Source organism: Streptomyces sp. NPDC107581, assembly GCF_055657175.1.
Genome location: NZ_JBVKBH010000012.1, coordinates 169882 through 281764, shown reverse-complemented (window position 1 = coordinate 281764; position 111883 = coordinate 169882). Strand labels below are relative to the sequence as shown.

The 111883-nt window shown below is 70.8% G+C and carries 97 protein-coding genes, 4 tRNA genes and 2 pseudogenes (1 of these 103 cut by a window edge); 53 read left to right on the top strand and 50 right to left on the bottom strand.

Annotation, left to right across the window (positions count from 1 at the left end; genetic code table 11):
* On the bottom strand, positions 1–1151 hold the 5' portion of the coding sequence (locus ACZ7P3_RS29145; RefSeq protein ID WP_472086182.1) for a beta-N-acetylhexosaminidase. The gene continues 391 nt to the left of window position 1, outside the view; the window shows 1151 of its 1542 coding nt (coding positions 1–1151); the start codon lies at positions 1149–1151; its stop codon lies off the left edge, out of view.
* Between the two features lie 122 nt (positions 1152–1273).
* On the opposite strand from ACZ7P3_RS29145, the gene ACZ7P3_RS29140 reads away from it, so the two are divergent.
* The gene (locus ACZ7P3_RS29140) at positions 1274–2158 is read left to right on the top strand and encodes a DUF4429 domain-containing protein (protein WP_472086131.1); all 885 of its coding nucleotides are present in this window, start codon (positions 1274–1276) and stop codon (positions 2156–2158) included.
* Positions 2159–2297: 139 nt separating this feature from the next.
* Here the strand turns inward: ACZ7P3_RS29140 and ACZ7P3_RS29135 are convergent, their stop codons facing one another.
* A complete protein-coding gene (locus ACZ7P3_RS29135; RefSeq protein ID WP_472086130.1) occupies positions 2298–3863 on the bottom strand; it encodes a purple acid phosphatase family protein in 1566 nt (521 codons plus the stop codon).
* Positions 3864–4029: 166 nt separating this feature from the next.
* On the opposite strand from ACZ7P3_RS29135, the gene ACZ7P3_RS29130 reads away from it, so the two are divergent.
* Together ACZ7P3_RS29130 and glmS are read left to right on the top strand one after the other, a co-directional pair.
* On the top strand, positions 4030–4287 hold the full coding sequence (locus ACZ7P3_RS29130) for a hypothetical protein (protein WP_472086129.1): 258 nt from the start codon (positions 4030–4032) through the stop codon (positions 4285–4287).
* 25 nt (positions 4288–4312) lie between these two features.
* The gene (gene glmS / locus ACZ7P3_RS29125; RefSeq protein ID WP_472086127.1) at positions 4313–6130 is read left to right on the top strand and encodes a glutamine--fructose-6-phosphate transaminase (isomerizing); all 1818 of its coding nucleotides are present in this window, start codon (positions 4313–4315) and stop codon (positions 6128–6130) included.
* Positions 6131–6245: 115 nt separating this feature from the next.
* Here glmS and ACZ7P3_RS29120 read toward each other — a convergent pair whose 3' ends face one another.
* Both ACZ7P3_RS29120 and ACZ7P3_RS29115 read right to left on the bottom strand, forming a co-directional pair.
* Complete coding sequence (locus tag ACZ7P3_RS29120; protein ID WP_472086126.1) at positions 6246–6806, bottom strand: GPR1/FUN34/YaaH family transporter; 561 nt, start codon at positions 6804–6806, stop codon at positions 6246–6248.
* A gap of 216 nt (positions 6807–7022) precedes the next feature.
* Positions 7023–7550, bottom strand: coding sequence for a universal stress protein (locus ACZ7P3_RS29115; protein ID WP_472086124.1), 528 nt, complete (start codon positions 7548–7550; stop codon positions 7023–7025).
* 336 nt (positions 7551–7886) lie between these two features.
* On the opposite strand from ACZ7P3_RS29115, the gene ACZ7P3_RS29110 reads away from it, so the two are divergent.
* The 4 genes from ACZ7P3_RS29110 (at position 7887) to ACZ7P3_RS29095 (ending at position 10739) form a co-directional block, all read left to right on the top strand.
* Positions 7887–8144, top strand: a complete 258-nt coding sequence (locus tag ACZ7P3_RS29110; RefSeq protein WP_472086122.1) for a hypothetical protein — start codon at positions 7887–7889, stop codon at positions 8142–8144.
* Positions 8145–8523: 379 nt separating this feature from the next.
* Positions 8524–9744, top strand: a complete 1221-nt coding sequence (locus ACZ7P3_RS29105; RefSeq protein ID WP_472086120.1) for a helix-turn-helix domain-containing protein — start codon at positions 8524–8526, stop codon at positions 9742–9744.
* Positions 9745–9948: 204 nt separating this feature from the next.
* The gene (gene orn / locus ACZ7P3_RS29100; RefSeq protein ID WP_472086118.1) at positions 9949–10551 is read left to right on the top strand and encodes an oligoribonuclease; all 603 of its coding nucleotides are present in this window, start codon (positions 9949–9951) and stop codon (positions 10549–10551) included.
* 115 nt (positions 10552–10666) lie between these two features.
* A tRNA-His gene (locus tag ACZ7P3_RS29095) sits at positions 10667–10739 on the top strand.
* Here ACZ7P3_RS29095 and ACZ7P3_RS29090 read toward each other — a convergent pair.
* Positions 10735–12237 (bottom strand): MDR family MFS transporter, encoded by a 1503-nt coding sequence (locus ACZ7P3_RS29090; protein WP_472086116.1) that lies wholly within the window; start codon positions 12235–12237, stop codon positions 10735–10737. The two genes, ACZ7P3_RS29095 and ACZ7P3_RS29090, sit on opposite strands and share 5 nt — an antisense overlap.
* A gap of 82 nt (positions 12238–12319) precedes the next feature.
* Between ACZ7P3_RS29090 and ACZ7P3_RS29085 the strand changes: the two genes are divergently transcribed.
* Positions 12320–12919: a TetR/AcrR family transcriptional regulator gene (locus ACZ7P3_RS29085; protein ID WP_472086114.1), complete on the top strand. Its 600-nt coding sequence runs from the start codon at positions 12320–12322 to the stop codon at positions 12917–12919.
* 30 nt (positions 12920–12949) lie between these two features.
* Here the strand turns inward: ACZ7P3_RS29085 and ACZ7P3_RS29080 are convergent, their stop codons facing one another.
* Positions 12950–14353 (bottom strand): HAMP domain-containing sensor histidine kinase, encoded by a 1404-nt coding sequence (locus ACZ7P3_RS29080; RefSeq protein ID WP_472086112.1) that lies wholly within the window; start codon positions 14351–14353, stop codon positions 12950–12952.
* A complete protein-coding gene (locus ACZ7P3_RS29075) occupies positions 14350–15069 on the bottom strand; it encodes a response regulator transcription factor (RefSeq protein WP_472086110.1) in 720 nt (239 codons plus the stop codon). The genes ACZ7P3_RS29080 and ACZ7P3_RS29075 overlap by 4 nt, the downstream gene beginning before the upstream one ends.
* Positions 15070–15132: 63 nt before the next feature.
* Between ACZ7P3_RS29075 and ACZ7P3_RS29070 the strand changes: the two genes are divergently transcribed.
* The 3 genes and pseudogenes from ACZ7P3_RS29070 to ACZ7P3_RS29060 all read left to right on the top strand — a co-directional run.
* Positions 15133–16299: a UDP-N-acetylglucosamine--N-acetylmuramyl-(pentapeptide) pyrophosphoryl-undecaprenol N-acetylglucosamine transferase gene (locus tag ACZ7P3_RS29070; protein WP_472086108.1), complete on the top strand. Its 1167-nt coding sequence runs from the start codon at positions 15133–15135 to the stop codon at positions 16297–16299.
* Between the two features lie 114 nt (positions 16300–16413).
* Positions 16414–17412, top strand: a complete 999-nt coding sequence (locus ACZ7P3_RS29065; RefSeq protein WP_472086106.1) for an SDR family NAD(P)-dependent oxidoreductase — start codon at positions 16414–16416, stop codon at positions 17410–17412.
* 62 nt (positions 17413–17474) lie between these two features.
* A pseudogene (locus tag ACZ7P3_RS29060) lies at positions 17475–18506 on the top strand (LCP family protein); the annotation flags it as partial.
* Positions 18507–18694: 188 nt separating this feature from the next.
* On the opposite strand, the gene ACZ7P3_RS29055 reads toward ACZ7P3_RS29060, so the two are convergent.
* The gene (locus ACZ7P3_RS29055) at positions 18695–19750 is read right to left on the bottom strand and encodes a LacI family DNA-binding transcriptional regulator (protein WP_472086104.1); all 1056 of its coding nucleotides are present in this window, start codon (positions 19748–19750) and stop codon (positions 18695–18697) included.
* A gap of 305 nt (positions 19751–20055) precedes the next feature.
* On the opposite strand from ACZ7P3_RS29055, the gene ACZ7P3_RS29050 reads away from it, so the two are divergent.
* The 4 genes from ACZ7P3_RS29050 (at position 20056) to ACZ7P3_RS29035 (ending at position 24837) form a co-directional block, all read left to right on the top strand.
* Positions 20056–21384, top strand: a complete 1329-nt coding sequence (locus tag ACZ7P3_RS29050; RefSeq protein ID WP_472086102.1) for an ABC transporter substrate-binding protein — start codon at positions 20056–20058, stop codon at positions 21382–21384.
* A complete protein-coding gene (locus ACZ7P3_RS29045) occupies positions 21381–22406 on the top strand; it encodes a carbohydrate ABC transporter permease (protein ID WP_472086100.1) in 1026 nt (341 codons plus the stop codon). The genes ACZ7P3_RS29050 and ACZ7P3_RS29045 overlap by 4 nt, the downstream gene beginning before the upstream one ends.
* Positions 22403–23296 (top strand): carbohydrate ABC transporter permease, encoded by an 894-nt coding sequence (locus ACZ7P3_RS29040; protein ID WP_472086099.1) that lies wholly within the window; start codon positions 22403–22405, stop codon positions 23294–23296. Before ACZ7P3_RS29045 ends, ACZ7P3_RS29040 begins: the two co-directional genes overlap by 4 nt.
* Positions 23297–23400: 104 nt before the next feature.
* A complete protein-coding gene (locus ACZ7P3_RS29035; RefSeq protein ID WP_472086097.1) occupies positions 23401–24837 on the top strand; it encodes a GH1 family beta-glucosidase in 1437 nt (478 codons plus the stop codon).
* A 59-nt stretch (positions 24838–24896) separates the two neighbouring features.
* Here the strand turns inward: ACZ7P3_RS29035 and ACZ7P3_RS29030 are convergent, their stop codons facing one another.
* From ACZ7P3_RS29030 to ACZ7P3_RS29020, 3 genes are all read right to left on the bottom strand, one after another.
* Complete coding sequence (locus ACZ7P3_RS29030) at positions 24897–26381, bottom strand: glycoside hydrolase family 18 protein (RefSeq protein WP_472086095.1); 1485 nt, start codon at positions 26379–26381, stop codon at positions 24897–24899.
* Positions 26382–26491: 110 nt separating this feature from the next.
* Positions 26492–27895, bottom strand: coding sequence for a sensor histidine kinase (locus tag ACZ7P3_RS29025; protein WP_472086093.1), 1404 nt, complete (start codon positions 27893–27895; stop codon positions 26492–26494).
* Positions 27892–28611, bottom strand: a complete 720-nt coding sequence (locus ACZ7P3_RS29020) for a response regulator transcription factor (protein ID WP_472086091.1) — start codon at positions 28609–28611, stop codon at positions 27892–27894. Before ACZ7P3_RS29020 ends, ACZ7P3_RS29025 begins: the two co-directional genes overlap by 4 nt.
* A 99-nt stretch (positions 28612–28710) precedes the next feature.
* Between ACZ7P3_RS29020 and ACZ7P3_RS29015 the strand changes: the two genes are divergently transcribed.
* Complete coding sequence (locus ACZ7P3_RS29015; RefSeq protein ID WP_472086089.1) at positions 28711–29217, top strand: hypothetical protein; 507 nt, start codon at positions 28711–28713, stop codon at positions 29215–29217.
* A 228-nt stretch (positions 29218–29445) separates the two neighbouring features.
* On the opposite strand, the gene ACZ7P3_RS29010 is transcribed toward ACZ7P3_RS29015, so the two are convergent.
* Both ACZ7P3_RS29010 and ACZ7P3_RS29005 read right to left on the bottom strand, forming a co-directional pair.
* A complete protein-coding gene (locus ACZ7P3_RS29010) occupies positions 29446–30315 on the bottom strand; it encodes a spermidine synthase (RefSeq protein WP_472086087.1) in 870 nt (289 codons plus the stop codon).
* Positions 30316–30349: 34 nt separating this feature from the next.
* Positions 30350–30778 carry a hypothetical protein gene (locus tag ACZ7P3_RS29005; protein WP_472086085.1) on the bottom strand — a complete coding sequence of 143 codons (429 nt, stop codon included), beginning with the start codon at positions 30776–30778 and terminating at the stop codon, positions 30350–30352.
* A 262-nt stretch (positions 30779–31040) separates the two neighbouring features.
* On the opposite strand from ACZ7P3_RS29005, the gene ACZ7P3_RS29000 reads away from it, so the two are divergent.
* On the top strand, positions 31041–32510 hold the full coding sequence (locus ACZ7P3_RS29000) for a hypothetical protein (RefSeq protein WP_472086083.1): 1470 nt from the start codon (positions 31041–31043) through the stop codon (positions 32508–32510).
* Between the two features lie 302 nt (positions 32511–32812).
* On the opposite strand, the gene ACZ7P3_RS28995 is transcribed toward ACZ7P3_RS29000, so the two are convergent.
* Positions 32813–33418: a histidine phosphatase family protein gene (locus ACZ7P3_RS28995; protein ID WP_472086081.1), complete on the bottom strand. Its 606-nt coding sequence runs from the start codon at positions 33416–33418 to the stop codon at positions 32813–32815.
* Positions 33419–33673: 255 nt separating this feature from the next.
* Here ACZ7P3_RS28995 and ACZ7P3_RS28990 point away from each other — a divergent pair, with 255 nt between their 5' ends.
* The 7 genes from ACZ7P3_RS28990 to ACZ7P3_RS28960 all read left to right on the top strand — a co-directional run bounded on the left by ACZ7P3_RS28990 (position 33674) and on the right by ACZ7P3_RS28960 (position 40363).
* Complete coding sequence (locus tag ACZ7P3_RS28990) at positions 33674–34618, top strand: phosphatase PAP2 family protein (RefSeq protein ID WP_472086079.1); 945 nt, start codon at positions 33674–33676, stop codon at positions 34616–34618.
* Positions 34515–35717: a hypothetical protein gene (locus ACZ7P3_RS28985; protein WP_472086077.1), complete on the top strand. Its 1203-nt coding sequence runs from the start codon at positions 34515–34517 to the stop codon at positions 35715–35717. Before ACZ7P3_RS28990 ends, ACZ7P3_RS28985 begins: the two co-directional genes overlap by 104 nt.
* Positions 35708–37360, top strand: coding sequence for a hypothetical protein (locus ACZ7P3_RS28980; RefSeq protein ID WP_472086075.1), 1653 nt, complete (start codon positions 35708–35710; stop codon positions 37358–37360). Before ACZ7P3_RS28985 ends, ACZ7P3_RS28980 begins: the two co-directional genes overlap by 10 nt.
* A complete protein-coding gene (locus ACZ7P3_RS28975) occupies positions 37357–38730 on the top strand; it encodes an AAA domain-containing protein (protein ID WP_472086074.1) in 1374 nt (457 codons plus the stop codon). The genes ACZ7P3_RS28980 and ACZ7P3_RS28975 overlap by 4 nt, the downstream gene beginning before the upstream one ends.
* 125 nt (positions 38731–38855) lie before the next feature.
* The gene (locus tag ACZ7P3_RS28970) at positions 38856–39227 is read left to right on the top strand and encodes a hypothetical protein (protein WP_472086073.1); all 372 of its coding nucleotides are present in this window, start codon (positions 38856–38858) and stop codon (positions 39225–39227) included.
* A 487-nt stretch (positions 39228–39714) separates the two neighbouring features.
* Positions 39715–40299 carry a bifunctional DNA primase/polymerase gene (locus tag ACZ7P3_RS28965; protein WP_472086072.1) on the top strand — a complete coding sequence of 195 codons (585 nt, stop codon included), beginning with the start codon at positions 39715–39717 and terminating at the stop codon, positions 40297–40299.
* Positions 40290–40363: transfer RNA gene (locus tag ACZ7P3_RS28960), tRNA-Lys, on the top strand. Before ACZ7P3_RS28965 ends, ACZ7P3_RS28960 begins: the two co-directional genes overlap by 10 nt.
* 64 nt (positions 40364–40427) lie before the next feature.
* Here the strand turns inward: ACZ7P3_RS28960 and ACZ7P3_RS28955 are convergent.
* Positions 40428–41642, bottom strand: a complete 1215-nt coding sequence (locus ACZ7P3_RS28955) for a M6 family metalloprotease domain-containing protein (protein ID WP_472086180.1) — start codon at positions 41640–41642, stop codon at positions 40428–40430.
* A gap of 366 nt (positions 41643–42008) precedes the next feature.
* Here ACZ7P3_RS28955 and ACZ7P3_RS28950 point away from each other — a divergent pair, with 366 nt between their 5' ends.
* The gene (locus ACZ7P3_RS28950; RefSeq protein ID WP_472086070.1) at positions 42009–43820 is read left to right on the top strand and encodes a putative bifunctional diguanylate cyclase/phosphodiesterase; all 1812 of its coding nucleotides are present in this window, start codon (positions 42009–42011) and stop codon (positions 43818–43820) included.
* Here the strand turns inward: ACZ7P3_RS28950 and ACZ7P3_RS28945 are convergent.
* The 3 genes from ACZ7P3_RS28945 to ACZ7P3_RS28935 all read right to left on the bottom strand — a co-directional run bounded on the left by ACZ7P3_RS28945 (position 43799) and on the right by ACZ7P3_RS28935 (position 46805).
* Positions 43799–44887 carry an LLM class flavin-dependent oxidoreductase gene (locus ACZ7P3_RS28945; RefSeq protein ID WP_472086068.1) on the bottom strand — a complete coding sequence of 363 codons (1089 nt, stop codon included), beginning with the start codon at positions 44885–44887 and terminating at the stop codon, positions 43799–43801. The two genes, ACZ7P3_RS28950 and ACZ7P3_RS28945, sit on opposite strands and share 22 nt — an antisense overlap.
* Before the next feature lie 365 nt (positions 44888–45252).
* Positions 45253–45984, bottom strand: coding sequence for a maleate cis-trans isomerase family protein (locus ACZ7P3_RS28940; RefSeq protein WP_472086066.1), 732 nt, complete (start codon positions 45982–45984; stop codon positions 45253–45255).
* Positions 45981–46805 (bottom strand): maleate cis-trans isomerase family protein, encoded by an 825-nt coding sequence (locus ACZ7P3_RS28935; protein ID WP_472086064.1) that lies wholly within the window; start codon positions 46803–46805, stop codon positions 45981–45983. Before ACZ7P3_RS28935 ends, ACZ7P3_RS28940 begins: the two co-directional genes overlap by 4 nt.
* Positions 46806–46931: 126 nt before the next feature.
* On the opposite strand from ACZ7P3_RS28935, the gene ACZ7P3_RS28930 reads away from it, so the two are divergent.
* Positions 46932–47903: a D-2-hydroxyacid dehydrogenase gene (locus tag ACZ7P3_RS28930; RefSeq protein ID WP_472086062.1), complete on the top strand. Its 972-nt coding sequence runs from the start codon at positions 46932–46934 to the stop codon at positions 47901–47903.
* A gap of 16 nt (positions 47904–47919) precedes the next feature.
* Positions 47920–49335, top strand: a complete 1416-nt coding sequence (locus ACZ7P3_RS28925; protein WP_472086060.1) for an amidase — start codon at positions 47920–47922, stop codon at positions 49333–49335.
* Here the strand turns inward: ACZ7P3_RS28925 and ACZ7P3_RS28920 are convergent.
* Entirely contained in the window at positions 49316–49810 is a 495-nt protein-coding gene (locus tag ACZ7P3_RS28920; protein ID WP_472086058.1) for a DUF3830 family protein, read from the bottom strand. The two genes, ACZ7P3_RS28925 and ACZ7P3_RS28920, sit on opposite strands and share 20 nt — an antisense overlap.
* A 47-nt stretch (positions 49811–49857) precedes the next feature.
* Here ACZ7P3_RS28920 and ehuB point away from each other — a divergent pair, with 47 nt between their 5' ends.
* From ehuB to ACZ7P3_RS28890, 6 genes are all read left to right on the top strand, one after another.
* Positions 49858–50784, top strand: coding sequence for an ectoine/hydroxyectoine ABC transporter substrate-binding protein EhuB (gene ehuB / locus ACZ7P3_RS28915; protein ID WP_472086056.1), 927 nt, complete (start codon positions 49858–49860; stop codon positions 50782–50784).
* The gene (gene ehuC / locus ACZ7P3_RS28910) at positions 50781–51500 is read left to right on the top strand and encodes an ectoine/hydroxyectoine ABC transporter permease subunit EhuC (protein WP_472086054.1); all 720 of its coding nucleotides are present in this window, start codon (positions 50781–50783) and stop codon (positions 51498–51500) included. Before ehuB ends, ehuC begins: the two co-directional genes overlap by 4 nt.
* Entirely contained in the window at positions 51497–52147 is a 651-nt protein-coding gene (gene ehuD, locus ACZ7P3_RS28905) for an ectoine/hydroxyectoine ABC transporter permease subunit EhuD (protein ID WP_472086052.1), read from the top strand. The genes ehuC and ehuD overlap by 4 nt, the downstream gene beginning before the upstream one ends.
* 10 nt (positions 52148–52157) lie before the next feature.
* Positions 52158–52934: an ectoine/hydroxyectoine ABC transporter ATP-binding protein EhuA gene (ehuA, locus tag ACZ7P3_RS28900; RefSeq protein ID WP_472086050.1), complete on the top strand. Its 777-nt coding sequence runs from the start codon at positions 52158–52160 to the stop codon at positions 52932–52934.
* Positions 52935–53144: 210 nt separating this feature from the next.
* Positions 53145–53903, top strand: coding sequence for an IclR family transcriptional regulator (locus ACZ7P3_RS28895; RefSeq protein ID WP_472086048.1), 759 nt, complete (start codon positions 53145–53147; stop codon positions 53901–53903).
* A gap of 87 nt (positions 53904–53990) precedes the next feature.
* Positions 53991–54064, top strand: a tRNA-Lys gene (locus ACZ7P3_RS28890).
* Positions 54065–54119: 55 nt separating this feature from the next.
* Here ACZ7P3_RS28890 and ACZ7P3_RS28885 read toward each other — a convergent pair.
* The 5 genes from ACZ7P3_RS28885 to ACZ7P3_RS28865 form a co-directional block, all read right to left on the bottom strand.
* A complete protein-coding gene (locus ACZ7P3_RS28885) occupies positions 54120–55826 on the bottom strand; it encodes an AMP-binding protein (RefSeq protein WP_472086046.1) in 1707 nt (568 codons plus the stop codon).
* 39 nt (positions 55827–55865) lie between these two features.
* Complete coding sequence (locus tag ACZ7P3_RS28880; RefSeq protein WP_472086044.1) at positions 55866–56330, bottom strand: DUF3592 domain-containing protein; 465 nt, start codon at positions 56328–56330, stop codon at positions 55866–55868.
* A 177-nt stretch (positions 56331–56507) separates the two neighbouring features.
* A complete protein-coding gene (locus ACZ7P3_RS28875; RefSeq protein WP_472086042.1) occupies positions 56508–57122 on the bottom strand; it encodes a lytic polysaccharide monooxygenase auxiliary activity family 9 protein in 615 nt (204 codons plus the stop codon).
* A 130-nt stretch (positions 57123–57252) separates the two neighbouring features.
* Complete coding sequence (locus ACZ7P3_RS28870; RefSeq protein ID WP_472086041.1) at positions 57253–58446, bottom strand: SPFH domain-containing protein; 1194 nt, start codon at positions 58444–58446, stop codon at positions 57253–57255.
* Between the two features lie 139 nt (positions 58447–58585).
* Positions 58586–59746: a peptidoglycan-binding protein gene (locus ACZ7P3_RS28865; RefSeq protein WP_472086039.1), complete on the bottom strand. Its 1161-nt coding sequence runs from the start codon at positions 59744–59746 to the stop codon at positions 58586–58588.
* Positions 59747–59928: 182 nt separating this feature from the next.
* Between ACZ7P3_RS28865 and ACZ7P3_RS28860 the strand changes: the two genes are divergently transcribed.
* From ACZ7P3_RS28860 to glxA, 4 genes are all read left to right on the top strand, one after another.
* Positions 59929–60002 (top strand) — tRNA-Lys (locus ACZ7P3_RS28860).
* A 174-nt stretch (positions 60003–60176) separates the two neighbouring features.
* Positions 60177–60899: a FadR/GntR family transcriptional regulator gene (locus ACZ7P3_RS28855; protein WP_472086037.1), complete on the top strand. Its 723-nt coding sequence runs from the start codon at positions 60177–60179 to the stop codon at positions 60897–60899.
* Positions 60900–61210: 311 nt separating this feature from the next.
* Positions 61211–63247 carry a glycosyltransferase family 2 protein gene (locus tag ACZ7P3_RS28850; RefSeq protein ID WP_472086036.1) on the top strand — a complete coding sequence of 679 codons (2037 nt, stop codon included), beginning with the start codon at positions 61211–61213 and terminating at the stop codon, positions 63245–63247.
* Positions 63244–65181: a radical copper oxidase GlxA gene (gene glxA / locus ACZ7P3_RS28845; RefSeq protein WP_472086035.1), complete on the top strand. Its 1938-nt coding sequence runs from the start codon at positions 63244–63246 to the stop codon at positions 65179–65181. The genes ACZ7P3_RS28850 and glxA overlap by 4 nt, the downstream gene beginning before the upstream one ends.
* 90 nt (positions 65182–65271) lie before the next feature.
* Here the strand turns inward: glxA and ACZ7P3_RS28840 are convergent, their stop codons facing one another.
* The 14 genes from ACZ7P3_RS28840 to ACZ7P3_RS28775 all read right to left on the bottom strand — a co-directional run bounded on the left by ACZ7P3_RS28840 (position 65272) and on the right by ACZ7P3_RS28775 (position 79859).
* Positions 65272–66300 carry a glycoside hydrolase family 6 protein gene (locus ACZ7P3_RS28840; protein WP_472086034.1) on the bottom strand — a complete coding sequence of 343 codons (1029 nt, stop codon included), beginning with the start codon at positions 66298–66300 and terminating at the stop codon, positions 65272–65274.
* 79 nt (positions 66301–66379) lie between these two features.
* Complete coding sequence (locus ACZ7P3_RS28835) at positions 66380–67042, bottom strand: class F sortase (protein WP_472086033.1); 663 nt, start codon at positions 67040–67042, stop codon at positions 66380–66382.
* Between the two features lie 14 nt (positions 67043–67056).
* On the bottom strand, positions 67057–67644 hold the full coding sequence (locus ACZ7P3_RS28830; protein WP_472086032.1) for a hypothetical protein: 588 nt from the start codon (positions 67642–67644) through the stop codon (positions 67057–67059).
* Positions 67645–67750: 106 nt separating this feature from the next.
* On the bottom strand, positions 67751–68530 hold the full coding sequence (locus ACZ7P3_RS28825) for an HAD-IIA family hydrolase (protein ID WP_472086031.1): 780 nt from the start codon (positions 68528–68530) through the stop codon (positions 67751–67753).
* A gap of 103 nt (positions 68531–68633) precedes the next feature.
* On the bottom strand, positions 68634–70115 hold the full coding sequence (locus ACZ7P3_RS28820) for an alkaline phosphatase family protein (RefSeq protein ID WP_472086178.1): 1482 nt from the start codon (positions 70113–70115) through the stop codon (positions 68634–68636).
* A 267-nt stretch (positions 70116–70382) separates the two neighbouring features.
* Positions 70383–71438, bottom strand: a complete 1056-nt coding sequence (locus tag ACZ7P3_RS28815; protein ID WP_472086029.1) for a 2-aminoethylphosphonate ABC transporter substrate-binding protein — start codon at positions 71436–71438, stop codon at positions 70383–70385.
* 79 nt (positions 71439–71517) lie between these two features.
* Entirely contained in the window at positions 71518–72315 is a 798-nt protein-coding gene (locus tag ACZ7P3_RS28810) for an ABC transporter permease (protein WP_472086028.1), read from the bottom strand.
* On the bottom strand, positions 72302–73171 hold the full coding sequence (locus ACZ7P3_RS28805) for a 2-aminoethylphosphonate ABC transporter permease subunit (protein ID WP_472086027.1): 870 nt from the start codon (positions 73169–73171) through the stop codon (positions 72302–72304). The genes ACZ7P3_RS28810 and ACZ7P3_RS28805 overlap by 14 nt, the downstream gene beginning before the upstream one ends.
* Positions 73164–74210: an ABC transporter ATP-binding protein gene (locus ACZ7P3_RS28800; RefSeq protein WP_472086025.1), complete on the bottom strand. Its 1047-nt coding sequence runs from the start codon at positions 74208–74210 to the stop codon at positions 73164–73166. The genes ACZ7P3_RS28805 and ACZ7P3_RS28800 overlap by 8 nt, the downstream gene beginning before the upstream one ends.
* A 1-nt stretch (position 74211) precedes the next feature.
* Positions 74212–74928 (bottom strand): phosphonatase-like hydrolase, encoded by a 717-nt coding sequence (locus ACZ7P3_RS28795; RefSeq protein WP_472086024.1) that lies wholly within the window; start codon positions 74926–74928, stop codon positions 74212–74214.
* Entirely contained in the window at positions 74925–76049 is a 1125-nt protein-coding gene (locus tag ACZ7P3_RS28790; RefSeq protein ID WP_472086023.1) for a TIGR03364 family FAD-dependent oxidoreductase, read from the bottom strand. Before ACZ7P3_RS28790 ends, ACZ7P3_RS28795 begins: the two co-directional genes overlap by 4 nt.
* Positions 76050–76189: 140 nt before the next feature.
* Positions 76190–76945, bottom strand: coding sequence for a GntR family transcriptional regulator (locus tag ACZ7P3_RS28785; protein ID WP_472086022.1), 756 nt, complete (start codon positions 76943–76945; stop codon positions 76190–76192).
* Between the two features lie 49 nt (positions 76946–76994).
* On the bottom strand, positions 76995–77915 hold the full coding sequence (locus ACZ7P3_RS28780; protein ID WP_472086021.1) for a hypothetical protein: 921 nt from the start codon (positions 77913–77915) through the stop codon (positions 76995–76997).
* A gap of 801 nt (positions 77916–78716) precedes the next feature.
* Positions 78717–79859, bottom strand: coding sequence for an ROK family transcriptional regulator (locus tag ACZ7P3_RS28775; RefSeq protein WP_472086019.1), 1143 nt, complete (start codon positions 79857–79859; stop codon positions 78717–78719).
* Between the two features lie 48 nt (positions 79860–79907).
* Here ACZ7P3_RS28775 and ACZ7P3_RS28770 point away from each other — a divergent pair, with 48 nt between their 5' ends.
* On the top strand, positions 79908–80975 hold the full coding sequence (locus ACZ7P3_RS28770) for a Gfo/Idh/MocA family protein (protein ID WP_472086017.1): 1068 nt from the start codon (positions 79908–79910) through the stop codon (positions 80973–80975).
* Positions 80975–81475: a heme-degrading domain-containing protein gene (locus ACZ7P3_RS28765; RefSeq protein ID WP_472086016.1), complete on the top strand. Its 501-nt coding sequence runs from the start codon at positions 80975–80977 to the stop codon at positions 81473–81475. The genes ACZ7P3_RS28770 and ACZ7P3_RS28765 overlap by 1 nt, the downstream gene beginning before the upstream one ends.
* 362 nt (positions 81476–81837) lie before the next feature.
* Here the strand turns inward: ACZ7P3_RS28765 and ACZ7P3_RS28760 are convergent, their stop codons facing one another.
* The 4 genes from ACZ7P3_RS28760 to ACZ7P3_RS28745 form a co-directional block, all read right to left on the bottom strand.
* A complete protein-coding gene (locus ACZ7P3_RS28760) occupies positions 81838–82695 on the bottom strand; it encodes a fumarylacetoacetate hydrolase family protein (RefSeq protein ID WP_472086015.1) in 858 nt (285 codons plus the stop codon).
* 151 nt (positions 82696–82846) lie between these two features.
* Complete coding sequence (locus ACZ7P3_RS28755; protein ID WP_472086013.1) at positions 82847–83569, bottom strand: YidC/Oxa1 family membrane protein insertase; 723 nt, start codon at positions 83567–83569, stop codon at positions 82847–82849.
* Between the two features lie 156 nt (positions 83570–83725).
* Entirely contained in the window at positions 83726–84052 is a 327-nt protein-coding gene (locus ACZ7P3_RS28750) for a DUF6412 domain-containing protein (protein WP_472086011.1), read from the bottom strand.
* A gap of 80 nt (positions 84053–84132) precedes the next feature.
* On the bottom strand, positions 84133–84660 hold the full coding sequence (locus ACZ7P3_RS28745) for a winged helix-turn-helix transcriptional regulator (protein WP_472086009.1): 528 nt from the start codon (positions 84658–84660) through the stop codon (positions 84133–84135).
* A gap of 68 nt (positions 84661–84728) precedes the next feature.
* Here ACZ7P3_RS28745 and ACZ7P3_RS28740 point away from each other — a divergent pair, with 68 nt between their 5' ends.
* Positions 84729–86135, top strand: a complete 1407-nt coding sequence (locus ACZ7P3_RS28740) for an MFS transporter (protein ID WP_472086007.1) — start codon at positions 84729–84731, stop codon at positions 86133–86135.
* Positions 86136–86330: 195 nt separating this feature from the next.
* On the opposite strand, the gene ACZ7P3_RS28735 is transcribed toward ACZ7P3_RS28740, so the two are convergent.
* The 3 genes from ACZ7P3_RS28735 to ACZ7P3_RS28725 all read right to left on the bottom strand — a co-directional run bounded on the left by ACZ7P3_RS28735 (position 86331) and on the right by ACZ7P3_RS28725 (position 89159).
* The gene (locus ACZ7P3_RS28735; protein WP_472086006.1) at positions 86331–87110 is read right to left on the bottom strand and encodes a class E sortase; all 780 of its coding nucleotides are present in this window, start codon (positions 87108–87110) and stop codon (positions 86331–86333) included.
* A 178-nt stretch (positions 87111–87288) separates the two neighbouring features.
* On the bottom strand, positions 87289–88104 hold the full coding sequence (locus ACZ7P3_RS28730; protein ID WP_472086004.1) for a TIGR03943 family putative permease subunit: 816 nt from the start codon (positions 88102–88104) through the stop codon (positions 87289–87291).
* Positions 88101–89159, bottom strand: a complete 1059-nt coding sequence (locus tag ACZ7P3_RS28725; protein ID WP_472086002.1) for a permease — start codon at positions 89157–89159, stop codon at positions 88101–88103. Before ACZ7P3_RS28725 ends, ACZ7P3_RS28730 begins: the two co-directional genes overlap by 4 nt.
* A 207-nt stretch (positions 89160–89366) precedes the next feature.
* Here ACZ7P3_RS28725 and ACZ7P3_RS28720 point away from each other — a divergent pair, with 207 nt between their 5' ends.
* From ACZ7P3_RS28720 to ACZ7P3_RS28685, 8 genes are all read left to right on the top strand, one after another.
* Positions 89367–90377, top strand: a complete 1011-nt coding sequence (locus ACZ7P3_RS28720; protein WP_472086000.1) for a hypothetical protein — start codon at positions 89367–89369, stop codon at positions 90375–90377.
* 475 nt (positions 90378–90852) lie between these two features.
* Entirely contained in the window at positions 90853–91272 is a 420-nt protein-coding gene (locus ACZ7P3_RS28715) for a very short patch repair endonuclease (protein ID WP_472086177.1), read from the top strand.
* Positions 91273–91434: 162 nt separating this feature from the next.
* Complete coding sequence (locus ACZ7P3_RS28710; RefSeq protein WP_472085998.1) at positions 91435–93990, top strand: Z1 domain-containing protein; 2556 nt, start codon at positions 91435–91437, stop codon at positions 93988–93990.
* Positions 93987–95012 (top strand): PD-(D/E)XK motif protein, encoded by a 1026-nt coding sequence (locus tag ACZ7P3_RS28705; protein ID WP_472085997.1) that lies wholly within the window; start codon positions 93987–93989, stop codon positions 95010–95012. Before ACZ7P3_RS28710 ends, ACZ7P3_RS28705 begins: the two co-directional genes overlap by 4 nt.
* Entirely contained in the window at positions 95009–96985 is a 1977-nt protein-coding gene (locus ACZ7P3_RS28700; protein ID WP_472085995.1) for a hypothetical protein, read from the top strand. Before ACZ7P3_RS28705 ends, ACZ7P3_RS28700 begins: the two co-directional genes overlap by 4 nt.
* Positions 96982–97878, top strand: a complete 897-nt coding sequence (locus ACZ7P3_RS28695) for a hypothetical protein (protein ID WP_472085994.1) — start codon at positions 96982–96984, stop codon at positions 97876–97878. The genes ACZ7P3_RS28700 and ACZ7P3_RS28695 overlap by 4 nt, the downstream gene beginning before the upstream one ends.
* Positions 97878–99722 carry a DUF6339 family protein gene (locus tag ACZ7P3_RS28690; protein ID WP_472085993.1) on the top strand — a complete coding sequence of 615 codons (1845 nt, stop codon included), beginning with the start codon at positions 97878–97880 and terminating at the stop codon, positions 99720–99722. Before ACZ7P3_RS28695 ends, ACZ7P3_RS28690 begins: the two co-directional genes overlap by 1 nt.
* 9 nt (positions 99723–99731) lie before the next feature.
* Positions 99732–101084, top strand: coding sequence for a DNA cytosine methyltransferase (locus tag ACZ7P3_RS28685; protein WP_472085991.1), 1353 nt, complete (start codon positions 99732–99734; stop codon positions 101082–101084).
* Positions 101085–101199: 115 nt separating this feature from the next.
* Here the strand turns inward: ACZ7P3_RS28685 and ACZ7P3_RS28680 are convergent, their stop codons facing one another.
* A complete protein-coding gene (locus ACZ7P3_RS28680; protein WP_472085989.1) occupies positions 101200–103095 on the bottom strand; it encodes an ATP-binding protein in 1896 nt (631 codons plus the stop codon).
* Positions 103096–103446: 351 nt separating this feature from the next.
* Between ACZ7P3_RS28680 and ACZ7P3_RS28675 the strand changes: the two genes are divergently transcribed.
* Both ACZ7P3_RS28675 and ACZ7P3_RS28670 read left to right on the top strand, forming a co-directional pair.
* A complete protein-coding gene (locus ACZ7P3_RS28675) occupies positions 103447–103683 on the top strand; it encodes a hypothetical protein (protein WP_472085987.1) in 237 nt (78 codons plus the stop codon).
* Positions 103684–104153: 470 nt separating this feature from the next.
* Positions 104154–106202, top strand: a complete 2049-nt coding sequence (locus ACZ7P3_RS28670) for a serine/threonine-protein kinase (protein ID WP_472085986.1) — start codon at positions 104154–104156, stop codon at positions 106200–106202.
* A gap of 67 nt (positions 106203–106269) precedes the next feature.
* On the opposite strand, the pseudogene ACZ7P3_RS28665 reads toward ACZ7P3_RS28670, so the two are convergent.
* Positions 106270–106605, bottom strand: a pseudogene (locus ACZ7P3_RS28665) (MarR family transcriptional regulator); the annotation flags it as partial.
* A gap of 336 nt (positions 106606–106941) precedes the next feature.
* Between ACZ7P3_RS28665 and ACZ7P3_RS28660 the strand changes: the two are divergent.
* The 3 genes from ACZ7P3_RS28660 to ACZ7P3_RS28650 are packed head-to-tail and all read left to right on the top strand — an operon-like array spanning position 106942 to position 109389.
* Entirely contained in the window at positions 106942–107610 is a 669-nt protein-coding gene (locus ACZ7P3_RS28660; protein ID WP_472086176.1) for a DUF4097 family beta strand repeat-containing protein, read from the top strand.
* Positions 107611–107641: 31 nt separating this feature from the next.
* Positions 107642–108604 (top strand): ATP-binding cassette domain-containing protein, encoded by a 963-nt coding sequence (locus ACZ7P3_RS28655; protein WP_472085985.1) that lies wholly within the window; start codon positions 107642–107644, stop codon positions 108602–108604.
* On the top strand, positions 108601–109389 hold the full coding sequence (locus ACZ7P3_RS28650; protein WP_472085983.1) for an ABC transporter permease: 789 nt from the start codon (positions 108601–108603) through the stop codon (positions 109387–109389). The genes ACZ7P3_RS28655 and ACZ7P3_RS28650 overlap by 4 nt, the downstream gene beginning before the upstream one ends.
* Positions 109390–109652: 263 nt before the next feature.
* Here ACZ7P3_RS28650 and ACZ7P3_RS28645 read toward each other — a convergent pair whose 3' ends face one another.
* The 3 genes from ACZ7P3_RS28645 to ACZ7P3_RS28635 all read right to left on the bottom strand — a co-directional run bounded on the left by ACZ7P3_RS28645 (position 109653) and on the right by ACZ7P3_RS28635 (position 111575).
* Positions 109653–110162, bottom strand: a complete 510-nt coding sequence (locus tag ACZ7P3_RS28645; RefSeq protein ID WP_472085981.1) for a hypothetical protein — start codon at positions 110160–110162, stop codon at positions 109653–109655.
* A 92-nt stretch (positions 110163–110254) separates the two neighbouring features.
* Entirely contained in the window at positions 110255–110566 is a 312-nt protein-coding gene (locus ACZ7P3_RS28640; protein WP_472085979.1) for a hypothetical protein, read from the bottom strand.
* A 346-nt stretch (positions 110567–110912) separates the two neighbouring features.
* Positions 110913–111575: a VC0807 family protein gene (locus ACZ7P3_RS28635; protein WP_472085978.1), complete on the bottom strand. Its 663-nt coding sequence runs from the start codon at positions 111573–111575 to the stop codon at positions 110913–110915.
* Positions 111576–111883 lie beyond the last annotated feature (308 nt).

Below are 111883 nucleotides of genomic sequence, written 5' to 3'. Positions count from 1 at the left end.
TGGGCGGCCCTGGCCACCTGGGCCTTCTCCGCCGCGCTGGTGCCGTCCAGGCCCCAGTACTGGGCGAGGGCGCCCTTGGCGGGGGTGGCTCCGGTCAGCTGGTGCCAGCCGATGACCGTCTTGCCGTACTTGGCGACGATCGGCTGGACGCGGTCCATGAACGTCACGTAGTCGGCGTGGCTGGTCGAGTGCGCCTCGTCGCCGCCGATGTGCAGATAGCGGCCGGGGGTGAGCGCGGCCAGCTCGCGGACGACGTCGTCCACGAAGTCGTAGGTGACCCCCTTGGACACGCACAGCGAACTGAAGCCGACCTCGGTGCCGGTGTAGAGCGGGGGTGCGGTGCCGTCGCAGTTCAGCTCCGCGTACGAGGCGAGGGCCGCGTTGGTGTGGCCGGGCATGTCGATCTCGGGCACGACCTCCAGATAGCGGGAGGCGGCGTAGCCGACGATCTCCCGGTAGTCGGCCTTGGTGTAGGAGCCGCCCGGGCCGCCGCCGACCTGGGTGGAGCCGCCGTAGCCGGCCAGGCGCGGCCAGGAGTCGACGGCGATGCGCCAGCCCTGGTCGTCGCTGAGGTGCAGATGCAGGGTGTTGATCTTGTAGAGGGCCAACTGGTCGATGTAGCGCTCGACCTGGGCCACGGTGAAGAAGTGCCGGGAGACGTCCAGCATGGCGCCCCGGTAGCCGTAGCGCGGGCTGTCCTCGATGGTGCCGCCGGCGATCTGCCAGGGGCCGGTCTGCACGGTCTTCTTCTCGACGGACGCGGGAAGGAGCTGGCGCAGGGTCTGGACGCCGTGGAAGAGTCCGGCCGGTGCGCCCGCGGTGACCGAGACGCCCTGCGGGCCGCTGGTCAGGCGGTAGCCCTCGGCGCCGAACGAGCCCTGCGCGAGCTGGAGCCGGATGCCGCCGGTGCCGCGCTCGGCGACCGGCAGCGGATAGCCGGTGGACGGCCGCAGGATGCCGGCGAGGTACTCGCCGATCCGGCGGACCTCGGCCGAACCGTCGACGCGGACGACCGTGGCACGGGTGATGCGGTACGGGGATCCGCCGGGCGTGGCCGAGGCGGGCGCGGGGACCACCCGGTCCAGCGGGGTCGCCGCCGCGGCCCGCGGGGCGGGTGCGGCGCCGACGGTGAACACGCCTGCCGCTGCCATGAGCAGCAGTGATCCGAGGATACGGGTCAGTCGGGGAGTCGTGCTGTGGTTGCGTCTCACATGCGCTCCCTTCGGGAATGGTAAAGACCACTGTCCCGCAGATCCGGTGAAACAATCCCCGCATGGCGGAAATCATCCAGAAGGACGGCACCTGGGCCTTCGACGGGGACGCCCTGCGGCTGACCCCGGGCCGGGACAAGAACGTGAGCCTGCTCCGCCGCGAGCTGGGTGAACTCGTCGTACCGCTCGGGGCGTTGGCCGGCGTCTCCTTCGCGCAGGGGAAGAAGTCGGGGCGGCTGAGGCTGCGGCTGCGCGACGGCGCCGATCCGCTGACACAGGCCACCGGCGGCCGGCTCACCGAGCCGCACGACCCCTATCAGCTGACCGTGGAACCCGACCGGTACGGCGTCGCCGAGTACTTCGCGGACGAGGTGCGCAACGCCCTGCTGCTGAGCGGGGTTTCACCGGACGCTGTCGCCGAGTACCTGCTGCCGGGGCCGCCCCTGCCGGTGTCCGTCTCGGCCGGCGACGGCACGGCGAGCTTCGACGGGGAGCGGGTGCGGCTGGAGTGGAACTGGAAGACCGAGAACGCCAAGGCCGACTTCGGCACCCGGACCATCCCGCTCCCCGACCTCCTCGGGGTGGAGTGGCAGCCGGCGGCCGGTCTGGAGAACGGGCATCTGCGCTTCCTGGTGCGCGGCGCCCCGGTGACGGCGACGGCCAAGTACGACCCGAACGCGGTCGAGCTGTGGGGGTTCAAGAAGGACCCGCTGATGGCCCTGGTGGCCGCTGCCGTGCGGGCCCGGCTGCCGCATCCGTCGGCGGAGGCGGGCATGCGCGGCGAGCCGCCGCGGCCCACCGGGGAGGCCGAGGGACCGGAGCCCGCCGAGGACGACCACGACGCGCTGCTGCGGCGGCTGCGCGAGCTGGGCGAGCTGCACCGCTCGGGGGTGCTCACGGACGAGGAGTTCACCCTGGCCAAGCGGGCGGTCCTCAAACGGATGTGAGAACCGCCCGCTCCGCGCCGGTCGTGCCCGGCCCCGCGGTCGTACCCGGCCCCGCGGTCGTACCCCGCCCCGCGGTCGCGCCCGGTCCCGAGGGTGCGCCCGTCTCCGGGGCGCGCCCGCCGTCCGGGCGCGCGCCGGACTACTTCGCCCTGCGGGCCACCGTGAAGTGGTCGATCCGGTCACCGGTCTCGGCGATGCCCTGGACCTTCAGCGTGGTGTAGCGGCCCCGCGGCGCGGGGGTGACGTCCACGCGCAGGAAGGAGTAGTTCAGGTAGCGCACGCGCGACCAGGCGACGGTCTCGTTCTGCTTGCCGTCCTTGAGGTTGACGAAGGAGGCGACGGAGTCGACCTCGTTCTCGTGGCCCTCGTACGAGTCCGGGGCGGAGAAGGCGTACAGGCTGCGGCCCGCCGCGCCGGCCGTGACGTACACCACACCCTCGGTCTCCGGGTACGCCGTACCGCCGATCGGGAGCTTCTTGGTGACGGCGTTGCCCTTGATGACGTCGGTGCGCTCGTACTGGTGGTTGTGGCCGTTGATGACCAGGTCCACCTGGTACTTGTCGAACAGCGGCACCCACTCCTGGCGCACGCCCCCCTCCGAGGCGTGCGCGGTGGAGGTGCAGTACGCGCAGTGGTGGAAGAACACGACGATGAAGTCGATGTCGTCGCAGGCGCGGAACTTCTTCAGCTGGCCCTCGAACCACGTCGTCTGGGTTCCGCCGGAGATGCCCAGGTTCGCCGGGATCTCGAAGGAGACGTCGTTGGGGTCCAGCGAGATGATCGCCGTGTTGCCGTAGACGAAGGAGTAGACGCCCGGGAGGTTCTTCTTGTCCGGACCGTTGTCGGGCAGGGTCCAGCGGGCCTCCTCGCCGCCGTAGCCGTTGGGCGAGTACCAGGCCTCCATGTCGTGGTTGCCGTACGAGACCATCCACGGGATCTGCTTGGCGACCGACTCGGTCTGGTACAGGAACTGGTCCCAGGTGCGCGAGTCGAAGCCGGTGTCGCTGGTCTTGCCCGCGCCGGACGGGTCGCCGTAGGCGATGTCACCGGCGTGCAGGTGGAAGGCCGGGTTCTGGCCGAGGATCAGGCTGTCGTTGGCCAGCGCGTGGTAGCTGACGCCCTGGTCGCCGAAGGCCGTGAAGGTGAACGGCTCCTTGCGGGCGGGGGCCGTGGTGAAGGTGCCCAGGGTGCCCAGCAGGTGGCGCTCGGCCGGGTCGAAGCCCTGGTGGCCCACGCCGTAGTAGTAGGTCTTGCCGGGGCGCAGGTGGCTGAGCTGGGCGTGCAGGTAGTACTGCGTGTGGTCGCCGCTCGCGCCGACACCGGCCGGGGTGTAGAGGGTGCGGATCTCGGCGGGGATCTTGCGGGAGAGGTCCCAGGGGTGGGCGCCGACGCGGATGAACGGGTTCTTCACCGCGACCGGGACCTGCCAGGAGACGGTGACCTCGGTGCGCGGGTCGTTGCCCCACGCCAGGTGGCGGCCGAAGGGGGCGACATGGGCGCCGTCGACCGTCTCCGCGGCGGAGGCGGTGCGCTGGGTCGGCACGGCGGCCTGGGCGGTGGCACCCGGCACGAATGCGCCACCCGCGACGGCGCCCAGCGTGACCGCACCGCCCCGGATCATCGAGCGCCGCGAGAATCTCGCCCGCAGGTACTCGTGCTGCTCGGCCATGCTCATACGGTCGGCGAGCTTGTCGGGTACTCCCATACGTGGAATGTCCATGTCGCCTGAAAGTGGTCCACAACCGCAACGAGACGCAAGACACAGGATGGCCAGTGTGCGAACAGAGGCTCAAAAGCACCCTGAAAGCCGCCCTGCCCGGAATCGGGCAGGATTCTTGCGAAACCGGCGCCGGTACCTCAGGATCTACCGGGTGCACGAGGAACTTGTCGATCATCTGATGCGGTCCACGCCCCTGAACCGGGGCGAGGCGCTGCGGGTGGTGCAGGAGATCCTCGCCTACTTCGACGAGACGACGCAGGACTACGTCCGTCGCCGCCACCGGGAACTGCAGACCCAGGGCCTGCAGAACACGGAGATCTTCGAACGGATCGAGGCGGACCTGAAATACCGGGCGGTCGCGCCGCCGGAGCTGACGCTCAGGCAGCTGCGCCGCATGGTCTACGGCTGAACGCCAGGCTGAGAGATACCTATATATGTGCGGAATTGTCGGATACATCGGGAAGCGTGATGTGGCCCCTCTGCTCCTGGAGGGCCTGCAGCGCCTGGAGTACCGCGGCTACGACTCGGCGGGCATCGTCGTCACCTCCCCGAAGACGGCCGGCCTGAAGATGGTCAAGGCCAAGGGCCGGGTGCGCGACCTGGAGGCCAAGGTCCCGGCGCGGTTCAAGGGCACCACCGGCATCGCCCACACCCGCTGGGCCACCCACGGCGCCCCCTCCGACGTGAACGCCCACCCGCACATGTCGGCCGACCAGAAGGTCGCCGTCGTGCACAACGGCATCATCGACAACGCCTCCGACCTGCGCCGCAAGCTGGAGGCGGACGGAGTCGAGTTCCTCTCCGAGACGGACACCGAGGTGGTCGTGCACCTCATCGCCCGCTCCACGGCCGAGAAGCTGGAGGACAAGGTTCGCGAGACCCTGCGGCTGATCGAGGGCACCTACGGCATCGCGGTCATGCACGCCGACTTCTCCGACCGCATCGTGGTGGCCCGCAACGGCTCCCCGGTCGTGCTCGGCATCGGCGAGAAGGAGATGTTCGTCGCCTCGGACATCTCCGCCCTGGTCACCCACACCCGTCAGATAGTGACACTGGACGACGGCGAGATGGCCACCCTCAAGGCCGACGACTTCCGCACCTACACCACCGAGGGCACCCGCACCTCGGCCGAGCCGACCACCGTGGAGTGGGAGGCCGCCTCCTACGACATGGGCGGCCACGACACCTACATGCACAAGGAGATCCACGAGCAGCCCGACGCCGTGGACCGCGTGCTGCGCGGCCGCATCGACGACCGCTTCTCCACCGTGCACCTCGGCGGCCTCAACCTGGATGCCCGCGAGGCGCGCCGGATCCGCCGCGTGAAGATCCTCGGCTGCGGCACCTCGTACCACGCGGGCATGATCGGCGCCCAGATGATCGAGGAACTGGCCCGCATCCCCGCCGACGCCGAGCCGGCCTCCGAGTTCCGCTACCGCAACGCCGTCGTGGACCCCGACACCCTCTACGTCGCGGTCTCCCAGTCCGGCGAGACCTACGACGTCCTCGCCGCCGTCCAGGAGCTGAAGCGCAAGGGCGCCCGGGTGCTGGGCGTGGTCAACGTGGTCGGCTCGGCGATCGCCCGCGAGGCCGACGGCGGCATCTACGTGCACGCCGGCCCCGAGGTCTGCGTGGTCTCGACGAAGTGCTTCACCAACACCACCGTCGCCTTCGCGCTGCTCGCGCTGCACCTCGGCCGCACCCGTGACCTCTCGGTCCGCGACGGCAAGCGGATCATCGAGGGCCTCAGGAGGCTGCCGGAGCAGATCACCGAGATCCTCAAGCAGGAGGACGAGGTCAAGCGGCTGGCCGAGCAGTACGCCGACGCCCGTTCGATGCTCTTCATCGGCCGCGTCCGGGGCTACCCGGTGGCCCGCGAGGCCTCCCTGAAGCTCAAGGAGATCTCCTACATCCACGCCGAGGCCTACCCGGCCTCCGAGCTGAAGCACGGCCCGCTGGCCCTGATCGAGCCCGCCCTGCCGACGGTGGCGATCGTCCCCGACGACGACCTCCTGGAGAAGAACCGCGCGGCCCTGGAGGAGATCAAGGCCCGCAGCGGCAAGATCCTCGCGGTGGCCCACCAGCACCAGGAGAAGGCCGACCAGACGATCGTGGTCCCGAAGAACGAGGACGAACTGGACCCGATCCTCATGGGCATCCCGCTCCAGCTCCTGGCGTACCACGCGGCCAAGGCCCTGGGCCGGGACATCGACAAGCCGAGGAACCTGGCCAAGTCGGTGACGGTGGAGTAGCCCACCGCAACACGGTGAGCGGTCCGCCGCAGGACGCCGGAGCAGCCCACCGCGAACAGAACGGACCCCCGCGTGCGCCACCTGACACGCGGGGGTCCTTTCAGTGCTGCACGGATCAGCCGGCGGCCGTCACCCCCCGGCCCGCAGCACGCCTCGGAAGCGCCGTCGGCCAGTGGGCCAGCGAAGCCGTCGCCGCGTACCAGGCAACCGCACCGGAGACGACGGCGGCCCAGCCGCCGACCTTGGTGAGACCGGAGCTGTCGGCGAACTGTGCCACAGCGAGCAGCAGCATCGCCAGGAACAGCAGTCCGTGGACGACCTGACCGAGGCTGTCGCCGCCCGCCAGGGTCAGTGAGAGAGCCACAAGGGCGAACAGGAGCAGGAAGAGGCCGGCCCCGTTGGCCGACATCTGACCCGCGACGGCCCAGGTGAACCAGAGAGCGCCGAGGGCCACGAAGCCGGTCCCGGAGGCGCTGTCACGGTCACGGAAGGCGAGCAGACCGACGAGGAAGAGGGCGACGCCGCCCACGTAATGAGCCAGTGACACGGCGTCGGATGCCCCCACGCCGTCGATCACGCCGGTGGTGCCGAGCCCGAACGCCAACAGGGTTATCCCCAGGGCGAGTCGGCCGGCCACGATGGTGTTTCCGCTTCCCGCGGAGACGTCGTTGTCCACTGCGGGCTCCCTTCATGCATGTGCAGTTGCGCGGTGACCGGTATATGCCCTTCACAAGGGCACAAACACCTCTACGCGCGAGTAGTTTCGTGCTGCACTAAGGGAGTTGACGGGGCGTCGGACCGGCAGGGAACCCGGGGAGAACGCCGGGGAACGCCAGAGAACCCGGTGGGAACGCCGAGGAGCCCAGGGAGGGCGACGGGGGACCCGGAAGACTCAGGGGATGACGATCACGGGCCGCTGTGCCCGCTTGGCCAGCCGCCCGGCCACGGAGCCGAAGATCCGGCCGACGATGCCGTGCGTCGAGCCGACCACGATCGCGTCGGCCTCGTACTCACGCCCCACCTCTTCGAGTTCGTGGCAGATGTCGCCGCCCCGCTCGACCAGGATCCAGGGCACCTCGGCCAGATAGTCGGCGCAGGCCAGCTCCAGGCCGAGCACCTCGGTGCGGTGGTCCGGCACGTCGACGAAGACGGGCGGCTCGCAGCCGGCCCACACGGTGGTGGGCAGCCGGTTGGCCACATGGACGATGATCAGGCCCGAACAGGAGCGGTGGGCCATGCCGATCGCGTAGGCGAGGGCGCGCTCACTGGACGTCGAGCCGTCGAAGCCGACGACGACGCCGTGCTTGAAGGCGGGGTCGCAGGAAGCGCGCGAGTCCTCCGCCGCTAGGGGATCGGCCGCCGTGGGATCGGCGACGGGACGCTTGCGGTCCGCGGGTTCGAAGAATTCGTGACCGGCCATGGCTGTCTCGGCGTTGTGATCCTTTGTGGGTGGGGGGTGACATCGTGCAGCGGAGCTGTGTCCGGGAAACGTCTTCCCAACCCCATACCCCCAAGGGTACGGCGGCACGCCTCCTCTGCCCAGTTCCTGCACACGCTCCGTAAGCAGTCCCCCGGATGTCCGTAGGGGTTCCCCGGAGCATGCACGAGCAGCGCCCGTAACGCAATGGTTGCTGCCCCGTACAGGCGGTTTGCACAGGATTCACGCAGCCACCTCGGTATTCCCGGAGGCACGGCCGGTGACCGACCGATCGAACAGGCGTTGAACCCGGTGAGCCACCGCCCCAGGGAGTACGAGATGTCCGGACCCCGATCCGCGCCCGACCCGCACCCCGCCCCGGACACCACGAGTGATGTGATCCGCTGGGCGGCCTTCAGCTGCGTCCTCGTACCCGTGGTCCTCGTCTGGTACGGCACCTCGCTCGCCGGCGCGGCCGGCACCTTCCTGGGACTGGCCGCCGTCACCGCGGTCTGCCGTGTTCTGCTGCGGCACTCCGAGCGTTGCGCCACGCAAAGAGGCGGACGTCACAGTAAGGAGAAGAGACCGGTCGACTGACCGGTTTTAGCACCCTCGAACGCTGCTTTTCGGCCAACTTCCGGATACCGTTTCCGAGGGGTCCTGACCACCCCCCAACCCCCGTTCCACCTGCACGGAAAGGGTCTGCGCGACCCTGCGCACCCTACGCGGTTTGGCCACTGGGACAAGGCGCACTTCCCTGCACGCCCCACGAGTGCAACCCTTCGTGATCGAATGCTTCACGCCAAGTTGTCATGTCGACAATGTGCCGCGTGTGGAACTGGCCACCGACAGACCGCGGGAGCCAGTAGATTTCGATCTTGATGTCTTACGGCGGGGGACTCGTGCAGGACCGAGGGGAAACGTGCAGGAGCGACACAACCGAGGAGCCGCGACCACCGAGGGGGGCTTAGCAGCCATGAGCCACGACTCCACTGCCGCGCCGGACGCCGCAGCCCGGAAACTTTCCGGGCGACGTCGCAAGGAGATCGTCGCGGTGCTGCTGTTCAGCGGCGGCCCTATCTTCGAGAGTTCCATTCCGCTTTCGGTGTTCGGGATCGACCGCCAGGACGCCGGAGTACCGCGCTACCGACTTCTGGTGTGCGCCGGCGAGGAAGGTCCGCTGAGGACCACGGGGGGCCTGGAACTCACCGCACCGCATGGGCTCGAGGCGATATCGCGGGCGGGTACGGTCGTCGTACCGGCCTGGCGCTCGATCACCTCGCCGCCACCGGAGGAGGCGCTCGACGCACTGCGTCGCGCGCACGAAGAGGGGGCCCGCATCGTCGGGCTGTGCACAGGCGCGTTCGTCCTCGCGGCGGCGGGCCTGCTGGACGGCCGCCCGGCGACCACACACTGGATGTACGCGCCGACACTGGCCAAGCGCTATCCGTCGGTTCACGTGGATCCGCGTGAACTGTTCGTCGACGACGGCGACGTACTGACCTCGGCCGGTACGGCCGCGGGGATCGACCTGTGTCTGCACATCGTGCGGACGGACCACGGCAACGAGGCGGCCGGTGCGCTCGCCCGCCGCCTGGTGGTCCCGCCGCGCCGCAGCGGCGGTCAGGAGCGCTACCTCGACAGGTCTTTACCAGAGGAGATCGGCGCCGACCCGCTCGCGGAGGTCGTCGCCTGGGCGCTGGAACACCTCCACGAGCAGTTCGACGTGGAGACGCTGGCGGCACGCGCCTATATGAGCCGCCGTACGTTCGACCGCCGGTTCCGCTCGCTCACCGGCAGCGCGCCGCTGCAGTGGCTGATCACCCAGCGGGTGCTCCAGGCACAGCGGCTGCTGGAGACGTCGGACTACTCCGTGGACGAGGTGGCGGGCCGCTGCGGCTTCCGCTCACCGGTCGCGCTGCGCGGGCACTTCCGGCGCCAGCTCGGCTCGTCCCCCGCCGCCTACCGGGCCGCCTACCGGGCCCGTCGGCCGCAGGGCGAAAGGCCGGGTGAGCCGGAGGCACCGGTGTCCCACTCCGGCCCGGCGGGCGTTCCGGCCGGTCTGCCCGGCCACGGACCGATGGGGCACATGCCGGCGCTGCTGCACCCGGAGCGGGACAGCGGGGTGCCGATGCAGAGCCGCCGCCAGGCCGCGGGCGCGGTGAGCCTGCTGCCGGGGCCGCGCAGCGGCAACTGAGCGAGGCGCACCGAAGTGGTGCACGAGGGGGGGCGGGCCCACACCCGCCCCCCTCTGCGCGCCCGGCCTCCTTCAGACCGCGCCCGGCCGCCTTCGGCTCGCATCCGGCCTCCTGCGGCCCGCGCCCGGCCGTTCGGCCCGCGTCCGCGAGCCCGGCCCCGACGCGGGGCACCCAAATGGCGACGTCAGCTTTAGGGTGGTCGCATGAACGATCGCATGGTGTGGATCGACTGCGAGATGACCGGCCTCTCGCTGTCCGACGACGCTCTCATCGAGGTGGCCGCCCTCGTCACCGACTCCGAGCTGAACGTACTCGGCGAGGGGGTGGACATCGTCATCCGCCCGCCGGACTCGGCGCTGGAGACGATGCCGGACGTGGTGCGTCAGATGCACACCGCCTCCGGGCTGCTGGCCGAGCTGGCCGGCGGCACCACGCTGGCCGATGCCGAGGAGCAGGTCCTCGCCTACATCCGGGAGCACGTGAAGGAGCCCGGCAAGGCCCCGCTGTGCGGCAACTCCGTCGGCACCGACCGCGGCTTCCTGTCGCGGGACATGCCGACCCTGGAGGACTACCTCCACTACCGGATCGTGGACGTCTCCAGCATCAAGGAGCTGGCCCGGCGCTGGTACCCGCGGGCGTACTTCAACAGCCCGGAGAAGAACGGCAACCACCGCGCCCTCGCCGACATCCGCGAGTCGATCGCCGAGCTGCGCTACTACCGCGAGGCCGTGTTCGTCCCGCAGCCCGGCCCGGATTCCGACACCGCCAAGTCGATCGCCGCCAAGCACGTCCTGCCCGCCCAGTAGGCCCCTTGGGCCCGCGCCGAGGCCCGCGCGAAAACCCGTGCGCGAGCACCCCTTCGGACCCTGTAGACTTCTTCTCGGCCGGTCGGGGAAACGACAAGTTCCACCGCCGGTCATGGTGGGTGTAGCTCAGCTGGTAGAGCACCTGGTTGTGGTCCAGGATGCCGCGGGTTCGAGTCCCGTCACTCACCCTGAGTGATCAGCCGGTGACTCCGTCGCAAGACGGGTCACCGGCTGATTCGTTTCCGGCGCCTGCCGTGCCGCCTTCCCGCCTGCGCCGGGGCCGCCCCGCAGCGGTACCTCCACCAGCAGCACCGCCGCCACGAACGCCAGGGCGCACACCGCGGCCGCCGTCAAGAAGATGTGCTGCATGCCGGTGGCCACCGCCGTCCGGTACGCCTCCCCCGTCGCCGTGGCCGGCACCGCCCGGGTGAACAGCGAGCCGAAGACGGCCACGCCGAGGGAGCCGCCCAGGGTGCGGAACAGGTTCGTCGCCGCCGAGGCCGCCCCCATGTCCCGCAGTTCCACGCTGTTCTGCGCGATGGTCGCCCCCATCTGCATCGTGAAGCCCATCCCGAGGCCGACCAGAGCCATGAAGCAGCCGGCCGCCAGGCGCGAGGTGCCGGTGTCCATCGTCGCCAGCAGCAGCGTGCCCGCGGTGAGCAGCAGGGTGCCCAGCACCGGGAAGACCTTGTAGCGGCCGGTGCGGGACATGACCTTCCCGGCGAGGTTGGAGGCGATCACCACCGGGATCATCAGCGGCAGCAGGAGCAGGCCGGAGCCGGTCGCGGTGGCACCCTGGACCGTCTGCTGGAACAGGGGCAGATAGAGTGCCGAGCCGAACATGACCATGCCGACCGCGAGCAGCAGGCCCACGGCGAGCGGGAAGTTGCGGTGGCCGGCGAAGACGCGGGGCGGGAGCAGGGGTTCGGGCACCCGCCGCTCCACGACCGCGAAGGCGGCCGCGCCGAGGACGGCCACCGCCCACAGGACCAGGATCTGCCAGGACGTCCACGGGTACGTCGTACCGGCCCAGGTCGCGGCCAGGACCGCCGCGACGATCGTGACGGTCAGCACGGCGGTGCCCGCCAGGTCGATCCGCGGCCGGGTGGTCCTGGGCGCGGGCGCGGGCAGGCGCAGCAGCAGCTGGATCCAGACCAGCGCGATCAGGCCGAGGGGCAGGTTGACGTAGAACGCCCAGCGCCAGCCGAGGTGGCCGGTGACGAAGCCGCCGACCAGCGGGCCGCCGACCACGCCGAGCGCCATCACGGTGGCCGTCATGCCCTGGTACCGGCCGCGCTCCCGGGGTGGCACCAGGGTGCCGATCAGGGCGAACGCCCCGGCGGCCAGCCCGCCCGCGCCGATGCCCTGCAGGGCGCGGAACTCGATCAGCTGGAGCATCGAGTGCGCGGCGCCCGCGAGCAGCGAGCCGAGCAGGAACACCACGATCGAGGCCTGGAAGACGGCTTTGCGGCCGTGGAGATCGCCGAGCTTGCCCCAGACCGGGGTGGCCACGGCGGTGGCCAGGGTGTAGGCGGTGACGACCCAGGAGAGGTGCTCAAGTCCCCCCAGGTCACGGACGATCGTCGGCATCGCCGTACCGACGATGTTGTTGTCGAGCATGCCCAGCAGCATGGCGAGCATGACGCCGAGCAGCGTCCAGCGGACGTCTTTGGGGTGCGTGGTCATACCCAGCAGAAAAGCACACCGATTCAATAAGTGCAATGAATCAACTTTTGAAGCGAGGCAATCGAACGGGTACGCTGCGGGTATGACCGAGACCATGGGCCGCCGCGAGCGCAAGAAGGCCGCCACCCGCCAGGCACTGGCGGACGCGGCACTGGAGCTGTTCCTGGAGCACGGCTTCGACGAGGTGAGCATCAGGGACGTGGCCGAGGCCGCGGACGTCTCCACGACGACCCTGTTCAAGCACTTCCCCAGCAAGGAGGCGCTGCTCTTCGACATGGACCTGGACCTGGAGTCCGCCCTGGTCGCGGTGGTGCGCGAACGGTCGCCGGACACATCGGTCCTCCAGGCGCTTCGCACGCACACGCTGGGCATGCGCGCGTTCAAGACGCAGTACGAGGAGCAGATCGCCACCTTCCGGCGGCTGATCGACAACACCCCGGCGCTGGCCGAGTACCACCGGAGCATGTGGATGCGGCACGAACGCGCCCTCGCCGAGGCCGTCGCCGCCGACCTCGGCGCCCCGGCCGACGACCCGGCCTGCGCGGCCCTGGCCCACCTCGTCCTGGAGGCCCGCTCCCTCGCCGGCACCTCCCCCGGCTCGGAAGCCGCCGTCAACGCGGCGTTCGACCTGCTGGAGAAGGGATGGGAGTCGGTACGGCCCGGCAAGGGGCGGGCTTCATGAGGCCCGCCCCGCGCCACGCCTGACGGCGGCTCAGCGGGCGGAATCCGCGTCGACGGGCAGCCGGACCCGGAACAGGGCGCCCCCTCCCGGAGCTTGATGTGCCGTCAGTTCGGCACGGTGCGTGTGGGCGATCTGGCGGGCCATGGCCAGCCCCAGCCCGGAACCGGGGAGGGCACGAGCGGCACGGGCCCGGTAGAAGCGGTCGAAGACATGGGGCAGATCAGCGGGGTCGATGCCGGGGCCGTGATCGCGCACGGTGATCTCCAGCCGGCCGTCGCCCGGTGACCGCAGCGCGGCCACCTCGACCCGGCCGCCCGCCGGAGAGAACTTCGCCGCGTTGTCCAGGAGGTTGGAGAACAGCCTCGTCAGCCGGCTCGGAACGGCGGCCGCCAGGGTGGACGCGGCCCGGGCGTCGGCCCGAAGGACGAAGTCGAGGTGGGGCCAGTGGTCCCGGGCGGCCGCCACGGCGTGCTCCAGGAGGGCCGTCGGCTGCACCAGCTCCAGGGCCTGCTGCGGCTCCTCGTCACGGGCCAGATCGATCAGGTCGTTGACGAGATTGGTCACTTCCCGCAGCTGGCGGGAGAGGGCGCCGGTCGCGCGCTCCCGCTGGCGCGGGGTCAGCCGTTCCGCGCGGAGCAGGATCTCCGCGTTGGCGCGCAGCGCCGTCAGCGGGGTGCGCAGTTCGTGCGAGGCATCGGCGACCAGGCGCCGCTGGGCGGCGAGGGACTCCTCCAGTGCGTCCAGCATGGTGTTGAAGCTGACCGCGAGCCGGGTGATCTCGTCCTCCCGGCCGCGCGGCCCGGCCGGCAGCTCGATGCGCAGCCCGGCGTCGCGGGTGGCGGTGATGCGCTCCGCCGTCGAGGTCAGCCGGGTCACGGGAGCCAGCCCCGACCGGGACACCCAGTAACCCAGCAGCGCCGCCACCGGCACACCGGCCCCGCCGATCCCGGCCAGCAGTCCCGCGACCTGACGCTCGGCCCGTCGCACCCCGTCGGAGCGGAGCGCCACCTGCACGGCCAGCCCCTTGCGGGCGGGAGTGGTCAGCACCCGCACCGGCTGACCCGCCACGGTGGCCGAGCTGTAGTAGGGCGCCCGGTGGCGGCCCGCGACCTGGCGCACCGCGGCGGTGACCGGCAGCAGATAGCGCTCCCGCGGATCGTCCGCGGCCGACCCGGGCACGAGCTGGGCGCACGCGGGCGCGGCCAGGAACCGGCACTCGCCCGCCTGCACGCCGGGCCCGTTCTGCTGGTGCTGCTGGACGGCCAGCGTCGCCGCCTGGGTGAGCTGCAGATCGAACTGCCGGTTCAGGGTGTAGACGGTGACGGCGTAGGCACCCGCGCACACGGCGAGCGCCACGCCGGCCACCGCGGCGGAGGCGGTGAGCGCCAGCCGGCGGCGCAGCGGAGGGCGGCGGTGCCTGCGGGGCCGGGTCACCGCTCGTCCAGCATGTAGCCGATGCCGTGCACGGTGTGGACCAGCCGCGGGGCGCCGCCGGCCTCCAGTTTGCGGCGCAGGTACCCGACGTAGACCGCCAGCGAGTTGGAAGCGGGGCCGAGGTCGCGGCCCCACACCCACCGCATGATCGTCTCCCGCTCCAGGACCTGCCCGGGGTGGCGCAGCAGCAGGTCCAGCAGGGCCCACTCGGTGCGGCTGAACTCCAGTCGCCGGCCCGCCCGCACCGCCGAGCGGCTCTCGGGATCCACGACCAGGTCGGCGAAGCGCAGCCCGCCCGGCTGGGGTGTCTCGCCGGGGCCCGCGCGGCGCAGCAGGGCGCGCAGCCGGGCCGCCAGCTCGTCCAGCGCGAACGGCTTGACCAGATAGTCGTCCGCGCCCGCGTCCAGGCCGTCCACCCGGTCGCTGACCGCGTCGAGCGCGGTCAGCACCAGGATCGGCGTGCGGTCGCCCAGCGCCCGCAGCTGCCGGCACACGGCCAGCCCGTCCACCACCGGCATCATCACGTCCAGCACCAGGGCGTCCGGCTCCCACTCCGCCACCGCCGCGAGCGCGGCGAGTCCGTCCGCCGCGCCCCGCACGGTGAAGCCCTCCAGGGTCAGTCCGTCCTCCAGGGCGGCCCGTACCTCCGGGTCGTCGTCCACCACCAGCACGCGCCCGAAGGCGCCGGGGGACTGGTCCTGAGCTGCTTCGTTCATGGCCCCAGCCTGCCAAAGAGGCCTCTTAGAAGCCTCTTAGAACGGACCGGGACCGTGCCGGGCATGGAAACTCCGCTCTCCGTCGTGATCGGTGCCGGGGGCACCGGCGGCCACATCTATCCCGGGCTCGCGCTCGCCGACGCGCTGCGCCGCCGGGTGCCCGACGCGGTGATCTCCTTCGTCGGGACCGAGCGCGGCCTGGAAACGAGACTGATACCCGGCGCCGGGTACCGGCTCCACACGGTCGACATGATCCCCTTCGACCGCTCCCTCGGCGCGAAACGCTTCACCCTGCCCGCCGCGCTGCTGAAGTCCGCCGGCCAGTGCCGCGCCATCCTGCGGGAGCAGCGCGCACAGGTCGCCGTCGGTATGGGCGGCTACCCGAGCGCCCCCGTCATCCTCGGCGCCCGCTTCGCCTCGCTGCCCAGCCTCATCCACGAGTCCAACGCGGTCCCCGGCCGGGCCAACGCCTTCGCCGCCCGGCTCACCCCGCACATCGCTCTCGCCTTCGAGGCCGGGGCCGCCCGGCTGCCCGCCTCCAGCCGGCCCGACCTCGTCGGCATGCCGCTCTCCGGCCCCCTGGCCGCCCTCGACCGGGAGGCCCAGCGCGAGGGCGCCCGCCGGGAGCTGGGCATCGCCGCGCACACCCGGCTGCTCCTCGTCAACGGCGGCAGCCTGGGCGCGGCCCGGCTCACCGAGGCGGCCCTCGGGCTCGCCGAACGCTGGCGGGAGCGCACCGACGTACGGCTCCTGATCAAGACCGGGCCGGCGGCCCTGGACGCGGCCCGCGCCCGGCTGCACGCGACCGGTGCCGAGCGGGTCGCCGAGGCGGTGGCCTATCTGGACCGCATCGACCGGACCTATGCCGCAGCCGACCTGGTGGTGTGCCGCGCGGGCTCGGCGACCGTCGCCGAGCTGGCCACCATCGGCCTGCCCGCCGTCCTCGTCCCCTACCCGCACGCTCCGGGCGACCACCAGACCCACAACGCCCGCACCCTCACCGGGATCGGGGCGGGTGTGCTGCTGCGGGACGAGGACACCACCGCCGGGTCTCTCGACGCCCTCGCCGGATCCCTGCTCGACGATCCGCACCGCCTGGGCGCCATGGCCCGTGCGGCCTCGGCGGCCGGTACCGGCACGCTCCACCGGGAGGCCGCCGACCGGCTGGCGCACAAGGTCCTCCGGCTCGCCGGCCACCCTGTGCCGGCCCCCCTCCCCCTCGCGTTCTGAGCCGTCCCCCTCGCCTTCCGAGCCACCTTCCCTCGCCTTCCGAGCCATCCCCCCTCACGTTCCGAGCCATCCCCGCCGCGGGAGATCCCGCACCCCGAACGAGAAAGGCCCACCATGCCCACGACCGACTTCTTCCACGGCCGTACCGTCCTCGTCACCGGAGCCGAGGGGTTCATCGGCTCCACCCTGGTCGACCTCCTCCTCGAACAGGGCGCCACGGTCCGCGCCCTGGTCCACTACAAGCCGTACGCGGAGAAGGGCAACCTCGCCCACCTCCAGGACCACCCGCGGGTGGAGCTGATCGCGGGTGACGTGCGCGATCCGGGCCGGGTGATGGACGCCGTGGCCGGCTGCGACACCGTCTTCCACCTCGCCGCCCTCATCGGCATCCCGTACAGCTACGACTCCCCGGGCGCCTACGTCGCCGTCAACGTCACCGGAACCGAGAACATCGCCGAGGCCTGCCGGCGCCACCGGGTGCGCCGCCTCGTGCACACCTCCACCAGCGAGGTCTACGGCACCGCCCTGACCGTCCCGATCGGCGAGGACCACCCGCTGCAGCCGCAGTCCCCGTACTCGGCCTCGAAGATCGGCGCGGACATGATGGTCCTCTCCCACCACCACGCCTTCGACCTGCCGGTGACGGTCGTCCGCCCCTTCAACACCTACGGCCCCCGCCAGTCCGCGCGCGCCGTGATCCCCACGATCCTCGCCCAGCTGCACTCCGGCGCCCGCGAGATACGCCTCGGTTCGCTCACCCCCACCCGCGACTTCACCTATGTCACCGACACCGCCCGGGGCTTCCTCGCGGTGGCGCAGTGCGACCGTGCGCTCGGCGATGTCGTCAACCTCGGCACCGGCGAGGAGATCTCCATCGGCGACCTGGCCCGCAGGCTCATCGACGTCTCGGGGCAGGACGCGCGGATCGTCGTGGACGAGGCGCGCCTGCGCCCGGCCGGCAGCGAGGTGCACCGCCTGCTGTCGGACAACTCCCGTGCGCGTACCCGGGCTTCCTGGAAGCCGGAGGTCACCCTCGACGAGGGCCTGCGCCGCACCTCCGACTGGATCCGCGGCAACCTCCACCTGTTCGCGCCCGGCCGCTACGCGGTCTGACCGCCTCCTCGCACCCCCTTGGGTCCCTCACGGACAGGCGAGAAGCCGAGGAAGGAGCGGCCATGAGCCGTCATACGAAACGGTCCCGGCGCAGGCGCAGACGCCCGGGCCGTCTGCGCCGGGCCGCCCTGGTCCTGACCGGGCTCGTCCTGCTCTGCACGGCCGCGGTGGGCTGGACGGTCCTGCGGCTCAGCCACAACATCGACACCTTCGACGCCTCCGGCATCGCCGGGAACCGCCCGCCGGCCGGGGCGTCGCGGGGCGAGAACGTCCTGGTGATCGGCTCCGACGCACGCACCGGCGGCAACAGCGCGCTCGGCGGCGGCGACCGGAACGACGTGGGCCGCTCCGACACCGCCCTCCTGCTGCACGTCTTCGCCGACCGCCGGCACGCGACCGCCGTGTCGATCCCGCGCGACACCCTGGTGACCATCCCGCCCTGCAGACGCCCCGACGGCACCTGGACCAGGTCCCTGCCGCACACCACGTTCAACACGGCCTACTCCGTGGGCGAGAGCCCCCGCGGCAACCCCGCCTGCACCCAGAACACCGTCGAGCACCTCACCGGCCTCCGGGTCGACCACACGGTCGTGGTCGACTTCAAGGGCTTCGCGGCACTGACACGGGCGGTGGGCGGCGTGCGGGTGTGCATGCCCGAGGACATCTACGAGAAGGACCTCGACCCGGGCCGCACCACCCGCGGCACCCTGCTGTTCCGGAAGGGACAGCAGACCGTCTCCGGGCAGCGTGCCCTGGACTACGTACGCATCCGGCACGGCATCGGGGACGGCTCGGACATCGGGCGGATCAGACGCCAGCAGGCCTTCGTCGCCGCCCTGATCAAGAAGATCAGGGCGGACGGCCTCACCCCGACGAGGCTCCTGCCCGTCGCGGACGCGGCCACGCGGTCCCTCACCGTCGACCCCGGCCTGGGCTCCGCGGGCAGACTCGTCTCCTTCGCCATGTCGCTCAAGGACGTCGACCTCCACGACACCACCTTCGTGACGATCCCCTGGCGGTACGACGGCGCCCGTGTCGCCGTCGTCGAACCCGACGCCGCACGGCTGTGGGCGTCCCTGCGGGCCGACCGCCCTCCGCACACCGAGCACACCACGCGGCACTCGCCGACGGCCGACACCCGCTCGGCGGACGACGCCCCGTGCTCTCACCTGACCTACGGGTCCGGAGGCTAGGACCCCTACGGCTCCGGAAGCCAGGACTGCTACGGCTCCGGAGGGCGGGACTCCTACGGCTCCGGGGAGGGGCGGGACCCCCTCTTCCCCTACGACGACGCCCGTACCACCAGTTCCGTGGCCAGTACCGCATGCCGCCGCTCCAGCCCACGGGACACGGCCGGGCGGCGGTCGGCGATCTCCGTGAGCAGCAGGTCGATCATCGCGCGGCCCATCTCCACGATGGGCTGGCGGATGCTGGTCAGCGGTGGGTCCATGTGGCGGGCGATGGCCGAGTCGTCGTACCCGACCAGGGCCACGTCGTCGGGGATCCGGCGTCCCGCCTCGCGCAGCACCTGCCGGGCGCCGGCCGCCGTGACGTCGGAGCCGGCGAAGACCGCGTCCAGATCGGGGTGCCGCTCCAGCAGTGCGGTCATCGCCCGCCGGCCGCCCTCCTCGGTGAAGTCACCGGGCTCGATGAGGAGTTCGTCCGCCTGGTGGCCCGCGTCCAGCAGGGCGTCACGGTAGCCGGCGACGCGGCGCTGGGCGCCGTAGACGTCGAGGCGGCCGGTGATGTGGACGACCTTGCGGCGGCCCCGGGCCAGCAGGTGCTCGACGGCCGAGCGGCCGCCGCCGTAGTTGTCCGAGTCCACCGAGGTGAGCGTCTCCGCCCCCGAGCGCGGACCGCTGATCACCGCCGGGATCTCCAGCTGGGCGAGCAGATCGGGGAGCGGGTCGTCCGCGTGGACCGATACCAGCAGGACGCCGTCCACGCGGTGGGCCGCGAGATACTGCGCGAGGCGCTCCCGCTCCCGGTCGCTGCCCGCGAAGATCAGCAGCAACTGCATCTCGGTGTCGGTCAGTTCGCTGCCGACACCGCGCAGCATGTCCGAGAAGTACGGCTCCGCGAAGAAGCGGGTCTCGGGTTCGGGGACGACGAGGGCGATGGCGTCGGTGCGGTTGGCCGCGAGGGCGCGGGCCGCGGTGTTGGGGACGTAGCCGAGTTCGGCGACCGCCGCCTCGACCGCCGCGCGGGTCGCGTCGCTGACCCGGGGCGAGCCGTTGATCACCCGTGAGACCGTGCCCCGGCCGACCCCGGCCCGGGCGGCAACCTCCTCGAGCGTGGGCCGCCCCCCGCTCCGGCTCCGCGCTCCGTGGCTTGCCATGGGCTCCGCCTTTCTCGACCGTGTCCTGGTGCCGGGCTGGAATGTAACAGGGCCGACCGTGGGGGCCCGCGTCACCGGGTGAAGGCAGTTAACGGGCCGATAACTGAACGCCGTTGCCGTTGTCCACTCCCTTGACACCCCGCCGCGAACCGACGACTCTTCAACACATCACAGCTGGGAGCGCTCCCACAGTACCTGACTCATACACGTCCCGCACGTTCCCCGCCCGAGCCGCAGCGAGCAAGAACAGGCCCAACCCATGCAGTTGGCCGGGGGGTCGGCACGTCAGGCATCAGGAGGACGCAATGCGCACGAGCATCCGCCGGTCCCGCAGGCTGGGGGCCTTCATGGCCGTCGCCGCGCTGACCACCGGGCTGCTGGCCGGCTGCGCCAACGACTCGGACGACGGCTCGTCGAACGCGGACGGCGGCAACGGCAGTGGCAAGGGCAAGATCACGCTGACCATCGGTACCTTCGGCGTCTTCGGCTACAAGCAGGCCGGCCTCTACGACGACTACATGAAGCTCCATCCGGACATCAACATCAAGGAGAACGTCACCACTCGTACCGACGTCTACTGGCCTAAGGTGCTCACCCGCCTCCAGGCCGGCTCCGGCACCGACGACATCGAGGCCATCGAGATCGGCAACATCACCGAAGCCGTGCAGACCCAGGCCGACAAGTTCGTGGACCTCGGCAAGGACGTCGACAAGTCCCAGTGGCTGGACTGGAAGAACGCCCAGGCCACCACCAAGGACGGCAAGCTCATCGGGCTCGGGACCGACATCGGGCCGATGGCCATCTGCTACCGGAAGGACCTGTTCCAGAAGGCCGGGCTGCCGACCGACCGGACCAAGCTCGCCGAGATGTGGAAGGGCGACTGGTCCAAGTACGTCGACGTCGGCAAGCAGTACATGCAGAAGGCGCCCAAGGGCACCAAGTTCGTGGACTCGGCCTCCTCGGTCTACAACGCGGCGGTGGGCGGCGCCGGCGAGCGGTACTACGACAAGGACGGCAACCCCGTCTGGGACAAGTCCGAGGGCGTGAAGAAGGCCTGGGACGTCGCCATGACCGCGGCGACCAGCAACATGTCGGCCAAGCTGAAGCAGTTCGACCCGACGTGGGACCAGGGCTTCGCCAACGGCACCTTCGCCAGCGTCGCCTGCCCGGCCTGGATGATCGGCTACATCGAGCAGAAGTCCGGTGACTCCGGCAAGGGCAAGTGGGACGTGGCGGCCGCGCCGGCCGCGTCGAACTGGGGCGGCTCGTTCCTCGGCGTGCCGACCGCGACCAAGCACCAGAAGGAGGCCGTCGCGCTGGCGAAGTGGCTGACCGCGCCCGAGCAGCAGGCGAAGGTCTTCGGCAAGCAGGCCAGCTTCCCGTCCACCCCGTCGGTGTACCCGAGCCTGAAGCCGCAGACCGACACCACGGCATACTTCTCCGACGCCCCGATCACCCAGATCTTCTCGGACTCGGCGAAGACCATCCCCTCGCAGCCCCTCGGCCCCAAGGACAAGCCGATCGACAACGCGATCAGCGACGTCGGCATCCTCCAGGTCGAGCAGAAGGGCAAGTCGCCCGCGCAGGGCTGGGACGCCGCCTCCAAGGAGATCAAGGACGTGCTCGGCCAGTGAGCAGCTCCAACGAAGCTCTCGCGCACTCCGCGAAGAGCGCCGACGCCGCGCCCGGCAGCCCGCCGGGCGCGGCCCGGGGCGCTCACGGTCGCGGTGCGCCGACGGGCGCCGATTCCTGGCGCAGCCGGTTGTACCGCTGGGACATGAAGGCGTCGCCGTACGCGTTCGTGGCCCCCTTCTTCGTCCTGTTCGGGGCCTTCACGCTGGTCCCGCTGCTCTACACGGCCTGGTACTCGCTGCACAACGTGCAGCTGTCGGCCCTCGACCACCAGACCTGGGCGGGCCTGGACAACTACCAGAACCTGCTCACCTCGGACTTCTTCTGGAACGCCCTGGAGAACACCTTCACCATCGGTCTGATCTCCACGGTTCCGCAGCTGCTGGCCGCGCTCGGCCTCGCCCATCTGCTGAACTACCGGCTCCGCGGCTCGACCGTGTGGCGCGTGGTGATGCTGACCCCGTACGCCACCTCGGTGGCGGCCGCGACCCTGGTGTTCACGCTGCTGTACTCGTGGGACGGCGGCATGGTCAACTGGATCCTCCACTTCTTCGGGGCGGGTCCGGTCAACTGGCGGGAGTCGGACTGGGGTTCGCAGTTCGCGGTCTCGTCGATCGTGATCTGGCGCTGGACCGGCTACAACGCGCTGATCTACCTGGCCGCGATGCAGGCGATCCCGACCGATCTGTACGAGTCGGCGGCGATCGACGGGGCCAACCGATGGCAGCAGTTCTGGCATGTGACGATCCCGCAGCTGCGGCCGACGATCCTGTTCACGATCGTCGTCTCCACCATCGGCGCCACCCAGCTCTTCGGTGAGCCACTGCTGTTCGGCGGGGTCAGCGGGTCCAAGGGCGGCTCCGAGCACCAGTACCAGACGCTGGGTCTGTACATGTACGACCAGGGCTGGATCATCGGCAACCTCGGCAAGGCGTCCGCGATCGCCTGGTCGATGTTCCTGATCCTGCTGGTCGTCGCCGCGGTCAACCTGCTGCTCACCCGACGGCTGAGGAAGTCCCGATGACGACCAATGAGCTGACTCTTCCCCAGGCCGCGCGGGCGAAGCGCGGGCGGCGCCGGGGGATGGGCGCGGGCAAGCAGCTGCACGCCGGCCCGGTGACGTATGTCGTGCTGACCGTCTTCGCGCTGGTCTCGCTGGCCCCGCTGGTGTGGACGGCGATCGCGGCCTCGCGCACCGACCGGCGGCTCGCCCAGACCCCGCCGCCGCTGTGGTTCGGCGGCAACCTGTTCAAGAACCTGCAGACCGCGTGGGACCAGGCGGGGCTCGGCACCGCGATGTTCAACTCGGTGCTCGTGGCGGGCACGATCACGGTGAGCACGGTGCTGTTCTCCACGCTGGCCGGCTTCGCCTTCGCCAAGCTGCGGTTCCGCTTCTCCGGTCTGCTGTTGCTGCTGACCATCGGCACGATGATGATCCCGCCGCAGCTGGCCGTCGTCCCGCTGTACCTGTGGATGTCCGACCTCGGCTGGTCGAACCAGCTGCAGACGGTGATCCTGCCGAGCCTGGTGACCGCGTTCGGCACGTTCTTCATGCGGCAGTACCTGGTGCAGGCGCTGCCGTCGGAGCTGATCGAGGCGGCCCGGGTGGACGGGGCGAGCAGCATCCGGGTCGTGTGGCACGTGGTCTTCCCCGCCGCCCGGCCGGCGATGGCCGTGCTCGGCCTGCTGACCTTCGTGTTCGCCTGGAACGACTTCCTGTGGCCGATCATCGCCCTGAACCAGCAGAACCCGACCGTGCAGGTGGCCCTGAACTCGCTCGGCACCGGCTATGTCCCGGACCAGGCGGTGATCATGGCCGGCGCGCTGCTGGGCACGCTGCCGCTGCTGATCGCCTTCCTGCTGTTCGGCAAGCAGATCGTGGGCGGGATCATGCAGGGCGCGATCAAGGGCTGACCTGTCCTTTCCCGGGGGCCGGGCCGCCACCGGCCCGGCCCCCCACCTCCCCTCCCCTTCCCCCCGCCTCGCCGGTCTTCCACGACGACAATGGGAGCGCTTCCATGCCCGACTCCGTTTCGCCTTCCCCCCTGGCCTTCCCTTCCTCCTTCCTCTGGGGCGCGGCCACCTCCGCGTACCAGATCGAGGGCGCGGTGCGCGAAGGCGGCCGCACCCCCTCGATCTGGGACACCTTCAGCCATACACCGGGCAGGACCGCCGGCGGCGAGACCGGTGACACCGCCGTCGACCACTACCACCGCTACCGCGACGACGTGGCGCTGATGGCGGAGCTGGGCCTGACCTCCTACCGCTTCTCCGTCTCCTGGCCGCGGGTGCAGCCCACGGGCCGGGGCCCGGCCGTGCAGGTGGGCCTGGACTTCTACCGCCGTCTGGTGGACGAGCTGCTCGCGCACGGCATCCGGCCGGCCCTCACCCTCTACCACTGGGACCTCCCGCAGGAGCTGGAGGACGCGGGCGGCTGGCCGGAGCGGGACACCGCCCTGCGGTTCGCCGAGTACGCACAGCTGGTCGGCGAGGCGCTGGGCGACCGGGTGGAGCAGTGGATCACCCTCAACGAGCCCTGGTGCAGTGCCTTCCTGGGCTACGGCTCCGGCGTCCACGCCCCCGGCCGCACCGACCCGGCCGCATCCCTGAGGGCCGCCCACCACCTCAACCTGGCGCACGGCCTGGGCGCGGCGGCCCTGCGCTCGGTGATGCCGGCCCGCAACCAGATCGCCGTCAGTCTCAACTCGTCGGTGGTGCGGCCCCTTTCGCAGGATCCGGCCGACCTGGCGGCGGCCCGCCGGATCGACGACCTGTCCAGCGGGATCTTCCACGGCCCGATGCTGCACGGGGCGTACCCCGGCTCGCTCTTCTCGGCGACGGCCTCGGTCACCGACTGGTCGTACGTCCTCGACGGTGACGTCCGCGCCATCAACACGCCGCTGGACGCGCTGGGCCTGAACTACTACACCCCGACGCTCGTCTCGGCCGCCGGCGACGGGGTCAAGGGACCGCGCCGGGACGGCCACGGGGCGAGCGAGCACTCCCCCTGGCCGGGCGCCGACAGCGTGCTGTTCCACCAGAGCGCGGGCGAACGCACCGAGATGGGCTGGCCGATCGACCCGACGGGCCTGCACGAGCTGATCATGCGGTACGCGCGGGAGGCACCGGGCCTGCCGCTGTACGTGACCGAGAACGGCGCGGCCTACGACGACAAGCCCGACCCCGACGGTCGCGTGCACGACCCGGAGCGCATCGCCTACCTGCACGGCCACCTCTCGGCGGTGCACCGCGCCCTCGCCGACGGCGCGGACGTCCGCGGCTACTACCTGTGGTCCCTGCTGGACAACTTCGAGTGGGCGTACGGCTACGACAAGCGGTTCGGTGCGGTGTACGTCGACTACGCGACGCTGGAGCGGACACCGAAGTCGAGCGCCCACTGGTACGGCGAGGCGGCACGGACGGGAACGCTGCCGCCGGTGGAGCGCCCGGTGTGACGGGCTCGGGCGCGGCACCCCGGAGAGTGCCGCGCCCGTTGCGCCCCTGAGGCGTCGGGTCAGTTGAAGGCGCCGAAGGCCTTGGAGAACGCGAACTTGTCCTGAGTGATCGAGCTGCACGTGGCGTCGGCGGTGGGCTTGGTGCCGCCGGCGCACTGCTTGTCGCGGGTCGCTGACCACATGGAGAGCCCGCCGAGGCCCTTGGCCTTGGCGAAGTCCGCCAGCTGGGTGGCGTCGTCGACCTTGAAGACCTCGGAGGAGACGTCGTTGACGCCGATCATCGGGGTGATGGCGACCGTCTTCCAGGCGGCGGAGTCGGACAGGCCCAGCACGCCCTTGACCTGGGCCTGGGTGGCGGTGGCCGCCTGCTCGGCGTAGGTGCCCATGTCGCCGCTGTAGGAGGCGCCGTAGTCCATCGCCATGATGTTGACGGTGTCGGTCTTCACGCCGTTGGACTTGGCGTTGGCGAGGAGGTTCACGCCGTCCTGGGTCAGGCCCTCGGGCATCACCGGCAGGGTGAAGGAGACGTCCAGGTCCGGGTGCTGGGCCTGGAGCTTGGCTATCGCCTGCGCCCGACGGGTGTTGGCGGCCACGTCGGGCAGCGCGCCGCCCTCGACGTCGAAGTCGACCTTGGTCAGCTTGAAGGCGTCGACGGCCTTGCCGTAGGCCGCCGCCAGCGCGTCCGCGGAGGAGCAGGTGGTGGCCAGCTCCGAACCGGAGGCGCCGCCGAAGGAGACCCGGACGTCACCGCCCTTGGCACGCAGGGAGCCGATCTGGGCGGCCACGCCGTCACCGGTGAGGTCCGTGACACCGCCCCACTTGGGCGTGCAGCCCCCGCCGTCCGTGATGAAGGCCAGGTTGAAGTTCTTGACGCCGGTCGCGTCGGCCGCGCCGAGCAGGTCGAAGGCCGGGTAGAGGGAGGTGTCGACGTACGGGGCGAAGCCGGCCGAGGCGGTGGTGCCGCTGCCGGTGCTCCCGGTGGGGGTGGGGGTCGCGCTGTGAGTGGGGGTGGCGCTCTGCGTCGGGGTCGCGCTCTTGGTCGGGGTGGCCGTCGGGGTGGCGGTGGGGGCCGGTGACTGGCTCTGCGTCGGGCGGCCGCTCGGCTCGGGGGTGGCACCGTCGTCCGCGGAACACTGCGCGCCGTCGATCCGGCAGCCCGTCGGGGCGCCGCTGCCCTCGACCACGAAGCCGACGGTGGTCGACTTGTCCGGTGCGAGGCCCTCCGTGTCCCACTTCGGGGGCTTCACGGTGACGTGCCGGCCGCTCACGCTCGACTCGCCGTTCCACAGCGAGCTGAGCTTCGCGCCCGCGGGGAGGTCGAACTCCAGCGTCCAGGCCTTCTCCGTCCGGCCGCTGTTGTTGGTGACGACGTACTGCGCGGTGTAGCCCGTCGACCAGTCGCTGGTCCTGGTGTACGCGGCGCCGACACCGGCCGCGTGCGCGGTGCCGGTGAGCAGGACCGCGCCGCCGCCGACCGCGGCCGCGGCCACCAGACCGCCGATCGCCTTGTTCCTGCCGTTGATCCTGCGCCGGTGGGTGCTCATGCGCGTGCCTGCCTTCGTTCATCACGGGGGTGAGGTGCGGCAGCACGCTAGCGATCCGGAATCGGACAAACGGCTTGATCTGGACGGCCGTTGAAGACCTTAGGGTGCGCTTAAGGAAGGGATCGGGGACGGTTAATGGTCGAGACCAATTTGCCCGGCCGTCTCCTGCGCACGGCCCCCCGGTGCCCCCTGCCCGCCGGCTTGCGTCCGTCCAGCTGGAACCAGATGCGCACCTCGGTCCCGCCCAGTACGGACGCGCCGATGCGGACGTCTCCGCCGGTGGACTCGGCGAGCCGGCGCACGATGTCGAGGCCCAGGCCGGTCGAGCCGGCGTTGCCGGAGCCGCGGCCGCGGGCCATCGCCGCGTCGGGGTCGGGTATGCCGGGGCCCGCGTCCGAGACCAGCACGATCACCGCGTCCTCCCCGTTGTGCACGTCGACCGCGAAGGCGGTGCCCTCGGCGGTGTGCCGGAAGACATTGCCGAGCAGCGCGTCGAGGGCGGCGGCCAGGTCGGCGCGGGCCACGGGGATGCGCACCGGCCGCTCCACCCCGGCCACCCGCCACTTGCGGCCCTCGTCCTCGGCGAGCGCGGACCAGAACTCCATGCGCTCGCGGACCACCGAGGCCGCGTCGCACCCGGCGCCGGGCCCGGCCGCCGCGGTCTGCGGCTTGGCCTCGCGCGCGGTGCGGATGATGGTGTCGACCTCGCGCTCCAGCTGGGCGACGGCGGTCCGGGTCTGCTCGGCGGCGGGCCCGGCGCCGAGGGAGGCGGCGTTCAGCCGGAGCACGGTCAGCGGGGTGCGCAGCCGGTGCGAGAGGTCGGCCGCCAGCTCCCTCTCGTTCGCGAGGAGCTGGACGACCTGGTCGGCCATGGAGTTGAACGCGACGGCGGCCAGCCGCAGTTCGGTCGGCCCGTCCTCCGGCACCCGGGCTCCCAGCTTGCCCTCGCCCAGCTCGTGCGCACCCTCGACCAGCCGCTGCGCCGGCCGCACCATGCGCACCCCGAGCCGGTCGGCGACCGCGACCGAGCCGACGATCAGCGCGAGGCCGACCGCGGCGAGCACCGCCCAGGCCGTGCCGACGCCGTTGCTCGTCTCGGACTCGGGGACGTACACCTCCACGACCGCGATCGCACCGGAGCTGAGCGCGACCGGCTGCAGCAGGGTGGAGCCGCCGGCGACCGAGGTGGTGGAGGCGCGGCCCAGTTTCCGTACGGCCTCGATGTCCCGGCCGGCGGCGCGCCGCCGGCCGAGGTCGAGCGCCGGGCGCGCGCCGTCGGCGGGCAGGTGCACGGCCATCCCGGAGTCCGCGCCCGCGGAGGCGACCACCCGCTCCAGCTTGTCCCGGTCGGTGGTGATGGACAGCGCGGGAGCGACCGCGGCCGCCTCCCGCTCGGCGTTGGAGAAGGCACGGTCACGGGCCATCTCCTCGACGACGAGACCGAGCGGGACGGCGAAGGCGACCACGACCATCGTGGTGACCGCCAGGCAGACCTTGACCAGGGCCCATCTCATCGCGGCGGCTCCCCTCCCCCGTCGGCCGGCACGGGCGGCTCCAGCTTCACACCGACGCCCCGGAGGGTGTGCAGATACCGCGGCCGGGCGGCCGTCTCCCCCAGCTTCCGGCGCAGCCAGGACAGATGGACGTCGATGGTCTGGTCGTCGCCGTAGGACTGCTGCCAGACCTCGGCGAGGAGCTCCTTGCGCGGGACGACGACGCCGGGGCGGCCGGCGAGGAAGGCCAGCAGGTCGAACTCGCGGCGGGTGAGGTCGAGCCGGACACCGTCCAACTCGGCCTGGCGGCGCAGCGGATCGACGCTCAGCCCGCCGACCCGGATGACGGGGGACGGCGGGGCCTCCCCACCGCCGGAGCGGGAGCGGCGCAGCACGGCCGCGATCCGCGCCGACAGATGCTCGACCGAGAACGGCTTGGTCAGATAGTCGTCCGCCCCGGCGTTCAGCAGCCGGACGACCTCCGTCTCGTCGTCCCGGGCGGTGGCGATGATGACGGGTACGTCGGTGATGCCGCGCAGCATCTTCAGCGCCTCGGAGCCGTCCAGGTCGGGCAGTCCGAGGTCCAGGATGACCACGTCGAAGCGGAAATGGGCGACCTCGCGCAGCGCCTCCAGTGCCGTACCGACGCTGCGCACGGTGTGTGAGGCGTCGGTCAGATGCCGGATCAGCGCCGAGCGTACGAACTGGTCGTCCTCGACCACGAGCACACTTGCCATGCGCCGCACCGTACGCCATGCGGCGGACCCGGACCCGGCGCCTGTGGATAACCCGGGACAAGTGCGCGCGGCGGTGGCGCTGAGGCAGTATGGCCCGCGATGCGCAGAGGACTCGTACACGTACTGGCGTGGCTGCTCGCGACGGGAGCGGCGGTCACGCTGTCGTGGTGGGGTGTGCACACGGTGATGGCCGGGACGGCGTACGACCCGCCGCGCGCCCTGCCGATCACGGCGGCGGACACGACCACGCGGCACTCGAAACCGCCGGATCCGCCGACCGCCCGGCCGGCCCCGTCGAAGAGCCCGTCGGCCCGGCCGCCGGCCCCCACTCCCTCCCGGACGCCGGCCGCCGGCACCGGCCCCTCCCCCACCGCCACCACGTCCGGCAGGGTCAAGGCCTACGACACCGGCGGCGGCCGGGCGGTCTTCGACCTGGGACCGGCGAGCGCCACCCTCGTCTCGGCGACCCCGGGGACCGGCTGGTCGATGCAGGTGTGGAAGACGGAGGCGTGGATCCGGGTGGAGTTCAGCCGGGGTACGGACCGGGTGTCGGTGTTCTGCACCTGGCACGACGGGCCGCCGCACGTGGAGGTCGGCACCTACTGAGCAGCCACCGGCCACACCGGGCCGGGGAGGCTCAGCGGAACACCGGGACCGGGGCAGCTCGGTGGAAGACCGGGGCCGGGGAGGCTCAGCGGAACACCGGGGCCGGGGAGGCTCAACGGAACACCGGGACCCGGGCGGCTCGGTGGAGGACCGAGCCGGGGCGTCTCGGCAGAACACCGGGGCCGGGGCGGCTCGGTGGAAGACCGAGGGCGGCGGGGCCGGGGAGGCTCAGCGGAAGACCGAGGGCGGCGGGGCCGGGGAGGCCACTGCCGCCTGGTCCGTCACGGGGACGGCGCCGCCGGTGAAGTCGGTGAGCTGCCGGCCGTGTTCGACGCGCGCGGGGTGCGGGTCGGAGGCGGCGCGCCGGGTGAGTTCGGCGAGTGGCAGCGGGACGTCCGAGGCGGCCAGGACGGCGTTGCCGAAGCGCTTGCCGCGCAGCACGGCCGGGTCCGCGATCAGGGCGAGTTCCGCGAAGCGGGCGGCCGCGGTGGCGATCTGGCCGCGCAGATGGGCGAGCGGCGGGCCGTCGGCGAGGTTGGCGGCGTAGACACCGGAGGGCTTCAGGGCGCGGCGGACCTCGTCCAGGAACTCGGTGGAGGTGAGGTGGGCGGGGGTCCGGGCGCCGCTGAAGACATCGACGACGACCAGGTCGGCCCAGCCGTCCGGCACCTTGGCAAGACCCGCGCGGGCATCGGCGGACCTGACCCGGATCCGGGCGTTGGGGTCCAGCGGCAGCTCGCGGCGTACCAGTTGGACGAGGGCCGCGTCCCGCTCGACGACCTGCTGGGTGGAGCGGGGGCGGGTGGCGGCGACGTACCGGGCGAGGGTGAGGGCGCCGCCGCCGAGGTGTACGGCCTGCACCGGCCTGCCGGGCGGTGCGACGAGGTCGATGACATGGCCGAGGCGGCGCTGGTACTCGAAGGAGAGGTAGGCCGGGTCGTCAAGGTCGACGTGGGACTGGGGTGCCCCGTCGATCAGCAGCGTCCAGGCCCGGGGCCGGTCCGGGTCGGGTATGAGCTCTGCGAGCCCGCCGTCGACCGCTTCCACCACGGCCTCGACGGCGGCCGACCTGCGCCGGTTGTTCCTGGACCTGCCCATCGGTCCATTTTCGCAGCTCCCGCGGGCACGCGCTTCACCGGCGGCTGTCCGCGGCCTCGATCAGCCGGGCCGCCTCCCCGAGGGCCCGGCGCAGCACCACAGGGTCGGTCGCGAGGTCGGCCTCGCCGGGCGGCAGCAGCCAGTCCGAGCCCTCCACCGGGGGCTCCGGGTTCAGCCGCAGCCCCCGCCCGTTCGTCTCGGTGCAGGTGCTGCCCGGCACGTCCCAGCAGGCGGCGGTGCCGGCCGGCACCAGAAAGCCGAGGGTGCCGCAGCCGTCGTCGTGCAGTACCGGCCCCACGGCCTCGCCCGCCCCGCGCCGCAGGATGTCGACCGCCTCCAGCCCCTGCCGGGCCGGCACCGTCACAAGGTCGCAGGCCGCGTCACGGGCCGTCGGCGACGGCGGCGTACCCGGCACAGCCGACGCGCCCGACGTACAAGGATCGTTGCTCTGGCTGGTCTCCATGCCGGCCTCCACCACGCCTGTTGCAGTCCATGGTGTTCAACGCGCGAGCCCGTCAACGGCTACGGCACAAGTGCGCCGCAAAGGATGGCAGTTCATGGCAGATCGTGGAGGAGATATCCGATTTGTAGCTAAACCCTGCGTGGCGAGTCCAACACAGCAGGTACGTTCTTGCTCGCCGGAACCAGGGTGTCACACGGACAACTCAGCCCGAACCCGCCCCGGGTCCGGCATGGTTCGACGGTTCGCACGAGAGGACCCGGCCATGGCGTCGTCAACCGAGACCTCGTCACAGCCCGAACGGCCGGCACGGCCGAACCTCGCCTTCCGGCAGCTGCGCGGCCGGCGCTCACCGGCCGAGTTCGCGGCGCTGGTGCGGCGGGCCGCGCGCGAGATCGGTGAGCGGGTGAGCTGTGACGCGCGCTACATCGGCCGGGTCGAGGCGGGTGAGATCCGCTGCCCGAACTACGCGTACGAACGGGTGTTCCTCCATATGTTCCCCGGCCGCACGCTCACCGACCTCGGCTTCGCGCCGCGCTCGTCCGTCCGCGGACGCGCGGCACGTACGGCCGCGGACGCGCCCTCGGCGCTCGGCACCGCTGAGACGCAAGGGGCCCACGAGCCGTATGACACGCAGGACCGGTACGACCCGCAGGAACCGTACGACCCGCACGAGCCGTACGAGAACGACCCACTGAACCACGAGGAGAGCGACGTGCTGCGTCGCGCATTCATGACCGGCGGGGGCGCCACGATGGCCGCCGCCACGCTGAGCCCGCTGGGGCTCACCACCGGCGCCGCGGCGGCGGTCCGGCCGCTGCGCCGCGCCGGTACCCCGGAGGCGGCCGCTCTGGAGGAGGCCGTCCGCCGCATCCGGCTGCTCGACGACCGGCACGGAGCGGACGGTCTGTACCGGCGCGCGGCGGCTCCCCTGCGCGCCGCCTATGCGCTGCTGGATGCCGGCGCGACCCGGCTCACGACCGCGGAGAGACTGCACTCGGGCGCCGGTGAACTGGCCATTTCGGTGGGCTGGCTGGCCCATGACTCGGGCCGCTTCGACGACGCCCGCTCGCACTACGCGGAGGCGCTGGCCACCGCGCGGATGACCAACGATCCGGGCCTTGAGGCCCATGCCTTCTGCAACACGGCGTTCCTGGCCCGCGACGCGGGCCGGCCCCGCGAGGCGGTACGCGCCGCGCAGGCCGCCCAGCGCGCGGCCCGCCCCCTGGGCTCACCGCGTCTGATGTCCCTGCTCGCCCTGCGCGAGGCGGGCGGCTGGGCGGGCCTCGCCGACCGCACCGGATGCGAACAGGCGCTGGCCCGCGCGCAGGCCCTCTTCGAGCGGGGCCTCTCCGAGGCGGACCCCGAGTGGATGAGCTTCTACGGAGAGGCCGAGCTGGAGGGGCTGGAGGCACAGTGCTGGTCGACGCTGGGCGACTGGCGGCGTGCGTCGCGCCACGCCGACCGTGCGGCCCAGCTCCAGGACCCCCACTTCACCCGCAACATCGCCCTCTACACCGCCGAACTGGCCGACGACCTGGCCCGTGAGGGGCGCCCCGACGAAGCGGCGTCGGCGGCGCTGCGCGTGCTGGACCTCTTGGCCCAGGTGCAGTCGTCCCGCATCCAGACGATGCTGGCGGGCACGGCCCGGGTCCTGCTGCCGCACCGGCGGGCATCGGGGGTCTCGGAATTCCTCGACCGCCATGCGTCGCTTCCGCGGGCCGGGCGGGCGTAGGGAGCACCGGACCGTCGTCGGCTGCGGGTGCGTGGGGGCCGATCGCGCAGTCCCCCATGCCCCCTTCGGGGCACGAGACCGCGAGCGGCCGTACCTCGGGCACCGCCAGGACCATCCTCCGCCGCAGGCGTGCCGGGACCGATCGCGCACTTCCCCACGCCCCTTCGGGGCACGAGACCGCAAGCAGCCGTACCTCGGGCACCGCCAGGACCACCCTCCGCCGCAGGCGTGCCGGGGCCGATCGCGCACTTCCCCGCACCCCCTTCGGGGCACGTGGCCGTGGGGGGGTCGTTCGGTTCCGGTCAGCCTGCCAAGTGGCCCACGTCGTTCCAGCTCTCGATCGCCGGCTCGCCGTACGCCCACCCCAGTACCGACAGCGAGGTCGGATTCAGCCGTATCCGTGCCGCGAACTCCAGCGGCAGTCCCAGCCATCGCGCGCCGATGGACCGCAGGATGTGCCCGTGGGCGAACACCAGGAGGTCACGGCCGGCACGGTCGGCCGAGCGGGCCCAGGCGACGACCTCGTCCGCGCGCGCGGTGACCTCCGCGAGGCTCTCCCCCTCCGGGACGCCGTCCCGCCAGATCAGCCAGCCCGGCCGGACGGCCTGGATCTCGGCGGGGGTCATGCCCTCGTACGCGCCGTAGTCCCACTCCATCAGCGTGTCCCAGGACTCGGCGCGCTCGCCGAACCCGGCCAGCTCGCACGTCTCACGCGCGCGTGCCAGCGGGCTGGTGCGCACCTCGACCCCGGGCAGCCCGTCGAACGGCGCGCGGTGCAGCCGTTCGCCGAGCAGCTTGGCCCCGCGCCGGCCCTCCTCCAGGAGCGGCACGTCGGTCCTGCCGGTGTGCTTGCCGGACAACGACCATTCGGTCTGTCCGTGCCGGGCCAGCAGGATGCGCGGTGCCATGGGGAACCTTTCCGGGAGCGGGACGCCAAGCAGACGCCGGAAGAACGACAAGAAGCCAGGTCCCTCCATCATCGCTCACCCGGAGCAGGGGCAACCCGGCGGGCGATCCCGGCGTCTTTGAGGGCTGGAACGCCCACAAGCGCGGGACCGCGCCCGCATCGCCGGGACAGCGCCCGCAGGGCCGGGATATGGACACCGTAAAGTGGCACGGTCGCCCGTCGGGGCGGACCACAGCAGAAGGGGGAGGGCGATCCGATGCCGCAGACCGAGACACCGGGCACCGAGGCGGTCCCGCGAACCCGGCTGCGGTGGTGGACCGAACTTCCGCTGATCCTGCTGGTCTACGGCTGCTACTCGGCCGGACGCCTCCTCGCCCGCGGTGACGTCTCCTCGGCCGTCGACCACGGCCTGGCGATCCTGCGCATCGAGAAGGCCCTGCACCTCAACGCCGAGCACCCGCTCAACCGGCTGTTCACGCGCGAGGCATGGCTCGGCGTACCGGCCGACTTCTGGTACGCCTCGCTGCACTACCTGATCACGCCCGCCATCCTGATCTGGCTGTTCCGGGCCCGCACCGCGCACTACCGCGCGGCCCGCACCTGGCTGATGACGTCCACGTTCATCGGTCTGATCGGCTTCACCCTGCTGCCCACCTGCCCGCCCCGGCTGCTCTCCGCGGGCCACGGCTTCGTCGACACGATGGCCCAGTACCACTCGTACGGCTGGTGGGGCGGTGAGGCCAGCGCGCCGCGCGGCATGGGCGCCATGACCAACCAGTACGCGGCGATGCCGAGCCTGCACGTCGGCTGGGCGCTGTGGTGCGGCGTGATGCTGTGGCGGTACGGCGGCAACCGCCTGACGAAGGTCCTCGGCATCGCCTACCCGCTGCTGACCGCGATCGTCGTCATGGGCACCGCCAACCACTACTTCCTGGACGCGGTCGCCGGCGTGGCCGTGATGGGCCTCGGCCTGCTGCTCGCACCGCGCGTGATGCGCGGCGCGGACCTGCTCCGGACCCGCCTGGGCCGTCGTGCAACAGCGGTACCGGCAGACACGGGTTCCCCGATTGTCAGTGCCGGATGCCAGACTTCCGCGGGTGAGCGAATTCCACGGCAGCGCGAGTCGCAGCGCACATCCGCAGCCGACCCGGACGCCTCCCCCAGCGACACGGGCGAAGGCGCTCCGGCACCGGCTCGCTGAGCTGCGCGGTCCCGAGGTACCGGCCAAGGCGCTGGACGCGCGCGCCCTCGCGGCGCTGGCCGCGAACCCGGGGTGCCGCAGGCGGGCGATCCTGGACGGTGCCGGCGTGGACAAGGCGGCGCTGGCGAACGCGCTGGGCGCGCCCTCCGGTTTCGGCCAGTCCCAGTTCGCGCTGACCCGGGGCAACGCGTTCGAGGCCCGGGTGAAGGCGGACGGCGGCGCCGAGCTGCTGCGCCTGGTCCACTCCCGCCTCGACGCGGGCGCCGAGCCGCCCGCCGGGGCCGCCGTGCCCGACCTGTCCGCGCTCGGCCCCGAGGGGCGTACGGCCCGTACGGCGCTGGCGTTGCGCGAGGCCGTGGCCGCGGGCGGCTGGACGCTGCTCGACCATCCGATGCTGGCCCTGGACGTGGCGGGCTCCCTCGCGTTCCTGGAGCCGGACGCGGTGGTGGTGCACCCGGACGGCAGCTGGACGGTCGTGGAGATCAAGTCCTTCCCTATGCTGGACGGTTCGGCCGACCCGGCGAAGGTGGGCGCGGCCGCCCGGCAGGCGGCGGTGTACGTGCTGGCCCTGGAGGAGGTCGCGGCCCGTCTCGCCCAGGACGGCACCCCCGCCGCCCGGGTACGGCACCGGGTGCTGCTGGTGTGCCCGAAGGACTTCTCCAACCTGGCCACCGGCTCCGCGGTCGATGTGCGCAAGCAGCGCGCGGTCACCGCCCGCCAGCTGGCCCGGCTCACCCGTGTCGAGGAGATCGCCGACGCCCTGCCCGAGGGCACCTGTTTCGCCCCGGACCGGCCGGCCGAGCAGCTCACGGCGGCCGTGGAGGCGGTCCCGGCGGCCTATGCGCCCGAGTGCCTGTCCGCCTGTGAACTGGCCTTCCACTGCCGGGAACGCTCCCGCGCGGCGGATGCCGTGACCCGTCTCGGCCGCCCCCTGCGCGCGGAGCTGGGCGGCCTGACGACGGTCGGGGACGTCCTCGCCGCGGCCCGCGGCGACAGCGGCGATGCCGACGACCCGACGGTGGCGGCCCTGCGCCGGGCGGCGGCCCTGCGCGCGGAGGCGCTCGCCGCGGCCGGCCGGGAGGTGGCCCCTTGTCGCTGATCGCCACCCTCGCCCGGCTGGAGGCCGTCAGCACCGGACACGCCCAGCCCGTCGCGACCGTCCGCCACCGCCGCCTGTCCGACCGCCCGCTGGTCCTGGTGCCGCTCACCACCGCCGGTGAGACCGGTGCCCCGCTCGGCGCGCTGGTCGGCACCGACCGGGACGCTCCTCGCCTGCTGGTCGTACCGCAGCCCCGCGACCGCGATCTGCGCTTCGCGTTCCTCGCCGAGCTGGCCGATGTCGTCCTGCCGTACCTCGACTCCTACCAGGAGGCCGTCGAGGCGGCCGAGCGCACCGAGACCGACCCGGAGACCGGCAAGCGGGTCAAGGTCGAGGTCGAGCTGTGCGCGGACGCCCCCCAGCTGATCGTGCCGAGCCGGGCGGGCCTGGAGTACGTACGGCTGCTCGGCCGCTCCATGCGCTTTCGCCGCACCGCCGAGCAGGACCCGGAGACACCGCATCCCGCACCGCCGCGCATCCCCCTGCTCGGCCGCTGGCTGACCCACTACGGCGAGCGGGCCCGGGTGCCCGGCTCCGCACTCCTCCTGGCGGTCACCGACCTGCTGTCCCGGCACTGGGCGACCGGCCAGTCCAGCCTGGAGGACCAGCACCTGGGCGCGCTGCTCGCCTGGATCGACCCTCCCCCGGTCCCGGCCTCGCCGGAGCAGGGGGACCTTCGTGAGCGGGGGGACCTCCGGCGGACGGGCACCGGTGCCGAGGCCGCCCGGCGCGCCGAACTCGCCCGCGACGCCGACGGCCAGCTGCTGTGCCCGCCGGCCGGACCGGCCACCGATCCGGCGTTCGACAACAAGCTGCTGGCCCCGGCGATCGAGCGCTACGACCGTGCCCGCACCGCACTGGCCGCCGCCGAGGACGCCCTGGAGGCGGACGACCGGCTGGCCGCGCTCACCGCCGCCGAGCGTGAGGTCCGCGACCTGGTCGACAGCCGCACCCGGCCCACCTGGGACGCGGTGTGGCGGGGCCTGGACCTGCTGCGGACGCTGCCCGAGGGGGCGCGTGTCGAGGAGCGGTGGACCCGCGACCGCTGGTCCTTCACCGGCCACCGCGACCGGGTGCTGGCCGGTGAGCCCCCGCAGCCGCGCCGCGACGACGCGGTGACGGCAGCGAACAAACTGGCCACGCGGGAGCGCGAACAGGCCCGCGTCGAGGCGCAGGAGGCGCTGGACGACCCGCTGGTGATGGCGGGACGGCGGCTGGCCGGGGAGGCGTTCGCGGGCGAGGTGACCGATGTCGTCATGGCCTACAGCGAGGGCAGGCGGCCCGCCCCGCGCCCGCTGGTGACCGTCCGCACCGAGGACCGGCCGCATCTGGCCGAGCGCGCGAAGGTGTACCGCTCGCTGGGCGGCAAGCCGCAGGCGGCGGAGTTCGCCGGGTACGACGGCCCCGCCGAGGAGGGGCTGCTGGTGCTGCGGATCGTGGACAAGATGGGCCGGGGCAGGGAGCCGGAGCCCGGTTCGGTGCCGGAGAAGGGCGACGCGGTGTGCTTCACCCTCTTCGAGCACGAGCAGCGCGGCGGCGCGAAGCTGCCCGACGCGGAGGAGACCCCGTGGACGCACGGCGGCCCGCCGGGTGAGGCCGTGCAGGAGGCGCCGGACGCCGTGACCGAGGAGGACGTGCTGTGACGACCCTCGATTTCGACCCCGCGGCCGCGGCCGCACGCGCCACCGACGCGATCCTCCACGACACCCTCCACGGCACCGAGCGGGGCGTGGTCGTGGACTCCCCGCCCGGCGCCGGCAAGTCCACCCTGGTGGTCCGCGCGGCCCTCGAACTGGCCGGTGCGGGGCGCCCGTTGATGGTGATCGCCCAGACCAACGCCCAGGTGGACGACCTGGTGCTGCGGCTCGCGGCGAAGAACCCCGAGCTGCCGGTGGGCCGCCTGCACAGCAGCGACGCCGACCCCTACGACAAGGCCCTGGACGGCCTGGCGAACGTCCGTACGTCCGCGAAGGCGGCCGACCTGAACGGCGTGCCGGTCGTCCTGTCCACCGCCGCGAAGTGGGCGCACGTCACGGTGGACGAGCCGTGGCGGCACGCGATCGTGGACGAGGCGTACCAGATGCGCTCGGACTCCCTGCTGGCCGTGGCCGGCCTGTTCGAGCGGGCGCTGTTCGTGGGCGACCCGGGCCAGTTGGATCCCTTCGCGATCGTGGGCAGCGAGCAGTGGGCGGGACTGTCCTACGACCCGTCGGCCTCGGCCGTGACGACGCTGCTGGCGCACAACCCGCAGCTCCCGCAGCACCGCCTGCCGGTCTCCTGGCGCCTGCCGGCCTCCGCGGCCCCGCTGGTCTCGGACGCCTTCTACCCCTACACCCCGTTCCGCAGCGGCACCGGACCCGGCGACCGGCGCCTCGCCTTCGCCGTCCCCTCCGACGGCTCGGGCCCGGACCGGGTGATCGACGAGGCGGCCCGGTCCGGCTGGGGCCTGCTGGAGCTGCCCGCCCGGCACACCCCGCGCACGGACCCGGAGGCGGTACGGGCGGTGGCGACCGTCGTACGACGCCTGCTGGACAGGGAAGGCGCGGCCGTTTCGGAGCCTCCCCCGTCGCCACCCCGTTCGACCGGGGAGCCCCCCGTCCCGGCCCCCGCCCCGCTCACCGCCGACCGCATCGCCGTCGGCACGGCCCACCGGGACCAGGCGGCGGCGGTCCGCTCGGCTCTCGCCGAGCTGGGCGTGCCGGACGTCACGGTCGACACCGCGAACCGCCTCCAGGGCCGTGAGTACGACGTCACGGTCGTCCTGCACCCGCTCTCCGGCCGCCCCGACGCCACCGCCTTCCACCTGGAGACCGGCCGCCTGTGCGTCCTGGCCTCCCGGCACCGGCACGCGTGCATCGTGGTGTGCCGCGCCGGCGTGGGTGACCTCCTGGACGACTACCCGTCCACGGAACCGGTCCAGCTGGGCACGCTGGTGAAGTTTCCGGACGGCTGGGAGGCGAACCACGCGGTGCTGGCGCATCTGGGCGAGCACCGGGTGGCCTGGCGGCCCTGAGCGTCTGCGAGCCCTGCGGGCAGGACTTCCGGCACCTCCGAGGTCCCCTTGCCCGCACGCGAGACAATGGACGATGGCCCACCGGAAGGCGGGGCCGACCGGATCGTACGAGGAGGAGAGAAGACATGGCGGAGCCCACGCCGCGTCGGAACGAACCGCGGCTACGCCCCGCGCCCCTGATCTTCGAGCCCGCGGAGGCGGCCGGCGATCCCGAGCACTTCTTCGACCTGGAGTCGATCGAGGATCCGCGGGCGCTGCTGGCCCGGGCGACGGAGCTGGCCCAGGCGTTCCGCGCGGCGGCCGACCGGGCCGTGGAGTATCAGGCCGTCGCGGCGGCCCAGCTCGCCGACCCGCGCCGGTTCGACCGGCTGACCCCGGCCGCCATCGCCGAACAGGCGGAGTGGACCGAGGACTACGCGAAGCGGATGGTGGAGTTCGGCGAGGATCTGATGCGAGGGGCCGACACGGAGGGCCGGACACCCGTCGACCCCGTCTAGCCCACCGATCCCGACACAGCCCGTCCAGCCGGTCCAGGCGGTCAGCAGACCGGCCGATCCGGCCGGTCCGAGCACTCCGGCCGATCCAGCCGGACCCGGCAATCCGGCCGGTTCAGGCGGCCCACCGATCCGGCCCATCCGACCGATCCGGCCCATCCGACCGATCTGGCCGATCCGGTCGGTCCGAGCACTCCAGTCGGTCCAGCCGGACCCGATCCGGACCAGCCGGCCCATCCGACCGATCCAACCGATCCAACCGATCTGGCCGATCCGGTCGGTCCGAGCACTCCAGTCGGTCCAGTCGGTCCAGGCGGTTCAGCCGGTCCGGCCCGTCGGCCCGTCGGCCTCTGCCCCGTCGGCCCCGGGCGGCTGCCCAAACGCGCCTGGCATATGCCAGGCGGGCAAGATACTCCTCCCTTCACCCTCCTGTCCCGAATTTCCGCAACTCAGGAGAACCGCGCACTCACGGCCGGTACATCTGGTTGGCATGAGCAGCACGCCGAATGTCACCTGTGCCACCCCTGACGGAGCCGCCTGGCTCGCCTCGACAGGAACGTATCCGCGAAGCACACTCGCGCACTGGCAGGAGCGCCCGGACGCCCCGCTGGTCCTGCCCTGCGGCACCGTCTTCGACGTGGTGAGCGCCCCCGCGATCTTCGGGCGCCGCATGCTGGACCGGTTATGGGACGAGGGACCGGGCTCCGGACCCGTCGCGATGTTCCGGGGCCGCATGCTGCTGTTCGCCGCCCCGGGCACGGCCCAGCGACTGCCCTCGCTGCTGACCTGGGAGGAGTGGGGCGGCGCACACGGCAGCCGGACGGCGACCGTGCCGCCGCTGCTGTGCCACGGCACGGGGGACGCGGTGACCGTCCCGGCCCTGTCCGGCAGCGACTCCCCCGCCCTCGGCGGCTCCCGCTGGCTGGTCGCCCCCGACACCCGTCACCCCTGGCTGCCCGGCCCCGAGGTCGTGCTCTGGGCGGCCGTGCGGGCGGCCCGTACGGCCGTGCGGATTTCGATTTTTCCTCCCGCCGACCAGGATGCTAAGGTCTACGACGTCAGCAGGCGCCGCTAGCTCAGTTGGTTAGAGCAGCTGACTCTTAATCAGCGGGTCCGGGGTTCGAGTCCCTGGCGGCGCACATGACGACGGCGGGTCGGTTCGAAAGAATCCGGCCCGCCGTTCTTCGTATACACGGCGCCCGCTCAGTCGGCCACCCCGGGCGTGATCTTCACCGTCCACGCCCCGGACGCCGTGCGGTCCTCCACCTCCACCTTCACGCCGTCCCCGGGCACCGTGAAGCTCTCCCCGAGGGAGACCGGGGCGTCGGCGAGCGGCGCGTAGACGGAGTTCTCCCAGCACGCCTCGGTGTGCGGGTGGGCGTCCACCACCTCGACGGGGCCGCCGCCGGACTCCGCGCCGCCGCGCACCCGGTAGACCAGGACCCCCTGCCGGCAGACCGCACGGTCGCTTCCGGCCGAGCCGCGCGCCTCGAAGGCCAGCGCACTGTCCGGCCCGGTGCGCACGACCGCCAGCTTCGCGCCGTGGCCGAGGCCGAAGGCGGGAGCACCGGCCGCCCCCTGCACCGCGACGCCCGGGCCGGCCTCCAGGGGCTCCAGGGTGAGGCGGGTCGGCCCGGCACCGCGCACGCACACCACCTGGCGCGGATCCAGCCAGCCCAGTTTCCACTTGTGCCAGGCGAACAGGTCCGGGGACAGCCCGAACTGGCTGCCCATCAGGTCCCAGTCGCCGACGTAGGTGTCCCAGTCGCCCTTTCCGTCGACCGGACGGTGGTAGAGGTCCGGGAGGTCGAAGACGTGGCCCGTCTCATGGGCGAGGACCAGATGGTCGGGCGGGTGCTTCTCGAAGACCGTGACCACCCTGCGCACATCCGTGCCATCCACGTGCATGGGGGTATCGAGATTGACGACCTTCGTGGCGTCGGAGTCCACGCCGGGCGCATCCGGGTCGGCGACGAAGTAGACGACGCCGTAGCGGGAGAAGTCGACCTCCTTGTCGGCCACGGCGAACGCATCGCGCAGGTAGGCGGCCCGGTCGGCGGCGCTCCAGTCGCGTCGCATGGCGTACGAGGCCGACGGCTGCGGCATGCGCAGCCAGTGCCCCAGCGGATGCGGGCGCAGGGTGAACCTGCCGTAGGAAGCCCGTTCGAAGAACCGACTGGTGGCCGGGAAGTGGTCGGCGGTCAGCTCGGCCGGAGTGGTGCGCGGAACGGCGTCCGGGAACGAGAGGAAGATCATCACTGCGTCGACCGCGCCGGTCGGGCGAGCGTAGTCGGAGTTCCAGGTGTCCACCCCCTCCGAGTGGTGAGCCTCGGTCCGGTGCAGGGCACACGGGGCCGGCGAGAAGGGCTCGGCGACCGACGGGCCGGTGAGGATCGAGGTCGCGGCCAGCGCCGACATCGTGGTGAACACGGCGGCGGTGCTGCGCAGCTTGGGCACGGAAGGACCTCCGGATGCGGTTCACGGGACACCGAATCCAGACTGTGCGAGTTTGTTGATGTTCGCCCTGTTTGTCTGAACCAGAAGGGTGAGTACGCCCATTTGGGCGCCGGGCGTGCACCGGCGGTCGACACCCCGAAACACTCACGGAACGTCACAACTGGTCGGGGGCCTGAAGAACCCGCCCAGGTGCGGGCAGAAACGATCTGTCAGAACCTGTGGTCTGTCCTGGACACTGGAGAGTGGCTGGAAGGGCCCGGGGCCAGCCTCTATGATCGGCACACTTTCCGGCACGGACAGAGATCGAGTGCACTGCGGGAGCGAGCGGTGAGCGGAACGTCCGAAGGGCCGACGCCCGCGGCAGACCTCGACCGGTCAGCCGTCACAGACAGTGATCACAACACCTACCACCGTGTCTTCGCGGCTGCCCCGCTCGCCATGGCTGTCGTCGACCGCGAAGGCCTCGTCGTCAGCGCCAACGCAGCCCTCGGCGAGCTGCTCGGCACCGACCCGGACACCCTGCCCGGGCGGGTCGCCGCGGACCTGGTGGACCTGGCCTCGGACGCCCGCACCTGGCACGCCTACCGCGAGGTCCTGCGCGGCCGGCAGGCGAAGCTGCGCTGCACCCGGCGGCTCAAACACCCCGAGGGCCACTCGGTGTGGGTGCAGGTCACCGTGGCCCCGCTGGCGGGTGCGGGGCCCGGCGTCCTCGTGTCGGTCGCCGACATCAGCGCCCGCCGCGAACTCCAGGCCCGGCTGCGGCACTTGCAGATGCACGACCCGGTGACCCGGCTGCCCAACCGCACCCTCTTCTTCGAGCGCCTGACGGCCGCCCTGGAGGCGGATTCGTACGAGCTGAGCGGCACCGGCCGGATCGGCCTGTGCTACCTGGACCTGGACGGCTTCAAGGCCGTCAACGACACCCTCGGCCACCGGGTCGGCGACCGGCTGCTCTCGGCCGTCGCCGAGCGGCTGACCCGGGTCGCCGACGAGGCCGGCTACGCCCGCACGGGCACACCCCTGGTGGCACGGCTCGGCGGCGACGAGTTCGCCCTGCTCGTGGAGGACTCCACCGGCACCGAACAAGTGGCCGAGCTGGCCGAGTCCGCGCTGAAGGCCCTGGAGGCACCCTTCGACCTGGCCGGGCAGCGGCTGTCGCTGACGGCCTCCATCGGTGTCGTGGAACGGCACGCGGCCGGCACGACCGCCACCGGGCTGATGCAGGCGGCCGATACGACCCTGTACTGGGCGAAGGCCGACGGCAAGGGGCGCTGGACGCTGTTCGACCCCGAGCGCAACGCGCACCGGATGACCCGTCAGGCCCTCTCCTCCACCCTGCGCCCGGCCATCGAGCGCGGTGAGTTCGCCCTGGAGTACCAGCCGTTGGTGGGCATGGAGGACGGCCGGCTGAGCGGGGTCGAGGCGTTGATCCGCTGGAATCATCCTCAGTTCGGCACACTGACGCCGAATCGGTTCATCGGATTGGCCGAGGAGGACGGTTCGATCGTCCAGCTCGGCCGCTGGGCGCTGGAGACCGCCTGCCGGCAGGCCCGCCGCTGGCAGCTGGACAACCCCGGCGAGCCGCCGATCTTCGTGAGCGTCAATGTGGCGGTGCGTCAGGTGTGGGACTCGGACCTGGTGGCGGACGTGGCGCAGACCCTCGCCGAGACCGGACTCGCCCCGCACCTGCTCCAGCTGGAGCTGACCGAGTCCGCCGTGATGGGCTCGGGGGGCCGTCCGCTCCAGGCCCTCCAGGCCCTCAGCGACATGGGCGTGCGCATCGCCATCGACGACTTCGGCACCGGCTACTCGAACCTGGCGTATCTGAGCAGGCTGCCCGTGTCGGTGCTGAAGCTGGACGGCTCGTTCGTGCGCGGCTTCCAGTACGAGGGCGACAAGAGCACGGTGGCCGTGCCGCCCAACGCGGCCGACGAGGTGATCGTGGAGGCGATGATCCAGCTGGCCCACCGTCTCGGTCTGACGGTCACCGCGGAGTGCGTGGAGACCTCGGCCCAGGCCACGCGGCTGCGCCGGATCGGCTGCGACACCGGGCAGGGGTGGCTGTACTCGCGCCCGGTGCCGCCGGATCGTATCTCCGAGCTGCTGGGGTCGCAGACCTACGCGGTGGGCAAGCCGTAGGCGTCCGCTATCAGTTCGTAGGAGCGCAGCCGCAGTGCGCCGCGGTGGGCGTGCGAGGTGAGCATCAGCTCGTCCGCGCCGGTGCGCCTGCGCAGGTCGTCCAGGCCGGAGCGGACCTCGTCCGCCGTGCCGTGCACGATGTTGGCGCTCCAGGAGGCGACGAAGTCCTCCTCCATCGGGCTGAACTCGTACGCCTCCGCCTCCTCCGGGTCGGGGAAGAGGCCCGGGCGGCCGGTGCGCAGCCGGATCATGTTCAGCGCGGTGGCCCTCACCTGACGGCGGGCCTCGCGCTCGTCGTCCGTGGCGAGGGCGGAGACGCCGATGAGGGCGTACGGCTCGTCGAGCACCGCGGAGGGCCGGAAGGTCTGCCGGTACAGGTCGAGGGCCGGGATGGTGTTCTGCGCGGAGAAGTGGTGCGCGAAGGCGAAGGGCAGCCCCAGCAGGCCGGCCAGGCGGGCGCTGAAGCCGGAGGAGCCGAGCAGCCAGACGGGCGGGCGGTGCGGGGACTGGACGCCGCCCGGGCTGCTGCCCTGCACCGGCCCGGGAATCGCGTGGATACGCCGGTACGGATGCCCGTCGGGGAAGTCGTCGTCCAGGAAACGGGTGAGTTCGGCGAGCTGCTGCGGGAAGTCGTCGGCGCCCTCGTTCAGCGTGTCGGTGCGGCGCAGCGCGGCGGCGGTGGCCCCGTCGGTGCCGGGTGCCCGGCCCAGGCCCAGGTCGATCCGCCCCGGAGCCATCGCCTCCAGCGTGCCGAACTGCTCGGCGATCACCAGCGGGGCGTGGTTGGGCAGCATGACGCCACCCGAGCCGAGCCTGATGCGGTCGGTGTGGGCGGCGAGGTGGGCGAGGATCACGGCGGGCGAGGAGGAGGCGACGCCGGGCATGGAGTGGTGCTCGGCCACCCAGTACCGGTGGAAGCCGCGCGACTCGGCGAAGCGGGACAGCTCCACGCTGGTGCGCAGCGCGTCGGTGGCGGTACTGCCCGCGCCGACGGTCACCAGGTCCAGTACGGAGAGGGGGACGGGGGCACTCCCGTACGTCGTGCCCCGGATCTCGTCTGCCGACACGGTGTATGCCTCCTGTTTCCGACCGTGAACTGCCCTACGGCCCCGTAACAGGAGGCGGTCCCCGCTTATTCCCCCACCCACCCGAGCCGGGTGGCGACCAGGGGGCAGAGGCCGACGTCCCGGCCGCCCGGGCCGGACGCCGAGACAGCCTCACGGCCGCCCGAGCCGGGGTAGCGGGCCGGCCTCTCGGGCGCCCGAGCCGGGGCACCGGGCCAACCCCTCGGCCGAGCGAGCCGGGGTGCCGGGGCGCCGGGGTGCCGGGGCGCCGGGGCGGCCTCTCGGCCGGGCGAGTCGGGTGGGTGGGCGGTGGGATCCAGGGGCGGAGCCCCTGGCGGGGGGCGGGGCGGAGCCCCGGGGCCGGCCGGTCAGACCTGCACGATCGGCTCCCTGGTGAACAACGCCCCCAGCGCCGGCGCATTCACCCGGCGGTCGGCCAGCCGCAGCCCCTCCCACACCGACACCTGGTTCGCCGTGAGCACCGGCTTGGACAGCGCCTTCTCCAGCAGGCCGATGTGCGCGGCCGTGTGCAACGCCGTGTCCGGCAACAGCACGGCCTCCACGCCGGAGGCGTCCGCCGCCCTCGCGAGCGTCAGCACCTCCTCCTCCCCCCACGTCCCCACCTCGGCGGCCGTGACGATGCCGGACGACCGCACCGCCGCCACCTCCAGCCCGGCGGCCCGCAGGAAGTCCGCGAACAGCGCGGCCACGTCCTGCGGGTAGGTCGCGCCCACGGCGACCCGTCGTACGCCGATCTCGCGCGCCGCGTGCACGAAGGCGAAGGACGTGGAGGAGGCCGGCATCCCGGCCACCCGGGCCAGCGCCCGCACCTGCTCCTGGGCGCCCTCCCAGCCGTACACGAAGCTGCCGCTGGTGCACGCCCACACCACCGTCTCGGCGCCGGTGAGCCGCAGCTCCTCCATGCCCGCGGCGAGCCGCTCGGTCGAGCCCATCTCGCGCAGCGCGTCCACCCGGTGCGCGTCCTCACCGATGTCGGTGTGCACCAGGTCCACCCGGATGTCGCTGCCCAGCAGCTGCTCGATGCGCGGATAGTCGTTCTCGCCGGAGTGGCCGGGGTAGAGGAATCCGAGTGCAGTCATGTCAGCCCTTCTCCGTGTTCCTGGCGGTCCTGGCGGTCCTGGCGGTCCTGGCTTTCTGCCGGCAGTGCGGGCCAGTCACGCGCGGCTTCGTCCAGCAGCGCCTGATAGGGCCCCACGGCTCGGGTACCCAGCCGGCGCAGGGCAGCCCACATCGTGACCTGGTTGGCGGACAGGACGGGGATGCGCAGCTCGGCCTCCAGCTGGGGGATCACGTCGTAGGTCGCCAGGTTGGTGCACGAGATGAAGAGCGCGTCGGCCGAGCCGGGGCGGACCGCGCGGCGGGCCATCGCGACCACGTCCCGGTAGGGCACCTGCCAGATGCTCCGGGTCAGCCCCATGAACGAGCAGCCGGTGACCGCGACGCCGGCCTCGGCGACGTACTCCTCCAGGGCGCGGGTGACGGACACCGTGTACGGGGTGACGAGGGCGACCCGTCGGATCCGCAGCTCCTCCAGCGCCTCCAGCAGCGCCCCCGAGGTGGTGACCGCGGGCAGCGCGTCACCGGACGCGCTCATCGCCGCGCACATCGCCCGCTCGCCCGCGATCCCGCCGACGAAGCTGCCGGAGGTACAGGCGTAGGCGACGACCTCGGGGGCGACGGCACTCAGCGCGCGCACCGCCTCGCCGAGCGTCTGGTGCTCGCTGACCAGCCGGGCCAGGTCCAGGCTCACCTCGACCGGCACGAACGGGGTGCGGGTCAGATGCAGCGACACCTCGTCGGGCACCCAGCGCCACAGCTCGCGGTCGAGGGCGAAGTCGAAGGGAGCCACGACAGCGACACCGCGCTGCGGGCGAGGGCCGCCGAGAAAGGAGACGTCCATGGCAGCACCGGCCTCACGCTGGGAGACGGGGGAACAACGGATGGTGGATACGCCCGTGTTGACGAAGGTAGGTTCGGGTGCGAGCGTGGTCAATCCGCGCATGTCAGACGCCCGGAGTCGCCTCGTATGACGCCGACCCTCCCCGCCCTCCCCGCCCTCCCCACCCTCCTGGTCCTCGATGCCGACCCTCCGCCGCGGCTCGGCCGTCTCACCGGCCGGGCCCGGGTCGTGCACACCGACGCGGCCGGCCTCACCGCACGGCTGCCGGAGGCGGACGTGCTGCTCGTGTGGGACTTCACCTCGTACGCGGTGCGCGAGGCCTGGCCCGGGCCGGGGCCGCGGCCGCGCTGGGTGCACACGGCGAGCGCGGGCGTGGACCATCTGATGTGTCCGGAACTCGCCGCGTCCGACACCGTGGTGACCAATGCGCGCGGGATCTTCGACCAGCCGATCGCCGAGTACGTGGCCGCCCTGGTGCTGGCGATGGCCAAGGATCTGCCGCGCACGCTGGAGTACCAGCGGGAGCGGACCTGGCGGCACCGGGAGACCCGGCGGGTGGCGGGCACGCGCGCCTGCGTGGTCGGGTCCGGGCCGATCGGCCGGGCGATCTCCCGCACGCTGCGGGCCCTGGACGTGACGACGGCGCTGGTCGGGCGGGAGCCGCGCACCGGGATCCACGGCCCGGGCGACCTGGACCGGCTGGTCTCCCGCGCGGACTGGGTGATCGCGGCCGCGCCGCTGACCACGCAGACGTCCGGCATGTTCGACGTCCACCGGTTCGGTGTGATGCAGCCATCGGCGGTCTTCGTGAACGTCGGCCGCGGGCAGCTGGTCGACGAGGACGCGCTCACCGAGGCGCTGCGCAGGCGCTGGATCGCGGGCGCGGCCCTGGACGTGTTCGCCGCCGAGCCCCTCCCCGAGGACAGTCCGCTGTGGGGGCTGCCGGGGCTGATCGTCTCCCCGCACATGAGCGGGGACACCGCCGGCTGGCGGGACGAACTGGGTGTTCAGTTCGTGGAGTTGTACGAGCGCTGGGCGGCGGGCAGATCACTGGTGAACGTGGTCGACAAGAAGCGTGGTTACGTACCGGGCCACTGACCCACCAGGAGGGTGCATGCAGCTCACCGACCTGACCGCCGTACAACTGCTCGACGGCTACCGCAAGGGCGAGTTCAGTCCCGTGGAGGCGACCGGGCAGGCCCTGGAACGGGCGCGGCGGATCCAGCCGGAGGTGAACGCGTTCGTGCGGCTCACCGAGGAGGACGCGCTGGCGCGGGCCCGGGAGTCGCAGGAGCGGTGGCGGCGCGGTGAGCCGGCCGGACTGCTGGACGGGGTGCCGGTGACGGTGAAGGACGTCCTGCTGCTGCGCGGCCATCCCACCCTGCGCGGCTCGAAGGCCGTGTCCGAGCAGGGAAGTTGGGCCGAGGACGCGCCCTCGGTCGCCCGGCTGCGCGAGCACGGAGCGGTCTTCCTCGGCAAGACGACGACACCCGAGTACGGCTGGAAGGGCGTCACCGACTCGCCGCTGTCGGGGGTGACCCGCAACCCGCACGACCCGTCCCGCACCGCGGGCGGCTCCAGCGGCGGCAGTGCGGCGGCCGTCGCGCTGGGCGCGGGCCCGCTGTCGCTGGGGACGGACGGCGGCGGCAGCATCCGCATCCCGGCGGCGTTCTGCGGGATCTTCGGGCTGAAACCGACGTACGGCAGGGTGGCCGTGTATCCGGCCAGCCCGTTCGGCACCCTGTCGCACGTGGGCCCGATGACCCGGGACGCGGCAGACGCGGCGCTGCTGATGGACGTGATCGGCGCACCCGACGCCCGCGACTGGTCGGCGCTGCCCCCGGCGCCCGAGCCGTTCACCGCGGGGCTGGCCAAGGGTGTGCGCGGGCTGCGGGTGGCGTACTCGCCGTCCCTGGGCGGGCAGGTGGCGGTCCATCCGGAGGTCGCGGCGGCCGTACGGCGGGCGGTGGCCGCGCTCGCCGGTCTCGGGGCGTACGTCGAGGAGGCCGACCCGGACTTCAGCGACCCGGTGGAGGCCTTCCACGCGCTGTGGTTCAGCGGCGCGGCCCGGATCACCCAGCACTTCTCGCCGCACCGGCGGCAGCTGCTCGACCCCGGGCTGCGCGATGTGTGCGTCCGGGGCGGGCGGCTGAGCGCGCTGGACTACCTGGCCGCCGTGGACGTCCGCACGGACCTCGGCCGCCGGATGGGCCGCTTCCACGAGCGGTACGACCTGCTGGTCACCCCGGCCCTGCCCGTCACGGCGTTCGAGGCGGGCGAGGAGGTGCCCAGGGGGTCCGGTCTGCGGCGCTGGACCGGCTGGACGCCGTTCACGTACCCCTTCAACCTCACCCAGCAGCCGGCGGCGACGGTCCCCGTGGGCACCGACGGCGCCGGACTGCCGGCCGGGATGCAGATCGTCGCGGCCCGGCACCGGGACGACCTGGTCCTGCGGGCGGCGCACGCCCTCTACGAGGCGGGGCTCCCGCCCGCTCTCCGGGAGGCGGGGCTCACGCCCTCCGGAAGCTGAGCGTCTCCCCCGCCGCCCCGCTGCGCCACAGGTCGTTGCAGGCCTCGGCCATCCGGTCGAGGCCGTCCACCACCTGCCCCCACACGATCCCCGGCACCCACCCCACGTCCCCGTTGAGCAGCAGGTTGTTGCGCTCGTAGAACAGGGCCAGGTCGACCACGGTGGTGCCGGGGCGGAGCTCGCGGTCGTAGCCGTAGGCCTTGGTGCCCAGTTCGGCGCCGGCGAAGGAGAAGTAGCAGAGGTCCCCCGGGATCGGGGTGACCGTCGGGTTTTCCAGTGGGGGTTCGGTGGAGGCGAACGGCGGGAAGAGGGCGTAGATCTCGTTGCGCGCGTATTTGGCGTGGAAGACGTCCCCCGCGAGCGGCAGGGCCTCCCACACCGCCGTGCAGGTCAGGGGCGCGCGGTCGTCCAGCAGTCGTGCCGTGCAGTGCACGTCGCGCTTCTCGAGCGAGACGGTGACGAATCGATCGGCCATGAAATCAAGAGTGCATACGACCGGTGCGCTTGGGTAGCCGCGCCGCCATGGCTCCACCACTTGGGAACGGCATACACACAATCCGGTCGGAACACAGACACAGCAGACGCTCGGTGCTCGCGGGAGCGGTGGCGCTCGGTGCGGTGGGTGCACTGGGTGCCACGGGCTGTACGCGGGTGGCCTCGGCGTCCGGGGTGAAGGGCGGTGACCTGCTCGGCCGGCTGCGCGCACAGGGCGTCGTGCGGCTCGGGATCGCCGGTGAGATCCCCTTCGGGTACATCGACAAGGACGGCCACCTGACCGGGGAGGCGCCCGAGCTGGCGAAGGCGGTCTTCAAGCGGCTCGGCGTGGACCGGGTGCAGCCGGTGCCGACCGAGTTCGGCTCGCTGATCCCCGGGCTGAACTCCCAGCAGTTCGATGTCGTGGCCGCCGGGATGTACGTCAATCCCGAGCGCTGCGAGCAGGTGATCTTCGCGGATCCGGACTACCAGATGCTGGATTCGTTCATCGTCCGCAAGGGCAATCCGAAGGGTCTGCACTCGTACCAGGACGTGGTGGAGAAGAAGGCGAAGTTCGCCACCGGGACCGGCTATGCCGAGATCCAGTACGCGGTGGAGGCCGGCTACAAGGAGAGCGACATCCTGATCGTCCCGGACCAGGTGGCCGGGCTGAACGCCGTCGAGGCCGGGCGCGTCGACGTCTTCGCCGGTACGGCCGTGACCGTCCGTGAGGTGGTGAAGAAGTCCGCCAGGGCGGAGGCGACCAAGCCCTTCGCGCCGCTGGTCAAGGGCAAACCGCACGTCGACGGCGGCGCGTTCGCGTTCCGGTCGGCCGAGACGCGGCTGCGGGACTCCTTCAACGCCGAGCTGCACAAGCTGAAGAAGAACGGCGAGCTGTTCCGGATCCTCAGGCCCTTCGGTTTCACGAAGGCCGAGATGACCGACCTCACCGCGAAGGAGCTGTGCGGCGGATGACCCCGGGACTGTGGGAACTCGTACTGAAGGGCGTCTGGACCACCGTCCAGCTGCTGGTGTTCAGCGCACTGCTGGCCACGGCGGTGTCGTTCGTCGTCGGTGTCGCGCGCACCCACCGGCTGTGGATCGTCCGCTTCCTCGCCGGCTTCTACGCCGAGGTGTTCCGCGGCACCTCTGCCCTGGTGATGATCTTCTGGGTGTTCTTCGTGCTGCCGGTCGCGTTCGGCTGGCAGCTGGTGCCGATGTGGGCGGGCACGCTGGCGCTCGGGCTGACGTACGGCGCGTACGGCTCGGAGATCGTGCGCGGCGCGCTGAACGCGGTCGACCCGGCGCAGAAGGAGGGCGGGATCGCGCTCGGTTTCACGCCCTGGCAGCGGCTCAGGCTGATCGTGCTGCCCCAGGCGGTGCCGGAGACGATCCCGTCCTTCTGCAACCTGCTGGTCGAGCTGCTCAAGGGCACCGCGCTGGTGTCGGTCATGGGCATGGGCGATCTGACGTTCAGCGCCAACCTGGTGCGTCTCGCGCTGCAGCAGAGCGCGGAGATCTACACGTATGTGCTGCTGATCTACTTCGCCATCGCCTTCGTGCTGACCCGCCTGATGCGCTCCTTGGAGAAGCGGCTGAAGGCCGGGGTGGGCAAGGACGCCGGGACCTTCTCGGCGTCGCGTGAGCTGAAGCGGGCGCAGACGACCGGAGTGGGGGGTCGTGTCGCATGAAGTGGGACTGGAACGCCGTGAGCGACTTCATGCCGCACTTCTGGAAGGGGCTGCTGGTCACCCTGGAGGCCGTGGCCCTGGGTTCGCTGCTCTCCTTCACCCTCGGTCTGGTGTGGGCGCTGCTGATGCGGACGCCGAGCCGCTGGGTGCGCTGGCCGGTCGGGGTGGTCACGGAGTTCGTGCGCAACACCCCGCTGCTGGTCCAGCTGTTCTTCCTGTTCTACGTGCTGCCCGAGTGGGGCCTGACCTTCTCGGCGCTGTCCACCGGCGTCTTCGCGATCGGTCTGCACTACTCGACGTACACGATGCAGGTCTACCGGGCCGGTATCGAGGCGGTGCCCGTCGGCCAGTGGGAGGCGGCGACGGCGCTGAACCTGCCCCGGCGGCGGACCTGGACCGCGGTGATCCTGCCGCAGGCGATCCGCCGGGTGACCCCCGCCCTCGGCAACTACGTGGTCTCCATGCTCAAGGACACGCCGCTGCTGATGGTGGTCACCGTGCTGGAGATGCTCGGACAGGCCCGGCTCTACTCCCAGCAGCACTTCCAGTTCACCGAGCCCCTGACCGTGATCGGGGTGGCCTTCATCCTCATCTCCTCTCTGGCCTCCCTTCTTATGCGAGCCCTGGAGCGACGTCTTGTCCGCTGACACTCCCCTCATGAAGCAGCCCGAGCCGAGCGCCGGCGCGAGCACGGCCGGCGGTGAGCTGATCCGGCTGGCCGGCGTCACCAAGCGCTTCGGCACCAACACCGTCCTCGACGACCTGAACTTCACCGTCGACTCCGGCAGGCACGTGACGCTGATCGGCCCGTCCGGCTCCGGCAAGACCACCATCCTCAGGCTGCTGATGACCCTCACCCAGCCGGACGAGGGCACGATCACGGTCGACGGGGAGCAGCTCTTCCCGGCGTCGGAGAAGCAGGTCCGGGAGGTCCGCCAGAAGATCGGCATGGTCTTCCAGCAGTTCAACCTGTTCCCGAACATGAGCGTGCTGCGGAACATCACCGAGGCGCCGGTGCAGGTGCTCGGCATGTCCAGGGACGAGGCCGAGGCGCGCGCCCGGGAGCTGCTGGACCTGGTGGGGCTGGCCGACAAGTGCGACGCGCGGCCCACCCGGCTCTCCGGCGGCCAGCAGCAGCGGGTGGCGATCGCCCGGGCGCTGGCGATGCGGCCGCGCGTGCTGCTCCTGGACGAGGTGACCTCCGCGCTCGACCCGGAGCTGGTCGCGGGCGTCCTCGATCTGCTCAGGGACATCGCGCGCAGCACCGACATCACGATGCTGTGCGTGACCCACGAGATGGGTTTCGCCCGCGACATCTCCGATCAGGTGCTGATGTTCGACTCCGGGCGGATCATCGAGTCGGGTCCGCCGGAGAAGATCTTCAGCGATCCGGAGCAGGACCGCACCCGGGAATTCCTCAGCGCGGTTCTCTGACTACGGAGTGTGAAGAGGGCAAGTGCCGAGGTCACGACAGTGGGTCATGACCCTGGCATATGCCTAAGGATCTGTGTCCCAGATGAGAGGGGTCGGCGAGGAGCACAATCTCGCCAACACCCTCTCCCCAACGACCCTTTGCCCGTTATCGTGGTAGGGATCCGCCGACCGGATTTCGCGGCCACAGACAGGTGAGCGCAGGGGGAAACCGTGGCGCTGATGCACGAGCCGACCGCCCCGTACCACTCCGCCCAGGACGCGCTGCGCATACTGGAGACCGTGGCCCGCCACCCCGCCGGCGTCACCGACACCCAGCTGACCCGCCGCACCGGCCTGCTCCCCGAGCGGCTGACCGCCCTGCTGCGCATGCTGCGCCGCGAGGGCTATGTCGAGCAGATCACCGACGGGGCGTACGTCACCGGCGACACGCTGCGCCGCCTCACCTCGGCGCACGACCGCGAGCGGGCCCTGGCCGACAAGCTCCAGCACACACTGGACCGGCTGCGGGACTCGGTCGGCGCGGCCGTCTACATGAGCCGGTACGTGGACGGCGAGGTCAAGGTCACCCAGTACGCCGCGGGACCGGCCACCCCGGCGGTCAACGAGTGGGTCGACTTCCGCTACTCCGCCCACGCCACCGCCGTGGGCAAGAGCCTGCTGACCCAGCTGGACCACAACGCCCGCCGCGACCACCTCTCCCGGCACAAGATGGCCCGCCTCACCTCGCGCACCATCACCAGCGACAAGCTGCTGCTCTCCCGCCTGGAGTCGCAGCCGCCGACCGTGCCCGTCCTGGACCTCCAGGAGTACGCGATCGGCACGGTCTGCGCGGCCGTCCCGATCACCGCGGGCTCATCGGTCGGCTGCCTGGCCCTGTCCCTCCCGGTGGAGCACGCCCACCGTCTGCGCCAGGCCGCGGACGCCCTCAACCGCAGCGCTGCACCGGTCCTGCTCTCCCTGACGATCTAGGCGCCGCGGGGGTGGTCATGACCACCCCCGCGGACCAGGTAGTATTTTCTTCGTCGCCGGCCGCGAAGAGCGGAAGGCGAGAGTCATGCGCCGCTAGCTCAGTTGGTTAGAGCAGCTGACTCTTAATCAGCGGGTCCGGGGTTCGAGTCCCTGGCGGCGCACGAGGATGATGGCGAGCCACGTCCGCGGAAACGCGGAACCGGCTCGCCATCTCTGTTATTGCGCGGCTGTGCCGCGCGGGGCGGGGGCTCCGCCAACCCCGCTCCCCGTCGAGGGGTCCTTCGCGCAGCCGAGGGGCCCCTCGACGTCTTCCGCGGTCAGCCTCCGGTAGGCGTCCTCCCCGAACGGCCGCCACCACACCGGATCGGCGCACCGGAAACCCTCACGCCTGAGCAGTGCCCGGTGGATCTTGTTCGTCGCGGTCACCGGCATCCGCTCCACCACCCGCACGAACCGGGGCGCCATCTTCGTCCCGAGGTCGGGCTGCGCCCGCAGGAACGCCGCGAAGCCCTCCGGCTCGAACCGCCCCGCGACGGTCACCATCACCTGGTCGCCGGTGACCGGATCCGGCACCCCGTACACGGCGGCGGCCACCGCACCCTCGTACCGGGCGACGATGTTCTCGATCATCGCGGCGGCCAGGTTCTCCCCGTCGACCCGGATGCGGTCGCCGGTACGGCCCGCGAAGTACAGATAGCCCTCGGCATCCCGGTAGAAGAGGTCCCCGGTCCAGTAGGCCCCGCCCCGCCGCCGCTCGGCCTCCGCCGCCGGGTTGCGCCAGTACCCCTCGAAGGGGTTCGGCCCGCGGTTGACCAGCTCGCCTATGGCCTCGTCGCCGTTGACCAGCCGTCCACCGGTGCCGAAGACGGCCGGCGGGCACTCCCGCTCCGTGGCCGGATCCAGCACCGCCAGTCCTGGCCCCGCCGGCCCCACCGCACCCGCCGGGGTGCCCGGCGCCCACTGGACGGCCGCCCCGCCCTCGGACGAGCCGTACCCCTCCACCAGCCGCACCCCGAACCGCCGCTCGAAGGCCGCCGCGTCCACCGCCCCGGCCTCCGTCCCGAAGCCCGTCCGCAGCGGGTTGTCCCGGTCGTCGGGCCGCGCCTCGGTGGCCAGGACGTACTGGACGGCCCGCCCGACATAGGTGAAGTACGTCGCCCCGTACCGGCGCACGTCCGCGAGGAACCCGGACGCCGAGAACCGCCGGCGCAGCGCCACCCCGGCTCCGGCGGCCAGCGCGGGCGCCCAGTCGGCGATCACCGCGTTGCCGTGGAACATCGGCATGCAGACGTAGTGCACGTCCTGCGCCCGCACCCCGAACTGCCCCGCCAGCGCGTACCCCGCGGCGGCCAGACGGCCCTGGGAGCAGATCGCGGCCTTGGGCGCGCCGGTGGACCCGGAGGTGAAGCAGAGGAGCATCCGGTCGGCCGGGGCGGCCCGGGACGGATCGGGCACGGCGTCGGCGTAGGGGGCGAGGAGGGCGCCGTACTCCGGGGTGTCGGTCACGAGGATCCGCACTCCCGCCCGCTCGCCCCCGCTCGCGCGAGGGGAGTGCCGGGGCAGGCCGAGCCCGGCCAGCAGCGGCAGGTGCGCCCGCTCGGTGACCAGCACCGGGCACTCGGTGTGCAGGATGTCGCGGGCCAGCTCGGCACCCCGGCGGGTGGGGTTGATCCCGGCGACGGCCGCCCCGGCGAGGGCGGCCGCCCCGAGCCACAGCGGGAACTCCTCGGTGTTGTCGAGCAGCACGCCGACGTGCCGTACGGCACCCGGTGGCAGCAGATCGGCGAGCAGCGCCGCACGGGCCGCGGCCCCGGCGGCCACCTGGTGGTGGGACAGCACCCGCTCCTCGCACCACAGTCCCGGCCGGTGGTCTCCCCAGCGGGCCGCGACCAGCTCGGCGACCGTGCGCGTCATGGGTTCCATGACGCGCACGGTAGATGACGGTTCGTCAGATGTGGAGGGTCACGGCAGCATCCCCTGCGACTCCGAGAAGGCCATGTGGACGACGACGATGAAGCCCACACAGAAGGACATGGCGACCCCGAGGAACGCCAGACCGCACCCCGTGCCGAAGGCGAGCCTGCCGCGCGAGGGGGGAAGCGCGGTGGCCCGCTCGGGGCATTCCGGCAGATAGCGCACGGTGACGAAGTCGCCGTCCACGACGGTCGAGGGGCCGTTCTCCTCGTCGAAGCGGACCGTGCGGCCCTCGCGGGTGGTGAACTCGTAGACGTGGTGGAGGGTGGTGCTCACGGAGGTGTCCCCGCCGCCCCCGCTAGTCGTCGTGTACGCCCGCAGGCAGCGGCCCTCGGCGACCAGGCCGTGCTCCCAGGTCCGGCTGATCCGCCGGGCCCGCCGGACCAGCAGAAGGGCCGCGTACCCGATGCCGCCGATCATGAGGGTGGGTATGACGTACAGGAGCAGTTCCATGAGACCCCCCGAGGTCCGTTCGCCGTCCCGCTCGGCCGGCGTGCGAGGAACGTACCCGGTGAGCGGGACAACCCGGCTCAAGAGAAGCTCAGTAGCAGAATCGGGACACTCCGATCCGCATGCGCCGGCAACCGGAACGCCGGCACCGGCGCACGCGGACCCTGCCCGTGGGGGGGATCAGAAGGTGACGTCGGAGCAGGCGTAGAACGCGTTGCCCGTGTCGGCGATCGTCCACACCGCGAGGATGACGTGGTGACCGCTCAGCCCGGACGGCAGTGTGCCGCTGTGGCTGAGGGTGGCCGGCGGACGCTGGCCGTTGTACGGCACCGTCAGGAACGGGGTGAGGTTGAGGTCGGAGCGTGCGAGGGCGTGGTTCTGGTTCCAGCCCTGTCTGGTGACGTAGTACTTGAAGTCCGTCGTGGCGTGCATGGCGGTGAACTGCCAGCGGAAGGTGTACGACTGACCGCCGGTCACCTTGGTGGTCGGCCAGGCCGCGCCGGACGGCGTGACGGGCGAGCTGAGCTGGGCGAAGCGGCTCAGGCCGCCGTTGCAGATCTGGCCGTCGGCGGGCCCGGCGGCCGGGAAGCCCTTCGGGCCCTCGACGCTCTGCGGCTCCCACTGGATGTCGCCGCAGTTCGTCACGGTGCCGTTCTGGCAGAGCTTCTGCCTGCTGATGGGGAGGTCGGTGTAGCCGTGCCCGCTGGCGCCGCCGGTGGAGAGCACGAAGGCTCCGGCGGTCACCACGCCCAGCACGGATGCGGACAACGCAGAGAGTCTGGTCTTTGTGCGCATGCTGCCGCTCCTGGAGAACGTGGGGGAGGTTCACTGAGCTGAGCCGTGCGGTAGGTCTAGACCAAGTCTCAGATTATTGGCGCTAGTTGAACATGTCCATACCAATCGCGACACCCCCTCCGCGGGCACCTCACACCGGCTCCCCGCGTCCCGAGCAGAACGCCACGGTCAGGTCGCGGACCAGCACCTTGCGCTCGTAGTCGTCGAGTTCGACGAGACCGCGCACGGTCAGCCGGGTCACCGTGTCCTCCACCGAGTCCACGACCGAGTTGAGCATGCTGGACCGCTGGCGGGCGTCCAGGGCGGCGATCCGGCGCTTGTGCATCGCGGCCGAGACCTCGGGGGCGTACTCCACCCGGACCGGCTGCACCGAGAACACCTCCAGGCCGATCGGCCCCGCGTCCGCCGCGACCAGCCGGGTCAGTGTCTCGCCCGCCGCCGTCACCCCGCCCCGGGTGCCGCCCGGCAGCTCCACCGGAACCCGGGCCAGCGCGGCCTCCACGCACTCCCGCAGATACGTCTCGTGGTCGTCGATCTCCAGCACGGCCCGCGCCGTGTCCCGCACCCGCCACACCACCAGCATCACCACCCGCAGCGGCACCCCGTTGGCGTCCGCCGCCGGCATCGCCTCGCTGCGCCAGTGCCGCAGCCGGACGTCGACCCGGCGCCGCCGCAGCAGCGGGTTCACCCAGAGCAGGCCGGTGCGCCGGACCGTCCCCCGGTAGCGGCCGAACAGCCCGAGCAGCCAGGCCTGCCCGGTACGGCCCCGGGCCAGACCGCCGAAGCCGGTCAGCCCCAGCGCCCCGGCTCCGGCGTACGCCGCCCACTGCGCCGGCCCCAGACCCGCGCCCGTGTACGCCGGCAGGCGCAGCGACTCCACCGCGAGCGGCGGCAGCACGCCCGCCCACCACGAGGTGGCCAGGCACCCCGCGAGGCCGACCGTGCCGGTCAGTACCCCGGCCACGCCGGGCAGTACCCGCGCCGGCCGCTCCACCAGGTCCGGGTCGACCTGCGGCACCGCCCGGCTGCGGGCCGGGGCCGGGCGGGCGAGGCGCGGCTGTTCGCCGGTGCCCTGGCGGCGGCCCACCACGGCGGGCTTCAGCGGCACCGGCACCGGCTCGGGTTCGTCCCGGAAGAGCAGATGGACCGGGATCTCGGTGGTCACCTCGTTCTGGATCAGCCGGGCCGGACGGGTGACCGTACCTCCTGGGCCGGCCGGGACCGCCGGGCTCCCCGTGCCTCCCGCGGCACCCGGGCCCGCCGCGGGTGGCGGGCCGTCGGGATGCTCCTCGGACTCGGGTGTGTGTGACGTGGTCGTACTCATGCGTGCCTCCAGCCTCCGCGCCAGATGCGTCATGACAGGGGTGCCGGCAGTGGTGCCGGCAGTGGGAGTGGAATCAGGGGTGCTCAGGGGTGCGGCCGCGCGCAGCACGGGCGGATGCTGCGCGCGGCACGGGTGGCGCCTAGGCGAACAGGCGGCGCCAGGTCTCCGGGCCCGGGTAGCCGTCCGCCGCGCCGCCCCGCCAGCCCTGGCTGCGCTGGAAGGCCGCCACGGCCCGCCGGTCCGCGTCACCCCAGCGGGGGCCGGGTCCGGTGGCGTAGAAGCTGCCGAATCCTTTCTCCACCAGCCGCTTCCCCAGCTCGGTGATGTACGCGTTCTCCTCGCCCGGGCGGAAGAGGTTCCGGCCGGGATAGCCCGCCACCCCGTGCGAGGCGGGTGTCCGCAAGGGCCCGGCGGGCCGGGGTTCGGCCGCCTCCTCGCCGTGTGCGCGGGGACCGGGGTGTCCGGCGCCGGGGAAGCGTGCCGGAGCCTTGTCGTCGGTCGCCGGCTGCTTGCCCGTGACGGCCGGGTCCTTGCCCGTGACGGCCGGGTCCTTGCCCGTGATCGCGGTGGGCACCCCCTTGTAGCGGTACGGGACGTACTTGTCGGCGTGCGTCCAGTAGGGGTACGGGGTGGGCTGGGTGCGGGCGTGCGGGGGCGTCTGCTCGTAGACCGTGTAGTAGGTGTGGGCGGAGTCCGTCCAGCCGCCGAAGAGCACGACGTGGGAGCCGTTCTCCGGGTTGTCCGGGTTGTGGAAGAGCAGCATGTCGCCGGGCTGCAGCTCCTCCTTGGTGATCTTCACCCCGAACTGGTCGAGGCTGCCCGTCCACTCGTTCGTGCCCAGCCCCCAGGCCATGGAGACATAGCCGGAACAGTCCTGCCGGTACCCGTCGGTCCAGTAGTCCTCCATGCTGTAGGGCACCTTCGCGGCGACCCAGATCTTGGCCCGGTCGATGATCTCGGCCCGGGTGGTGGCGGGAATCGGGACGGCCGGGGGCTCGGCCGGATGGGCGGCGTCCGGGCCGTACAGCGGGGACTTCTTGCCCTGTGGGGTGGCGGGGTCGCCGTCCGCGGCGGGGACTGCGGGACGGTGCGGGGCGTGGGGGGAGGCGTGGGCGGCCGCCGGGAGGGCCGAGCCCAGGGCGGCGGACGCGGCCGCCGCCACGACCACGAGCCCTCGGACCGCCGGACGGCCGCCGAAGCGGGCGGGCAGCCGGCCGGAGCCTGTCAGCCGCCCGTGGACGCAGCCGGGGCAGTCACAGTCGCTCACGGGGTCGACGTCCTCGAACACCGGGGTAGTCATGCGATCTGCCTCACATTCGGTGGAAATGTCCGCGAGTGTGCACGTTGATCAGTTTCACAACTGTGGTCGGGACGCGCATGTTGACGGTCCGAATGATGTACAGCCCCCCGCGCACCCTCCCCCGGCACCCGGGCGTGGTCGTGAGCACCCTTCCAGGTCAGGTAGAGTTCTCTTGTCAGCAAGCGCCGCTAGCTCAGTTGGTTAGAGCAGCTGACTCTTAATCAGCGGGTCCGGGGTTCGAGTCCCTGGCGGCGCACGATGACGATGGCGAGCCACGTCCGCGGAAACGCGGGACCGGCTCGCCATCTCTGTTTTTGCGCGGCTGTGCCGCGCGGGCGGGGACTCCGCCACCCTCACCCCCACCGCCGTCGCGGAAGGCCCCCCGTTCACGCGGGGGCCTTCTTGCTGTGTGGCCGGATACCCTCTGGCCATGGCAGCTCGTGACCTCCAGGAGCGGATCAAGAAGCTCATCATCGACCGCAGGCTGCCCTCGGGCGCGCCGCTGCCGACCGAGCCCGAGCTGATGGAGTTCCTCGGGGCGAGCCGGAACTCGGTGCGGGAGGCACTGAAGGCGCTGCAGGCGATGGGGATCGTGGAGATCCGCCACGGCTTCGGGACGTATGTCGGCCCGATGTCGCTGGCCCCGATGATCGAGGGCCTCGCCTTCCGCACGGTCGCCGGGCACTACCGGGGCGAGGACTCCCTGCTGCAGCTGCTGGAACTGCGCGAGGCGGTCGAGGCGGGCCTCGTCTCACGGCTGGCCGGGCGGCTGCCGGAATCCGACCTCGTTGAACTGAACGCCCTCGTGGACCGTATGGATCAGGAGGCCGCCGAGGGACGCGGCCTCGCCGAAACGGACCGGGCATTTCACGCCACCCTCTACCGGGGGCTGGACAACGTGCTGCTGAGCGAGGTCCTGGAGGCGTTCTGGGACGCCTTCCACCGGGTCCAGCGGGATCTGGTGGACGTGCCGCAGGACCCCCGGGTCACCTGCCGTCAGCACCGGGAGATCCTGGACGCCGTCCGGTCGGGCGATTCCATACGGGCAGAGGAGGCGATAAGAGACCACTTCGGCAACATCCGTGCCCGCCTCGCTCCCACCGGCGCGCCCGAGCCTCGCGCGCCTCACCCGCGCCACAATGAACGGGTTTGACCGGTAAACACGGCGTTTCGCGTCTTGCGATCATGCTGAACGCCGTAGAACCCTGGGGGTTCACAAAGCCGCGGAATCGCGGCAGTTGGGGGAGAACAGCCGGTTGCCCGTCAACGGGGAGGGGGCCCCGTTCATGAACTGGTGCCGAGGGGGGCATCATGCAACCGGAAGGTCGCAGTCCTATGTCTCTAGGGTGTGCAAGGCGTGGTGACGGCGACTCACCACTGACCTGCCCGTGACGGCCGAGGGGACCCCGAACGGGCGGACGAACCGACGAACACGCGGTGACCTGCGTGTGGGGGGAATGACTCATGACGTCGACGCCGACGGGCGCCCGGCAGAGCCAAGAACAGCACAACGACCCGTCACAGACCACTCGGCTCCGGACACTTACGCACCACACAGGCCAGTTCCGCAGGATCAAGAAGAGCCTGCCGAGATACGACTACGAGCACTACAGCCGGCTTGCGGGTCCCCTCACCCAGCCCGACCCGGGCAAGCCCTACAGGGTCCAGTACCGCTCGCTGCTCTCTCAGGAGCCGCACCGCATACGAGCCGCGCTCATGCTGGGCGCCGCCCCGCTGCTGTCGCTGGTCCTGCTGGCCTGGCTGCTGCAGCCCGAGCACTGGACCGAACGCGACTACCCCGCCTACGACTTCCTGCCGGCCCTGGACGTCGTCATGCTGGTCTCGATCGGTCTGATCGAGTTCTTCCGCTGCATGAACGTGCTGTCCAACGCGCATGCCACGCTGGTCGCCCGCGACCCGGTCCCGGTCGTGCCGGAGACCGGCACCCGCGTCGCCTTCCTCACCTCCTTCGTGCCCGGCAAGGAGCCGCTGGAGATGGTGACGAAGACGCTTCAGGCGGCGGTGAAGCTGCGTCACCGGGGCCTGCTGCACGTATGGCTGCTGGACGAGGGCGACGACCCGGCCGTCAAGGAGGTCTGCGCCCGGCTCGGCGTCCACCACTTCACCCGCAAGGGCGTCGCCCGGTGGAACCAGCCCAAGGGCCCGCACCGCGCAAAGACCAAGCACGGCAACTACAACGCCTGGCTGGAGGCGCACGGCGACGGTTACGACTTCTTCGCCTCCGTCGACACCGACCACGTTCCGCTGCCCAACTACCTGGAGCGGATGCTCGGTTACTTCCGCGACCCCGACGTCGGCTTCGTCATCGGCCCGCAGGTCTACGGCAACTACGACACCTTCGTCACCAAGGCCGCCGAGTCGCAGCAGTTCCTCTTCCACGCGCTGATCCAGCGCGCCGGCAACCGCTACGGCGCCCCGATGTTCGTCGGCACGTCCAATGCCGTGCGCATCGGCGCCATCAAGCAGATCGGCGGGCTGTACGACTCGATCACCGAGGACATGGCGACCGGGTTCGAGATGCACCGCGCCACGAACCCGGCGACGGGCAGGAAGTGGAGGTCCGTCTACACCCCGGACGTGCTCGCCGTCGGTGAGGGCCCGAACGCCTGGACCGACTTCTTCACCCAGCAGCTGCGCTGGTCGCGGGGCACCTACGAGACGATCCTCAAGCAGTACTGGAAGGGCTTCTTCTCGCTGCCGCCCGGCAAGCTCTTCAACTACACGATGATGATCATCTTCTATCCGATGTCCGCCCTCAACTGGATCCTGGCGGCGCTGAGCTGCGCCCTCTTCCTGGGTCTGGGCGCCTCGGGTGTGAACATCGACCCGACCGTGTGGCTGATGCTCTACGGCAATGCCTCCGCGCTCCAGATCGGCCTGTACATCTGGAACCGCCGGCACAACGTCTCCCCGCACGAGCCGGAGGGCTCGGGCGGTGTCGCCGGCATGGTGATGTCGGCCCTGTCCGCGCCGGTCTACGCCCGCTCGCTGATGGACGCGGTGCTGCGCCGCAAGAGCAAGTTCGTGGTGACCCCGAAGGGCGAATCGGCCAGCCCCGACACCTTGTTCGGGACGTTCCGGATCCACTGGTTCTTCATCCTGGTCTTCGCCGGCTCGCTCGCGGCCGGCTTCCTGTTCGGGCACTCCCACCCGGCGATGATCACGTGGGCGGTCTTCGCCCTGCTGATCACCGCCTCGCCGATCTTCGCCTGGCGGTACGCGCTGCGGCAGGAGAAGAAGAAGGCCCGGCAGGGGGCGGGGGCGACCGCACCCGCACCCGCACCGGCGGTGGCGGAACCGCAGGACGCGGTGCCCGCGCAGTACGCGGCCCTTGCGCCGCACCGCCCGCCCGCGGCGCATGCCCGCCAGCAGCGGCCCACCTGGGCCGCCTCGTCCGGGGGACCGGGCGGGGATCCGGCGGAGGACAACGACCAGACCATGCAGATCGCCCTTGGTGGACTTGGGGGACGTAAGGAATGAAGGACCAGGCCGGCCGCCGTCGTGCCCGTCGACTCGCGATAGGCACGGCGGTGGTACTCGCGCTGGCCGGGATGAACGGGCCGTGGCTCTACCGCTTCGGAACCGAGCAGTACCACCAGTACAAGATCAACAAGCCCGAGTACAAGGCCGCGAACGGCCACTGGGACATCGTCGAGTTCCCTCCGGAGTACCGCCAGGACACCATCCACGCGGCGCTCCTGCACACCGGCAAGGTGCTGCTGGTCGCGGGCTCGGGCAACAACCAGGACAACTTCGACAAGAAGAAGTTCGACACCCGTATCTGGGACCCGGTCAAGGGCACCATCAAGAAGATCCCGACGCCCAGCGATCTGTTCTGCACCGGCCACACCCAGCTGGCCAACGGCAATCTGCTGATCGCGGGCGGCACCAAGCGGTACGAGAAACTCAAGGGCGACGTCACCAAGGCCGGCGGCCTGATGATCGTCCACAACGAGAACCCGGACAAGCCGATGACGCTGCCGGCGGGTACCGGCTTCACCGGCAAGGAGAACGGCAAGACCTTCGTCTCGAAGGACCCGGTGCTGGTGCCGCGCGCGAAGAAGGTCTTCGACCCGAAGACCGGCGCGTTCCTGCGCAACGACCCGGGGCTCGGCCGTATCTACGTCGAGGCGCAGCGCAGCGGCACCAAGTACGAGACCGGTACGCAGGACAACTACCGGATCCGGGGGCTGTCCGGTGCCGACGCGCGCAACACGTACGGCATCGCGCAGAAGCTCGCCCTCGACAAGAAGGACTTCCAGGGCATCCGCGACGCCTACGAGTTCGATCCGGTCGCCGAGCGGTACATCAAGGTCGACCCGATGAACGAGGCCCGCTGGTACCCGACGCTCACGACGCTGTCGGACGGCAAGATCCTCAGCGTCTCCGGTCTCGACGACATCGGCCAGCTGGTCCCGGGGAAGAACGAGATCTTCGACCCCAAGACCAAGAAGTGGACGTACACCCAGAAGATCCGTCAGTTCCCGACGTACCCGGCGCTGTTCCTGATGCAGAACGGGAAGATCTTCTACTCGGGTTCCAACGCGGGGTACGGGCCGGACGACGTGGGCCGCGATCCCGGCATCTGGGACGTGGGCACCAACGCGTTCAGCAAGCTGCCCGGGCTCAGCGATCCCGACCGGATGGAGACGTCCGGGACCGTGCTGCTGCCGCCCGCCCAGGACGAGAAGTTCATGGTGATCGGCGGCGGCGGGGTCGGCGAGTCGAAGCTGTCCAGCAAGAAGACGCGGCTCATCGACCTGAAGGCCAAGGATCCCAAGTTCGTGGACGGGCCCGAACTGGAGAAGGGGACCCGGTATCCGCAGTCCTCGGTCCTGCCCGACGACACCGTGCTGGTGTCGGGCGGCTCGGAGGACTACCGGGGGCGCGGCGACTCCAACATCCTGCAGGCCCGGCTGTACCACCCCGACAGCAACAGCTTCACCCAGGTCGCCGATCCGCTGGTGGGGCGGAACTACCACTCCGGCTCGATCCTGCTGCCGGACGGGCGGGTGATGTTCTTCGGGTCCGACTCGCTGTACGCGGACAAGGCGAACACCAGGCCGGGGAAGTTCGAGCAGCGGATCGAGATCTACACGCCGCCCTATCTGTACCGGGACTCCCGCCCCTCGCTGAGCGGTGGACCGCAGACGATCGCCCGGGGCGGCTCGGGGACCTTCACGTCCCGGCACGCGGCGAGCATCAAGAAGGTGCGGTTGATCCGGCCCAGCGCGTCCACGCATGTGACGGACGTGGATCAGCGGTCCATCGCGCTGGACTTCAAGACGTCCGGGGACAAGATCACCGTGACGGTCCCCAAGAGCCGGGATCTGGTGCAGTCGGGGTGGTACATGCTGTTCGCGGACGACGACCAGGGGACGCCGAGCAAGGCGCAGTGGGTGAAGGTGCCGTAGCGCTCCCGCGGGCCTGCCCTCGGGCGCGGGAGCGCTGCGGTCGTGCGCGCGCACGCGGCGGAGCCGCACATGGATGCGGCCCCGCGCCCCTCAGGGGGTGGTCCCCCGCGCCAGCTTCAAGGCGTAGGCGGGCCACCACTGGCCCGCCTTCGGGCCTCCCTTGCAGGTGCCGTCGGATTCTCCCGGGCGCTTCACCCACACGTAGGCGTCCACCAGCGGGTCGGCCGTCTTCGTCGTCGGGGCTTCGCCCAGGGAGCGGCCGGGCGGGTTGCACCACCGCTCGGCCGGATTGCCGGCGGTGTACGGGCCGTTGCCGTTCCTGCTCGTGTCGATGACGAAGTGCTTGTCCCCCACCTTCGCCGAGAGCTGTTTGCCGTAGGCGAGGGAGTCCTGGGTGGAGTAGAAGTTGGCGACGTTCACGGCGAAGCCGTCGGCCCGGTCGATGCCGGCCTGCCGGAGCGGCTGGAAGATCTGGTCGGGGTGGCCCCAGCCCGCGTTGCCGGCGTCCAGATAGACCTTGGTGTTCTTCAGGGACTTGAGCTTGGCGACGGCGCCCTTGAGGAGGTCGTAGCGCTCCTCGCGGAACTGGCCCGGGGTGCAGCCGTCGACGAGGTGGAGCACGGCGTCCGGTTCGAGGACGACGGTGGCGGCGCGGTCGCCGATGCCGCGGGCGACGGCGTCGATCCAGGCGCGGTAGGCGTTGCCGTCGGCGGCGCCGCCCTGGGAGTACTGACCGCAGTCGCGGTGCGGGATGTTGTAGAGGACGAGCAGGGCGGTGCGGTCGGACTTCTCGGCGGCCTCGGTGAAGCCGCGGGCCTCCTGCTCGGGGTTCTCCGGGCCGATCCACTCCCCCGTGGGCTGCTCGGCGATCCTGCGGATCCGCGCGGCCTCGGACTTCTTGCCGGCCTTCTCGTAGGCGGCGACCTGGCGGGCCGCGTTGCCGTCGGGGTTCACCCAGAACGGGTCGGCGGACTTGGGTTGCTGAGTGATCGTGCCCCCGGGGTCGGCAGGCTTGTCGTCGCCGCCGGACGAGCACCCGGCGAGCAGCAGCGCCGCCCCCAGCACCGCCGCGGACGCCCGTGCCCGTGCCGGGGACCGGGCCCCCCTGGTGTCGTACATGCGATTCCCCCCTGGGCGCATTGTTCCGAATGCCCATCGTGGCACACGGGCGGTGCCGGTCACGAGATCGCGCAGGTGTTCACCGGCCGGTGCCGGTGAGGTACGCGGAGACCACCACGTTGGCCGTGTAGCTGTGGCTCGCGCGGTCGAAGGCGCCGCCGCAGGTGATCAGGCGGAGTTCGGCGCGGCCCGGCTTGCGGGGGCCGTAGGCCTGCTGGGCGTCGAAGTCGTCGCGGGCCAGGACGCGGATGTCGTCGACGGTGAACCCGGCGACCTTGCCGTCCGCGCGCACCACCCGGACCGTGTTGCCGGGCTGCAGGCTGCTGAGCTTGTAGAAGACGGCGGGCCGGGTCCGGGTGTCGACGTGTCCCACCATCAGCGCGGTCCCCGCCGCGCCGGGGGTGGTGCCGGAGCCGTACCAGCCGACCACTCCGGGCTGGTCGAACGGCGGTGGGTCGACGGCGCCCCGGCTGTCCAGGCCGCGGACCACCACGGGGGCCTGTACGCCCAGTTCGGGGATGTCGATGCGTTGCGGGGGCGCCGCCCCGAGCGGCTCGGCCGCGGGCGGCAGCCAGGCCGCGCGGCCGAGGCCGGCCACGTCGCCGGTTGCGGGTCCGGCCGGACTCTGGGCCACATCGGTCACGCTGCGCCCCCACAGCCACAGCCCGAGCAGCAGGAACGCCCAGGCCAGGCCCATGGCCAGACGCCCGGTGCCGGTGGTGTGCGCCTGTCCGTCGGACATGGCGGTACGCGTCCTCAGTCCGTGCCGCGGCTCCGGCGGGCCCTGAGCAGCCCGACGGCGGCCGCGGCGGTCCCGGCGAGGGCCAGGCCGGTCACGGCCTGGGCGGTGTCGGGGCCGGACTCGCTGCCGGCCACCGTGGCGAAGTGCGCGGTGCCGCCGCCGCCCGCCTGGACCGGGGCGACGGGCGAGGGGGACACGGTGGACCGGCCGGCCTGGGCGAGCTGGCTGAACTGGCTGAACAGGTCGGTGGCGCCGGACTGCCCGGAGCCCTGGCCGGTGACGGTGATCCTGCTGGTGAGCACGGTGCCGGCGCAGGTGACCCGCACGTCGTAGGTGCCCGGCGCGAGCGAGGAACGGACGCGGGTCTCGCCGGACAGGCTGCCCTGGGTGCCGGTCAGAGGTGCGTCGGCGACGAACGCGGACGAGGCGGCGGCGCCCTGGGATCCGGTGCAGCCGCGCACCCGCAGGGCCACGTCGGTGCCCGGGGCGGGAGAGGCCGGGGTCACGGAGACTCCTTGGCCGTCGTCGGCCGCGTACGCCCCCGGGGTGAGGGCGGTGACGGCCAGGATTCCCGTACAGAGAGTGAGGCGAAGTGAGCCCATCGTGAACCTCCAGTTACTGGGAGGCTCCCCCGTGGGGCGCGCCTCCGCATCCTCGGGAGGCGCGCGATTGCTCCGAACGGGTGAGGCGGGGTTTGGCAGCCCCTGGTCAGACGAGGTCGACCAGGTCCGCGATGGAGTCGACGACCTGGGAGGGGCGGAAGGGGTAGCGGTCGATGTCGTCGGGCTGGGTGACCCCGGACAGCACCAGGAAGGTGCGCATGCCGGCCTCCAGGCCCGCGAGGACGTCGGTGTCCATGCGGTCGCCGATCATCGCGGAGGTCTCCGAGTGGGCGCCGATCGCGTTGAGCCCGGCGCGCATCATCAGCGGGTTGGGCTTGCCGACGAAGTACGGCTTCTTGCCGGTGGCGGCGGTGATCAGGGCGGCGACCGAGCCGGTGGCGGGCAGGTCGCCCTCGGTGGACGGGCCGACGTTGTCGGGGTTGGTGGCGATGAACCGGGCGCCGTCGTTGATCAGCCGTACGGCCTTGGTCAGGGCCTCGAAGGAGTAGGTGCGGGTCTCGCCGAGGATCACGAAGTCGGGCTCGTGGTCGGTGAGGACGTAGCCGATGTCGTGCAGCGCGGTGGTCAGGCCCGCCTCGCCGATGACGTAGGCGCTGCCGCCGGGCCGCTGGTCGTCCAGGAACTGGGCGGTGGCCAGGGCGGACGTCCAGATGTTGTCCACCGGCACGTCCAGGCCCATCCGGCGCAGCCGGGCATGCAGGTCGCGGGCGGTGTAGATGGAGTTGTTGGTGAGCACCAGGAAGGGGCGGCCGGAGTCGCGGAGCTTCTTCAGGAAGGCGTCGGCGCCGGGGATCGGGACGCCCTCGTGGATGAGGACGCCGTCCATGTCGGTGAGCCACGACTCTATGGGCTTGCGGTCTGCCATGTGCTTGCGTCTCCTGGCGTGCGTACGGTCGAGAAGCGGGGGCGCCGGAACCACGGCGTACCGACGCCCCCAGCCTAATCAGGAGGCCTGGTCCTGAACCCGGTCAGGACTGGGTGATCCGCACTCCGTCGACCACCCAGTACCAGTTGTTCCCTCCGGTGTAACGGAAGCGGACGCGGGCGGTGGTCGCCCCGGCCGGGACCTGGAGGGTGACGGTCTCGGTGCGGGAGGGGACGTCGGCGGTGTAGGTGCGCACGGAGACGGGGGCGGCGCCGTCGTAGGAGACGAGGACCTCGCCCTTCTGCGGGGACTCCTGACGGTAGTAGGTGGTGTAGGTGAGGGTGGCGGTGCGGCCGCCGGTGACCGGGTAGGAGGGGCTGACGAGGGTGGAGTCGAAGGTGCCGGTGAGGGCCTTGTCGTTCCACTCGTCGCCGTCGGCGACCGCGAAGACGTTGCGGGCGCGGACGTTGCACTCGCGGTTCTGGTCGCGCTGGGCCTGGGTCCAGAACTCGTCGGTGGTGAAGGACCAGCCGCGCCACTCGGTGACTCCGCCGGTGCCCATCGCGGAGTTGTCGACGGACCAGCCGGCGGGCGGGGTGTGGGTGAAGCCGAGGACGGCCGCCGGGATGCCGGTCTCGTCGACGCGGGACTGCAACTGGCCGCGCAGGGCGTCGAAGTCGTCCGGGACGGGCTGCTGGACGGGGCGGCCGTCCAGGCCCCAGGCGGGGTCGATCGCGATGCCGAGGTGGGCGAGCGCGGAGGCGGCGACGTCGGGCATCTTCACGTCGTAGCGGACCGAACCGGTCGCGAGGGCCGGCCCGGTGGCGATCAGGAAGGTCTGGCGCTCCTGCAGGGTGGAGCCGCCGTGGCCGCCGGGGTCGGTGTGGCCGTGGTCGGCGGTGACCATGATCAGCCAGTCCTCGCTCGCGTAGGCCGCGCGGGCCTTGACGGCGGCGACGATCTGGCCGACCTGGGCGTCGGCGCCGTGGATGGCGTCCAGGTACTGCTGCGAGGCGGCGCCGTAGCTGTGGCCGGCGTGGTCGATGTTGTCGAGGTGGACGAAGACCGCGTCCGGGTTGCCGTCCCGCAGCTGGGCGACCGCGCGGGAGGTGGTGCCGGTGTCGTACTCGGCGCTCGGGGTGGAGACCCGGGTGTCGACCTTCGCGGAGAAGACGGTGTCGGTGATCGGGTTCCAGGAGGCGACCGCGTACGTGGACAGGGCGGGCTTCGCCGTCTCGATGCGGGTGAGGAAGTCGGGGTACTGGGTGAACTTCGCGCCGGTGAAGTTGTTGTCCTTGACGTTGTGCTTGTCGGGCCAGACACCGGTGATGATCGTCGACCAGCCGGGGCCGGACAGGGTCGGCGCGAGCGGGTCGGCGTAGATGCTGCTGGGCGCGGTGAGGCCGGCCGCCATCAGGGCGTCGAGGTTCGGGGCGTCGGCGTCCTTGATGCGCTGGAGCAGGGCGCCGTCCAGGCCGATGACCAGGACCTTGGGGGTCTTGGCGGCGGCGCGGGCGACGGCGGCGAGCGGACCGGCGGCCACGGCGACCGCGGCGGCGGAGAAGAGGAAGGTGCGGCGGGACATGCGGGACGACACGGAGACCTCCGTAGGAGAGGGATGAAGGCGTGTGTGCGGGCATGGCAACGCCCCCGGTGGTGCCAGGGGCGTTGTGGTGCGGCCGAGGACCGGGCAGCTCCCCCGGGGGTGCGGGGCACTGCGCCGACCGGCCACGGCGGCGGGACGGATGCGTACGGCGGGACGGATGCGTACGGCGGGGCGGGCCCGGTCGGGCGGCCGCGCCCCGGAGAGATCAGCTGCCGGACCCGGACGGGCCGCCGGGCCCCGGAGGGCTCAGCTGCCGGTGGCGGACTTCCAGTCCTCGACGTAGGACGTGAGGTTCTTGTCGATGTCGTTCCAGTCCGGCGCGAAGATGTCCACGCCGTCCATCAGCTTGGCGAGCGCGATGGCGTTGGCGTCGACGGCCTTGACGTCGGAGCGGGCGCTGAAGCCGCCGCCGATCTCGCTGACCTCCTGCTGCTGCTTCTGCGCGAGCATGAAGTCGAGCAGCTTCTTGCCGTTCTCGCTGTGCGGGGCCTTGGTGACCAGGCCGGCCGCGTAGGGCAGGGCGAACGTGGTGGGCTTGCCGCCCTGCTTCGCCGGGAACCAGATGCCGAGGTTGGGCATGGTCTTGGACTGGGCGTAGTTCATCTGCACATCGCCGTTGGCGACCACCAGTTCGCCCTTGTCGACCTTCGGGGCGAGCTTGCCGGTGGAGGCGGACGGGCCGACGTTGTTGGCCTGGAGCTTCTTCAGGTAGGCGAGGGCCGCGTCCTTGCCGCCGAAGTCGTGGATCGCCTTGATCAGTACGGCGGTTCCGTCGCCGGCGACGCCGGGGGTGGAGTACTGGAGCTTGTTCTTGTACTTGCCGTCGAGCAACTCGTCCCAGGTGGTGGGGGCCTTCTTCAGCTCCTTCTTGTTGTAGACGAAGCCGAAGTAGTTGTTGACGACGGAGGTCCAGGTGCCGTCGGCGGCCTTGTCGCCGCCGCTGACCTGGACGGAGTCCTTGGGCTCGTACTTCTCCAGCAGGCCCTTGCCGTCGGCCTGCTGGATGAACGGCGGCAGGGTGACGAGCACGTCGGCCTGCGGGTTGTTCTTCTCGCGGACGGCGCGCTGCACCATCTCGCCGGAGCCGCCCTCGACGTACTTGACCTTGATCCCGGTCTGCTTCGTGAAGTCGGCGAAGACCTTGTCGTACCAGCCGTCGCCGTTCTCGCCCTTGAGGCCGTCGGCGCTGTAGACGGTGACGGCCTTCTCGTCGGAGGCCGCGGAGGTGCCGTCGCAGGCGGACAGCAGCGGGGTGGCGACGAGCGAGACGGCGATGGCGAGCTTGAGGGTGTGTCTGGGCATGGCGGGATGAACTCCTTGCGGCGGAAGGGGTCGTGCGGGAGGAGGCGTTGCGGGCTCAGCGGGAGGAGGCGTTACCGGGTCAGCGGTAGGAGGCCTTGGTGCGGACCCGGGAGACGGCGAACAGGACGAGCAGGGTCGCGGCCATGAGGACCACTGCGACGGCGGAGCCCGAGAACAGGGCGCCGCGGTCGGTGGCCGCGTAGATCAGGACGGGAAGCGGGGTCCAGTCGGGCGGGTAGAGCATCATCGTGGCGCTCAGCTCGCCCATGGACAGGGCGAAGCAGAGGCCGGCTGCGGCGGTGAGCGAGGGCAGCAGGAGCGGCAGCCGCACCCGCCACAGGACGTACGCGGGCCGGGCGCCGAGGGAGGCGGCGGCCTGCTCGTACGCCGGGTCGAGGCGGGTGATCGCCGCCGACACGGACTGGTAGGCGAAGGCGGTCACCAGCACGGTGTGGGCGAGGATCACGATCCACCGGGTGCCGTTGAGCAGCATCGGCGGCTTGGAGAAGGCCACCAGGACCGACAGTCCGACCACCACGGACGGCACGGCGACCGGCAGCACGAACAGTGCGTCGAGGACACGGCGGTGGCGTTTTTTCAGGGCCGCGCCGGCCAGCGCGGCCCAGGTGCCGACGGCCAGGGCGAGCAGGCTCGCGGTGACGGCCGTGACCAGGCTGGTGGTGAGGGCCTGGAGGGCCTCGCCGCGGGTGGCGGAGCGGTAGTTGGCGGTCGTCAGGCCCGAGGGCAGGACGCTGGACCAGTGGGTGGCGAAGGAAGCGCCGAGGACCACGAGGAGGGGCAGGGCGAACAGGGGCAGGAACAGGAGGAGGAACACCGCCCATACGGCCCACTTGGCCTTGCGGCTATGCACCAGCACGACGGCTCACCACCCGGTAGAGGCCGTACAGCCCCACGGAGATCAGGACGTTGACGACGGCGACCACGCACGCGCCCGGATAGTCGGACTCGAGGATCGCCTTGCTGTAGACGAGCATCGGCAGGGTCGTGACCCCTTTCGCCCCGGTGAAGAGCACGATCCCGAACTCGTTGAGGCACAGGACCAGGACCAGGCTCCCGCCGGCCGCGAGCGCGGGCAGCGCCTCCGGCAGGATCACCTGCCGCACGATGCGCGGCGCGCGGGCGCCGAGCGAACTGGCCGCCTCCAGCTGCGCGGTGTCGAGCTGGGAGAAGGCGGCCAGCAGCGGCCGCATCACGAACGGTGTGAAGTAGGTGATCTCCGCCAGCAGCACCCCCCAGGGGGTGGTCAGGAACTGGAAGGGGCCGTCGGCCGCCCCGGTGACGTCCGTCCACAGGCCGTTGGCCATGCCGACGCTGCCGTAGATGAACAGCAGTGCCAGCGTGATCAGGAAGGACGGGAAGGACAGGAAGACGTCCACGAACCTGGCGACCGCCTTCGCGCCGGGGAACGGCACGAACGCGATGACCAGCGCCAGCAGGAAGCCGAGGACCAGACATCCGACGGTGGCGGCCAGGGCCAGCCACACGGTGGTCCACAGCGCGTGCCGGAACGCCTCGGAGGCGAAGACGTCGGCGTAGGGCCGGAGAGAGGTGCCTCCGGAGTCCGGCTGGAAGGACTGCTGGACGACGAGGGCCAGGGGGTAGAGGAAGAAGAGGGCGAGCAGGGCGACCGGCGGCAGGACAGCCAGCCAGGGGCGCGGGGAACGGCGCGGCCGGCCACGAACGGCCCGTGCTTTCGTGACGGCCTCAGCCATGGCTCACCCCGGCGGGCAGCAGCGTCGCGTCGTCGGGGGCGAAGTGCAGGGCGACCGTGTCTCCGTGCAGCGGCGGGTCCCTCAGCTCGCGCAGGTCCGCCATCACCTGGTGCCCGTCGACCTCGACGTAGAGCCGGTGGGTGGAGCCCCGCCACTGGATCTCGCTGACGGTGCCGGTGATCCGGTTGGGTCCGTCGCCGAGGCCGATCAGGTGCGGCCGTACGCACAGGGTGGCCCGCGCGCCGGCGAGCGCGCCCGCGGTGTCGACCTTCAGGTCGGCTGCTCCGAAGCCGACGCCGCCGTGGCCGACGGTCACCGGCAGCAGGTTGGCGTTGCCCACGAAGGACGCGGTGAACTCGTTGGCCGGGGCCCGGTACAGCTCCCTCGGCGTTCCGCAGGACTGCAGCCGCGCCTTGTCCATCACCGCGATCCGGTCGGCCAGCGTGAGGGCCTCGACCTGGTCGTGGGTGACGTACAGCATCGACACGTCCGGCAGTTCACGGTGCAGCCGGGCGAGTTCGGCCAGCATCCCGGAGCGCAGCTGGGCGTCCAGCGCGGACAGCGGCTCGTCCAGGAGCAGCACGTCCGGCCGGATGGCGAGCGCGCGGGCGATGGCGACGCGCTGCTGCTGGCCGCCGGACAGCTCCCGCGGGTAGCGGCGGGCGTAGGAGGCCATGCCGGTCATCTCCAGCGCCTCGGCGACCCGCTGCCGTATCTCGCCCCTGGGGGCCTTGCGGGCCTTCAGTCCGAAGGCCACGTTGTCGTCCACCCGCATGTGCGGGAACAGGGCGTACTGCTGGACGACCATGCCGATGCCGCGCCGGTGGGGCGGCAGGTCCGTCACGTCCCGGTCGCCGAGGAACACGCGCCCGGAGGCGGGCCGTACGAACCCGGCGACCGCCCGCAGCGCGGTGGTCTTGCCGGAGCCGGACGGCCCGAGGAGTGCCATGACCTCACCTGGCTCGACGCTCAGGTCGAGCGAGTCGAGGACGACGTTGCCGTCGTAGGCGACCGTGACGGAGTCGAAGCGGATGCCCATCTCACCGGGCTCCGGAGAGCAGGGCGGGCAGGCCGGCGACGGAGTCGAGGACATGGGTGGCGCCGGCCGCGCGGAACGCGTCGTCGCCGTGGGCGCCGGTGCGGACACCCGCGACCAGGCCCGCTCCGGCGCGTACGCCGCTGAGCACGTCGTAGGTGGTGTCGCCGACGACGGCGACCTGCCGCACGTCCTCGGCGGCCTTGGTCCGCAGGAAGGCCTGGAGGACCATGTCCGGGAACGGCCGCCCGCGTCCGCCGGCGTCGGCCGGGCACAGGGTGAGCGGCACGAGGTCCTGCCAGCCGAGCGCGGCCAGGATGGCGTCCTGGGTGACCCGGGCGAATCCGGTGGTCAGGACGACGGTACGGCCGCCGCCGGCCAGTTCCTCGATGGCCTCGCGGGCGCCGGGGACCGGGGCGATCAGGCCCGCGTCGACGAGGTCGCCGTACGCCTTCTCGAAGGCGGCGTTGGCCCGCTGGGCGAGGTCCTCGGCGCCGAAGAGGTGCCGGAAGACGGAGATCTTGGACTCGCCCATGGTGGCCCGGACGTAGTCGAGCTTCTCGGTGTGGTCGGCGGAGCCGGGCTCGACGCCCAGCTCGGCGGCGGCCGCTTCGAAGGCGCGCTCGACCAGGCCGCCGTCGGCGACGGTGGTGCCGGCCATGTCGAGGACGACGAGACGGATGTCGCGGGTGTCGCGGATGTCGGTGGTCAACTCTCTCACCAGCCCAGTTCGTTCGCGGTCGTTTCGGCTATCGCGGGCGAGCAGGTCATGCCGCGCCCGCCGGGCCCGGTGACCAGCCACACTCCGTCGCTCACCTGCTGCCGGTGGACGACCCGGCTCGTGTCGGTGCACTGCGCGTACACGCCGGCCCAGCGGCGCCGGATCTTCGGCAGCGGGCGGCCGAGGAAGGACTCGACCACACCGATGAGGTGGTCGTAGGGGCCCTCCAGCGTGTCGAAGGCGAAGGGGTGCTTGTACTCGTGGGTGTCGCCGATGGTCAGGCCGCCGTCGGTGCGCTGCACCATGAGCAGCTGCATCTTGTGCTCGGCGGCGGTGGCCGCCTGCGCCTGGCCGGCGTTGAGCGCGTCGAGCTCCGGGGAGGCGTAGGCCGGGTAGTAGCGGAAGCTGTCGGCGTCCGCGACCGAGGTGGTGAGCGGCTCGCCCAGCGGGTCGGTCTGCATCATCTGCAGGCGGACCCGGCGCACGGGCAGGTCCGGTCCGGCGAGCTCGCGGACGAGTCCGCCGAGCCAGGCGCCGGTGGCCAGGACGACGGCGTCCGCGTGGTGCACGTCTCCGTGGTCGTCGCGGACGGCCCCGGCACCGACCACCTCGCGCACCTCGCGCCCCGGCAGGAAGGTGTAGTTCGGGGACTTCAGCAGCTCTTCGCGCAGGGCGAGCTGCGCGGTGCGCGGCTCGACGGCGGCGTCGCGCTCGCAGTACAGGGCGGCGTCGAAGGCACCGCGCAGGGCGGGGTTGACGGCCCGCGCCTCGTCGGCGGTGAGCAGCTTGTAGCCGCGGGCGGCGGCGTCCGGGCGGGCCACCGCGGCCTCGGCGACGGCGAGTTCGAGGGCTCCGCGTACGGGGGTCAGGGACCCGTTGGCACGGAACCCGAGCCCGGGCACCCGCCGGCCGATCCCCTCCCACAGCTCCCGCGCCCGCAGGGCGGTCTCCAGCTCTTCTCCACCGGCGCGCCCGCTGACCCAGATCTGGCCGAAATTGCGCAGCGAGGCGCCGCGCGCCTCCGCCTCACGCTCGATCTGGACGACCTGGTGGCCGCGTTCCACTGCTTGCCAGGCGTGCATGGTGCCCACCACGCCTGCTCCAACGACTGTCACTCTCACGGCTGCAACGCTCCTCGGGGTCGGGGAACCGAAAGGGTCCGACTGACAACGGGAGCGTGAACGACCCATCACGTTTGGGCTAGACCCGTTATGTTCTCGTGACATTCGAGCGGGGTCCGATGGGTGATTTCAGGCCGTTATCAGCCGCTGAGGTGAGCCGTGAAGGAGAACCGGTCTCCGCGGTACAGGGTGCGCACGCGCTCCAGCGGCCGCCCCTCGGTGTCCCGGGAGAGGCGGTGGATCAGCAGCATGGGCAGGGCGGGCGGGGTGCCGATGAGCAGGGCCTCACGGGGGGTCGCCAGCACGGTCTCGATGCGCTCGTCGGCGTCGGCGAAGACGATGCCCTCGGCCTTGAGGTAGGCGTAGAAGGACGAGTCGGGGGCGAAGTCCGTGTCCAGCCTCGGCAGCCGGGCGACGGCGACGTACGTGCTCTCCAGGCCGACCCGCTCGTCGTCGGCGAGCAGCACCCGCTCCAGGTGCCAGACGGGTTCGCCCCGGGTGAGTCCGGCCTCGGCGGCCAGCGGCTCGGGGCAGGGGAAGCGGTCGAGCGTGACGAGCGTACGACCCGGTGTACGGCCCTGTCTGCGCACACCCTCGGTGTAGCTGGCGAGGGACAGCGGCTGGGCCAGCTTGGGTCCGGCGACGACCGTCCCCCGCCCGCGCCGCGTCAGCCGCCCCTCCAGCACCAGCTCCCGCACGGCCTGCCGCACGGTCTCGCGGGCGACGTCGTACCGCTCGGCGAGATCGCGCTCGGTGGGGATGACGCTGCCCTCCCCCAGCTCCTCCAGCAGTGCGGCGATGCGCGCCTTCACCGCGTAGTACTTCGGGATGCGTCCGTGCTCGGGGATGCCGGAGCGGACGGGGGCGCCTGGGGCCTGGTCGTTCGGGTAGTCCACGCAGTGATCGTCGCAGACGGGACGCGCCCGCCCCAGGGCGGTCCACACCTCAGCGACGCCGACGCCCCAGCACGAAGGCACCGGCACCGACGGCGACCAGCGTGGCTACGGCCGCGAGCAGACCGTGCGCGAGACCTAGGCCGGTGCGGGCGAGTTCCCTGGCCCGCTCCCCCGCGTCCTCGGCCTCCGCGGCGAAGGGGAACGAGGTGCCGTCCGGGTCGCCGCCGCCGGCAGTGGGCCGAGGGGTCCCGGCGGGGACCGCCCCGGTCGCCTCCGCATCCGCCGTCCCGTTCGGCTGCGCCGAGCCTTCCGGCGGTGCCGAGCCATCCGGCTGCGCCGACCCTTCGGGATCCGCCGTCTCCCCCTTCTCCGGATCCTCCGTTCCCTGCGTCGCCCCCGTGCCGTCCTCGTACTGCCCGATCCCGAAGCGGTAGTCGTTGGACTGCCCGACCCAGTCGCCGTCCTCGCCCCGGCGCTGGACGACGGCGGCGTTGGCGGTGACCTGGTCGGAGGGGGCGTCCAGCGCGAGGGCGAGCCTGACCTTGACGGACACGGTCTTCCCGGGGGCCACGGTGAACCCGCCGAACCCCTCGGTGTCCAGCACGCCGACCAGCTCCTGCTCGTCGGTGCTCTCGAAGGTGACGGGATGCGCGCGGGGACCGTCGTAGAAGTCCAGCTCGGCCTGGGACGGCTCCAGGGTGCGTTTGCTGTCGACGAGGACTACGACCGGGTGGATGCCGGCGCAGGTCAGGCGGGTGGTGTTCGTGAGGTCGATGTACCAGGTGCCGTAGCCTCCGCCCGCCTCGTAGGAGGCCGGGCCGCCACGGATGCGGGTGGCCAGCGGGAAGGTACGGCCGCCGGACGCCGCGCAGGAGGGAGCTGCCGTGTCGGCGCGGGCGGCGTCGGACGAGACGGGCACGAGGACGGCGGCTGCGGCAAGGCAGAGGGACAGGGACGTGCACAGTCGCATGAACACATGACCCTGCCGGGTGGGGGCGGGGGACGGGGGTGCCACTCCGGGAAGACGACCGAAGTCCGCTCGATCAGCGGAGGACCGGGGGGGCGGGAGCGGGGCAGCACCGCGGAACTGCGGGCTGCCGCCTGGCGGGGGCCGCCGTCCGGCTGCGGGGCGGCGCTCGGCTGGGGGCCGGCGCTCGGCTGGGGGCCGGCGCTCGGCTGGGGGCCAGCGCTCGGCTGGGGGCCAGCGCTCGGCTGGGGGCCAGCGCTCGGCTGGGGGGGGGCGCCGTGCGAATGCGGGCCGCCGTCCGGCTGCGGGCCGGCGGGGGCCGATCGCGCAGTTCCCCGCGCCCCTGAGGAGCCGCAGCCGGGCGTATGCATGCGACTCAGCACCCCAGCTACGACACACCGGCCGACCGTGGGCCACCGCCCGGGCACAGTCCGCCGCACGACCGCGGGCCTACGCCCGACCGCGGGCCGACGCCCGACCGCGGGCCGCCGTCCGGCTGCGGGCCGACGGGGGCCGATCGCGCAGTTCCCCGCGCCCCTGAGGAGCCGCAGCGGGCGTATGCATGCAGTTCAGTACCCCAGCTGCGGGCAGTCGCGCTACTGGGGCGGCACGGGTGGGCGCGGCGGCACCCCGCAAGCGCGGGCAAGCGACACCCATCCCGGCCGACCCCGACCCCGGCACCGGCACCGGCACCAGCACCAGCACCAGCAAACGGAACCAGCAAACGGAACCGCGCCATCAAGCGGACCGGCAAGCGGAACCGCACCGGCAAACGGACGGCACATGGACCCGTCGGCGGTGTTCTCAGCCGTCGGCTCGGCCGAACAGCGGTGCCAGCAGCAGCTGTGCCGCCCCCTCCGCCACGAGCCGCTCCCCGCCGGGAGCCACCCGCACCGGAACCGCCCCGCCCAGCGCACCCTCCCGCCGAGCCCGGGCGGCAAGCACCTCGGCAACCCCGCGGACGAACTCCCGCGGCGCCGCGGCAACCGTCCGCCCCCCGAGCAGCACCAGGTCGATGTCCAGCAGCGCCACCAGATTCCCGGCCCCCACCCCCAGCACCCGTGCCGCCTCCGCCGTCTCTCCCCGCCCCACGGCCGCCAGGCACAGCGCCTCCACGCACCCCCGGTCCCCGCACTCGCACGCGGGCCCGTCCAGCTGAAGGACCTGGTGCCCGAACTCCCCCGCCCCGGTCCGCGCCCCCCGATGCACGCTGCCGCCGATCACCAGCCCGGCGCCCAGCCCCGTACCGAGGTGCAGATACGCGAAGGACCCGCCCTCGCCCCCGACCGCCAGCCCGAGCGCGGCGGCGTTCGTGTCCTTGTCGACCACGACCGGCACCCCCAGCCGCTCCGCGAGCGCGTCCCGCAGCGCGAACCCCTCCCACTCCGGAAACCCGGTGACCCGGTGCAGCACCCCGCCCGCATGGTCGAGCGGACCGGGAAGCGCCACCCCCACCCCGAGCAGCGAGGCGACCTCGGCGAGCCGCCTGCCGTCGGCTTCCGGCACCTCCCGCACCAGCCCCTCCACCGCACCGGCCACCACACCCAGCACCGCTTCCGCCCCGGCCCCGAGGTCCAGCACCGCGGGCCGCTCCCCCACCACGGCTCCGTCGAGATCGACCAGCACCGCGCGCAGCTCGTCCCGGTCAAGATGCACTCCCACCGCGTGCCCGGCCTCCGGCACCAGCCGCAGCACGGTGCGCGGCTTGCCCCCGGTGGACGCCCGGCGCCCGGCCTCCGCCGCGAGCCCCGCCTCCCGCAGCCGTGCGGTGATCTTGCTGACGGCCTGCGGGGTCAGCCCGGTCCGCTCGGCCAGCTCGAGCCGGCTGATGCCCTCGCTCCCGGCCGACCTCAGCAGGTCCAGTACCAGCGCGGTGTTGTGACTGCGCACCGCGAAGAGATTCGCTCCCACCGGCCCGCCGGTCCTCGTCCTGTTCACGCCATCCATTCTCCCCGCCGCTTGCACTTTGGCAACAGCGTTGCGAAAGTAGGACGCATGACTGGTACCCCCCTCCGCGTCGGCCTGATCGGCTACGGCCTCGCAGGCTCCGTCTTCCACGCCCCGCTGATCGCCGCCACCGAGGGCCTTGCCCTGGACACCGTGGTCACCTCGAACCCCGAGCGGCAGGAACAGGCCCGGGCGGAGTTCGAGGACGTCCGGGTGGCCGACGGCCCCGAGGAGCTGTTCGACCGCGCCGGCGAGCTGGACCTGATCGTCGTCGCGTCCCCGAACAGGACGCACGTCCCGCTCGCCACCACCGCGCTCCGGGCGGGCCTGCCGGTCGTGGTCGACAAGCCGGTCGCCGGCACCGCCGCCGAGGCACGGGTCCTCGCCGCCCTCGCCGAGGAGCGCGGCCTGCTGCTCTCGGTCTTCCAGAACCGCCGCTGGGACAACGACTTCCTGACCCTGCGCAAGCTGCTGGAGGACGGCGCGCTGGGTGACGCCTGGCGCTTCGAGTCCCGCTTCGAGCGCTGGCGCCCGCAGCCGAAGGGCGGCTGGCGCGAGTCCGGCGACCCGGCAGAGATCGGAGGTCTGCTCTACGACCTCGGCAGCCATGTCGTCGACCAGGCCCTGGTCCTGTTCGGCCCGGCCACCGAGGTGTACGCCGAGACGGACGTCCGCCGCCCCGGCGCCGAGACCGACGACGACACCTTCATCGCGCTCACCCACGCGAACGGCGTCCGCTCCCACCTCTACGTCTCCGCCACCACGGCCCAGCTCGGCCCGCGCTTCCGGGTCCTGGGCTCGCAGGCGGGCTATGTGAAGTACGGCCTGGACCCGCAGGAGGCGGCCCTGCGCGAAGGCCTGCGCCCGGGCCCCCGCTGGGGCGCCGAGCCCGAGTCCCTGTGGGGCCGGCTCGGCGCCGGTGAGTCCCCGCTGAGCGGCGGCGGCAGCCCCGTACCGACCGTGCCGGGCGACTACCCGGCCTACTACGCGGCCGTGGCTGCGGCCCTGACCGGCGCCGGACCCAACCCGGTGACCGCCCTGGAGGCGGCCGCGGCCCTCGACGTACTGGAGGCGGCCCGCCGGTCCGCCCGCGACAAGGTGACGGTGACCCTCTGATGCACCACCCGCAGATCACCCCGAAGTTCGCCCCCGAGATCACCCCGAGCGTGGAGGAGCTGGAGGCACAGGAACGCCGTCTGGTCTTCCGGCAGTTCACGTACGACGACGCCTGGACCCTCGGCTCCCTCCTGGTCGAGCTGGCCAGGGAGCGCCGGGCCCCGGTCGCCATCGACATCCACCGCGCCGGCCAGCAGCTCTTCCACGCCGCCCTGCCCGGCTCCACCCCCGACAACGACGCCTGGATCGCCCGCAAGCGCCGGGTGGTGGAGCGCTACGGCGCCTCCTCCTACCTGGTCGGCGCCCGCTTCCGCGCCAAGGGCACGACGTTCGAGGAGTCCTCCCGCCTCGACCCCGACGTCTACGCGGCGCACGGCGGCTCGTTCCCGGTCCACGTCGAGAACGCGGGCGTCGTCGGCGCGGTGACGGTCTCGGGCCTCCCCCAGCTCCAGGACCACAAGTTCGTCGTAGCGGCACTGGAACAGTTCCTGGACAGCTGACCGGGGATTACCCGGGCGCACCCTCCGGCTGACAGTGATGTGACACCCGTCACACAACCACCCTCGGCCGGAGGGGCCCCCGCCCATGAACGACGAGCCCGCGGCCGCCGCACGACCGAAGTCCCACGGCCTTCATGGAGGCGCAGCCGACAACAAAAGGGGCGCGGGGAACTGCGCGACCAGGCACGACGAACCTGCAGTCGCCGCACAACCGAACCCCCACGGCCCTCATGGAGGCGCAGCGGGCACAAAAGGGGCGCGGGGAACTGCGCGACCAGCCACAACAAGCCTGCAGTCGCCGCACGACCGACGTCCCCGGCGCCCCCGGCGCCCCCGGCGCCCCCGGCGCCCCCGGCGAAGCGCTACGCGTTCTTCAGTTCCTGCCGCTGCCGCCCAAGCCCCTCGATCTCCAGCTCCACCACGTCCCCGGCCCGAAGATACGGCTTGGGCTCGGGCTGCCCCATGGCCACGCCCGCCGGCGTCCCCGTGTTGATGACGTCCCCGGGGTACAGGGTCATGAACTGGCTGACGTAGCGCACGACTTCCCCCACGGGAAAGATCTGCTCGGCGGTGCTCCCGTCCTGCTTCAGCTCCCCGTTCACCCACAGCTTCAGCGGGAGCCGCTGCGGGTCGGCCACCTCGTCCGCGGTGACCAGCCACGGCCCCAGCGGATTGAACGTCTCGCAGTTCTTCCCCTTGTCCCAGGTCCCGCCCCGCTCGATCTGGAACTCCCGCTCGGACACGTCGTGCGCCACCGCGTACCCGGCGACGTGCGCGAGCCCGTCCTCGGCCGACTCCAGGTAGCGGGCCGTACGTCCGACGACGACGGCCAGCTCCACCTCCCAGTCGGTCTTCGCGGACCCGCGCGGCACGAGCACGGTGTCGTTCGGCCCGACGACCGTGTCCGCGGCCTTGAAGAAGATCACGGGCTCGGCGGGCGGCTCGGCCCCCGTCTCGCGGGCGTGGTCGTGGTAGTTGAGCCCGATGCACACGACCTTGCCGATCCGGCCGAGCGGCGGCCCGATCCTGAGGCCCGCCGCGTCCAGCGCGGGCAGCCCGCCGTTCTCGGCGGCCGCCCGTACCCGGCCGAGCGCGTCGGCGTCGGCGAGCAGCGCCCCGTCGATGTCGTCCACGATCCCCGACAGGTCCCGCAAGGTTCCCCCGGCGTCGAGCAGCGCGGGTCGCTCCGCACCGGCCGTACCGACTCGCAGCAGCTTCATGGTCACAATCTCCCTCGATCGCGGGCGCCCGACCGATGGGTGCAGCCATCGGAGGACTGGTCGATCCTCCAACCCGCCCGTCCACTCCGCAAGACCCTGTTCAGGTACTGGACCGTAACCCCGGCCGGTCCCCCGATGCGGTTCCAGCGGTTCAGCGGTACAGCGCGGCGCGTTCCACCGCACTCCACGTCGTGCTGGTGACGACGTACAGCGCGGCAGCGAGCGGTACCACCGCCACGGTGACGAGCGTGAAGAAGGACATGAACGGCATGAGCTTGTTGACCGCGCCGAGCCCCGGCACCCGCTGCCCCTCGCCTGCCGTGGCCGGCACCGGGACCGGGTTCTTCGCCATCATCAGCTTGGTGCGCCGGTAGTTGAAGGCGGCGACGGCCGCGACGAAGGCGAAGAGAGCCAGGTAGACGAGCCCGGCCGCCCCGAGGACCCCGCCGTCGGCGAGGGCGTCGGCCCAGTGCCCGCCGAGCGGCGCCGCGAACAGCTGGTGGGTCAGCAGTCCGTTGGTCTCGCCGCCGACCGAGGAGTTGGAGAAGAGGTGGTAGAGCAGGAAGAAGGCGGGCAGCTGGAGCAGGCCGGGCAGGACGCCGGAGAGCGGGGAGACCTTTTCCTCGGTGTGCAGGTCCAGCACCGCCTTCTGCAGCCGCTCGGGGTCCTTCGCGTGCCTCTTGCGCAGCTCGGCGATCTTCGGCTGGAGCGCGGCACGGGCGCGCTGGCCTCTGGCGGCGGCCCGGGAGAGCGGGTGCACGAGGAGTCGTACGAGTGCGGTGAACAGGACGATCGCGGCGGCGGCCGCGGAGGCGTGGAAGAGCGGTTGGAGCAGGTCGGCGAGCTGCTGGACCAGGTGGGCGAAAACGGACATGGGTGGACCCTCCGTGACGGGGTGTGTCGTCGTGCCGGTGACGGGGCATGGCATGTGCTCAGGCATGGCATGTGACGGGACATGGCATGCGAGGGGACATGGCATGGCGGCATGACGACCCGCGCGGGGTCACGTATCGCTGACGGCGGGTGTGCCCTACGCGCAGGTCGTCGCGAGGGCGTGTCCGGGTGCCCGGGGCCGGCGGCGCCCCGAGGCGTCGGGGTCGCGCTGCGGCAGGAAGGCCGTACGGCGGGCCCGGTCGCGTATCGCCGTACGGATCCGGGTGGGCGGGACGGCGGGTGCGGAGCGGGCGGCGAGCAGTGAGCAGGCGGCGAGCGCGGATCCGGCGGCGGCGGTCGCGGCGAGCGCGACGGTGGTGGAGAGGCTGCCGGTGTCCAGGAGTGCGGCCTGCAGGAGCAGCACGTTCACCAGGAGCAGCAGGAGGGCGACGGGGCGTGTGGCGCCGGCATGACGGCGGACCATAGCCTCCCCCTTCCCCTGACCTGCGCTTCTGTTACCCGATCCGTGGCTGTTGCGGACCGGTCCCGCTATGACCGCTCCCGTTATACAGGATCGGTCTGGAGGGGCTCCAGCAGCCGCTTCGGCCTGAGCAGCGCCCTGCTGACCGGATCCGCCGGGGCAGGATCGAGTCCCGGGCCCGGCACCAGTACAACGTCCGCGACGGGCACATTGGTTCCACAGGCCGGGCATTCGCCGTACGGCCCGAGTTCGGTGCCGCACTCCGCGTGCCGGAAGGACCGCAGCTGGGCCTCCTGGAAGTTCTCGCGGCCCCACAGCGCGAGGGCCCGCAGCGCAGGCCAGAGCGCGATACCGCGCTCGGTGACGACGTACTCGTCGCGCGGGGGTGCCTCCTGGTACCGGTGTTTTTCCAGGATCCCCTCCTCGGTGAGCGTCTTGAGCCGGGCCGAGAGGACGGCGCGCGGGATGCCGAGGTGGACGAGGAAGTCGTTGTAGCGCCGGATGCCGTAGAGCGCGTCGCGGACGACGAGGAGCGTCCACCGCTCGCCGACGACCTCCAGCGCGCGGGCGATCGAGCATTCCTGTGTCGCGTAGTCCTTGCCCAGTGCCATGCGGTCCACTGTAACCATTTTCCGCCCGTTGGTTCAGTGACCGAACTGATGATGCTACGGTGGGGAACATGCCTAGGTTCAATGAAAGAACCGTCACCCTGCGGCAGCCCACGGCCGTACGACGGGACACCCGCCCCCCAGCACCCCCGCACCCCCGCGCCACTCTGGCCCTGACCAGCGCCGCGACCGCCGTGGCCCTCATGACGTACACGGCCCCGATGGTCACGCTCCCGGACACCGCGGCCGACCTGCACACCCCGCTCTCCGCCCAGGCCTGGCTCCTGAACGGCACCCCGCTCGGCCTGGCCGCCCTCCTCCTGGTGGCCGGCAGCCTGGCCGACGACTACGGCCGGCGCCGCGTCTTCCTCAGCGGCACGCTCGCCCTCGGCCTGACCACGGCGCTGGGCGGCCTGACGACCTCCACCCTCCTGTTCACCCTGGCCCGCATCGCCCAGGGCGCGGCGAGCGCGGCGATCCTGGCGAGCAGCCTGGGCCTGCTGGTGACGGCCTTCCCGAGCCCGCGCGGCCGGCTGCACGCGACCGGTGTGTGGGGCGCGTTCGTGAGCGGCGGCATCGCGGCGGGCCCGCTGGTCTCGGGGGCGATGCCGTCCTGGCGGGTGGCGTACGGCGTCCTGGGCGCGGCGGCGCTGCTGGTGGCGGCGCTCGGGCTGCGGCCCCTGAAGGAGTCGAAGGCCTCCCAGGGCGGCCGCCCCGACGTCCTCGGCGCACTGACCTTCGGCTCGGCGCTGGTTGCCCTGGTGGCGGCCCTGACCCTGGGCCGGGACGGCTGGCTGCGGACACCGGTGGGCCTGCTGCTGGCCGCGGTGGTGGCCCTGATGGCCCTGTTCGCGCTGGTGGAGCACCGGACCCGGACCCCCATGCTCGACCTCTCGCTGCTGCGCCGGCCCCGCTTCCTGGCGTCCGCGGCCGGCGGCCTGTTCACCGGTCTGACGGTGATCGGCCTCTTCAGTTACCTCCCCGCCCTGCTCCAGCAGACGCTGCACCTGTCCGCGATGAACACGGCCTGGCTGCTCCTGCTGTGGTCCGGTCTGTCCTTCGCGGTGGCCCTGCAGGCGAAGCGGCTGGCGGGCCGGGTCAGCCCGCGGTGGCAGCTCGCCACCGGTTTCCTGCTGCACGCGGTGGGCGCGCTGGCGATGCTGGGCGCGATCGGCGCGGGCTCGTGGGTGCGGCTGCTGCCGGGCCTGGTGATCGGCGGCGTCGGCAGCGGCCTGCTGAACGCCGCACTGCCCCTCGTGTCGGTGGAGTCGGTCCCCACCGAGCGGGCGGCCATGGGCTCCGGCGCCCAGCAGACGTTCCGCTACATCGGCTCCTGCGCGGGCGTGGCCCTGACGATCGCACTCGTCACGTCGTCCGGCGCGGGCCTGGCCCGGGGCGCGGACCTGGCGATGGTGGTGTCGGCGGGCCTGGCCGTGCTCGGGGCGGCGAGTGTGGTGGTGCTGCGGGAGCGGGCGTGAGCCGGAGCGGGAGCGGGAGCGGGCGTGAGCCGGAGCCGGAGCGGGAGCGGGAGCGGGGGTGAACGGGAACGGGAGCCGGAGTGAGCCGGAACGGGAGCCGGGGTGAGCGGGAAGCTGAGGTGAGCGGACGCGAGCCGCGGGTCTTCGGGGGTTCTCCTGGGCCGCCACCGTCAGGACCGGCCGGCCCACCCGGGGCTACCCCCGGGGCCGCATCGACACCAGCTTCCCCCACACCGCCATCCGGTAGCGCGAGGTGAACTCGGGAGTGCAGGTGGTCAGCGTGATGTAGTAGCCGGGCCGGTCGTACCCGTAGGAGGGCCTGACGAGCGACCGCGGCACGGGCCGTACGACCCCGGAGTCCCTCGACGACGTCTGCGGCAGAACCTTGTCGACGGCGTACGTGTACGTCGCCGTCGCCGTCTCGACCCGGATGGTGTCCCTGAGCCGCAGCCGAGGGAGGTACCGGAAGGGCTCGCCGTGGGTGTTCCGGTGCCCGGCGAGCGCGAAGTTCCCGGCCTGGCCGGGCTGCTGGGTGCCGGGGTAGTGACCGACGTACCCCTTGTTGAGCACGTCCGGCTTGCTCACGCCTTCGGCGACGGGGACGCGGAGGTGCAGCCGGGGGATGGTGAGGACGGCGTACGCCTGGGAGGCACGGGGGCGCCCGGAGACGACGGCGGCGTCGTCCGGCCGCCGCCCCGCACGGCCGGGCGCGCCCGTCGCCGGCCGGGCCGATGCCTGCGCCGAGGGCGTCGCGCCCGGTGCCGGACCGCCCTCACCGCGCGTGCCCCACTCCTTCTCCAGGGCCTCCACTTTCCGTGCGGCTCCCTGCCGGGCCTCCCGGTTGGTCCACCACAGCTGATGCACGACGAGCAGCAGGAGCACGACCCCGGCGGTGACGAGCACCTCGCCGCCGGCCCACAGCCCCCGCCGCCACTTCGCCCGCCTGCGCCGATCACGGTGCCGTACGACTCGCATCCGCACACTCACCTCCCGGGAGCCGCCCGCACGATAGGGCGAGGCGCGCCAACTCGCCAGAGCAGCAGGGGTTCCGACCGCCGGGAACCCCCTGACGTCACCGGCCGGAGTCACCCTGCGCGCGGCAGGCCGGAGTCACCGTTCATGCTGCGGCTCAGGGCAGTATTCATGCTGCGGCTCAGGGCAGTGGAAGGGCGTCCTGGTATCCGTTCACCGGCCGGGCGACCTTCTCGACCGTACGGGCGTCGAGCGCGACCGTGGCGGAGCCGGTGCCCAGCTTCCCGCCGGCGTGCCAGGTGCCGGTCACGGTCACCCATGTGTTGGCGGGCAGCACGGGACCGCCGTAGACGCGCACCTTCACGGACTGGGCGTCCGCCGCACAGCAGTTGAGGATGATCCGCGTCAGGTCCCAGCTCACGCCCGGCCGAACGGGGGTGACGAACCCGGTCATCCGGATGCTGCGCCCCTTGATGGCCTGCGCCCGGTCCTGCCGCACCCGGCTGGTGAAGTCGGAGAGGGTCAGGGGGACCGGCGAGGTGCCGGGCAGCGGATCGAAGTCGCTCTGCTCGGCGACGGCCTTGGGCGGCTGCCGGGAGGCGGTGTAGGCGCCGAGGGCGGGCGGGGCGTAGCAGAGCAGGCTGAGCGCCGGGAGGAGGAGCAGCCAGGCGACGCGGGGCAGGGAGCTGTGATCGTGCCCGTGCCCCTCTTCGCCACCGTGCCCGCCGAACCCCTCTCCTCCCTCGTGCTCGTCCTCGTCCTCTTCCTCGTTCCCTTTCTCCTTTCCCTCTCCTCCCTGTCTGTCGAGTCCCTCTCCCCCCTGTCTGTCGAGCACGGCGCTTGCCAGGCCCAGCAGGAGCAGCACGACGCCGGAGGCGACGAGCAGGGGCCGCATGCCTTCCTTGACGTACCTCAGGCACAGGTCGGTGAAGAGGGAGACGTGCAGCAGCCCGAGCCCGCAGAGCGCGAGCAGGAACGCCTGGAGGATTCGCTTCACAGCAGCACCCCGCCGATCAGCGAGCTGCACGCGACGGCGACGACGACGGTGGCGGCGGAGAACCGTACGGCGAAGGCCCGGCCGAAGGTCCCCGCCTGAAGAGCGATGAGCTTCAGGTCGACCATGGGTCCCACCACCATGAACGTGAGCCGCGCAAGCGGCGGGAACCCGGTCAGCGAGGCGGCGAGAAAGGCGTCGGCCTCGGAACACACGGCGAGCAGCACGGCGAGCCCGGCCAGGAAGAGCACGGACAGCCAGGGTGCCCCGGCGAAGGTGTCGAGCACGGACCGGGGAACGGCGACATTGAAGGTGGCGGCCGCCATGGCCCCGAGCACGAGAAACCCACCGGCGTGCAGGAAGTCGTGCTGGAAGCCCAGCCGGAACTCGTTCCACCGGCTGTGCCCGTGCCGATGCCCGGTGTGCCGCGCGGTCGGCCGCAGCCACTCCGTCCGCCCGAACCGCAGCCACAGCCACCCCATGACCACGGCGGTGACGAGCGAAGCGACCAGCCGGGCCAGCACCATGGCGGGGTTCCCGGGGAAGGCGATGGCGGTGGCGGTGAGCACGACCGGGTTGATGGCCGGGGCGGACAGCAGGAAGGCGAAGGCGGCGGCCGGGGCGACCCCGCGCCCGATCAGGCTGCTCGCCACCGGTACCGAGGCACACTCGCACCCGGGCAGGACGACCCCGGCGACACCGGCGACCGGAACGGCGAGCGCGGGCCGGCGCGGCAGCACCCGGCTGAACACCCGCTCCGGCACGAACGCGTTGATCGCGCCGGACAGGGCCGTGCCCAGCAGCAGGAAGGGCAGGGCCTGCACCGTGACGGCCAGGCACACGGTCCGCCAGGCCTGCACGGCGGGGGCGTCCCCCCAGCGCCCGAGGAGAATGACGGCCGTACCGGGGACGACGGCGGCCCCCAGCAGGAGCAGCGGCCAGTGCCGGGGCGGCTCGGGCCGCGAGCCGTCCTCGTACCCGCCGGGTGCGGGCCCCGCACCGGCCGCGGCACCGTCCGCCGCACGGTCCCCGGCGACCAGGGCACCCGTCTTCTCCATGCCGACTCCGCTTGTCGATGTCCGCGTCGAACATAGCGGTCGCCGTCGGCCGTCCCCTCATCACCCAGGGGCCGGAGCCCACTTCCCCACTTCCTCTTTCTCATCTCTTTCCCTGCCCTTTGTGCCCCGCGTTCCCTCCCCGGGTGCCTCACGCTCCCTCCCAGGGGTGCCTCACGTTTGTCACCGCCCGGCAGTACGGTGTCACTCATGCGCCCCGACACGCCTGCCGAGAACGTCGACCACACCGCCGAAGCGGCACGCCTGGAGCGGACCGCCGGCCTGTATCCCGAAGACACCGAGGCCCTGCTCCTGCGCGCCGCGGCCCACCTGGAACTGGCCGGCGACCGCCCCGCCGCGACGACGCTCTACGACCGCCTGCTGTCCTCGACCGACGGCCTGGAGAGTCCTGCTCTGGTACGGGCCCTGAAGGCCTCGAACCTCTGGGAGTACGGCCATGAGGCAGAGGCGAGGGCGATCATCGACGGAGTCCGGGCCGCCGCGCCCCGCGACGCGGCCCCCTGGGTGATCGTGGCCGAGGCCCTGGAGTCCCACGACGAGCTGCAGGCGGCGGAGGAGACGTTCACGGAGGCGGCGAGCCTGCTCCTGACGGACGGGACGGAGCCCCCGTACTCCACCCACCCCCTGCTCTACGGCCGTCACCGCGTCCGCCGCATGCTGGGCCTGGCCCATGACGAGTGGGACACCCTGGCGGACACCCTCCACTCCTCCCCGGTCGCCCTGGACGAACTCCACGACCCGAAGCGGGTGTGGTCCCTGGGCTCGGACAACCCGGCGGAACTGCAGGCGGAGATCTCCCGTCTGCAAGCCGAACTGGGCGCCTACCGGGAGGCCCTGTCCCGCCCGTTCCCGGTGGCGGTGCTGCACTGGCCGGCGGCCGAGCTGACGGAGCTGGTTGCCGCGTATCCGGACCTGCACGCCGAGTACCCGTCCCACGAGGAGCACCTGTCGACCATAGAGGCCGCGCTGCGCGAACTGTCCTCTTCCGGCACGCCGAACCTGGGGATCGTGACGGGGACCGTGCCGTCGTACGAGGCGTTCTCCGCGTCGGAGGGGGCGTCGCCGGGTGACACGACGCTCCTGCCGCAGTATGCGACCACGCTGGCGGCCAGGGGGCGGGCTGCGGCTTGGCCGCCGCAGAAAGGGGCGGGGTGCTGGTGCGGCTCCGCCGAGTCCTACGGGGTGTGCCACGGAGCCTAGGGACAAAGAAGTACTTCCACGCGGCTCCACAGCCACGCGTCTGACACGCCGCAAACCTTGCCGACGTCCCTGGCTCGCGGTCGCTCCGGTCCCCCTCCGGCCGATCAGGCTTCCCACCTCGGGCCAGGCTTCCCTTGGGCCACCCGCTCGCTTCCATCCGGTGCTCGAGCGGCCCGGGTCAGGGGTGGGACGAAGGGCCAGGGACACAGCCGACGTGGGAGCGCCCTGGAGTTCCGCGGCGGAGGCACGACGGTGCCGAGAAGTGGGCAATCGATTCCACTTCGCTGTCACGTGACCAAGCCACCGAAAAGGGACGGGCGCCTGGTCAAGACCGGCGCAATCGATCTACGGCTCCGGTCCGAGACCATTCCGGTTCTGCTTCTGTCCCAGGGTGAAGGGGCACATGCGCCCGTTGCGCCGGCAGAATGCTGCCGTGTCGCATGCCGTACCTTCCTCCGCCGCCGTATCCGCCCGCATGAGCCGCCAGGGTTCGCGCGACACGGCGCCCGAAGTTGCGGTCCGCCGACTGCTTCACGCGGCGGGTCTGCGCTATCGCGTGAACATGCCGGTGCCCGGGATGCCCCGGCGCACGATCGACATCGTCTTCACTCGAGCCAAGGTTGCCGTCTTCCTGGACGGCTGCTTCTGGCACGGCTGCCCCGAACACGCCACGCGCCCGAAGGCAAACGCAGAGTGGTGGCGTGCCAAGCTCGACAAGAACATGGCACGGGACCTCGAGACAACAGAGCATCTGGCATCTACCGGCTGGACGGTGCTGCGCTTCTGGGAGCACGAATCCGCCGAGGCCGTGGCGCGTCGAATCGCCACGTCGGTGGCGACCGGACGGTCACGTACCGAGGGGCGGAGAGGTCTGACGGACAAGCATCAGTCGTGACACAGTCCTTGGGGCAACAGCCATCTGACTGAATAATGTGCAGACCATGTAAAGGTAGCGCTGCGTCATCTGCCGGCCGCGCCGACTGGGGGAGCGATCCGGCGGAACGATGGCGCACCAGTCCATACACTTGACGAGTGGGAGCGGGGGCGGTCGGGTCCGATGACCGACGAGTTCGACGGCATGTACGAGACGTTCAAGGCGCTTCTGGACGCTTTCCCCCCGTCCGAAGCCGTCAAGCGGCTGGAGATGCTCGGCGTCAACCCGGAGATCGTCCAGGAGATCCGGGACCGCCACGAACGCCAGACAATACTCATCAAGGAGCTCGAAGAGCCACACGCGGTTGTCCTCGGAAACCGCGACACGTGGTACACAGGGCCGCAGGACAAAGACAGGTGCTGGCCTGCGATTGTCGATCTGCTGCGCAAGGACGGTTGGTCCGACGAGCCTGCGATCCGTAGCCTTGACGACTCCTCCACGCGTGTGGTGTCACTACTGAACCACCCCAAGGAGAAGTCGTTCTCCACGCGAGGTCTGGTCGTGGGCCATGTGCAGTCCGGCAAGACCACCAACTTCACATCCGTAATGGCCAAGGCAGCCGACCGCGGGTACAAGCTCTTCATCGTCCTGGCCGGAATCCACAATGGCCTGCGCCGTCAGACCCAGGCGCGCCTGGTCCAGCAGCTTGTGGAACCCAATCCCTCACTTTGGTCGCAATTGACCGGCCTGGACAAGGATTTCACCCCTCAGGAGAACCCGGCCTCCTACTTCGGCAAGAGCAACAAGACACACGTACTGTGCGTGGTCAAGAAGAACGCGACGGTGCTGCGCAAGCTGGCCCGATGGCTGGAGACAGCAGCGGACTACTTGCAGGACTGCCCGGCGTTGATCATTGATGACGAAGCGGACCAGGCGACCGTTGCGACGAAGTCCATCAATCCGCTGATCCTCAGCATTATGAGCAGCCTCCCGCGATCCGCCTACGTTGGCTACACGGCGTCTCCGTTCGCCAACCTGCTCATCGATCCGAGTGCTCAGGACCTATATCCCCGCGACTTCGTTGTGAATCTCCCGAAGCCCGAGGGACACTTCGGCACGGAGGTCCTTTTCGGCCGCTACGCACTCGACGGGGAGGACCCCGAACAGGTCGACGACGGATACGACATGATCCGTTCGGTCCCCGACGACGACGTGGCGTGCGTCCGTCCGGAGAGCAGGGCCGACGTCGAGGGCTTCGAGCCCGTCATCACCGATACGCTCCGCAGGGCCGTCGAATATTTCTGGCTGGCCACAGCGGCTCGTCGTGTGCGCCGTAGAGGCAACCCACACAGCACAATGTTGATTCACACCAGCGTCAACACTTCGGTGCACAACAGCTTCAAACGCCCGTTGGAACATCTGTTGGAGCGCACTGCTCAGTCCCTCACCGATATGAGCTTCCTTTCCCGCCTGCGCGCTCTGTGGGAGGACGAGACAGCATGCGTCCCTGCCAAGGAGTTCGGCGAGAAGAAGGTTGCCTTCGACGACCTGACCCCCGAGCTGCCCGGTGTGCTGCGGAGCTGCCGTGTCATCATGGACAACTCCAGCAGCGAGGATCGTCTCGACTATGAGAACGGCCCTGTCGTGGCAATCGCGGTGGGTGGCAACACGCTTTCCCGAGGGCTCACGCTCGAAGGCTTGTCGGTCAGCTATTTCGTCCGCGCCGTCTCGGCCTACGACACGCTGTTGCAGATGGGTCGCTGGTTCGGATTCAGGAACGGCTACGCAGACCTACCGCGCATCTGGATGACCGACGAGCTGGCCGAGTGGTTCCGGCATCTCGCCACTGTCGAGACAGAAATGCGTCGAGACATCGACATATACTTGACCGAGGCGGAGACTCCCCTCACCTTTGCCGTACGCCTGCGCACGCACCCTGCGCTGCGTGTCACCGCGGCGGCCAAGATGCGTGATGCCGTCACCGCAGCATCGTCGTACGGCGGCAAGCGGGTCCAAACACATTACTTCCGGACCGACGCAGACTGGCTGCGCGGAAACATCTCCGCAGCCCGCAACCTGGTGGCGTCCTCTCTCGCGAATGCTGTCCGGATCGAGGACCGGTCATCGGAGGGACGATATATCTTCCGGGATGTCCCCCACGACGTGGTGACCGACTTTCTGGGCACATACAAATTCCACGAGAAATCGCCTGAGAACGACGCCGACCTGATCATTGATTACATCCAGAAGCGAGTCAAGGCGGCCGACTCCCTCCGCCGATGGAACGTGGCGATCGTCGGCAACCCCACCGGGGAGCGGCTCACCCTTGCACAGGGTGTTGACGTTGGACTCAACACCCGTGCCCGTCTTGCTGTGAGCAATCCCGATCCGTATTTCGCCGACATCAAGACCCTCATGAGCCGCCGCGATGCCGCTGTGGACTTGGACGGCGACACGGCGAAACTGACCGAGCAGGGCATCATGGATCATCGTCGCCGGCTTCTCCCGGACACCGGGCTGTTGGTTCTCTACCCCATTGACAAGACTTCCGCACCGACTCCGGCCAAGAAACTCCGTGCTCCCTTGAACGCAGAAGAGCACGTCCTGGGCGTCGGTTTGGTGTTTCCCGAGCCCCGACATGGGGACAGCACCGTCAAGAAGTACATTTCCGCCAATCTTTCCGGACTGCGCTTGGAGGACGAGGACTACAGCCTGCTCGTCGAAGGCGAAGACACGTGAACGGCGAGGTCTTCCGGGAACTGATCGAAGGCCACTGGGCTGCACTCGAGGCCGAGCAGACCACGGGCGAACGTCGCCTGCGGGTGTCACAACTTCCAGTGATGACAGCCCAGGGCTCGCTTGCTGCAGGTGTCGACCACGATGGCCATCGGCACGTTCTGGTGCCGGTGACGACACACCGCAAGGTCCGAACCAATCTTGACGGGCCCGTGCTTCGACTGCACAAGCGTCCGTTGGAAGACGACGAGACCTACCAGATGTACGCCGACCTTGCCTGCCTGCGCACAGACCTCAACGACCTGTTCACTGAGCTGTGCGTGGAAATATTGAGCGCCACAGCGGCGCTTCCCGAGAACGCTGTGAAGGCCCTCTACCGAGTCCTTGACCGCTGGAAGGCTCTCTTCCAGTCGCAAAGTGCGCCACTCGGCCCTGAACAAATAGCAGGCTTGTTCGGCGAATTGTTGGTCCTGAGTCGACTCCTTGAGCGCGACTCCAGCGCCCATCGGCTCTGGCGAGGACCCGAGGGGCACCCCCACGACTTCGTGGCCGGTAAGGCAGCAGTCGAAGTCAAGACAAGCAGTGCTGCTGGAGCGGGAAGATGCAGGATCCATGGGCTCGGCCAGCTCGATGCCCCTCAGGGAGGAACACTCTGCCTGGCATGGTTCCGTCTGGAGACACCCAGTGCAAGTGAATCCGGAGTCGGATTCATGGAGTTGCTGGAGCAGACACTTCATTCGTGCGACGACGAAAGCGCGCTCGCCAAAATGCTTGCTTCAGTGGGCTACCGCCCTGAAGACGCCGAAAAATATCGGAAAGCACGCTTTGTGATCGGCGATGAGCGGTGGTACCGGGTGACGCCCGAATTCCCTCGCCTCACAACACGAACACTTCTTGACGCAGGCGTACCGGTCTCCGTCCTGGACGTCGAGTACACGATCGACTTGTCCAAGGACGCACCGATGCCGATGGCAGCCGACGAGGTCGTTCAAGCACTCGATCATCTGATCCGGGAGTCCGTGTGACCGAGCCCCAGTGGGTTTCCCAGCCGTACCCTCCGGAAGGTGCGAGTGCCGCCGAAGGCATCCGCAACCAACTGGGACGCCCGGAACTAGACCTGCTCACCATCCTGGTACGTGAGTCCGCCCAGAACAGCTGGGATGCCCGACTTCTCCACGCCGAAGCTCCCGTCGACTACCGCATAGACATGTGGACCGTCGGCCCCGCTCACACCGCCGCCTGGAGGGAACTGCTGCTTGCAGGCGCTCCCAGCAGCAACAATTTCCCACTTCGAGAGACCCTCAAGCGTGGCTCGATTCGAGTACTGGCAGTGTCCGATCGTGGCACTCGCGGACTCGGAGGGCCGACCCGTGCAGACGACGCCGTGGGCCCGGAACGCGACTTCGTCTCCTTCATCCGCAACATCGGTGAACCTCGCGACACGGCGCTCGGAGGCGGCACCTACGGCTTCGGCAAAGGAATCTTCTACCTATTGTCCAAGCCCGGAACGGTACTTGTCCATTCCCGGTGCCTCACGGCACCGGGAACGTACGAGACCCGTCTCATCGGCTGCACACTTTGGAAAAGCTACGTGGCCTTCGAGGACCAGGGGCACCGGCGCTACACGGGCAGGCACTGGTGGGGTGACGCCTCCGGCCAGGTCGTGGAACCACTTGTCGGTCAGGAAGCCGAGACCTTCGCCCAACGGCTCGGCCTGAAACCCTTTGGCCCTCAGGAGACCGGGACAACTGTTGCAGTCATCGATCCCAACCTGGACGGCCTTGAGGTATCTGAAGCAGCCGACTACCTGGGCGACACCATTGCCTGGCATCTCTGGCCCAAGATGATCTCCGTCGCAGGCAGGCCGCCCGCCATGCGCTTCTCCGTCACATGTAACGGTCTCCAGCATCCGGTGCCCGATCCACGGGACACCCGCCCACTCAACATGTTCGTCGCAGCCTACGAAGAGATGGCAGGTCCGGATCACAGCAACCTCGAGTGCCTGAAGCCGAGACGTCATTTGGGACGGTTGGGGCTGGTGAAGCGCATCATGCCCTCCCTCGAACCCACACGGGCGTCACGCATGCTGGACATCGAGGACCTGATCCATCATGTCTGCCTGATGCGTCCCGCAGAACTCGTCGTCACCTACCACCCTGGGCCAAAGCCTCCCAGCGCAAATCAGGGCTATGCCGGGGTCTTCAGGGCCGACGAGGACATGGACGACATCTACGCCAAGGCTGAGCCGCCCACGCACGACGCCTGGAACCCGCAGTCCCTCGAAAGACCCGAAAGCACCTTCGTGCAGACGACTTTCCGGCGTATCGGTGAGGCTCTCGAGGGTCTGTTGTCCCTGAGCGGCGTAACACGTCCCGGAGCAAGCAATGTGGCGCTCGGCGCCGCCAGTTCGAAGTTTTCCGGGCTGGTGGGCGGCGCCTGGGGCGTGGGGGGAGCAACGGCCCATTCGAAGCCGGGCAGTACTGCAACTAGTGGCACCGGACCGTATGCGGAGGAAGCGGGCCTTCGGACAGCAGGTCGTCCGGCATCGACGCCTCAAGCACCCGATTCGGTGACGGCTGCCGGACTCGGCCCCCGTGGCTCCCACGGCAACAAGCCGTCCGCCGGCGGCTCGGAGCCCAGTGCTGTCGGCTCCGTTGCCCGCCGTCCGCGCGTGCAGTACATCGGCGATCCCTACTACGACGATCGCGACAACGACTCGGTGCTGATTCAGGATTTCCGACTCCCAGTACCGGGGACCCAGCGTGTGCACATCGATCTTGCGATCACCCTGCCCGGGGCTGGTGGGCGCGAGACCGATCCGCCCATCGGTGCCAGCATGCCTGAGCTCATCGGCTGGGAAGACTACGCAGGTCACTTGTTCACCTCGGATCCGCACGTACTCGAAGGGGGCGAATCCATCTGGCGCGCCCTCGTGCGGCCGGCACCGGACACCATGACTGAGATCGGCATCAAGGTCGAGGCGGTGAAGACCCCGTGACTCGGCGCGTCCTGCCCTACCGGGTTCCGGCGGAGGATGTCGTCTCTGCCGAGCCGTGGCACCTCATCGTCGAGGACGGCGAGGTGGCCCTGCCCGAAGCACTGCCGGACTGGGACTACCAGATGGATCTGCGCATGCGCAGGAACATCCGAATCGATGTGGACCGAGCCCGGCGACAGTCCGGCCTCCCGACGAACGCCCCTCTCATGGTCTCCACCGTGTGGACCGCCACTGGCTCGAATCTGAGCGGCCCGGCACAGCAGGTGCGTTTGACAGGGTCAGGCACCGTCACTGCACAGTTCGACCTGCTTCTCCACGGCGCCGATCTCGGTGGTCTACTGATCATGGACACCGCTCTCGTACTGGCCGAACGACGGAACGACGCCCGTCCTTCGTCACCCCGGCGAGCAGGTTCCGTACTCTGGAGTGACCGAGCGGAAGTTCGCCTCCAGGGTGACGCCCCGCAGTTCCCGATGGCCGTGATCGACTTCGCTCGGACATCGTTTCCGGACGACGCAGCATGGCATCTGCAGATCAGCGGAGGCATGGACCATGCCTCCATGGGTGCCCTGCTGCTCCTGGTCAACGAACGGAACCCGGTCACAGCCACGGCATTTCAAAATGCAGGGCGGCCACGCCCCGTTGATCGAGTCGTGCTCTCCGCCGTCTACGCGGACGTTGCCCGGACCATGATCGAACATGCCCTCGCCCAGGACGACTTCTCCGAGGATGCCGACTTCCCGAACGGTTCGCTGGGCGCCACCCTGCTGAGCCTGTTCGACCGACTCTTCTCCGGGCAGTCGATCACTGACGTGCGGTTGCGCCAACGACAGTGGCCGACGTTGTTCGCCTCGGACCTGCAAGCTGCCGTACGAATCTTCGAGGGGTCGTAATGAGCTTCCTCTATCCTCGGCTCCTCTCCGCGCAGGCGAGACCGTTGTACGACGAGTACAAGCAGCTCGGCGTAGCAGCCCTGGCCCACCGTGTGGCTGTCACCCACGACTCCGCGGTGTACGTGGCCACCGGCGGTGACCGCATCTCCAGCGGTCAGCTCCATGAACTTCGCGGGGGCGTGCTCGACCTGGCGAAGCAGGCAGGTTACCCGGACGACTCCGATCGGACGCGCAACGCCGAGTTCGATCTGCAGCTGGCCGCTCTGCTGCACACTGAGACGGGTATGGTGCCTGCCGAAGCCGCGTCCCGCGACGTCTGGGCCTTCTTGGCGTTGGTCCTTCTTCCCGACATCGCCTTCTGGCGCTATCCCCAGCCGCCCACGGATCGCGTTCTCGGCACCGACCTCACCCGCCATGTCTTCGGCCGGCTCTGGTGGCGTGCACAGCTCGTTCGCTCGCCCAACGCAGCGGAGCCGTACGCTGCCCTCGAAATCCTCGGCGAGGCCGCGTTCGACCAGATCTATGCACGACGTGCTGCGCTTGGCGGAAGCCCCCATCTTGTCCGCGCCATCCTGCGTGTGTGGAAAGACCTGGACCTCACGGGCCTGAACGAACGCGACACCCTTCGCGACTTCCTCAAGCGGCTGCTTCGACTAGCCCCGTTCGTGCTGTTCGACGGAATCGAGGAGCGGGCACTGGACGACGAACTGCACGCGGTTGCACAAGAGTCGGTCGACGCCCAACGAGTCAGCTCTGCAAAGACCATGCGCGCCCCTGCCGGGCGGACACAGGACAAGGCACCGAACGGTACCCCGGAAACCTTTCCTTCGGTTGCCACCATGCAGGATGAGCAATCGCTTTCTCGACCCGCCCCGGCAGCTGAAGTCGGCACTGGACGGTTCAGGTCCTTGGAGATCTGCGCCGGCGCAGGTGCACAGGCATTGGGGCTCGAACGCGCCGGGTTCGACCCGATAGTGCTCATAGACAGCAAGGCCGATGCCTGCTTCACCATTGATCTCAACCGCCCGGGATGGGACGTAGTGTGCATGGATGTCGCCCAATTCCACCCGAGCATGCGCCCCGACGTCATGGGAGTTGAACTCCTCAGCGGTGGATTGCCGCGCGTGAAGTCTCCGGCGACAGTCGGTCGAGCAGAAGACACCGAAGAACGCCGAGTTCTGCGGGCAGCGATTTCTTTGGCATGTGAGATCAAACCGAAGGCCGTACTCCTTGAGAACGTTCCGGACCTCGTCGAGAGTCCAGAATTCACTACAGACCGTGCTTGGATCGAGATGGAACTGCGGCAGGCCGGCCTGCACTCAAGTTGGAAGGTGCTCAACGCAGCCGACTTCAGGGTCCCGCAGAACAGGAACAGCGGCTTTCTGGTAGCCCTCCAGGACCCCTACTTCGCTCGGTTTTCCTGGCCCGAGCCGACAGGATCACCTTCACCTACGGTCGGCCAAGTCCTTGGCCCATCCATGTCCGCCCGCGGCTGGCCCGGAGCGGGTCCCTGGACACGGAAGGCGGATCGCATCGCCCCTGCACTTGTCGGAGGCTCCGACCGGCGAGGGGGCGCCGACCTGGGTCCTACTGGTAGCAAGAGGGCATGGGCGGCACTCGGAGTGAACGGCAGCAGCCTCGGCGACGAGCCTCCGGGACTTGACTTCCCGGTTGACAGTGAGCCCAAGCTCACAGTTGAACAAGCTGCGATGATTCAATCGTTCCCTTCCGACTGGAAGCTCTTCGGTGGCAAGACGTCCAGGTATCGTCAAGTGGGGCACGCGATGCCTCCTCCCCTTGCAACCGTGCTGGGTCTGGCCATCGCCGCCGCACTCCGAGGCTAAGATCGCCCCATGCTCATGCCCCGTCCCGTTGCTCCCGATCCGATCACAGTCGTCGACCTGTTCAGTGGCTGCGGCGGCTTCACCCAGGGGTTTCACGAGTTTCGTCCTGCGGGAAGGGACGACAGCGGGCCGGTCTTCCACAGCATCGCAGCCGTCGAACACAACGTTGCCGCTGCAGCCACGTATGCAGTGAACTTCGGAACTCTCCGGCTCGACGAGCGGGTTCCCGCTGCCCGAGTGCACGTGGGCGACATCGAAGACTGGCGACCAACTCCGGAAGCTCTCCACGCGGACGTCGTCGTCGGTGGTCCGCCGTGTCAAGGCTTCTCGGCGTTGAATCGCAACAAAAAGGGCAGTGAGCGCAATCGCCTTTGGGAAGAGTACGTAAGAATCGTCGCCGAAATCCGCCCCAAGGTATTTGTCATCGAGAATGTCGACCGCTTCCTCAAATCGGATGAGTTTCGTAACCTGCTCAACGAAGTGAAAGAGGGCGGAAAGCTTTCGGAGTATCGGCTGGTGGATCCCCCCGGATATGAACCCTCCGACAGCGACGAAGAGAAGAGCAAACGATATCTGCTCAACGCCGCTGACTACGGTGCGGCTCAAGCCCGCCGGCGAGCCATCGTCATCGGTGTCCGCCACGATATCGACAACGGCCGAGCGTTGACGTATCCCATCAGAACGCATCTTCGGCGACCGAGAGGATCGCTCGCTGCCGCCGCTCAGCCGCTTGATGGTTTGGATGCCGGAATGTCGTACTGGAAGGCCGTCGACGACATCTTCACCGAGTCTGCGAAGCACAGTATCAGGGGAACCGAACTTCCGGACGGCAAGGAATTCATCCCCGAGGTGAATTCCGTACTCCAAGGAATCTTCACCACCTGCGATCTGCATTTCGGTCGCAACCCGGAGGCACTTTCCAGAGCGCGTTATCGCGCCATCCCGCCGGGAGGAAATAGAAAAAACCTCCGGGACAAGTGGTACACACTGGATGAGCTCAACGAAGTACACGTGTTCGACACCCCCAACCCGCCAGGAGTACGGACACCTGTCGAATATCTTTCGACGAAGAGCTGGGACAATCACAACACCGGCACGGGGGATGTAATGGGGCGGCTTCGCTACGGCGAGCCCTCAGTCACCATCCGTACCGAGTTCTTCAAGCCGGAAAAGGGTCGCTACCTGCATCCGGAAGAGCCCCGTCCGATTACGCACTACGAGGCCGCCCGAATCCAAGGCTTTCCGCTGGGCTTCCGCTGGTGCGGGTCGAAGGTTGAAATCGCAACCCAAATCGGAAATGCGGTGCCGATTCCACTCGGAAAGGCAATTGCCGCCTCAATACACGCATACCTTCGTGGATGAGACCATCGATGTCTGATGTCAATGGTCCGGGTTCGTGCCAATGTTGCACGAACCCGGACCATAGAAGTGACAGGAGGGCAGAAAGGTCGGAGTCCAGGATCCGACCGACACGCAATCAGCTGCGCGGAACCTGCTTGAGCGATTCATAACGCTCAAGGAATTCACCATGGCTCTTCTTGACCATACCAAGGAGATCCGAGTACTGTCGCACATATATTTGCGCCGCCTTCAACATATCCATCTCGATGGCGACTGCAGGATCCTTGCTTATTGATCCGCAGAAAAGGTACCCAATGACATGGTTGGGTCTATATGCCTCATCGGTGGACCCCTGAAGGATCTTCCTCAAAAATATTATATAGTCGCGAATCTGCCCAAGCTCTTTGGGTGTAGCCACTGAATGCGGTCGCTTTATTTCGACAACAACCAACGTTTGCCCTTCTGCAACGCACAGGAAATCTATACGTCTATCCTTTTCCGGAAGTTCAGAATCCGGAAAATGATCGCGGAGCAGTTGACTGTAACGCACCTCGTCGGCGACGAGGTGCCAACGGGGATCAAGAGCCCAGGGAAATTCCTTGAAGAAATTATGAAGGTCGGGGACCTCAAGTGCGTTGTTAGTGATCATCGCCTCCAACTTCTCGATCGTGGCTATTCTTCCTTTAGTAACCCGGGCCATCTCCTTCGCTTCCACGATCTCCCACTCTCGAAACAGAGATATCAGTTGTGCAGGATCCTTGAGCTCCGCCTCGCTGACCTCCTCGGCTATTTCCCAGAACGCATCGAATTCCAAAAAATCGATGCATGACTTGACGATCTTGCGGGCCTCCTCGTCCTGCCCGACCAAATTGTTACCCACGGCAGTGCGGACAAGTTTGTCCACTACCCGACGAGCTCGCTTGTGTTCGGAACCGGAGGTTGCCTTTATGAAATCCTGATAGACAGGGGTGCCTTCGAGTTGACGCAGATTGTCATAGCGTCGCTTCTCTGACCATTGACGGGAGACCTTGTTGACCTGCTTCCGCCCCCATTCGAGGAGTGCAGTGTTGCTCTCCGTGTCCCAAACAAGTGAGTTGCGCGCCGTGCCGACCGTGTCTTCCTCTTCATCGACGAAATCGGCGGTCAGCTCACCTATCAAATAGGCAAGGGCGTACTGCTGACCGGTGTTCGCCTCGAACCAGAACGGTTCTTGAACGAGCTTCCCCCGGGCCATTATGGAAATTCCCCGTTGGATACCGTCGTCAACGCTACTCGAGTGCGGGAGTGCCCCTATCCAGCCAGTGACCCTCCACCCGGTTCCCGGTGAAATTTCTTCGTCGAAGTCCCACAGGTAAGGATCGCCGTTCACGTCACGTGCGAGCAGGGATTTTAGGTCTCGCTCTTCGTAAGTGATCGGCTCTCCATTGATGACGACTTGAAAGTTGTCATCAATGACAGCGAACCGCCGAGCGATGTGCCGTCTGAGCGAAGCGATCGATACAGCACGCTTTCGAAATTTCTCGATTCTTCGCAGCGTGATTCGAGTGCCTTGCGCAACCTCGCCCGTGGGGATTAGAGGGTCGAACTGCGCCACTCTCCTGTTCGCTGCGGCCTCAAGCTCGTCGTAGTCCATCACAAAACGGCAGGACATTCCGCCCTTAGTGCTTTCGACCTCGATCTCTCGGGCGATCCCGAACCCTGAGAATTTACCGAGCCCTTTGCGCCCCATGTATCTGCGGAATGGTGCAGTATTACGCTCGCCCGTTCCCTCCACCTTCCGACGGTCTCGACCCACAAGAAGGTAGTGCCGGCGAATTTCCTCGTCACCCATGCCGTCGCCGTCGTCATGAGCGACAATGACGGATGCATCCGTGACCCGCGCCTCGGGAATTTCTATCTCAACTCTACTGGCACCCGCGTCCCAGGCATTTGCGATGAGTTCAGATATGACTGGCGGCAGGGTCGAGTACATCTGCACACCGAGGTGCTTGATCGTAGCCGGGTCGAACTCCATCTTGTAGGGGGTAGTCACCTGTGTCACCTCATGTCTCGCCTCTGAACCGATAGATCATCTTCGCTCAACTTCCCCATGAGCACGGCCCTTTCTCGCAGACAACGCGTCCACTGACCGGCTTTGGATGCGCACGCGCCGGAGGCTTTGTGATGAATTGGGGCAAATCACTCCAGCGAGGGGCCGGGAAGGAGACTTCAGCCCAGCGGGAGCGCGAGCAGCAAAACCCTGGCTCTTGGCGGAAAGCCGGCGAGCTGGAGGCGGCTCCCGCGCCGTGTCCGTCGGATCGTCCGATCGGTTCATCGACACCTGCGCGTCAGCATGCGTGGCCCGGAAGTGGGAAGTGATGCCGGGACACGATCGGAGGCAGTCATGGCGGGTTTTCTCGACCGGGCCAAGGAGCAGGCTCAGAGTGCTCTGCACCAGGGCAAGCAGAAGGTGGACGAGCTCCAGCAGCAGCGCGCCGGCAATGATCTGCTGAAGCAGCTCGGTGCGGCGTACTACGCCGAGCAGCGCGGCAGTGGGTCGGCCCAGGCCACCCTGGATGCCCTCTCCGCCCTGGAAGCCCACATCGCCGCTCATGGGGACGGATTCCTGCGCGCGGACTGAGCCGGCGGGCCCCGGGCCCGTACTCACACCATCCGCACGCGGCGGGGTGCTGCGTGCGGGCTCACCTGCGTCCCGACCCAGCTGCGTGCCGGCTCACCTGCCGACCCGGCTGCGTGCCGGCTCACCTGCCGGCCCAGCTGCGTGCCGGCTCACCAGCCGGCCCGGCTGCATGCTGGCTCACCAGCATGCCGACCCGGCTGCGTGCCGGACCACCTGCCGGCCCAGCTGCGTGCCGGCTCACCAGCCGGCCCGGCTGCATGCCGGCTCACCAGCATGCCGACCCGGCTGCGTGCCGGACCACCTGCCTGCCGACCCGGGGCTGCGTGCCGGGCCACCTGCCTGTCGGCCCGGCAGTGCCGCTGCCGCTCTTCCCGGCGGCGCCGGAACGTCCGTTGCCGTGCCGGGACGGGTCGCGTGGGGCCCATGATGCAATGGGGCGCGACGAAGCAGATCTCGGGGTGGAGTGGGGCGTGTTGAGTAACGATGGGCCCGATGCGGGGAGTTTCGAGCCGCTGACGGAGGGCGATCCGCGGACCGTGGGCGGCTACCGGCTGGTGGCCCGGCTCGGGTCCGGCGGCATGGGCCGGGTCTACCTCTCGCACACCCCGGGCGGGCGGGCCGTCGCGGTCAAGGTGATCCGGCCCGAACTGGCCGAGAACGCCGAGTTCCGCATGCGCTTCCGGGCCGAGGTGGCCGCGGCGAGCCGGGTCCACGGGATCTACACGGCTCCGGTCGTGGACAGCGACACCGAGGGGTCCATACCGTGGTGCGCGACCGCCTACGTACCAGGGCCTTCCCTCTCCGACGCGGTACGCGATCACGGACCGCTGCCCGTCGACACCGTGCTGCGGCTGATCGCCGGTGTCGCGGAGGCACTGCAGGCGGTGCATCGCGAAGGCATCGTGCACCGGGACCTCAAGCCGTCGAACGTGCTGCTCGCAGCCGACGGTCCGCGCGTGATCGACTTCGGTGTGGCGCGCGCGGCGGACGCCACGTCCCTGACCCAGAGCGGTACGGCCCTGGGCACCGTGGCCTACATGGCGCCGGAGCAGGTGCTCGGCGCCGAGGCCGCCCCCGCTGCCGACGTGTTCGCGCTGGGGCAGACCGCCGTGTTCGCGGCGACGGGCGGCGCCGCGTTCGGGGACGGGGATCCGCACGCGGTGCTGTACCGGGTCGTGCACGCGGAGCCCGATCTCAGCCGCGTACCGGCCGAGATCCAGGAGCTCGTGGCACGGTGTCTGCGCAAGCCCGCCGCCGAGCGGCCCACCGTCGAAGAGGTCATCCGCTCCGTCCAGGCGATCCAGGCGTACCGCGGTGACGAGGCGCGGTTCAGGTCCGGGGCATGGCTGCCGGGCGAGCTGGCCGCGGGAATCGAGGCTCGGGCCGCAAGCGCCGATCAGGCCCGGGCGGGGACAGGGGCGGCGACGGCTCTGGGCTCGGCTCCAGCCCCCCACCCCTCAGGCCCGGCCGGCGTCTTCGGACCACCGAACACCCCCGGCGCACCCGGTGTTCCCGGCACGACCGGAGTTCCCGGAGTTCCCGGAGCTCCGGGCGGTGCCGCGGCTTCCGGCGCCACCGGCGCTCCTGGCTTTCCCGGCGCCTTCCCGGCCGCCGCTCCCGGTGGATTCGGGCCGCCGACGGCCTACTCCCCCACCTCGCCATCCCATGCCTCGCCGCCCCATGCCTCGCTGCCCGGGCCATTCGTCATGGGGCCGGGGGCCGTACCGGGTGCGTACGCTCCGGTCGGCGGGTCGCAGCCGTACGATCCGGCCGTCGCCCGGACCGCCCCGGTGGCTGCGGGCGGCAAGGGCCGCAAGGGGCGGCTCTGGCTGCTGTCCGCGGCCGCCGTCGTACTCGTCGCCTGCGGGGCGGCCGCCGCCCTGCTGTTCGTACCGGGGAACGGCGACAAGGACGACAAGCGGACCCAGGACGTGGCCGCGTCGCAGTCGGCCACGTCCGCCGGGCCGTCGGCGTCGACATCCGTCTCCGGCTCTCCGGCCGCCCGGACCTCGAAGAAGGCGAAGGCCACCAAGTCCGCCGTGCCGCCCAGCCCTTCGGGTCCCCCGACCCCCACGCGGACCGCGCCCTCGGCCCCGGCGGCCACCGCGGCGAGCAAGCCCGCGGCTCCGAAGGTCCCTGCCCCGTTGACGTACGCCGGGATCCGGATGACCAAGAGCCACGACCTGTACCTGGCGGACACGCCGGTACGGTCCAAGGCCGACACCGGTACCTCCGACGAGGATCTGACCTACGCCGTCTACTCCTCGGGCGCGCTCCTCGCCCCGGGCACCGACTCCGGCAGTTCCCTCGCCCTGCTGCCCGTGGGCCGGCAGGGGGGTCTGGACGTGTGCAAGGCGGCGACCGGCTACAAGAGTTACATCTGGATCAAGGACCTCACCGTCGGCCAGCAGATGTGCGTCGTCAGCGGGACGGGGCACGTGGGGCTGGTGACGTACCGGGGCTCGTCCGGGACGACGTACGCCACGTTGGACGTGAAGGTGTGGCGCGACGCGGCCTAGGCGAGACCTACTCCCTCTGAGCACAGCCGGCTTCACCCCATGGCTGTGTCCTCAAGACGGCTGCCCGTCAGCGATCTGAACCGGACGCGGCAGCGCCGCCCGCAGCCGTCCCGGCGCCGCCCACGGCCGTCTCGATGCGCCCCCGTGGCCGTCCCTGCGCCGCATGCAGCCGTTTCGGTGCCGCCCGAAGCCCTCTCGGCGCCCCCGGAGCCGTCCCGGGTTTCGCATGGAGGACTTCGCGGGCCTGTTCCGCGGCGCGGGCGGTGTTCTCGGAGACGAAACCGATGAAACGGGCGAGTTCTCGAGACGGGCGGCGGCCGGGGTGCCCGGGCCCGAGAACGCCGACGCCCTGCCGTGCGATCCCGACGAGCTGGGCAGTGGACCGGGCGCCGGCTGTCATCGACCCCATCGTGTCCGTAAACCTGCGGAGAAGCGCCTCCGGCCCCCGGGGCGCGGCCTGCCGGCGTTCCTGCTGGGTGAGCCTGCCTCCCGGCATCGCGGCCTCCCCCATGGTCCGTGATGCCTCCAGCATAGCGTTCACCCTTAATTCATTGCAACGATCAGAGTGTTGGATGTTGCATTACCTCCAAGACCGTTGCAACGAATTTATAGCGCTGAGCTGGAGGTATGGATATTGCACGCAATAAGTTCGTTGCCAGGACGCTGAACGCAACGTAGCGTTTCCAATGTCAGAAACAACGGACCGAAGGAGCGCACGATGCTGAAGAACGAGAGCGCGATGCAGAAGTTCGACACCCCCGCCCCGGTCTCGGCCGTCCTCGACATCCCCGCGGGACAGATCCGGTTCATCGCCGCCGACCGGGCCGACACCACCGTCGAGGTCCTGCCCGCAGACGCCTCGAAGGGCCGCGACGTGAAGGCGGCCGAGCAGACCGAGGTCACCTACGCCGACGGCGTCCTGCGGATCGAGGCCCCGCAGGCGAAGCACCGGATGCTCGGCGCTTCCGGGTCCATCGAGGTGACCGTCCGGCTGCCCGCCGGCTCCCGCGTCGAGGCGAAGACCGCCACCGCCGAACTCCGGGGCACCGGACGGCTCGGCGACGTCACCTTCGAGAGCGCGCAGGCCTCGGTCGAGCTCGACGAGACCGAAGGTGCCCGTCTCACCGTCCTCGCCGGTGACGTCTCGGTCGGCCGGCTGGGCGGCCCCGCGCAGATCAGCACCCAGAAGGGCGACCTGCGCATCACCGAGGCCGTGCGCGGCACGGTCGCACTGCGCACCGAGCACGGCGAGATCTCGGTCGGCGCCGCCCGCGGAGTCTCCGCCTCCCTGAACGCCGGTGCCTCCCACGGCCGGATCCACAACGCACTCAAGAACACCGAAGGCGCCGCCGGCCTGAGCATCCACGCGACCACCGCCTACGGCGACATCACCGCCCGCAGCCTGTGATCCCGCAGCCTGTCGACAAGGAGCACCCCTCGTGACCACCCTGGCCATCGCGGCGAACGGGCTGCGCAAGTCCTACGGCGACAAGACCGTCCTCGACGGCATCGACCTGGCCGTCCCCGAAGGAACGGTCTTCTCCCTGCTCGGCCCGAACGGCGCCGGCAAGACCACCGCCGTCAAGATCCTCTCCACGCTCATCTCCCCCGACCCCGCCGGCGGCCAAATCCACATCGGCGGCCACGACCTCGCCGGCGACCCGCAGGCCGTGCGCGCCGCGATCGGCGTCACCGGGCAGTTCTCCGCCGTGGACGGCCTGATCACCGGCGAGGAGAACATGCTGCTCATGGCGGACCTGCACCACCTGTCGAAGCGCGAAGGGCGCCGGGTCACCGCCGAGTTGCTGGAGCGCTTCGACCTCACCGAGGCCGCGAAGAATCCCGCCTCCACCTACTCCGGCGGTATGAAGCGCCGTCTGGACATCGCCATGACCCTGGTCGGCAGCCCGCGGATCATCTTCCTCGACGAACCGACCACCGGCCTCGACCCGCGCTCCCGCCACACCATGTGGCAGATCATCCGCGAGCTCGTCGCCGACGGCGTCACCGTCTTCCTCACCACCCAGTACCTGGAGGAGGCCGACGAACTCGCCGACCGCATCGCGGTGTTGCACGACGGCAGGATCGCCGCCCAGGGCACCGCCGAGGAGCTGAAACGGCTGATCCCCGGCGGGCACGTACGACTGCGGTTCTCCGACCCGGCCGCGTACCGGAGCGCCACAGTCGCGCTCCACGAAGTCACCCTCGACGACGATTCCCTCGCCCTGCAGATCCCCAGCGACGGCAGCCAGCGCGACCTGCGCTCCATCCTCGACCGGCTCGACGCGGCCGGCATCGAGGCCGACGAGCTGACCGTGCACACCCCCGACCTCGACGACGTCTTCTTCGCCCTGACCGGCGGCACCGGCATCCCCGACCAGCCCAAGGAGGCTGTCCGATGAGCTCGCTCTCCCTCGCCCTGCGCGACTCCTCCACCATGCTGCGCCGCAACCTGCTGCACGCCCGGCGCTATCCGTCCCTCACCCTGAACCTGCTGCTCACGCCGATCATGCTGCTGCTGCTCTTCGTCTACATCTTCGGCGACGCGATGAGCGCGGGCATCGGCGGCGGCGCCGGCCGCTCCGCGTACATCGCCTACATCGTCCCCGGCATCCTGCTGATGACCATCGGCTCCACCGTCGTCGGCACCGCCGTGTCGGTCTCCAACGACATGAACGAAGGCATCATCGCCCGCTTCCGCACCATGGCCATCCACCGCGGCTCCGTGCTCTTCGGACACGTCGCCGGCAGCGTCCTGCAGGCGCTCATCAGCGTGGTCCTCGTCGGCGCCGTCGCCGCGGCCATCGGCTTCCGCTCCACCGATGCCGGCGTCCTGGATGGGATCGCGGCATTCGGGCTGCTCGCGCTGGTCGCCCTGGCATTCACCTGGATCGCCGTCGGCATGGGCCTGAGCAGCCCCAACGCCGAGGCGGCCAGCAACAACGCGATGCCCCTGATCCTGCTCCCCCTCATCTCCAGCGCCTTCGTCCCCCTCCACTCCATGCCCGGCTGGTTCCAGCCCATCGCCGAGTACCAGCCCTTCACCCCCGCCATCGAAACCCTGCGCGGACTCCTCCTCGGCAGCGAGATCGGCAACAACTGGTGGATCGCCATCGCCTGGTGCCTCGGCCTCACCGCACTCGGCTACCGCTGGTCGACCTCGAAGTTCGACAACGACCCGAAGTAAGCGCCATGGCAGCGCGGGCCACCTCCCGCAACCCGTCCCACCCAAGGGCGGCGTAGACCGACACCGCGTCGGCTACGCCGCCCCGTTCGCGCGCAAGCAGGACATCGCCCCGGGCAACGCACCCCCAGCGGTGCCGGTCGTCCGCCGTCGCGGCGGGCCCACGACCACCACCGGCAACGGGCCCCACGGCCGCCGTCGGCGTTGGCCCACTGCAGCCCACTGCGGCCCACGGCGGCCCGCTGCGAATCCGCGGTCGCCGACGCTCAGGGCTGTTTCCTGAGCACGCACAGGTCACCCTCGTCCGGATCGCCGATGTACTGCCACAGAACGGGATGCTCGGCGGTTCCCCGGGCTTCGTACTCGGTCCACACAGCGCTCGGTACGACGGTGAGTTGGACCGTCGTCACGGGGGCGTTCCCGTTTTCGCCGGGCGAGGTCGAGCGGTGCCACGTACCGGAAGCGGACCTAGGGGCGGAGACGCCGTTCAGGTCGCTGTCGGCAAAGTCGCCGCACGCCCCCTCCAAGGTGAACCTGCCGTCGGCGCCGACCACCAGCCGTCCGCCCCGGTCGTCGCGCCAGGTGCCCACGACCGCCTCCTTCCGCAGCACGAGGTCGCTGCCTCCCGGAACCGGGGACGAATTCAGAGTGCGTCCCAGGGACATGAGCAGGATCAGGCCGCCGAAGAGCACGGCCGGGACCGCGAGCAGCCCGGCCGCTCCGAGCACCACGAGGATCGGGATACGCAGACCGCCGGGGAATCGCGACGCAGGCACGGGCCGAGTACTCCATGTCTGCCCACCCGGGCCCCGTGTCTGCCCACCCGGGCCCCTGTCCCCGGGCCGCTTCCTGCCGCTCATCGTGCCGTTCACCGGGTCTGGTTCCTGGAGCCGGCCGACGACCGGCCCGTCCCCGGCACCGCGGGGCGGGCGGCCTGCCGGGGTGTCGCCGCGGCTGCGCCGCCCGCTCGCTTACCGGTGATCCATCTCCACAGGGCGGTGCAGACCACGAAGGGTGACACCACCATGCAGAGCATCCACAGTCCGACACTCGCGGGCGAGTAGACGTAGTACTGCCAACGGGACGGCAGGAGCCCGGGCAGGAGCACCAGCACGATGAGCGCCAGCCACGTCAGGACCACCGCGCCCATCGCGCGCGCTGCGGCCGTCAGGCACCCCATGGTTCTCCTTCGGGACTGCTACGGGTGTGCCGTTCACGGCGACCGGCACCCGCAGATTTGAACACGTTCAATACCGTGCTGTCCATCGCGGAGCCGTGCATGCGGAGCGACTCATAGGGAGCGGCTCATAGGGAGCGGCTCATAGGGAGCGGCTCATAGGGAGCGGCTCATACGGAGCGCCTCATACGGAACGGCCCGCGCCGGGCGACCCGTGCCGGGAGCGGCCGCGGCCCAGGCGGCCGGGCGCCCGCGTGGCCTCGCAGCCCAGGCGGCCGGGCGCCCGCGTGGCCTCGCCGTCCGGGCACGCCACCCGCACCAGGGCGAGGAGGAACGGCGATGTCCCCTGTCAGGCGGCCGCCGCGGTCTCGCTGTGGATGGCGGCGATCCGGCTCGGCTTCCGCCCGTAACGCCGGCTGAAGATCTCCAGGGACACGAACAGCACCACGTACTGAAGCGTGGTCACCAGCATCACCGAATCGATGGGCAACGTGTACGCGAGCACCACCCGCACCCCCGAGTCCAGCAGCAGACCCACCCCCCAGACCAGCGTCAGCAGCCGCATCACATGACGGAAGGTCGGCGACGCCTCCCAGTTGCGCTCCACCTGCGCCCGCTTGTCCCCCCGCACCACCGACGACAGGATCCGGTAGATGACCGGCTGACCACGCAGCGTCACCAGGAAGATCACCCCGACGACCCCCGTCATCCAGCCGTCCTTGGCGAACATGAACCGCGCACTGCCCGTCAGCGCCGACAGCGCCGCACCCAAAACCACCATGCTCAGCACCAGAACACCCAGCATCCCCACCCGCCGCTCCCGCACCACCGTCAGCAACCCCTCCACCAACGGCGGCACAGCACTCGCCAGCACCGCCCACCACAGACCCACCCCCGCCGCCCGCAGCCCGTAGAACACGGCCAGCGGCGCGACAACATTCAGCCCCAGGCTCTGCAGCAACAGCCCGTTCGACGACCCGACCCGCTCGTTCACCATGCCCGTACCGCTCATGTGCCTTCACCCTCGTCCGTGTCCGATCCCGACACCCTCGAAGCTACGGAGCCACGCGAACGCGGACCATGCACCCAGCCACCGGGATCAGTGGGCCCAGACCCACCCCCGCACGGGGTCCCGGCACACACCGGGGGCCGGCCGAGACGCCGAGGGACGAGCGCCGACAGCATGACCGCGCCCGCCGCCACCGCGGCGGTGTGCACCACGGCCGCGAGAGCAAGGTTTTCCGGCAGCGACGTACGCGCCGGGTGCGCCACCGCCGCGTACGCCACGATCAGAAGCCTCCAGCAGCTCCGGGCGAAGAG

Bases quoted from the DNA above. Each gene is read 5' to 3' on its own strand.
- ehuA (WP_472086050.1), top strand. From the start codon at position 52,158: ATGAAGCAGCCCGAGCCGAGCGCCGGCGCGAGCACGGCCGGCGGTGAG.
- ACZ7P3_RS28760 (WP_472086015.1), bottom strand. From the start codon at position 82,695: ATGAAGCTGCTGCGAGTCGGTACGGCCGGTGCGGAGCGACCCGCGCTG.
- ACZ7P3_RS28935 (WP_472086064.1), bottom strand. From the start codon at position 46,805: ATGGACGTCTCCTTTCTCGGCGGCCCTCGCCCGCAGCGCGGTGTCGCT.
- glmS (WP_472086127.1), top strand. From the start codon at position 4,313: ATGTGCGGAATTGTCGGATACATCGGGAAGCGTGATGTGGCCCCTCTG.
- ACZ7P3_RS28690 (WP_472085993.1), top strand. From the start codon at position 97,878: ATGAGCTTCCTCTATCCTCGGCTCCTCTCCGCGCAGGCGAGACCGTTG.
- ACZ7P3_RS28720 (WP_472086000.1), top strand. From the start codon at position 89,367: ATGCGCCCCGACACGCCTGCCGAGAACGTCGACCACACCGCCGAAGCG.
- ACZ7P3_RS29035 (WP_472086097.1), top strand. From the start codon at position 23,401: ATGCCCGACTCCGTTTCGCCTTCCCCCCTGGCCTTCCCTTCCTCCTTC.
- ACZ7P3_RS28805 (WP_472086027.1), bottom strand. From the start codon at position 73,171: ATGGCTGAGGCCGTCACGAAAGCACGGGCCGTTCGTGGCCGGCCGCGC.
- ACZ7P3_RS28770 (WP_472086017.1), top strand. From the start codon at position 79,908: ATGACTGGTACCCCCCTCCGCGTCGGCCTGATCGGCTACGGCCTCGCA.
- orn (WP_472086118.1), top strand. From the start codon at position 9,949: ATGAACGATCGCATGGTGTGGATCGACTGCGAGATGACCGGCCTCTCG.
- ACZ7P3_RS28675 (WP_472085987.1), top strand. From the start codon at position 103,447: ATGGCGGGTTTTCTCGACCGGGCCAAGGAGCAGGCTCAGAGTGCTCTG.
- ACZ7P3_RS28920 (WP_472086058.1), bottom strand. From the start codon at position 49,810: ATGGCCGATCGATTCGTCACCGTCTCGCTCGAGAAGCGCGACGTGCAC.
- ACZ7P3_RS28925 (WP_472086060.1), top strand. From the start codon at position 47,920: ATGCAGCTCACCGACCTGACCGCCGTACAACTGCTCGACGGCTACCGC.
- ACZ7P3_RS28880 (WP_472086044.1), bottom strand. From the start codon at position 56,330: ATGGAACTGCTCCTGTACGTCATACCCACCCTCATGATCGGCGGCATC.
- ACZ7P3_RS28710 (WP_472085998.1), top strand. From the start codon at position 91,435: ATGACCGACGAGTTCGACGGCATGTACGAGACGTTCAAGGCGCTTCTG.
- ACZ7P3_RS28780 (WP_472086021.1), bottom strand. From the start codon at position 77,915: ATGCGACTGTGCACGTCCCTGTCCCTCTGCCTTGCCGCAGCCGCCGTC.
- ACZ7P3_RS29005 (WP_472086085.1), bottom strand. From the start codon at position 30,778: ATGGAGACCAGCCAGAGCAACGATCCTTGTACGTCGGGCGCGTCGGCT.
- ACZ7P3_RS28995 (WP_472086081.1), bottom strand. From the start codon at position 33,418: ATGGCACCGCGCATCCTGCTGGCCCGGCACGGACAGACCGAATGGTCG.
- ACZ7P3_RS28955 (WP_472086180.1), bottom strand. From the start codon at position 41,642: ATGTCGGCGCTGGCCGCGACCTCGATCCTCACCGGCCCGTCGGTCGCC.
- ACZ7P3_RS28870 (WP_472086041.1), bottom strand. From the start codon at position 58,446: ATGAGTACGACCACGTCACACACACCCGAGTCCGAGGAGCATCCCGAC.
- ACZ7P3_RS28865 (WP_472086039.1), bottom strand. From the start codon at position 59,746: ATGACTACCCCGGTGTTCGAGGACGTCGACCCCGTGAGCGACTGTGAC.
- ACZ7P3_RS28650 (WP_472085983.1), top strand. From the start codon at position 108,601: ATGAGCTCGCTCTCCCTCGCCCTGCGCGACTCCTCCACCATGCTGCGC.
- ACZ7P3_RS29065 (WP_472086106.1), top strand. From the start codon at position 16,414: ATGCCCACGACCGACTTCTTCCACGGCCGTACCGTCCTCGTCACCGGA.
- ACZ7P3_RS28840 (WP_472086034.1), bottom strand. From the start codon at position 66,300: ATGTACGACACCAGGGGGGCCCGGTCCCCGGCACGGGCACGGGCGTCC.
- ACZ7P3_RS29105 (WP_472086120.1), top strand. From the start codon at position 8,524: ATGAGCCACGACTCCACTGCCGCGCCGGACGCCGCAGCCCGGAAACTT.
- ACZ7P3_RS29135 (WP_472086130.1), bottom strand. From the start codon at position 3,863: ATGGGAGTACCCGACAAGCTCGCCGACCGTATGAGCATGGCCGAGCAG.
- ACZ7P3_RS28990 (WP_472086079.1), top strand. From the start codon at position 33,674: ATGCCGCAGACCGAGACACCGGGCACCGAGGCGGTCCCGCGAACCCGG.
- ACZ7P3_RS29040 (WP_472086099.1), top strand. From the start codon at position 22,403: ATGACGACCAATGAGCTGACTCTTCCCCAGGCCGCGCGGGCGAAGCGC.
- ACZ7P3_RS28745 (WP_472086009.1), bottom strand. From the start codon at position 84,660: ATGGCACTGGGCAAGGACTACGCGACACAGGAATGCTCGATCGCCCGC.
- ACZ7P3_RS28830 (WP_472086032.1), bottom strand. From the start codon at position 67,644: ATGGGCTCACTTCGCCTCACTCTCTGTACGGGAATCCTGGCCGTCACC.
- ACZ7P3_RS29110 (WP_472086122.1), top strand. From the start codon at position 7,887: ATGTCCGGACCCCGATCCGCGCCCGACCCGCACCCCGCCCCGGACACC.
- ACZ7P3_RS29015 (WP_472086089.1), top strand. From the start codon at position 28,711: ATGCGCAGAGGACTCGTACACGTACTGGCGTGGCTGCTCGCGACGGGA.
- ACZ7P3_RS28640 (WP_472085979.1), bottom strand. From the start codon at position 110,566: ATGGGGTGCCTGACGGCCGCAGCGCGCGCGATGGGCGCGGTGGTCCTG.
- ACZ7P3_RS28970 (WP_472086073.1), top strand. From the start codon at position 38,856: ATGGCGGAGCCCACGCCGCGTCGGAACGAACCGCGGCTACGCCCCGCG.
- ACZ7P3_RS29115 (WP_472086124.1), bottom strand. From the start codon at position 7,550: ATGGCCGGTCACGAATTCTTCGAACCCGCGGACCGCAAGCGTCCCGTC.
- ACZ7P3_RS28750 (WP_472086011.1), bottom strand. From the start codon at position 84,052: ATGGTCCGCCGTCATGCCGGCGCCACACGCCCCGTCGCCCTCCTGCTG.
- ehuD (WP_472086052.1), top strand. From the start codon at position 51,497: ATGAAGTGGGACTGGAACGCCGTGAGCGACTTCATGCCGCACTTCTGG.
- ACZ7P3_RS28660 (WP_472086176.1), top strand. From the start codon at position 106,942: ATGCAGAAGTTCGACACCCCCGCCCCGGTCTCGGCCGTCCTCGACATC.
- ACZ7P3_RS29020 (WP_472086091.1), bottom strand. From the start codon at position 28,611: ATGGCAAGTGTGCTCGTGGTCGAGGACGACCAGTTCGTACGCTCGGCG.
- ACZ7P3_RS28875 (WP_472086042.1), bottom strand. From the start codon at position 57,122: ATGCGCACAAAGACCAGACTCTCTGCGTTGTCCGCATCCGTGCTGGGC.
- ehuB (WP_472086056.1), top strand. From the start codon at position 49,858: ATGGCTCCACCACTTGGGAACGGCATACACACAATCCGGTCGGAACAC.
- ehuC (WP_472086054.1), top strand. From the start codon at position 50,781: ATGACCCCGGGACTGTGGGAACTCGTACTGAAGGGCGTCTGGACCACC.
- ACZ7P3_RS29140 (WP_472086131.1), top strand. From the start codon at position 1,274: ATGGCGGAAATCATCCAGAAGGACGGCACCTGGGCCTTCGACGGGGAC.
- ACZ7P3_RS29055 (WP_472086104.1), bottom strand. From the start codon at position 19,750: ATGGCAAGCCACGGAGCGCGGAGCCGGAGCGGGGGGCGGCCCACGCTC.
- ACZ7P3_RS28815 (WP_472086029.1), bottom strand. From the start codon at position 71,438: ATGCCCAGACACACCCTCAAGCTCGCCATCGCCGTCTCGCTCGTCGCC.
- ACZ7P3_RS29000 (WP_472086083.1), top strand. From the start codon at position 31,041: ATGGCGTCGTCAACCGAGACCTCGTCACAGCCCGAACGGCCGGCACGG.
- ACZ7P3_RS28850 (WP_472086036.1), top strand. From the start codon at position 61,211: ATGACGTCGACGCCGACGGGCGCCCGGCAGAGCCAAGAACAGCACAAC.
- ACZ7P3_RS29085 (WP_472086114.1), top strand. From the start codon at position 12,320: ATGACCGAGACCATGGGCCGCCGCGAGCGCAAGAAGGCCGCCACCCGC.
- ACZ7P3_RS28765 (WP_472086016.1), top strand. From the start codon at position 80,975: ATGCACCACCCGCAGATCACCCCGAAGTTCGCCCCCGAGATCACCCCG.
- ACZ7P3_RS28965 (WP_472086072.1), top strand. From the start codon at position 39,715: ATGAGCAGCACGCCGAATGTCACCTGTGCCACCCCTGACGGAGCCGCC.
- ACZ7P3_RS28800 (WP_472086025.1), bottom strand. From the start codon at position 74,210: ATGGGCATCCGCTTCGACTCCGTCACGGTCGCCTACGACGGCAACGTC.
- ACZ7P3_RS28835 (WP_472086033.1), bottom strand. From the start codon at position 67,042: ATGTCCGACGGACAGGCGCACACCACCGGCACCGGGCGTCTGGCCATG.
- ACZ7P3_RS28930 (WP_472086062.1), top strand. From the start codon at position 46,932: ATGACGCCGACCCTCCCCGCCCTCCCCGCCCTCCCCACCCTCCTGGTC.
- ACZ7P3_RS28775 (WP_472086019.1), bottom strand. From the start codon at position 79,859: ATGGATGGCGTGAACAGGACGAGGACCGGCGGGCCGGTGGGAGCGAAT.
- glxA (WP_472086035.1), top strand. From the start codon at position 63,244: ATGAAGGACCAGGCCGGCCGCCGTCGTGCCCGTCGACTCGCGATAGGC.
- ACZ7P3_RS28820 (WP_472086178.1), bottom strand. From the start codon at position 70,115: ATGTCCCGCCGCACCTTCCTCTTCTCCGCCGCCGCGGTCGCCGTGGCC.
- ACZ7P3_RS28735 (WP_472086006.1), bottom strand. From the start codon at position 87,110: ATGCGAGTCGTACGGCACCGTGATCGGCGCAGGCGGGCGAAGTGGCGG.
- ACZ7P3_RS29050 (WP_472086102.1), top strand. From the start codon at position 20,056: ATGCGCACGAGCATCCGCCGGTCCCGCAGGCTGGGGGCCTTCATGGCC.
- ACZ7P3_RS29070 (WP_472086108.1), top strand. From the start codon at position 15,133: ATGGAAACTCCGCTCTCCGTCGTGATCGGTGCCGGGGGCACCGGCGGC.
- ACZ7P3_RS29030 (WP_472086095.1), bottom strand. From the start codon at position 26,381: ATGAGCACCCACCGGCGCAGGATCAACGGCAGGAACAAGGCGATCGGC.
- ACZ7P3_RS28635 (WP_472085978.1), bottom strand. From the start codon at position 111,575: ATGAGCGGTACGGGCATGGTGAACGAGCGGGTCGGGTCGTCGAACGGG.
- ACZ7P3_RS28885 (WP_472086046.1), bottom strand. From the start codon at position 55,826: ATGGAACCCATGACGCGCACGGTCGCCGAGCTGGTCGCGGCCCGCTGG.
- ACZ7P3_RS29075 (WP_472086110.1), bottom strand. From the start codon at position 15,069: ATGAACGAAGCAGCTCAGGACCAGTCCCCCGGCGCCTTCGGGCGCGTG.
- ACZ7P3_RS28855 (WP_472086037.1), top strand. From the start codon at position 60,177: ATGGCAGCTCGTGACCTCCAGGAGCGGATCAAGAAGCTCATCATCGAC.
- ACZ7P3_RS28740 (WP_472086007.1), top strand. From the start codon at position 84,729: ATGCCTAGGTTCAATGAAAGAACCGTCACCCTGCGGCAGCCCACGGCC.
- ACZ7P3_RS28825 (WP_472086031.1), bottom strand. From the start codon at position 68,530: ATGGCAGACCGCAAGCCCATAGAGTCGTGGCTCACCGACATGGACGGC.
- ACZ7P3_RS29010 (WP_472086087.1), bottom strand. From the start codon at position 30,315: ATGGGCAGGTCCAGGAACAACCGGCGCAGGTCGGCCGCCGTCGAGGCC.
- ACZ7P3_RS28755 (WP_472086013.1), bottom strand. From the start codon at position 83,569: ATGTCCGTTTTCGCCCACCTGGTCCAGCAGCTCGCCGACCTGCTCCAA.
- ACZ7P3_RS28940 (WP_472086066.1), bottom strand. From the start codon at position 45,984: ATGACTGCACTCGGATTCCTCTACCCCGGCCACTCCGGCGAGAACGAC.
- ACZ7P3_RS29025 (WP_472086093.1), bottom strand. From the start codon at position 27,895: ATGAGATGGGCCCTGGTCAAGGTCTGCCTGGCGGTCACCACGATGGTC.
- ACZ7P3_RS29090 (WP_472086116.1), bottom strand. From the start codon at position 12,237: ATGACCACGCACCCCAAAGACGTCCGCTGGACGCTGCTCGGCGTCATG.
- ACZ7P3_RS28725 (WP_472086002.1), bottom strand. From the start codon at position 89,159: ATGGAGAAGACGGGTGCCCTGGTCGCCGGGGACCGTGCGGCGGACGGT.
- ACZ7P3_RS28715 (WP_472086177.1), top strand. From the start codon at position 90,853: ATGAGCCGCCAGGGTTCGCGCGACACGGCGCCCGAAGTTGCGGTCCGC.
- ACZ7P3_RS28685 (WP_472085991.1), top strand. From the start codon at position 99,732: ATGCTCATGCCCCGTCCCGTTGCTCCCGATCCGATCACAGTCGTCGAC.